Genomic DNA, 112,647 nt, shown 5'->3' on the forward strand with positions numbered 1-112,647 from the left:
CCGGCGCATCCCATCCGCCATGAGCTCAAGCCCGGAAAATCCTCCAGCCGGGCGGTCCAAAATCCGGGAGCACCTCAAAGCCCGGAAAATCCTCCAGCCGGGCGGTCCAAAATCCGGGAGCACCTCAGATGCAAGTTCGCCGGCAACATCACAATTAAAGGCGACAGGCAGACCGTCTCACTGGGTAAGAGGTCCACATTCGCTCGTGTCAGCATCCTGTCCCAGGAAGGGAAGGATGTGCGCATCGGAAGTGACTGCATGTTCTCGCGGGGGATTGAGGTGAGAACTACCGATGCCCACTCTCTGATTGACATTAGCTCCGGCAAACGGATCAACGAGGCTGGTCACGTGACGATAGGGTCCCATGTGTGGGTGGGTTTGTCGTGTGTGATCAGCAAGGGCGTCTCTATTGCAGATGACTGCGTCATCGGCGCGATGTCCTTCGTAAACAGATCATGTCACGAGTCGGGAGTCGTACTTGCTGGTAGCCCCGCAAAAATCGTGAGGCGTGGTGTTACGTGGAGCAGGAAACGCAAATCCATCTATACGCTTGATGAGATGCTGAGCTGGCACGCTAAAGACTAATCGCTGCGTTGTCGTGGCTGTCTACGCCCTACTGCACATTCCTAGGCCTAGCTGCCCGCGCCGACTTCAATACCCGCGACACATGACCATCGCCATTGCAGATGATGCAAGGCATGCCGGCAGCACCGCAGCCGGAGGCCTTGGGGCCGTTCCACGGCTTATTCGGGTGGGCCTCGCATACCCAGCGTGTTTTGTCGCAGGTCTCGCACTCCATCGGCCCAGCATAGCCGAAGACTGACCATTCGAACATCAGATAAGATACTCGCTCGCCGGTCGTTACTCACATTGGCGGCGTGGGCCGCCACCATATGGCTGATAGGTGTTATCCTCCGGACGGTAGGAACGGTAGCGCGCGAAGCAAGATTGGGCATGCTCCCAGCTTCCGTAGCTCGTCCCACCGGGTTCTGCCGCGGCCTGTTCAATCGCAGGCTCGGCGATTTCAGCAGTGTCTTCAGGAAAACTGTCTTCTTCGACCGGCGGCGGCGATATGTCATCAACCGAAGCTACGTTGGTGGATGCGGAAGGCTGCGAGAAGGGCGACTGACACTGCTTCCGGCCACCGCTATAGGGGGTATAGCTGTTGTCGCGCGGGCGGTAGGAGCGATATCTTGAGGAACACCATTCCAGGTGCGCGTCGCTTAGAAGCGGCTCATCAGTAGCTTGGACGGCGGTTTCTTCGGCAGGAGCGATTGATCCGGTGACGGTTTCATCTAAGCGCTGAGGTTCTAGCCCAGCTACCGCCTCCTCTTCCGAGGTAGCCACAGAATCGTCCTGAGCTGAACCCTGACGAGGCATAGCTCTCGCAGTAGCTATCTGTTCAGGTGCCGGCGCCCTGCTTGGAAGCCGCTCGAAATCATTCTTTGCTACCTCAACCCGCACAGGATGATTTGTCCAAAGGTCGGTTGTATTGGTCAGTTGCTTCTTGTCGTCGCCTGCAGTGAAGAACACGGTGGCTGCTACAAGCCCACCAACGAATGTCATGACGGAAAAGCTAAGTCCGCCCAAGATCGCGAGGACTACCTTCATTGTACGCTCCCGGTTCGATGAAAAGCAGAATGCTCATCTGTAGCCAGGGTTCCCCGCAAACGAGGCGGTAGACTTTTGTCTGAAGCTAGCTTTTCTGAACCACAGTCCGGTCGGCACGGGCCGTCTCGGCAGGCGCTATGACGGGTCTAGGGCGACGAAGCCTAAGGCCGCACGAACGAAGAGCTCCAGGTTCGCGGAGTGATCGATCTCCTGACAGAACTGAGCGTGGAGTGCCGCATGATGGCCTACTGCGGCCGCCAGAGCAGTCGTGACGAGCGTGGAACCACCCACAAGAATAGCGAGAACCAGGACGATCTTTCTCGGCCATGACACCGTCTGCGAAGGTTCTGCTGCTTTAATCTGGCTCACCCTGCTCCCTGAGGTAGCTGTGAGGTATCGAGGTGTATCAACCACTTGGGACAGAGTGTGAGTTCCACGGGTCTTGCCCCCCGCCCAGTTATACTGCATCGCCTGATCCTCATGATCTCAGCCGCTAAAACTGCGACCGGTAAATTAGCACTCTGTCATGCCTCCGCAAGCCTTGCGTGAAGCTGACCATCTGAACGCAGAATTTAGAACGGTGAGAGTGGTGCCCTCGCACAGGAATTGAACCTGGCTCTCCTGCATACGAAGCAGGTGCTCTACCGCTGAGCTACAAGGGCATAATGCATGGCGAATGCAGACACGTGTCTGACCAGCGGCTCCGTTGTACCAGCCGCCCCTTGAGGCCGGGTTAATCCCGTACCGCTAATTTAACCCATCAGGAGAAAGTCATGAATCGCGAAGCGTTCTTCGCGGCGCTACGGCGTCGTGGGAGCGGCGTGTTCGGCACGTCGCTGAAGCAGGGGCAGGTGGATGGCACAACCGCCATTCTGGACGAGGCGGAGAGGCGAGGGACGAGAACCAACGATCTCGCCTATGCGCTGGCGACCGTCTACCACGAGACCGCGCGCACGATGCAGCCGGTGATGGAGACGCTGGCGAAGAACGTCGACACGGCCATTGCACGCCTGGAGAAGGCGTGGGCGGCCGGGAAGTTGAAGTGGGTCAAGACGCCGTACTGGCGCAAGGACCGCAACGGCAAGAGCTGGCTTGGCCGCGGGCTCGTGCAACTGACCCACGAGGACAACTATCGGAAGATGTCAGAGGTAACGGGCGTCGATCTCGTTGCCGATCCTGATCGTGCGATGGAGATGCCGATCGCGGTGAAGATCCTGTTCGACGGGATGGAGCGCGGCAGCTTCACCTCGAAAGGCTTCAACGACTTCATCGACGAGCTGGACGAAAGCGATGCTCTAGATCGTGCCGAGTACAAGGCGGCGCGCAAGATCATCAACGGGACGGACAAGGCCGATGTGATCGCCGGATATGCTTTGGCGTTCGAGGGCGCTCTCCGGCAGGCCGGATACCAGGAGAAGGTCACCGAACGCGCTCCTGCGCCTCCTGTGGCTGCTGAGACGCCGAAGGGCCGCACGGACACCGTCACCGTCCGCGTCGTGCAGGAGCGACTGAAGGAGCTCGGCTATACCGAAGTGGGCACGCCCGATGGCGTGTTCGGCAAGATGACGAAGACGGCTATCCTCGCCTTCAAGAACGAGAACGATCTGAAGCCGATCGATGACGTGATCGACCAGGCGTTCCTTGAGGCGCTGGACACGGCATCCCCACGCGATCTGCCGCGGGAGACGGTGCCGCCTGAAGTGGTTCGCAAGAACGCTCCAGAGGTTCGCACGAATTGGCTGATCAAGATCGGTGCTCTGGCGGCCGGCATTCCTGCTGCGATCGGCGGCTTGTTGGATGGCGTGCTCGACAACCTTGGCTTTGCCCGGGAAACCATCAAGCCGTTCAAGGAGATGTTCACCGACATTCCCTCTGAGGTGTGGCTGATCGGCGTGGCTGTGATTGCCGGCGGTGCCTACCTCGTTGCCCGCAACGGGGAGCAGAAGGGGATTGCGGCATACCAGAGCGGGGAGCGGCGCTGATGTTCTCCTCTCCTCGCACTATCGGCGCTCTCGCCATCCTCCTCATTCTCGCACTCTTCGTCGGCTGGATCTGGGACAAGGCCGGCGACGATGCCCTCAACAAGATCGAAAGGCAAAACGATGAAGCCGCTCAACGCGCTGATGAAGGCGCTCCTGATTATGACGCCTGCCGCGATGCTGGTCGGGTGTGGAGTTTCAGGACCGGCAAGTGTCTCAGGCCTGCGGTCGGTGGTTGGGACTGATCTTTTGGGCGCTCGTGGCGCGACAGATGCTGATCAGCGGAAGATTGACCGCACTGTGGTCCGCCTCTGCGAAGGCGCCGTCTACACGCGCAATGACTGCGCCCGCCATGATGAAGCTTTCCAACAGCCTTAGCCTCCTACCTCAGTGCATGAAAGCGAAGATATGCCTGGTTCAAACGACGATATCCTGCGGGTGCTGGGGCGCGTGGAGGAGGGGATCCACCGCCTCCGAGCCGACTTTCAAGAGGAGAAGCAATCAGCGAGAGACAGCCGCTCGGAGATCCACAAGCGTCTGGACCGCCACGCCGAGGACATTGCGATCACCGGGCAGATCATTGCCCAGCAGCGCGACGTGACGTCAAATCTGAAGAAGACGATCGAAGATGACGTAATGCCAACCGTCGAGGAGGTGAAGCACGTCAAGACGCTGGGCAAATTCACGGCCACCGTCCTCTTCGGGCTTGGCCTCACCGCCGGCGGCTTCGCTATCTGGATGAGCGATACGTTTGTACCGGTCTTCCGCAAGTGGCTGCGGATCGACTGAGGTTGTTGCACCCGATCCATCGGGCGCAAGCGCCGCAACCAAGCGAGCCACCAGCTCGCAAGGATGCTCAGTTCCTCATAGCATCCTCGATTGACCAGCCGAAAAGCCAAGCCTCAACCTTCTGCTGCCATTCATCGAAAGTCCGCTCTCCGCGTGCCGGCCGGTACTTCAGCGAAGGGTTCTCGCAGGCGGAGAGATCTAAAACACGTGCGATGATTCCGCGTTGTTGCCAGTCAAGAATAGTTTCCATGTTCCGAAGGCTCCTCATGAGCGCAGGCGGGGCAGTCATCTCCCCGATTCCCACAAGAGATATCTAAGTTGCGAGGCTGGAGCGGAACTGGCGGGCCCAGACATCAGACGCACAAACTCTGATTGGCGCGAATGGATCGAAGGGAGTGCCTGCATTGGTGGCAGTGGAACATCCTCTCGTCTACAGTGCCTGATTGGGTTCCTTAACCCTCTCGAAAAGCTCTACGGAATTGGTCTGCGAGCGGCTTAGCGAAATAAGAAAGCAAGGGAATTGCTTCAGTTTGAACGAACGCCTCCGCCGGCATACCCGGTATAAGTGGTCGCCCTTCAAGTCTTCTCCACTCCTCCGGCTCGACTCTAACTCGAGCAAGATAGTAGTTGGCGCCTGTCCGTGTATCAGTCGCGAGCTCTGCCGAAATTTCAGCAATGCCGCCTTTTAACTCGGGGGTCGCACCTCCGCTGAAGGAGGATAGGCGCAGCAACACCTTCTGGCCAAGGCTGACTTGATCGATGTCATGTGGTGCGATTCGTACTTCGGCGAGTAACTGATCAGCGGACGGGACGATATGCATGACGGTTTCGCCTGGAGCAACGACCGAGCCTGAGGCGTGTACCGTTAACTGATGGACGGTTCCATCCTGTGGAGCCCTAAGGTCGATACGCTGTAGCTCATCTTGCGCGGCAAGCAGCCGTTCAGCGTTTTCCTGCAGCTCGGTTTGAACCCGGTCCAGCTCCTCGGAGACATCACTTCTAAGAGCGTCATCTATCTGAATTATTTGCAGTTCCGTCTCCGTCACTCTCCCCTTCGTTTGTGCAGTTGAGGCTGTGAGCCGTCCAAGTTCGCCAGAAAGACGAGCTCCCTCACGCTCCAGGGCATAGATCCTGGTCATGGTGACAACTGCCCGATCTAGTAGTCGGCGTTGCGCACTGAGTTCCTCATTGACGATATCGATCTCTCGCTGCTTCGCTGTTCGTTGAGCGATCAGCCCGTTCATTTCTTCCTTCAACTGATAGATTTGCTCCTGCAGTTGACGCTTCCGCCCCTCACGCGATCGACGTCGATCCTCAAAAAGCCGACGCTCCTCAGCAAGGATACGGCTGAGATCCTGTTGATCTAATTGCTGGATCAGCTCATCTGAGAATATCAGCTCAGCCTGTCCCGACTGCTCGGCCTCAAGACGCGATATCCGCGCACGCAGCTCCGCCACACGATTGGACAAGATCAAGTAGGTTGCCCGAACCTGCGTACCGTCCAGTTGCAGCAACATGTCACCGGCGCTCACGTGGTCGCCGTTTGATACTGCGACATTGCTTACGATGCCGCCTCGTAGATGCTGGACAGGCTTGATGTGGCTCTCAACGACCAGTCGCCCCGACGCAATCACGGCTCCCGATATATGAACGGATGCCGATAGAGCTGCTGCCGAACCAATGCCCAAGGCAGATAAAGTCACAAGCCAACGGGTAAGGCGGCGAACGGCCGCACCGGATCCTGGAGCGGTTTTTCTGGCTATAGCCGATCCTCCAACTTCATCAGCCGCAGACCCGCGCTCCCCACGTCTTGCCGGAGAACGCGCCCGAGGATCTCGTCCTTCTGGCCAATAGCCTGTATCCGCCCCCCGGCGAGCAGTGCCACTTGATCGACTGCGGCGAGCGCACTTGGTCGGTGGGCGATGACCACGGCAATTCCTTTGCGAGCGCGAACAGCCGAGATGGCTTGCGAAAGCGCGGCGTCGCCGTCTGCATCGAGGTTCGAGTTAGGCTCGTCCAATACTACTAGGAACGGATTCCCGTAGAGCGCTCTGGCAAGGCCGATCCGCTGACGTTGGCCTGCCGAGAGAACGGCACCACGGTTACCAACCTGCCGCCCGAAGCCTCCAGGAAATCCGATGACCATCTCGAAGATACCCGCTGATCGTGCTGCCGCGATGACCTTCTCCGAGGCGTCACCTTCCTCGAAGCGAGAGATGTTCTCAGCGATCGTACCTTCGAACAACTCTACGTCTTGAGGAAGGTAACCAACATTGCGCGCCAGTTCGTACCGATCCCATTGGTCCAGTGCTGCTCCGTCTAAACGGATGCATCCTGTTGCCGGTTGCCATAGACCAACCAGTGCTCGCGCCAGCGTCGACTTGCCCGATGCACTGGGGCCAATGACGCCGATCGCGCTACCGGCCTCGATTTCCAATGCTACGTTGCGGAGAACGGCTCCCGAAGAGCCGGGAGGTACTAGGGTGAGATTTTCTACAGTCAGCCTCTTACTCGGCTTGGGCAGCCGCACTAGCTCCCCTTCCTGGGGGAGGACTTCCATGAGCTTGGCCAGCCGAGAGTAGCTGCTGCGAGCCATTACAAAACCGCGCCAATGTGCCACGGCAAGCTCAACCGGAGCCAACCCTCTGCTCACCAGGATGGAACTTGCAATCATTATGCCGGCGGATGCTTCTTGGCGGATCACCAGCAGTGCTCCCACCGCCAAAACCCCCGACTGAAGCAGCATTCGCAGACCCTTCGAAAGGACTGAAAGACTTCCCGTCACATCCGAGGCAGCCGTGTGACTCTGAAGATATGCCTGACTCGTGCTTTTCCACTTTGTCAAAAGGTGTTTCCCAAGTCCCATCGCCTCAACAGCCTCCCAGTTCCGCCTCACGGATTCTGCAAAGTTGAGGCGTGCGGCGCCATGGCGGGCGGCCGTCTGAGTGTGCTTACGTGAAAAAACTTCGGCCGCGAGTGTCACTGCGAGGAGCAAAGCGGCGCCGCAGAGAGCTGTGAACCCGATCGTGGGATGAAAAACAAAACAAAGGCCGATGTAGAAAGGAATCCAAGGCAGATCAAATAGGGCTGTTGGACCCAACCCTCCGAGGAAACTCCTGATTTGCTCTAGGTCGCGGACCGGCTGAAGTCCATCTCCGGGGATACTGGTGCGCGCGGAAAGCAGCGAGAGCGCCCGAAAGACATGTGGCCCCACATTGTCATCAACCCCCAAACCAATTCGTGCCAGGATCATGGTGCGGATGATTTCAAGGACGCCCTGAAAAAAGTACAGGCTTACGGCTATCACCATCAGCCCAACGAGAGTGGGGACGCTGCCGGAAGGAAGTACTCTGTCGTAGACCTGCAGCATGAAGAACGGACCCGTTAAGGCCAGTACATTGATGATCACGCTTGCAAGTCCCAGCGCCGCCAGAGTCCCTCCAAGCGCGTAGATAAGCTCCCGCAACGGGTTGATAACCGCTCCCGACGTAGTCGATCCAGTTTTCATACGAACCGGAAGTCGTCCGCATGCAGGCTTGCCAGCGAGAGATCCTTCACCGTCAAGGCGTTTGATGCGTTGTAACTGATCAGGACATCCGCACCTTGCTGTAAGGCTGCCTCAAGCATGGCAGTGTAATCCGCAAAGATGTCACTGGCGAATTGTATGACGTCGTCGGTGCTCACGGAAAAGTCGTGGATGACATCCAGCCCGAAACCACGTTCAAAGTAGAACACATCGCTTCCCAGGCCGCCGACAAGCAGGTCATTTCCTATCTGACCATACAGCCTGTCGTTCCCGTCTCCACCGATCAGACGGTCATTGCCTCCTCCCGCAACGAGAACGTCGTGCCCTGCCGCACCCGATAGAGTGTTGGCCCCAGCATCTCCGTAGAGGCGGTCATTGAAGCGACTTCCGGCCAAATTCTCTACCGAGTAGTAGGCGTCGCCGGCGGCATCATAGGTATTAACCCCGGGCGAAGCCAAACTTGCTCTGATCCCTACGGCAGCCGTGGCATAGCTCGCCGTATCAGACCCACTTCCGCCGTAGAGCCTGTCAGCGCCGGCGCCTCCCACCAACACGTCATTACCGGCGTCGCCACTTACGACGTCATTTCCACCTGCACCATTAAGATGATTGTTCCCGGTATCGCCGTAGAGGCGGTCACTATGCGACGATCCTATCAGGTTCTCGATAGAGGAGTAGCTGTCGCCTGCGGCGTCTCCTGTATTGGATGAGGGTGTGGCGAGTGAGCTAATAACGGCCTTTCCGGCTGTCGCGTAGGACGCCGTGTCGGTGCCATTTGCGCCATAAAGACGGTCCGAGCCGGCGCCTCCCAGTAGGAGGTCATGACCATCCCCGCCAGAAAGGGTATTTGCACCGCTGTTGCCGTAGAGCCGATCATTATACCTGCTGCCGGTGAGGTTCTCGATCGAGGAATAGCTGTCGCCCTTTGCGTCATTTGTGTTCATGCTGGGGGAGGTCAGATTGGCGTAGACAGCAACCGCGGCTGTGGCATAGCTGGCCGTGTCGGAGCCACTCCCACCATAAAGCTTGTCCGCTCCAATCCCTCCATACAGAAGATCACTTCCGGCATCTCCGCTGAGGATGTCGTCTCCCTTGCCACCGCTGAGGACGTTGGCCGCTGCGTCGCCGTACAATCGATCACCATAACTCGAGCCGGCCAAATTTTCGATTGAGGAGTAGCTGTCGCCTGATGCTTCCCCACGATTGGAGGTGGGGGAGGCGAGATTAGCGATAACACTCGCTTTAGCACCTGCATAGGAAGCAGTGTCGGAGCCTGTGCCACCGTAGAGCCGATCTGCACCCAGTCCTCCTACCAACGTGTCGTTACCCGCATCACCGCTGAGCGTATCGTTTCCGGAATAACCCCAAAGGACATTCTTGGCTTGGTTGCCGATGATCGAATCAGCAGCACTGCCACCCCTGACGTTCTCGATCAGCGAAGCAGCATTCCCGTTATGCAGCAGGGCATTGTAGATATTGCCCCGAGCATAACCGTCGTTGGGGCCGCCTCCGAGATACGCCGTTTGATCGGCACTGAATAACGACGCTTTACCAGGCCGCAAATCGATTCGAAGGCTGGTCGAATAAGCGCTGAGGTCAAACGTGTCTACCCCGCCTCCGTCCCAGACGGTTGCGAACACCTCATCTCCGGCGGCCGCAATGCCGACCTTACCATCCACCAGTGTCGCGCCTGAGCCCGGCTTCCACTGATAGACTGTGTTTCCGCTGTTGGTGGTATAGTCCGCGCCGTACATGTGCTGTAGCCCAGCGATGTCGGCCATCATGTATGATTGAGGAGCACTCGTAGGGCCATAGTAGTACCCAAGCCCCCCGCCGGTGTACCCTCGATAGGTTAGACTCGAGTATTCTAAGCTATCATAGCTAGAAGGAAGTGCTGCGAAGCCACCCTCCGCTTCATGACCGTGCTTCAACCCGAGCGCATGGCCGATTTCGTGCAGCATGGTATGCCACTCATAGTTACCAGCCACTGGGCTGCGGTAGTCGTGCTGGCGCCCGAACCAGACATCGCCCGCCTGGGCGTATTGGCCTGGCAGATACGCCCAGGCCGTAGAAGGCTCGCTTGATTCACCAAAGCGTACCGTTGCAGTCGTGGCCGTGCCCGCAGAGATCGAGAGGTTGGTGAAGCCTTCGACCGAGAATCCGTCATTAGCGGAGGTGCCGTAGGAGATCTCTAAGGCAAAAAGAGCGGTAGCGGTTTGCGCCGAGGAGATTGCTCCAAAACTAAGTGGTTCTCCTGAGTAACTGTAGCTTCCGGCGCTTGTCGGAAAGGCGTAGGTGACCGGGCTTGCCCAGGCATAGCCACTCAGCACGCCGTCGATCAGCACGCTCCCGGTGGGAGAGAGTCTTTTAGCCAAAGTGAAGCTGCCCGTCATGATGGTTACCCTGGCCGTTGGTCGCTGTGGTGTACGTGTATAAGGGAGTCCTTAATGAAGGTGTCAACTTGTATCAACAGCAAGTTCTTGCGATGAAGCTCTTGCATACACAGCGGCTTCCATCGTTTCAGTGGCAGGCGATCTCCCGCCATTGGACGGTAGCCCAGCCGATAGTGGCGACGGCACCGGCAGCGGCGGCGGCAACACTGGGGGCGATGATGGCGATGACGGCGACGATGGAGATGATGGTGACGGAGATGGCGACGACGGCGATGGCGAAGGTAGCGACGGTGATGACGACTGATCCGACCGGCCGACCTGATCTCAGTCAGAGCCGAGAAAGTTAAAGTCCTACTAAATTCAGCAATCCGCTGTTGAGAATTTGAAGGCACAAGGGGTCTTGATCCCGGAGTGGCCTATGGAACCTGCATCAGACCGTCGACGATACCCGCGAAAGATCCAGATATGGAGCGGACGATTGTTGGTTAATGGTGACGCAGTTGACTGCGCGGTTTCCAACACCACGAAGTATGGTTTGAAGTTGATCACCGAAACGGGCATCGATTTGCCCGATGAAGCCGTGGTTGAGTATCCAGATGGAACGACGCGCCGATGCTCCGTCAGATGGCGAAGTCAGAATGAGGTGGGCGTCAGCCTGGAGGACTAAGGTGTATCTGCCAAGTCGCGGACACTGAATGTTAAGCAGTCGGTGATGCAATGGGCTGATGACGAAGCGCCCGCGCAAGACATCGAAGCCGCTGCTCGTCGACGAGGATCTGCCGCTGAAGAGCGGCAAGGTTCGCCGGCGTGATCCGAAACAGCCCGAGCTTCCCTTCGACCCCATGCCGGAGCGGGTTGAGCCCTGCCTGGCAAAGCTGGTCGCAAAGCCTCCGCGCGGCGAGGAATGGTCCTACGAACTGAAGTGGGACGGGTACCGGCTGGCCGTTCATATCGAGCCGGGGAGGGTGCGGATCATCACCCGGGGCGGGCACGACTGGACGCATCGCTTCCCCGGCATCGAGGCCGCAGCGCGCGAATTCATGCCGAACACGATGATCCTCGATGGAGAGGCCGTTGTTCTCAACGAGCAGGGCATTCCAGACTTCGGTCGACTGCAGAACTCGTTGGGCACAAGCGGACGCGGCCCTGGCAAGTTGGCCGCGGGAAATGCGATCCTTTTCGCTTTTGATCTGCTCTACCTGGACGGCCATGACCTGACGAAGATGGAATACTCGGCACGCCGGCATCTGCTTGAGGATGTTCTGGCCGGTCGTGACGGCGGCGTCAGGCTCTCGGAAGAGTTCGACGAGGATCCTGACGAGCTGCTCCGGCATGCCTGCGCGCATGACCTCGAAGGCATTATTGCGAAGCACCGCGAGCGGCCGTACAGATCGGGACGGACCGGCGACTGGCTGAAGATCAAGTGCGTGCAAAGCGACACCTTCGCCATCGTAGGCTACGAGCCTTCGACTGCATTGCCCGGTGCAATCGCGAGCCTCCTGCTCGCGGCCCGCTATCGGGACGGCTGGCAGTATGTCGGCAGTGTTGGGACCGGGTTCAAGCATGACGAGGCGCGGCGGCTGAAGAAGCAGCTCGACAAGCTCAAGACCCGGATTCCGGTGGTCAGCGTACCGGGGAAGAACCTGGTGATGACGGGTCCATCGCTATCGGCGGAGATCGAATATCGCGCATGGACCCACACGGGAACGCTGCGCCATGCATCGTTTAAAGGGTTGCGCGAAGAAGAGGACTGGTCGGAGGTTTACCGGCTGCCGGACTAGTGTGTGCTCGGGGGTACGTCCACGGCGCGGCAGGTGATCGACCAGTCCGATCCCTGATAATGCCCCTGCACCATTCGATCCAACTCCAGAAAGATGAGGGCTTCCAGCAGCTCTGGAATAGGTGCGTGTTTCGCCATCAGATTGAGCGTCTCCTCGACCGTCATTGTTCGCTCGACCGAGCCTGCTGGCGACGTGAAGCTGACGTGAATGAAGCGTGCGGGCATGGCTGCAAACTAGGTGGAGCGTGGCGATCGACAAGTAGGCCTCATCCCAGTCCCATTGCCTGGACGTCGTAGGCAAGCCCGCAACGATCGTAGTAGGGATTGCCGATCTTTTCGCAGCCTTCCGCCGCGGCGATCCTCAGTCGAAGCGAGGGGAGGCACACGTCGCCTACCTTTGCCTGCATGGCATCGGCATCGTACCTGCGGCGCATGCCGCACTGGTGGCATACGAGCATGATCTTCCTCCCGGCGAAGTCGCTGAGGTGAGGGTCACGTGGTTCATCATCGGGTAGTGGCTTTCGGCGCATGGCGGTTGTCTCTCGTGTTGAGACCGCCGCATCGGTCGAAGGTGTTGCCCGCCGGCACTTGGGTGGAGAGCTATTGGAGCAGGCGAGGGATGCAGTCAAGCATCATCCTCGCGGCTACTCCTGCTGCCTACTAGCGACGCTCTGGCACCCAGATACGGCGCCCGTCGCGCATTACCCAGCGCCCATCACGGTCGCCGTCATTAGCGGAGCGGGTGTCGCGATCCCGGTCGGGGCGGCTTCTGCCGTCATCACTATTCCGACGTCCATCCCACCTTGAATCTCTCCCGCGCCGGTCATCATCACCGCGTACATCGCGCCGGTCATTGTCACGGCGGGCATCGCGGTCCGGTCGGCGGTCACCTCGGTCGTTCCTGTCAATGCGATCATAGCGCGGTCCAGGCTCGCGGGCGACGTAGGAACCACCCTCGCTTACGCAGCCTGCCATCATGAGGCAGGCAAGAGTGAGAGCAGATGCGCTGCTTAGCTTATTGATCATGTTTGCCTTCTCCTTGACTCGCAAGGACATGGGACTCCGCTGTGGGATGGCAAGGTCAGAGCCGACGGTAACGGACGCGAGGAAGATCAGAGGCTTGAGGCTAAGGGGGTATTAATTGGCCGTGTCAGGCGGAACCTTCATCTGGTTCTCTGAGATCCTAATCACTGGCCTTCGTAAGTGGCTGCGGATCGACTAACGCTTGCCCCATCCCTTCTTGCGACAGAGGGCTTCAGCCGCTGCGACAGCCGCGCCTCGACCGGGGAAGGGCCCAACGATGTCCATCTTCCCACGGAAGTTGATGATCGCGCACCTGGTCAACACATCATAGATGATGTGCATGCCCTTCTCATAGGGCTCCTCGGGGGCATTCTCCGTTGCATGCTGCATGTGATCGTCCCCGCGAATCGTACGCGGTATCCTACGGGCAATCGCCAACAGGGGAACCCCTGGCCCGAACAGGCGCCGATGAGAAATAACCCCTAAAAAGTAGTCGTGAGTCGCTTTCTAGCAGTTTCGTTAACTTTGATGAAGCCAGAGCCTGCCACTTTCAGGACACCAACAGCGTGAGGAACTGGAAGTATGCACCACTTCAAGACGGCGATCCCTGCGGACGGAAAGAAGCCTAGACGTGCAGCCCGCAGGCGAACCTGCGCAGAGGTGCTTGTCACTTACATGGGGACAGAGACTAGGGGACTGATCCGAGACCTATCGACGACGGGCGCGGCAGTCGAGCTAAGAGGATATTTCCAGGGGATGGTCGGCAGCTCTGTGACGCTACGTTGTGATGGGCTGTGCACGGTAGAAGCGAAGGTCCGCTGGTACCGAAACTGCCGCATTGGGGTCGAATTTGACTGCAGCTCGAACACTGCTGCGAAGGTGCACGCCTATTTCAAGTATTTCCACAAAGACGCACTTGTCGCGATGTAGGGTGGCGGACCGAGAGAATTTTGCAGCGGCGGGGCTCCGCAGCGAGCCTGCCGGCGTTGTGCGGGTTGACGTAAGTGCCACAGGGCCCGGATGGTGGCGTCTTGGTGATCAAACGCTCGTTTGCTACACAAGCTCTCATGATCGTACGACCAGAAAATCCTCGGGATGTCGAAGAGATCCGTGCGCTTGTCACCGCCGCGTTCGACGGTGCCCCACATAGCGACGGGACAGAGGGAGCCATTGTTGATGCCCTGAGGGAGGGAGGCGCGCTGTCGGTTTCCCTTGTGGCAGAACGAGAGGGTGAGATTGTCGGCTATGTCGCCTTCTCCCCCGTCCAAATCGATGGGAGGGATGTTGAATGGTACGGCCTAGGCCCCATTGCCGTACGACCTGACCGACAGCGGCAAGGGGTCGGAGTTCGTTTGATAGAAGCCGGTCTAGCACAGATAAAATCCATCGGTGCCGCTGGATGTGTCGTTCTCGGCGATCCTGGCTATTATTCCCGATTTGGGTTCCAAGCCGATCCTGCTCTGACCTTTCCCGGTGTTCCTCCAGAGTATTTCCAGTGTCTGGATTTTGGGACACATACTTGGCAAGGGGCCGTCGTCGTTTATCATCAGGCCTTCTACGGAGCGTAGTCGGCTTCTCGGAGCAGCAATTTCCTGTTCCGTGAGGCATGAGAAAGTTCGTCAGGGAACGGGTCTTATCACTCACACCGGTTCCAGAAGCGCCTGCGCACGCCTACACCGATGTCAACGAGCGCTGTGTAATCGTCGCAGACCCGCGCTCTATCTCCTTGCCCGTGCCAAGCACGATGTGCAGATCCCGGATCATGCTGGCGGCGGTTCACAGCGCCTCTTGAGCCTCTTCTGGCGTATTCGCATGAATGCCGATCTCGCCGCCCGCACCAATTCCGGGATGAAATCTGTGGTGTTGCTCACAGCCGCGTCCTTATCGCCAGCCCGAAGCCGTGGCCATTTGATATGCCAGTAAACCCCCCACTGTGATTATGCCGACCGCCAGAACCACGTTCAATAAAATCTGCATCAGTCAAACTCCGGTATCTCACCTGTTGGAACAGGCTCCACGGACGGTCGTCACTCCGCAAGGGGGAGCCCATAAGAGCAGAGTTTTTCTGCCGTTCCAACCACTCCACCTCTCCCACTCGCGTCATCTCCTCCACCAGCGCCTCCGGTAACTCTTGCTGTTGATTAAGCACGGGTAGCAGCAGGTCGAGGGTCAAGGGCTTGAGGCGAAGCTCATACAGGGCGATCGGCTGGAGCACCTCATCGTCGTCCTCACCCAGCTCACGGCCCTTGATCAACTCCATTCGATGAGCCGCCGCCTCTGTCACGGTTTCTTCCATGCTGCGGCAGTAGCCAAGAAGAATGTCGGAGCCAGGGACGATCTGGAAGGCGAACAGGTTGTTCATCATGGCACTCCGTTGGATTGGAGCGCCACCATAGCAAAGTTTGGCAGGAGGATAAGGGGAGGGAACGAAGGCGCGTTCCTGGGGTGCGAAGGCTCGCTGAAACAACTGGGCATGAAAAAAGCCCGTCAGGGGAACGGGCTTCTTTCAGATGCACGGACTGGAGTTCCTGCTCAAATAACCCGCAACAGCGGGAGAGGTTCCGGGAATAGGTAAATTGCCGCCGCGAACCCACGGCGGCGAGCTAAAGCTCCACCTTCAGTTCCCCGGCAAAAGATCTATCTCAGTCCCGCTGTCCAACATTATATGCAGGTCACGGATCATGGCCGCAGCATCAAGCAGCGCTACCTTTGCCTGGTCCCGTGTAGCGACCCCACGAAACAGCCGACCTTGAACCGCTTGCAGATCGACAACCGCGTCTGCCGCCGTCCTGCTGCTCGGGATGCCTGCTGCTTCGCGCATGTCGCGGATGGTCACGCCGGCGCGTTCTAGCAGCCGGCGCGTCTCATAAGCTCGAAGCCTCTCAATCTCGTTGGCAGCACGCACGAGCTCAGAGATGAAGTCTGTGGTGGTGGGCACTAGTCGAAATCTGCGATCCTTCCGGCACTGTAGATGTCGGGACTGGTTTCACCCAAGAGCAAGCGAGGAACCTGAAGAAGCATCTTGATAAGCTGAGACCAGCGTTCCGCCGGTTCGATTGCCGGGGAAGAGCCTCGTCCTAACAGCACCGGCGCTGCTGGCGGAGGTGGATTACCGCGCATGGACCCACACAGGAATGCTGCGCCATCCGTCGTTCAAAGGGCTGCGTGAGGCAGAGGATTGGGCGGAGATTCGCCGAATAGGATAGATGGGACGCCCCGCTGAGGAACGCCCCATCGCTGCCATCAGTCAGCGTTCAATTCTTCTGCCATCTGCAGATGATGCTCCAGTGCCGGAACGGTCTTGGCAGCCCAGGCCTTCAGCTCGGCATTATCTCCCTCAGACCCGTAGCGCTGGAATAGGTCAACGGCGTCTTCATGAACCTCTTCCTGTGCATCCTGGTAGGCTTCAGTGAACTCCTCGCCCTGCAAAGCCTGGAGATCTGCCAGCTGCTCCTGGTGAGCTTCCATCATCGAAGTCGGGATGGTCGCTTGGACCTGGCCGCCTTCCACCAGCTGTTTCAGTTCGTCAGATGTCTTCTGATGATCCGCAATCATCTGTTGCGCGAACGCCTTGGTTTCTTCGTCGGCACGTTCGACCGCCAGCTTGCTGGACTCAATCTCGAACATGTCGCTGGAGGCTGCCTCCATTACGAAATCCTCGGTCTTGGGAGGCGTGCCAGTGACTGAATTCAGACCGGTGGACTCAGCTGCGGACTGAGCAAATGCAGTTGTTGCCATCAAGGCGGCCGCGGCGGTCAATGCAAACGTCTTCATCGAAGTTCTCCTTATTGACATGTGCCGAACGGCGAGAGTGAGAACTTGTTCCCGGGGGATAACGCCAAAGAATGAACCCCCTCCGAGGCACAGGGGACACGTCGGGGAACAGCGACGTTTCGGCGGTTCCGACTACTCCACCTCTCCCACTCGCGTCATCTCCTCTACCAGCGCCTCCGGTAGTTCTTGCTGTTGATTAAGCACAGGTAGCAGCAGGTCGAGGGTCAACGGCTTGAGGCGAAGCTCATACAGTGAGATCGGCTGGAGCGCCTCATCGTCGTCCTCACCCAGCTCTCGGCCCTTGATCAGCTCCATTCGATGAGCCGCCGCCTCGGTCACGGCTTCTTCCATGCTGCGGCAGTAGCCAAGTAGGTCGTCGGAGCCAGGGACGATCTGGAAAGCGAACAGGTTGTTCATCATGACACTCCGTTGGATCGGAGCACCACCATAGCAGGTTTGGCAGGAGGATAAGGGGAGGGAACGAAGGCGCGTCCCGGGGTGCGAGAAGGTTCGGTGAAATCAACGACATGAGAAAAAATATTAACCGAGGGGAACGGGAACGCCAAGAGAACAAGTGAGCGTCTTTTAGATGCGGTTCGTTTCAGGTATTGCTCATTGTCGCCCTCTTACTACATCCCGCAGCTGAAGTTGATGCAGCCATGGATGCCCGCGGAGGAGGACCTAATGACAGCGAACGTGACGGAGCTAGTCGATCACCCGCTGAACGGGCGGTACCGGTTACTGGTAGATGCCATCACGGATTACGCGATCTACATGCTGGATACCGGCGGCTATGTTAGTAGCTGGAACACCGGAGCCAACCGCTTCAAGGGCTACACTGAAGAAGAGATTTTAGGCGAGCACTTCTCACGATTTTACACCCCGGAGGATCGTGAGGCGGGGATACCCGAGAAGGCGCTTTCAACAGCAGCAGCCACTGGCCGGTTTGAAGCCGAAGGTTGGCGCGTCCGCAAGGACGGAAGGCGCTTCTGGGCGCATGTCATCATTGATGCGATACGGGATCCACACGGGCAGCTGCTCGGCTTCGCCAAGATCACGCGCGACCTTTCCGAGCGGAAGCATGCTGAGGAAACCCTGAGAAAGAGCGAGGAGCAGTTCCGTCTCCTGGTTCAAGGCGTGACCGACTACGCAATTTACATGCTTGATCCGACGGGCAAGGTATCAAGTTGGAACGCTGGCGCTGAGCATATCAAAGGATATGCCCCTGACGAGATCATCGGACAGCACTTCTCTCGTTTCTATACGGAAGAGGATCGGGCGATCGATCTTCCCCGGACAGCGCTGGAAACGGCGGCGAAGGAGGGGCGGTTCGAGAAGGAAGGGTGGCGCGTTCGCAAAGACGGAACCCGGTTTTGGGCCAACGTCATCATCGACGCCATCTACGCCGAGGACGGCTCCGTCCTCGGATTTGCAAAGGTGACGCGGGATATCACTGAGAAGCGGGAGGCACAGGAAGCGCTGCAACTAGCACAGCAGGAACTGTTTCAGGCTCAAAAGATGGAGGCCGTTGGTCAGCTCACTGGCGGCGTAGCGCATGACTTCAATAATCTTTTGATGGCGATCCTTGGGAGCCTGGAAATTGCTCGCAAGAGAGCGCTTGCCGGCCAGAACGTCATTGATCTGATCGACAACGCGATCAAAGGAGCTCAACGCGGGGCTTCGCTGACGCAAAGGCTGCTGGCCTTCTCCCGCAAGCAAGAGCTGAAGCTGGAGGCTGTTGACGTCCCTGACCTAGTAAGAGGCATGGCTGAACTGCTGCAACGCTCCCTGGGGCCGACCGTCGAGATATCTCTCAACTTCCCACTAAAGCTGCCACTAGTGCAGTCTGACCCTAATCAGCTTGCAAGCGCTCTGCTCAATCTCGCGGTCAATGCTCGCGATGCCATGACTGACGGCGGCATGATAACGATCGCAGCCCGTCGACGTTCGCTGCGCAAACGGGAGATATCGGAACTAAAGGAAGGCGACTATGTCTGTCTCTCCGTTACCGACGAGGGAGAAGGAATGGATGCTGAGACCCTTGAGAAAGCCATGACACCGTTCTTCACGACAAAGGGCATCGGCAAGGGCACGGGACTTGGCCTCCCAATGGTTCAGGGCTTGATGGCTCAGTCAGGCGGGAAGCTAAGACTTCGATCAACCAAGGGCGAGGGAACAACCGCCGAACTGTGGCTTCCGCTCGCTGACGTCGTAGAGGAACCGGTGTCGGAGGCGCCCCAGGTGGAACAACCACGCTATGACCGTACATTGACGGTCCTGGCAGTCGATGACGATCCGCTGGTCATCACCAACACGGTATTGATGTTGCAAGACCTTGGCCATGAAGTTGTTCAGGCACACTCTGGCGAGGAAGCACTTCAAAGGCTCAATGAAGATCTGACTTTTGATCTTGTCCTGACGGATTTTTCTATGCCCCGTATGACAGGAGCTCAACTTGCGGAGCAGATTCGGGAGCGGATGCCAGATCTGCCTATAGTACTCGCCACCGGCTACGCAGAGTTAGCAGATGGCTCACCTGGTGCAGAGCTGCCGCGGCTCGCGAAGCCTTTCAGCCAGTCAGAGCTGGAAAAGGCCCTCTTGGCAGCCGTCCCCTACTGACGACCGACAGGGAGCTGGAGGCTCACCAGCTCCTCATCCGTTCGCCGCCCGCACAAGTTCATCCATTGATAAAGTCTGTGGTGCGGCTCATCGCTCCGGTGCCCCATTAGCCCAATCGCCCGCCATGATGGTGGCGTTCTTCTCCCCGCACAAGGTGCACCGGAAGCGGGGCGAAAGCTCCTTCAGGCTCATGTCCTTGCTGACCTGATTGAGATCTTCCCTGGGCATGTCCTTGAGCACACCGCAGCTCCGGCACTCGATCGCAAATTGGCAGTGGTAAGGGATCTGGTAGAGCGCGTAACCCGCGAGGAGCGGAGTAGGGAGGAAGCGACGTTCGGGCATGACGGTTCTCTCTTATTGGGACCGCCGCATCGGCCGAAATTTTGCCCGCCGCCACTCGGGTGGGGGAGAGATGGAGCACGCCGGATCGGGCGTCAATTGGGTGCAAATCAGGAACGCGTTGCCACACCTCGTTTTGGTGTGGCGGAACGGTTCAAGCCCATACTGCCACACCTGTGAAAAGGTAGAGCATATCAGCTACTTACTTAGGTGGTTTGGAAGGGTTGGAGGCCTCGCCCGGAATTGAACCGGGGTACAAGGATTTGCAGTCCTCTGCGTCACCACTCCGCCACGAGGCCATCCGATTGCATAATGCGTGTGGTGACGGGGCGTTTAGAACGAATTGAAAAGGCGCGCAAGGGGAAACGGACGCCTCTTCGACGTTTTCCCTCACAGCAAGTCGACCCCTTGCCAGAGCGTGGTTTTCCGTACAGGGGCCTTTTTGACGAGGAAGCGCCCGCGCGACTTGAAAGCGTCACGGCACCTCATTAAAGACGCTTCAGACAGGTCGAACCGGGACAGCCACGATGATGGATTTCGAAGCAGCACGGACCAAGATGGTCGAACACCAGATCCGTACAACGGATGTGACGTCCCATTCCGTGCTGCAGGCGTTTCTGTCCGTGCCGCGTGAAGAGTTCGTGCCGGCGAAGCTGAAGTCTCTCGCTTATATCGATGATGATCTGGAGATCGGTCCCGGCCGTTATCTGATGGAAGCCTCGCCGCTCGCCAAGCTTCTACAATTGGCGCAGATCACCAAGGACGACCTCGTGCTCGAAATCGGTAGCGGCAGCGGCTATGTTTCCGCGCTCCTGTCGCTTCTCGCTGGCTCAGTCGTGTCGGTGGAATCGGATGAGTCGCTTTCGGGTCAGGCCATCAACAGGCTTTCCGCACTTGGCTACGACAACGTCGCCGTGGTGCAGGGCGAGATGGAGAAAGGGTGTCCTGCCGAGGCACCGTTTGATCTCATCTTTATCAACGGCGCGATCAGCGATGTGCCGCCGGAGCTGCTCGAGCAACTTCGCGATGGCGGCCGGTTGATTGCAATCGTCGGCTACGGCAATGCCGCGCAAGCAAAGCGGCTGGTGAAGGAGCGCGGGTTCATTTCCGAGAGCGACCACTTCAATGCCAGCGTCAAGCCGCTGCCCGGCTTCCGTCGCGAAGAGAGCTTCGTGTTCTGAGCTGCCAGGGATCTGAAGCGTCGCGCGACAACGTCCTGTGTTGCCCGGCAGACTCACTCCCAAACAAATCTGTGGGTTCGCCAACTCGTTGAGGATACTGCAATTGTTTCCCCTCGTGGCGCTGATCTAAACTGTCCCCGATTCGAATGCGATGCACGAACGCTTCGTGTAGCTAGTTGCGGGGAAGAGAATGGCTCAGCCAAATGTAGCGCGTGAACCCTCGATGGAGGAAATCCTGGCGTCAATTCGTCGGATCATCGAGAGCAATGAGCCGCATGCGGAAAACCCGCTGCAGCACCCGCTTCCGCCGGTCTACGCCGAGGATGAAATCGATGACGATGACATTGGAATCGTCGCTGAACTCGCGGCAAACGATCCCGGACAGCCGTACCCAGAGCCTTCCCGCCAGTCTGAAACACACCAGTTCTTCGGTGAACCGCAGCCGGAACGCAGTCTCTCGCTCGCTGATGTGGCGGCCCGCGTTCGCGCCGCAGCTGATCGCCCGCCGGAGCTCCGCTTCGAACCGCGGGTGGAACCCCGCATGGAGGCGCGGTCGGAGCCCGTTGCTGCGCCCGCATCCATGGCGTCCGCGCCGGCCGTGCGTCCGGTTGCCCGTCAGCCGGAGCCCGAACACGGCTACCGGGAGCCGCAGCATTCAGCTCCTGCGCCGGCCCCGCAGCAGGCACGGGTGAGCGAAGTGCCGAAGGCCCCGGAACCCGCGCAGGTAGAGGCGCCGATGATGGTTGAGCCCGCTGAGCCGAAGGCCCTGCCGGCCAAGATCGAGGCGACCGCCATGCTGATGTCGGAAGAGGCCGGTGCCCAGGTGGCACGTTCCTTCGGCGAACTGGCCGCTGCTTTCGACGGCGTACAGAATCGTTCTCTGGAAGATCTGGCTCAGGAAATGCTGCGGCCGATGCTACAGGACTGGCTGGACGACAACCTGCCGACGCTGGTCGAGCGCCTGGTGCGCGAGGAGATCGAGCGCGTGGCCCGCGGCCCGCGCCGCTGAGGCGACCAATCTCTGCGCTTAAAGCCGCTCCGGCGACGGGGCGGCTTTTTTATTGACTCGCTCCTACCGCTCCTATTTACACCCAAGCCATACAAGAACTCAAAAACTGGTCGGAAAATGCTCGACAAAACCTATGATTCCGCCGCCGTTGAACCGAAAATTGCAGCCGCGTGGGACGAAGCGGACGCCTTTCGCGCTGGTGCCAATGCAGAGCCCGGCGCCGAGACTTTCACGATTGTTATCCCACCACCAAACGTGACCGGCTCGCTGCACATGGGCCATGCGCTCAACAACACGCTGCAGGACATCATGGTGCGCTTCGAGCGCATGCGCGGCAAGGACGTGCTGTGGCAGCCCGGCATGGACCATGCCGGCATCGCGACGCAGATGGTGGTCGAGCGCCAGCTTGCGGAGCGACAGCTGCCGGGACGCCGTGAGTTGGGCCGCGAAGCTTTCATCGACAAGGTCTGGGAATGGAAGGAAGAGTCCGGCGGGCTGATCTTCAACCAATTGAAGCGGCTCGGTGCGTCCTGTGACTGGTCGCGCGAACGCTTCACCATGGACGACGGCCTGTCGCAGGCGGTTCTTGAAGTCTTCGTAACGCTTTACAAGCAGGGGCTCATCTATCGTGGTAAGCGCCTGGTCAACTGGGACCCAAAGTTCGAGACGGCCATTTCTGACATCGAGGTGGAGAACCGCGAGACCGACGGCCACATGTGGCACTTTAAATATCCCTTGGCCGGCGGGGAGACCTATACCTATGTCGAGAAGGACGCCGAGGGTAACGTCGTCCTTCAGGAAGAGCGGAATTACATCGCAATTGCGACGACGCGTCCGGAAACCATGCTGGGTGATGGCGCGGTTGCCGTACATCCCTCCGACGAACGGTATGCGCCGATCGTCGGCAAGCTCTGCGAGATCCCGGTCGGCCCGAAGGAGCATCGCCGCCTGATCCCGATCATCACCGACGAATATCCCGATCCGACCTTCGGCTCCGGTGCGGTCAAGATCACCGGCGCGCATGACTTCAACGACTATCAGGTCGCAAAGCGCAACAGCATCCCGCTCTACCGGCTGATGGACACCCAGGCGCGCCTGCGCGAAGACGGCGAACGCTATGCGCTCTGCGCCGCGCAGGCGCTGCAGATCGCCCGGTCCGGCGAACTGCCGACCGAGTCTGAGGTCGACGACATCAACCTGGTGCCGGACGAATATCGTGGGCTCGACCGTTACGACGCACGCAAGCGGATCGTGGATGCCATCAATGCGGAGGGTCTGGCTGTCACGGTCAAGGACGCCGAGGGCAACGACATCCCTTACGTTGAAAATAAGAAGATCATGCAGCCCTTCGGCGACCGCTCCAACGTGGTCATCGAGCCCATGCTGACCGACCAGTGGTTTGTCGACGCCGAGACGCTGGCCAAGCCCGCCTTGGCTGCCGTTCGCGAAGGCCGCACCAACTTCGTGCCGAAGAACTGGGAAAAGACCTATTTCGAGTGGATGGAGAACATCCAGCCGTGGTGCATCTCGCGCCAACTCTGGTGGGGCCACCAGATCCCCGCCTGGTATGGGCCGGACGGCCAGGTCTTCGTCGAAAAGACGGAAGAGGACGCTCTGCATGCGGCCATCCAGCACTACATCGCCCATGAAGGCCCGATGAAGGCCTATGTAGAGGACCTGCTCGAAAACTTCCGCCCAGGCGAAATCCTGACCCGCGACGAGGACGTTCTCGACACCTGGTTCTCCTCGGCTCTGTGGCCGTTTTCGACGCTGGGTTGGCCCGAGCAGACGAAGGAACTAGAGAAGTATTACCCCACCAGCGTGCTGGTGACCGGCTTCGACATCATCTTCTTCTGGGTTGCCCGGATGATGATGATGGGTCTGCACTTCATGAAGGACGAGGTCGGCAACCCGGTCGCACCCTTCCACACCGTCTATGTGCATGCGTTGGTCCGCGACAAGAACGGCCAGAAGATGTCGAAGTCGAAGGGCAACGTCATCGACCCGCTGGAACTGATCGACGAATACGGCGCCGATGCGCTCCGCTTTACGCTGGCCATCATGGCGGCGCAGGGGAGGGACGTGAAGCTCGATCCCGCCCGCATTGCCGGCTACCGCAACTTCGGCACCAAGCTCTGGAACGCGACGCGCTTTGCCGAGATGAACGGTGTCGAACGCGATGCGCATTTCATCCCCGAAACGACGACCCTTGCCATCAACCGCTGGATCCTCACCGAGCTTGCGCGCACCATCCGCGAGGTTACCGAAGCCATCGAAGGCCAGCGCTTCAACGACGCTGCCGGAGCGCTGTATCGCTTTGTCTGGAACCAGTTCTGCGACTGGTATCTGGAACTGCTGAAGCCGGTCTTTGCCGGCGAGGACGAGAGGGCAAAGGCGGAAGCGCAGGCATGCGCCGCCTATGTTCTGGAGGAGACCTACAAGCTTCTCCACCCGTTCATGCCGTTCATGACGGAAGAGCTTTGGTCGCACACCGCGTCCCGGGGGACTCTGCTCTGCCACGCCGACTGGCCGCGTCCCGAGTTTTCGGACGACGCAGCAGCCGCCGACATCAACTGGCTGATCGATCTTGTCTCAGGACTTCGTTCCGCTCGTGCGGAAATGAATGTACCGCCTTCTGCGATCGCACCGCTGGTGGTGGTCGGGGCGAACGACATCACGACGAGCCGGCTGAAACGCCACGATGCCGCGATCCGCAGACTGGCACGCGTCGAAAGCATCACCACAACGGACACGGCGCCCAAAGGGGCCGCCCAGGTGGTGGTTGGCGAAGCGATCGCCTGCCTGCCGCTTGGCAACCTAATCGATCTCGTGGCGGAAAAGGCGCGCATTGAAAAGGCAATCGGCAAGGCCGAAGCCGATAGGGACCGTGTCGCGAAGAAGCTCGCCAATGACAAATTCGTGCAGAACGCCGATCCTGAAGTGGTGGCGGCCGAGCGCGAGCGTTACGCCGAACTGGAAGTGCAACTGACGGCACTGCGGACGGCGGCACAAAGAATCGCCGAAGCAGGCTGAAACCCCGTTCACCCGCAAGATGCCCGTCGCGAGCTGCGCGGCCGCTTTTTGGTGGATTCTTTAGGCTTAAAGGGGTGCCGGTTCCGCCCTCTCCAATCGTGCGCCGCAATGTTGCCGCAATGTCACATGGGTCGTTGAGATTGGAAAAGTTTTCCACTTTATGAGCGGCGTGACTTGGGAGCCGGGATTTTATTCTAATCTTAGGCCTTAAGATTGGTGCTGCAGAGGGCGCTACGTAAACTTGTGCCGATCTGATCGAGGTTATACGCGTGACCTCTAAAGTTGTCATTTACCTTGAACCTTCTACACTTCCATCAGTGCATACCGGGAGGTGGGAACGAATGAAGAAGACGGTTATTTCCAAAGGCATTTTGGCGCTTGCGGCAGCAGCAGGTCTCGGGTCGACAGCGATGGCGGGTGGACTAGAGCGGGGCGGCTACAACATCGACTTGCTGTTCGACCCGGGCCGGTTCGCTGCTGAATCCACTGCGACCTACGTTATGCCGCAGCGGAAGCTGAAGAATGTCGTCGATACTAACCCTCTTAATGGAAACCTCAACACCACGCCAGGATATGACGATTCTGCCGACGACAGCGAGAACTACTGGTCCCCACGCATTGGGGCGAAAGCAGGGTTTGGCGACGCGGACTGCATGTTCGATTATTCGCAGCCATATGGCGCACATACAAAGCCAGGTGATGATTGGGCTGGCGCCAACGAGAACATCGAGACCAAGGTCAACAGCGATAACTATGCGCTCACCTGCTCTTATAGTATGGACGCAGGCCCAGGACAGTTCCGGGTGATCGGCGGTGTAAACTATCTCGAGATGGACGGGTTCAAAGAACGACTGGTTATTTCTCCGGAGCAGATAACGGCACTCACAGGGGGCTTTTTCAGCGGCAGCGGTGTTGGTCGTCTCGATTTGGAAGGTGACGGTTGGGGATGGCGAGCCGGCGTCGCTTACGAGATTCCTGAGTATGCTTTGCGTGCTAGCCTCATGTACTATAGCCAGGTAAAGCTCGGCGACATTACTGGAACCGTTGATTTGACGGGTATTCCAGCGGTCCTTGGCGGTGCTATTCCTGGGGCCGGCACGGTGATCCCGGTTGAGGGCTCCACTGCAATGCCCGACGCACTAGAACTCAAACTGCAATCCGGCATCGCTCCAGATTGGCTTGCCTTCGGCTCAGTGAAGTGGACAGACTGGAGCCAGTTGCAGCGTATCGTGTTCTACAACAACGGCACAGAGGTTACCTCCCTCGACCTCGGTTACCGCGACGGCTGGACAGTGACCGGCGGTGTAGGCCACAAGTTCAACGAACAGTGGAGCGGAGCAGTCAGCGTCACCTGGGATCGCGGCACCTCACAAGATTTCGGGGTTCAATCCGATACCTGGTTGTTGACCACTGGCTTGGCTTACACGCCCCGCGAAAACGTCGAGTTCCGCTTAGCCGGTGTCATTGGCATTCTCACAAGCGGCGAGTCCACGAGCTCGACGATCGACGGCGTTCCTGTCAGCGACGAGGCTGACTACGAGTACGACAGCGACCTCGTTACGGCGCTCTCCGCGTCGATGCGCGTCCGTTTTTGATCAGCCGTGGTCTATGAAAAAAAAGCCCGGTTTTGCCGGGCTTTTTTGTGGGCGGCGCGGGGCCTCTCTCCTCGGCCACTACAACCTTGTGACGATTTAGCAACATCTCAACATTAGACTCTCCGGCACCGGGAAAGCGGCCCGGAATGTCCATTTCCCGCCACAAACGGGGAGCAGCGATAGGGGCGAAAGAGGCGGGCTGCGGGGGCAGGTCGCCTGAGTTGGAGTATCATGGGCGGGAATGTGTTGCGAAAGCTAGGGGTTGCGCTTGCCAAGGGGATGCGTCGATCGGAAATGGAGCTCTTCTCCGCTCCAAGGCGGTGGGTCCCAGTCTTGCCGAAATGGTTGATTAAGGTCTCTTCAAGTTATCGCTTTATTCATCCGGCTGGACCGCAGCTGGGTGATCTGCATCGGCCATGCGTTGGCATAGCGACAGGAAGAGCCTGAGTGATGTTGATGTCTGGTAAAGGATCCATGAGAGTATTGCTTCTGGGGGCGTGCGTCGCCTCCGTCATGGCCGGTTCTGCTGCAGCCTTCGACATGAACGCAGGCGTGACGAGGGAGTCCGGCCCGTTCGATCTCTTCAAGTTCGGCTTCAAGGCCTACAGGAACGGCCAGAAGGAAGATGCGGTCGAAGCCTATCGTTATGCCGCGGAAAAAGGTCACACGGGCTCCCGCTGGGCGCTCGCCAACATGTATGCGTATGGCGATGGCGTCGCGAAAGACGATTTTGAAGCCTTCAAGATCTACAACGAGATCGCGGCCGCAGGAATCGAGCCAGGTTCGGAAGACACCGGCTTCTTCATCAATGCCCTTCTGTCGCTCGCGGGCTATTATCGAGACGGCATTTCCGGCAGCCCGGTGAAACCTGATCTTTCGCAGGCGCGTCAGCTTTATTTTCAGGCGGCTTCAGCGTTCGGCGTGGCCGAGGCTCAATTCCAGCTCGGCAAGATGATCCTGGCGGGCGAGGGGGGAGCGCGCAATGTTCATCAGGCCAAGAAGTGGCTGAACCAGGCCCGCAAGAGCGGCCATGCCGGCGCGATGGCCGTGTTCGGCGATGTCCTGTTCCAAGAAGGGCAGACGGTCCGCGGTCTGGCCTTTCTCACTGCGGCGCTCGATCATTGTGGACCAAAGGACTGCGGGTGGATGCAACTGCTCCAGGAGCAGGCTTTCTCCGTCGCCAATGAAGAAGAACGCCGTGTGGCGGTGGCCCTTTCGCAGGACCTGACGCACGCCGTAGAATGACGGTCGGGTGAGGCGATCAGGCCGCAGCCTGGAAGTCGAAGATCGCGGTCATCGGCACATGGTCCGAGGGCTTTTCCCATCCGCGCACATGCTTCTCGATCGACGTTGAGCGGAGCTTGTCGGCCGCTTCCGGCGACAACAGCATGTGATCGATGCGGATGCCGTTGTTCTTCTGCCAGGCGCCGGCCTGATAGTCCCAGAACGTATAAAGCTTGATCGCATCGTTCGTTGCGCGGACAGCCTCTGTGAGACCGAGGGTTTCGAGCCGGCGGAAGGCAGCGCGCGTTTCGGGCAGGAAGAGCGCATCGGTCGCCCAGGCGGCCGGGTCGACGCAGTCGTGCGGCTCGGGGATGACGTTGTAGTCGCCAGCGAGAATCAGCGGCTCCTCCAGAGCAAGGCAATTTTCCGCATGGAGACGCAGCCGTTCCATCCATCGAAGCTTGTAAGGGTATTTCACCGGATCGTCCGCCGGATTTCCATTCGGCAGGTAGATCGAGGCGACACGGACGGCGCCACCCTCGACTGAAAAGATGCCTTCGATATAGCGGGCCTGATCGTCCCCATCACCCTCGGGCAGGCCACGGATCACTTCGTCCGGGCGGATTTTCGACAGGAGCGCCACCCCATTGAAGCCCTTCTGGCCATGGGTCTCCACATGATAACCGAGCGCTTCGATCTCCAGGCGCGGAAAATTTTCGTCGACCGACTTTATCTCCTGCAGGCAGACGATGTCAGGAGAGGAATCACTCAGCCACTGGCGCAGATTGTCGATCCGCGCCTTCACACCGTTGATATTCCAGGTGGCGATCTTCATCGGCATGACCTTCCCTCGTTCGGTCATTCTCTTTTAGCGAACGACGCGCCTTTGGGAAGCGTGATCTGACGGGGAGTGTCAGATGGAGAAGCTGGTGCCACAGCCGCAGCTTGCCACCGCATTCGGGTTCTTGATCTGGAACGACTGCCCGAGGAGGTTGTCGACGAAGTCGATTTCCGACCCCTCCATGTAAACGAGGGAAAGGCTGTCGATCAGAACCTTCGCGTCGCCATTGGCGATGACCACGTCGTCCGCGGCTGGCGATTCCGCGAGATCAAATTTGTAGGAGAAGCCGGAGCATCCGCCGCCCTCGACTGAAACCCGCAGCGCCTGCTTTCCTGCGTCGCTCGCAACGATTTCGGAAATGCGCTTTGCCGCAGCGTCCGAAAGGGTGACATTGGGAATCGTCATGTCGTCTCCTGCCGAGGTCAAGGCTCGGGAAAGGTTGTTGGTCTCGGCTGTGGTGCCGCATTGCACTATAGGTATGAAGCCTTAAATGGCTCGTCAATGGCGGGGCAAGCAGGAGGCCGGGCAGGTATGACGATCAATGAAAAGGCGCTTGGCTTCGGCGGCGGCGAAAAGGCACCGTTCGCGGCCAATCCCTGGGCATCCCGAGGTAGGCTCTTTCCCGAAGGCGGAAGCCTGACGCGCTCCGAGTTCCAGCGCGACCGCGACCGCATCGTTCACGCGACGGCCTTCCGCAGGCTAAAGCATAAGACCCAGGTCTTCATCAGCCCCGACAAGGACCATTTCCGTACGCGGCTGACCCACACGATCGAGGTTGCCCAGATTGCGAGGGCGCTGGCGCGGGCCCTGAAGCTCGACGAGGATCTCGCCGAAGGTGTGGCCCTGGTGCATGACTTTGGGCACACGCCTTTCGGTCACACAGGCGAAGATGCGCTGGACGAGGTGCTGAAGCCCTATGGCGGATTTGACCACAACGCGCAGTCGCTGCGGATCGTGACCAAGCTGGAACGCCGCTATGCTGATTTCGACGGACTGAACCTTACCTGGGAGACCCTGGAAGGGCTGGTCAAGCACAACGGCCCGCTGCTGACGCCGGAGGGCGAGGGGACGCGGGGCCCCGTGCCGCAACCTGTCCGCGACTATTGCCAGCTTAATGACCTGGAATTGGACAGCTACGCGAGCCTTGAGGCGCAGGTGGCGGCCGTTGCCGATGACATCGCCTACAACACACATGACATCGACGATGGCCTTCGGGCCGGCTACCTTACCTTCGAGATGTTGGAGGAAGTGCCGTTTCTCGCCGACCTGATGGGGGAAGTGCGCGAGCGTTATCCGCATCTGGAGCCAAGCCGTTTTACCCACGAGATGATGCGGCGGCAGATCACCCGGATGGTCGAGGATGTCATCGGCTGCGCGCAACGCAACCTGGAAGAGGTCCGGCCCCAATCCTGCGCAGACGTGCGCGCCTGTGGTCGCGTCATGGCCACCTTCTCGGCGGACATGGCGGAAACCGACCGGCAGATCAAGACGCTGCTGTTCAGGCACATTTATCGTCATCCGGAAATTATGCGCATCCGCGAAGGTGCAGCGCAGATCGTCACAGACCTCTTCACGGCCTACCTCGAGGAACCAACCCTGATGCGCAGCCACTATTGGGTGGAGCATATTGCTGGTCTTTCGCAACCGGCACGCGCTCGGCATGTCGGAGATTATCTTGCTGGGATGACTGATTCCTATGCCCTGCGCGCCCACGGCGAGTTGTTTGACCGGACTCCGGATTTGCGTTAGGCAGCGCGCAATTTGCAACGGCGTTACGAAAGCCTGTTTTGCGCGGGATTGATCATATGAACCTGTTTGCCGACTTCGGGACACGAATTGAGAACGCGCTCGAAACTATCGACCTGATCCGCGAAAAGCGCGCAGAGGTCGATTTCAGCCGCATTACCGTGGAGCCGCCGCGTGACCCAAGTCATGGCGACGTCGCGACGAATGCAGCCATGGTTCTGGCCAAGCCGTTGGGCACCAATCCCCGCGCGCTGGCGGAACTGATCGTCGGGCGCCTAAAGGAGGAGCCTGACGTCGTGGACGTCTCGGTCGCGGGACCCGGCTTCATCAACATCCGTATCGGCAAGGCTTATTGGCAGCGTCTGCTCGCTTCGATCATCGACGCGGGCGAGGACTTCGGTCGCTCGACCTTCGGGGCTGGGCGCAAGACCAACGTCGAATACGTCTCTGCCAATCCTACCGGTCCGATGCATGTCGGCCACTGCCGCGGCGCCGTCGTAGGCGATGCATTGGCAAACCTCCTTGCCTTTGCCGGCTATGAGGTGACCAAGGAGTATTACATCAACGATGCGGGCAGCCAGATTGATGTACTGGCGCGCTCCGTCTTCCTGCGCTACCGGGAAGCCTTGGGCGAGGACGTCGGCGAGATTCCCTCCGGCCTCTATCCGGGCGATTATCTCGTACCGGTCGGCAAGGCGCTGGCGGACGAGTTCGGCACGCGGCTGCACAATATGCCTGAAGAGGAGTGGATGCCGCTCGTCAAGGATCGTGCCATCGACGCGATGATGACGATGATCCGCGAGGATCTGGAGGCGCTTAACGTCCGCCACGACGTCTTCTACTCGGAACGTCAATTACATGCCGACGGTGCTCAGCGAATCCGCGCTGCCATCAACGACCTGACCTTCAAGGGACACGTCTACCGCGGTGCCCTTCCGCCGCCGAAGGGGCAGGTCCCCGAGGACTGGGAAGATCGTGAGCAGACGCTGTTCAGGTCCACGGAAGTGGGGGACGATATCGACCGACCGCTGATCAAGTCCGACGGCAGCTACACGTACTTTGCGGCCGACGTTGCTTACTTCAAGGACAAGTTCGACCGCGGCTATGACGAGATGATCTATGTGCTTGGCGCCGACCACGGCGGCTACGTCAAGCGCCTTGAGGCGCTGGCGCGCGCGATCTCCGGCGGCAGTGTGAAGCTGACGGTGCTGCTTTGCCAACTGGTCAAGCTCTACCGCAACGGCGAGCCGGTAAAGATGTCGAAGCGCTCCGGAGACTTCGTCACCCTTCGCGAAGTTGTCGATGAGGTGGGACGTGATTCGGTGCGGTTCATGATGCTCTACCGCAAGAGTTCAGAACCGCTGGACTTCGACTTTGCCAAGGTCACGGAGCAGTCGAAGGACAATCCGGTCTTCTACGTCCAGTACGCGCACGCCCGCTGCATGTCGGTTTTCCGCCAGGCTCGGGAAGCCTTTCCTGATGTTGATGTTGATTCTCTTGATCTTTCGGGAATGGCTCCGAGCATCGTTGACGACAACGAGATCCAGTTGATCGCAAAGCTCTCCGAATATCCCCGCGTTATTGAGGCCGCGGCACAGTCGCAGGAGCCCCATAGACTTGCATTTTACCTCTACGATCTGGCAAGCTTCTTCCATGCCCACTGGAATAAGGGCAAGGATCAGCCTGAATTACGGTTTGTTAACGTTAAGAACCGAGAATTGAGTATTGCCAGGCTTGGGCTGGTGCGTGCTGTAGCCTCTGTTCTGAAGTCGGGATTGGCCATTACTGGCACTGCCGCACCGGACGAGATGCGGTAGCGCCGCCACCATTTGCCCACAAAGCACTGGCAATGCCCGAGTAAGTGTAGGTGGGTGGACGAGGGAATGGCAGACGATAACCTTGCGCGTAACCGGAATGACGCTCCGGACTTCTTCGCCGATGGCGATCCCTTGGCAGAGCTCGCCCGTATTGTCGGGTACGATGAGCGTCTGGTGCCGAAGGCGCCTGTTGCCGAACGTCGTGAACCCGCCTTCAATCTGGAAGACGAGCTTCTCCGCGAGTTCGAGCGCTATGAGGCGCCGCGTCCACATCAGCCGGAGCTCGTGGCCGAAGGCGTCGCGCCCGAGATTGATGCCTTTCAGGGAGCCGCGACTGCCGATCTGGACATTGAGCTGTCTGATGACGCCTTCGACGTCAGTCGGAGAAGTGAGCTGTCGGATGACGTTGCAGGCTCTGGGCGTGCAAGCCCGATAGCCGTCGAAGCTGCTCTCCACCGGGACCACGAATCACTGCTTGCGCAGGGGCAGGAGGAAGCCGAGCATTCCTCGGCGGCGGAGCAGGAAATACAGGCGCCTGAAGGCCAGGCGCAATGGGAACGTGAGCCCGTGTCCGCCGTCACGGGTGCAGGCAACCCGGTCGATGCGGAGCTTGTCTCTGCCTATGCTCCTGACGGAGAGGACGGGGCACCGGTGGTTGACTGGGTGCAGGGCGATGAACCGCCGCCGCCACTCGATCTTTCGGATGAACTGGAACTTGCGCTCGGGGCGGGCGAGGCGCCTGCCTTTGGAGCCGACGTGCGCCGGGAGCGGAAGCCGATCTACACGCCCACCTTTCGGATGCCGCTTGCGAATTTTCATCCGACCGTTGAGCCCCAAGGCGCCGTTGCAGCGCCTCAGGAGCCGCGGATGCTGGACCGATCCGACTTCGCATCCCTGGTTGCTGATGCGCCTCCCGCTGTGTCGTCGTCAGATCAAGCCGATCAGGTGGATCCGGCTGCAATAGACCCGCTGCCGGACGAACAGGCTGTAGCCGACCTCGAGGTCCCGGTCTCGCTGGATTTTACCAGCCGCTCACATCCAGACGATTTTGGTGGTGACGCCTTGGTTCCTGAGGCTTCGACGGAGCCGGTTGCTGCTGAGCCTTCGATGCGCAATGTACGGCCCGACTCGTTCTTCGCGGTTGAGTCGAAAGATCCAGTCGTATCGGAGCCGCGCTTCGAGCTTCCCGTCGCTCTGGAGGGCGATCCGTTCGAACTGAATGCTTCAGGCCCGTCGCCCGACGCCACCGTCGCTGCTGCCACGCCGGCTGAACCTATCTCGGATGACGAGTTCGAGCTCGCGCTGGACGATCTCGAGCTCGATCTGACGGACATTCTGCTCGAAGAACACCGTGCTTCCGGCACGGAGCAGCCTCCGGTTGCGGCACCGCCTGCTGTTGCATCACTCGCTCAGCCCGAGCCGACGCGGGTGACCGCGTCCTGGTCGCCGATAGCGCGTGTCGTTCCGACCATGGCCGTTACGCCGGCGCCTGGCGCAGTGCCCGCGCAGGTGCAGTTGCCAGCCGAAGCGGCGGCGGCGCCGTCATGGTCAACCTCTGAGCAGCCTGGTTCCCGTGTCGTTGACGCCGAACAGAGCGGCAGCCTTGCCTTCGATCCCGCTCTGATCGCTGACACGGAGGATCAGCCGGAACCTGTCGTGGGCCTCGATGTCCCGGATCTCTCCCTCGAGGAGCAGGAGGCGGCGCCGGAGTATCGGAGCGACGACGACTACGATATCGACGCCGAGCTTGCTTCGCTGCTGCAGCCGGCTGCATTAGGGCTCGCGGACCAGGCCGATGACGCCGAACAGGTGGCCTCCGCCCAACCTCAGCAGCAGCCCATCTCCCCAGGCTATCTTGATCTCGATGATTTCGAGCGTGCGCTTGAGGAGGATTTCCGCCGGAGTTTGACGACGCCGCTGCCGCAGCAGTCTCGCCTCGATCCCAATATGGCTTACAACGCGCAGACGAGCGGTGACGGCTCGCGCAGGTCCTTTGCTGCCCTTGCTCTGCCTCTGGCAATTGCCGGCGTCGTCGTTGCAGGGGGCTCCATTGCCTACGCGCTGTTCGGCGGCGAAAACAGTTCGATTGCCTCCAGCGGAGAGCCGATCATCATTGCAGCCGACACCGATCCCGTGAAGGTGCTGCCGAAGGATCCCGGCGGCAAGACCGTTCCCAATCAGGACAAGGCCGTCTACGACCGCGTCGCAGGACAGGTTCCCGAGGCTCCCAAGCAGGAGGCATTGATCTCGACGAACGAAGAGCCCGTCGACGTCGTGCAGAAAACCCTGATGACCGACCAGCTTCCTCTCGAAGGTGAAGAGGTGGCTGATGCTGGAGACGTCGTGTCGAGCGGCGTCGCCCAAGAGGACCGACTCATGCCGAACGGCGACGAGGCGACGATGCCGGCGGAGACTGCGCAGCAGCCCGTTGCCATCATGCCGCGTCGCGTGAAGACGATGGTTGTTCGCCCCGACGGGACGCTCGTCGAGCAGGAAGTCGCTACGGCGCCTGCCCCGATGTTGCCCGAAGCCATGCCTGGCGATGCTCAGAAGGCGCCGGCTGCATCGGTCAAGAGCGTCGAGGTCGCCTCGATCCCTGACACGCCTGCGGCTCCTTCGACGGCTGCTCCGGTAGGGCAGGGCGGGATCGTGCCCGTTTCGGCTGATGCCTCTGCTACGACACCTGAGCCGGTGGCCGGTGTCGATGCGACAGTGCCAGAGGCAACCGCACAGGCTGCGATCGCTGCACCGGTTCCCATCGCACGTCCGGCCCAGCAGGCGGCCAACGTGGTGGCGGCCGTAAGCGATCAGGGCAGGGTCCAGGCGGCGCCTGCCGCTCCTGTGGATGCGCCTGCAGCTGGCGCAGTGGCGCCGGTTGCCCCGACCGAAGTCGCCTCGGTGTCACCCGGCGGCTATGTCATCCAGATAGCATCCTTGCCGACTGCGGCCGATGCCGAAAAGTCTTACAAGAACCTCTCCGCGAAGTTCGGGTCCGTCATCGGCGGTCGCGGGGTGGACATTCGGGAGGCGGTAATTGCGGGCAAGGGCACCTTCTATCGGGTGCGCATCCCGGCGGGCAGCAAGGCCGACGCAGTCGCGCTCTGCGAGAGCTACCGTGCCGCGGGCGGAAGCTGCCTGGTGGCGAAATAACCGAACCAGGGACGAAAACTGAAGCGGGGCCGGAAGGCCCCGTTTTCGTTTCCGACGAGAACGCATCGCCTTTACAGCGTGTCGCGCCTATCATGCCGGCATGTCCGAATCAAAAGCCATGATCCTTGGGGCAAGCGGCGCGGTTCTCACGGCCGACGAAATCGCCCTTTATCGAGATGAGCGCCCATGGGGCTTCATCCTGTTCGCCCGAAACATCCAAGAGCCGGCGCAGATCACCGATCTCGTCGCCTCCATGCGCGAGGCCGTGGATCGCCCCGAGGCTCCGGTGCTGATCGACCAGGAAGGGGGGCGCGTTCAGCGCATCCGGCCGCCGATCGCGGAGAAATATCCTTCCCCTGCCGAACTTGGCGCTCTGTTTCGCGCGGATCGGGAGCAGGGCCTGAGGGCTGCCTGGCTGATGTCGAGGCTGCACGCCTTCGATCTCCTGAAGCTCGGCATTAATGTAGACTGCCTGCCGGTGCTCGACGTGCCTGTGAAAGGCGCCAATAATGTGATTGGCGACCGTGCCTATGGCTTCGATCCTGAAACCGTGGCGGCCATGGGCCAGGCTGCCTCCGACGGGCTGAAGGCAGGCGGCGTGCTGCCGGTCATGAAGCACATACCGGGACATGGGCGCGGTATGGCAGACTCCCATCATGACCTGCCGGTCGTCACCGCCAGCCGCGAGGAACTGGAGGCGCATGACTTCGTGCCGTTCCGGGCGCTGAGAGACGAACTCATGGCTATGAGTGCCCACATCGTCTTCACCGCGATAGATCCCGATCAGCCGGCGACGACGTCGCGCCGGGTGATCGAGGAGGTCATCCGTGGGCACATCGGCTTTGATGGCCTGCTGATGTCGGACGACGCGTCCATGAACGCCTTGAAAGGCACTATTGGGGAGCGCGCGCGGCGAATAGCTGGGGGCGGTTGCGATATGATCTTGCATTGCAACGGCGTGATGGAAGAAATGAAGGCAGTGGCCCGGGGAGCGCTGCCGCTGCAGGGCGAAGCGCTCCGTCGCGCGATCCGGGTCGAGGCGGCGTTCGGCGTAGTGGACGGCGTGAAAGAAGACGATCTTCGCCAGGAGTTCCGGTCACTTCTCGCCAGCTCCTGATCTGACGCATGAGGTGGGAATGGCAGGACACATTGCAAAAGGCGCCATTCCGATGGACCAGCTCTGGCAGGACACGCCGGAGCGGGCAATGGATGAACCGGCCCTTGTAATCGACGTCGGCGGCTTCGAAGGACCGCTTGACCTTCTCCTCCATCTGGCGCGTTCCCAGAAGGTGGATCTTGCGAAGATATCGGTGCTGGCGCTTGCCGAGCAATATCTGCAGTTCGTGGAGAGCGCGCGCCGGGTGCGCATCGAACTGGCTGCCGATTACCTCGTTATGGCGGCCTGGCTCGCCTTTCTCAAATCAAAGCTCCTGATCCCCCAGCAGGTCAAGGGGGATGACGGCCCGACCGGCGAGGAGATGGCGGCGACACTCGCCTTTCGGCTGAAGCGGCTCGAGGCGATGCGGGAGGCGGCGAGCGGTCTGATCCATCGTAACCGGCTCGGCCGCGACGTCTTTGTTCGCGGGGCACCGGAGCATATCCCCCATCGTGTGCAATCGGCCTTCGATGCGAGCCTCTACGATCTTCTTTCCGCTTACGCTAACCTGCGCCAGCGCCAAGCCGTGACGCAGGTCACGATCGAGAAGCGGAAGGTCTGGTCGCTCTCCGACGCCCGCGAGTTGTTGACCCGAATGCTTGGCGAGATCACCGATTGGACCGCCCTGCAGCACTACCTGCTGGAATACCTGCCGCCGGCGGATAGGGTGACGGCAACGGCCAGCGCTTTTGCGGCTTCGCTCGAACTTGTTCGCGAAGGCAAGTTGGAGATACGCCAGGACGGTGCGTTTCAACCGATCTACATGCGCGGCGGCGCCAAGCCAGGGTCGGCTCGGGAGGCAGTCGTTGACACCTTCTGAGGAACGGCCGTCTGACGCGGAGGCCTCGGCGCTGCCGGAAAGCTTCGAATTGGCTGAGGCGGAGCGGATTGCTGAAGCCTTGGTGTTCGCCTCTGCCGAGCCCGTCTCAGAAGCCTTTCTCGCCGAGCGGCTGCCACGCGGGGTGGATATCGGGACCCTGATGGAGAATCTCTCACAGTTGTATGCTGGGCGCGGGGTCAATCTCATCCGCACCGGAGACCGCTGGGCGTTTCGGACGGCAGCCGATCTTTCCTTCGTCATCCGCAAGGATGATAACGAGCCTCGGAAGCTGTCGCGCGCAGCGCTCGAAGTGCTCGCCATCATTGCGTATCACCAGCCGGTCACGCGAGCAGAGATCGAAGAGATCCGCGGCGTCCAGACCTCCAAGGGGACCTTGGATGTACTGATGGAGGCGGGCTGGGTGCGCTTTCGCGGTCGGCGCAGGACGCCCGGCCGCCCAGTCACCATGGGAACGACGCCGGAATTTCTCGATCATTTTGGGCTGGAGGAACTACGCGATCTCCCCGGCTTGGAGGAACTGAAGGGTGCAGGACTTCTCTCCGGACGCATCCCGCCGAACTTCCATGTACCGCTTCCCGGAACGTCGGACGATCTGCAGGAGGACGAGGATCCGATTACCCAAATGGACCTGGAGGAGCTTGGCCTCTTGACACCGGGCGGTGAAGAAGAGGAATGACGTCATCTTTTCGAGGGCCGTGCAGGGGCCCGGCTTCGGGCACGTCATGACGTTATCAACCACACCACCGATCGAGAGAACGCGGCGCACCACGGGTGTGTCCTTCGCATCTCAGTTGGCGTTCGAAGAAATCCACCACAGCTACCACGGCAAGGAGACGATCCACGGCATATCCCTGACCGCTCAGCCGGGCGAGGTGCTCTGCCTGCTGGGTCCTTCCGGCTCGGGCAAGACGACCCTCCTGCGGATCGCGGCGGGTATCGAAGTCCAAAGTCGCGGTCGAGTGTTGATCGATGGGCGCGAGGCTGCAGGGCCCAACGCCTTTCTCCCACCGGAAAGGCGCGGCATCGGCCTGATGTTCCAGGATTTCGCGCTTTTTCCGCATATGTCGGTGCTCGACAATGTCCGCTTCGGTTTGACGGCACTCCCGAAGAAGGATGCCGTCGCCGCGGCACTGGCTGCACTCGAGCGGGTGGGGCTGGTTCACTATGCCGAAACATATCCACATGTGCTTTCGGGAGGGGAGCAGCAGCGAGTGGCGCTGGCGCGGGCGCTGGCGCCGCGCCCGGGCGTGCTGCTCATGGATGAGCCCTTCTCTGGTCTCGACTCCAGGCTGAAGGACGCAGTGCGGGCCGACACGCTGTCCATCCTGCGCGAAAGCCGCGCCACCGCCATCGTCGTTACTCATGATGCAGAAGAGGCGATGCGCATGGCAGACCGCATCGCGCTGCTTCGCGACGGCCGGCTCGTCCAGGTCGGCAGGGCAGATGAGCTATATCGCCAGCCGCGCGATCTGTTCGCCGCCGGCTTCTTTTCCGAGATCAACGAGTTTGAAGGTGTGGTCCGGCAGGGCGCGGTCGAAACGCCCGTCGGCATGACACCGGCGCCCGGGCTGGCCGACGGCACGACCGTCTCCATTGCCGTGCGCCTTTCGGATGTGCGCGTTATGCCACATGGCGGCGCAATGCAGGCGAGGATACGCTCGCGGCGCTTCCTCGGCGTGGTGGAAATGCTGGATCTTGCAGTACCGGAACGCGAGGAGCCGGTTCGGGCTCGGGTGAGGGCGGATCTGCTGCCCCCTGGCCTCACGGAAGTCACCGTGACCGTGCAGCCGCAGGACATTTTGGTGTTTGAAAAAGGTGTTCAAACATCATACATCGGACGCATCCGAAGATAGGAGTTGGAGTTATGGGTTCCTTCAGTGTTTGGCATTGGCTGATTGTTCTGGTCATCGTGCTCGTGCTTTTTGGCCGCGGCAAGATTCCGGAATTGATGGGCGACGTCGCCAAGGGCATCAAGAGCTTCAAGAAGGGCATCAGCGAGGACGATACTCCTGAAACGACCAAGACCGTCGACCACAAGCCCGAAGACACCAAGGAAACGACCCGGACCTAACTGTTCCGACCGGGTTGCAGGAGCCTTCTTGAATGCTTGACATCGGCTGGACCGAGCTCTTCGTGCTTGGGATCGTTCTTATCGTAGTGGTCGGGCCGAAGGATCTGCCACCAATGTTGCGCGCCTTCGGGCGAATGACCGGCAACCTGCGCAAGATGGCAGGCGAATTTCGATCTCAGTTCGATGAGGCGTTGCGTGAGTCGGAGATGGACGAGGTCCGCAAGACGATCTCCGACGTGCAGAAGCTCAACCCGACGAATGCGCTGCGCGATGCGGTAAACCCGCTGCGCCAAATGGGCAATGAGATCCGGAGCGATCTGGAGAAATCCACCCGCATCGAAAAGCAGGATGTTGAAGCACAGAAGGCCGTGGAGGGTGTTATCCCCGCCGAGCAGCCGGCGCCCGTCGCGGTCCCGGAGCCAACGATGGCGCTCCCCGCAACACCGCCTGTGGTCAGCCAACCGGCACCTGTCGCAGGTGCTGCTGCTTCTAAACCCGCCCGCAAGAAGCCGGCGCCGAAGGCTGCTGTCGCCGGCGAGGCGCAGGCTGCCGTCGAGGGTGCAAAGCCAAAGCGGCCCCGCGCTTCCGCCAGCAAGGCGCCGGTCGCCGAAGCTCGGAAGCCCGCTTCGCGTAAGCAGGCCGAAAAGACCGTCGACACTCCAAAGGATGAAGCATGAGCGGTGATCTGGACGACAAGCCGCAGCCGCTTATCGAGCACTTGATCGAGCTTCGCCGGCGCCTGATCTGGGCGCTTGGTGCTTTCTTCCTTGCCTTTATCGTCTGCTTCTTCTTTGCCAAGGATCTTTTCAACTTTCTCGTGGTTCCGTACCGATGGGCGGTGCTGTGGGCAGACATGGATGTCTCGAAGTCGGAACTCATCTACACTGCCCCGCAGGAGTTCTTCTTTACGCAGGTGAAGGTGGCCATGTTCGGCGCGCTTGTAATCGCTTTTCCGGTGATCGCGTCGCAGATCTACAAATTCGTTGCACCCGGCCTTTACAAGAACGAGCGCGCTGCGTTCCTTCCATTCCTGATCGCCTCGCCGATCCTGTTCCTGCTGGGCGCAGCGCTTGTCTATTTCTTCTTCACGCCGATGGTGATGTGGTTCTTCCTCGCCATGCAGCAGGCTCCCGAAGAGGGGGAGATGGCAATCTCGCTCCTGCCGCGCGTGTCGGAGTATCTCAGCCTCATCATGACGCTGGTTCTTTCCTTCGGCCTCGTCTTCCAGCTTCCGGTGGTGACCACGCTTCTCGCGCGCGTAGGCTTGCTCACAAGCGAATGGCTGCGAGAAAAGCGGAAGTTCGCGATCGTGATCGCCTTCGTTGTTGCGGCAGTCCTGACGCCACCCGACCCGCTGTCCCAGATCGGCCTTGCGCTGCCGACTATCCTTCTCTACGAGATTTCCATCTACGCCGCCCGACTCGTCGAGCGTAAACGCGCTGAGGAGGCAGTTACCGAAACCCTCGCGTCGGACCTTTCCGGAACAGACGAGGCCTAGGCCTTCCTGCCTGGGTTGCGAAGGTGGCGTTCCGCTCGAAAGGCTAGGAACGATGCTCGATATCAAGTGGATTCGCGACAATCCGGACATTCTCGACGAAGCGCTGAAGACGCGCGGCGGCCAGCCCATGGCCGCCACTCTGATCGCGCTTGACGACACTCGTCGCACGGTTATCCAGAAGCTCCAGGACATGCAGTCGCGCCGAAACGCCGCCTCCAAGGAGATCGGCGCTGCGATGGCGCAGAAGAATACGGAGCTTGCGGAGAAACTGAAGGCCGAAGTCTCCGAGATCAAGGATTTGATGCCTGTCGCGGAGCAGGAGGAGCGCGAGGCGGTTGCGGCGCTTGATGATATGCTCTCGCGCGTGCCCAATATCCCGTTCGATGACGTTCCGGTGGGGCGCGACGAGAGCGACAACGTGATCAAACACGTGGTCGGACAGAAGCCGGGCTGGAACCACCCTGCCAAGGAGCATTTCGAGATCGGCGAAGCGCTTGGCCACATGGATTTCGAGCGTGCGGCCAAGCTCTCGGGTGCACGCTTCACGGTGCTTACGGGCCCACTGGCGCGGCTGGAGCGTGCGCTTGGCCAGTACATGCTCGACACGCACACGATGGAGCATGGCTACACCGAGGTCTCTTCGCCACTGATGGTGCGCGACGAGGCGATGTACGGCACGGGGCAACTACCCAAGTTTGCTGAAGACCTGTTCAAAACGACAGACGGTCGCTGGCTTATCCCCACAGCCGAAGTAACGCTGACGAACCTCGTTTCTGCCGAAACGCTGGAGCAGGAAAAGCTGCCGCTGCGCTTCACCGCTTTGACACCCTCGTTCCGGTCGGAGGCCGGCTCGGCCGGTCGCGATACCCGCGGGATGTTGCGCCAGCATCAGTTCTGGAAATGCGAACTGGTTTCGATCACCGATGCCGAAAGCTCGGTTGCCGAGCATGAGCGGATGACGGAATGTGCTGAGACGATTCTGAAGCGGCTCGGCCTTCATTTCCGCACCGTGACGCTTTGCACCGGCGACATGGGCTTCGGCGCTCGCAAGACCTACGACATTGAAGTCTGGCTTCCCGGCCAGAACACTTACCGGGAAATCTCCTCCTGCTCGGTCTGCGGCGACTTCCAGGGACGGCGCATGAATGCGCGGTATCGGACCAAGGACGAAAAGGGGCTGAGATTCGTCCACACGCTGAACGGGTCGGGAACGGCCGTCGGCCGCTGCCTGATCGCGGTGATGGAAAACTATCTGAACGAGGACGGCTCGATCACAGTCCCGGAGGTTCTCCTGCCGTACATGGGTGGCCTCACCAAGATCGAACGGTCCGCCTGATGCGGATCCTGCTTACCAATGACGATGGGATTCATGCCGAAGGGCTTGCAGCGCTCGAGCGGATCGCGCGCCAGCTTTCCGACGACGTCTGGATTGTCGCGCCCGAGACGGATCAAAGCGGCCTGGCGCACTCACTGACGCTCTCGGAGCCGTTGCGGCTGCGCAAGGTCGCCGACAAACACTTCGCCCTTCGCGGCACGCCGACCGACTGCGTCATCATGGGCGTTCGGGAAGTCATGCCGGAGAGGCCGGATCTCATTCTCTCCGGCGTCAACGCCGGCGCCAACATGGCAGACGACGTCACCTATTCGGGGACGATCGCCGGCGCCATCGAGGGAACGCTGCAGGGGATACGTTCCTTCGCGCTGAGCCAAGCCTACAACTACGATGGCGAGGGCGGCAAGCTCGTGCCGTGGGAAGTGGCGGAAACCTACGCACCTGATCTCATCCGCAAGCTCAGCAAGGTGGAATTTCCAGACGGCACCTTCCTCAACCTGAATTTCCCGAAGTGCGAGCCGAAGGATGTTCAGGGCGTTCAGGTGACGTCGCAGGGCAAACTCGACTTTGGCCTCACGATTGATGCGCGCCGCGACGGTCGCGGTATCCCGTACTATTGGCTCCGCTTCGGCGAGCGCCTCGGCCATTTCCGCGACGGGACCGACATCCATGCGCTCAAGCACAACAAGATCTCGGTGACGCCGCTGAAGCTGGATCTGACGGACTATTCGGTGCAGGATCGGGTGGCGAATGCACTTGGATTCGGAGTAGCGGATTGAAGGCCGGCATGGTCGAGAAGGAAGGGTTTGCTGCCCTTGTGCTGCGCCTGCGAGCGGAGGGGATTTCCGATCTAGACCTCCTGACGGCCGTCGAGCAGACGCCGCGCTCGCTTTTCGCACCCGCTTCCGCCGCCGAAAGCGCCTATTCCAGCCGCACCATCCCCATCGACTGCGGCGCCTTCATGGAGGGCGCCGACCTTGCAGTCCGGCTTCTCAGCCGGCTTCAGGTCAAGCCGGGTCATAGGGTCCTGGAGATCGGGACCGGAAGCGGTTTCACCAGTGCTGTCCTCGGTCGCCTTGCCGAACGTGTGCTCACCATCGACCGCTACCGCACGTTGGTGGCGGGGGCCCAAGCACGGCTGGACAAGCTCAGCATGCGCAACGTGGTGGTGCGCCAGGCGGACGGCATCAACGGCATGCCAGGCGAGGGGACGTTCGACCGTATCCTCGTCACCGGCGCCTTCACCGCCATGCCGCGCTTTTACGCGGAGCAACTGGTCTCCGGCGGCACGATGATCGCACCTTTGATGCTCGAAGACGGGACGTGTCTGATGGTGCGTCTCAGCAAGACCGGAAGCCGCTTTGAGCGCGAGGATCTTTTCCCCGTTCCATACCTGCCGCTCGTCCCTCACATTGCGGCAGCTCTTTGACGCAGGTCACGCAGCATCGCGGCATGGTTACCAATTTAGCAAAAAATCAAGTTCGACCCTGACGCCTTAACGGCCCAGTAAGACTAACGCGGTTTAATCATCTCACACGATGGTTGCGTCACGGTAGGTCGAGTCATGCGTCAATTGAGTACATCTGTTTCCCGCAAATCAATGCTGCGCATCGCTGCTGCGGCCTTTCTCGCAAGTACTGCTACCGGCTGCAGTTCGGACGCTACCCGCTTCTCCGGGTTGTTTTCGGACACTGATTCGCTGACGACTGCTTCGATCCCGCAGCGTCAGGGCGGGGGAGCCTATGGCCCTGCTCCGACGCCACGCGGTGAGGTCGCAAGCGGCAGTATGCAATCCGCGGGAGGTTACGGCGGTCAGCCGATGCCTGCTGCCTATCCCGCCAACGATGGCGGCTACGGCTCCGTCGCCTCGACTGCGCGCTCTGCGGCAGCGCCGGCCGCGGTTCAGCGGGTTGAACTCGCTCCTCCGGGTGCATCTGCGCCGGCCAGCGGAGAAGACGCCGGCAACCGTCAGCAGGCGATGGCGCAGCCGTTTCCGAGCTCTCAAGACCGTGCGCCCGCAGCTTCATCGGACAATCTCACCACCGGAACCATCAGAACGTCCAGCGGCTGGTCCACGGTTAATGCTCCGAGCGTGACGTTGAAGCCCGGTGAAAATGCCGCGACGCTCTCGAAGCGTTACGGCGTGCCGGAGAAGGAAATCCTCAAGGCGAACGGTGGCACGCTGATTGTTGGACAGTCGGTTGTGATCCCGACGTTCGGCACGGCGAGCAATTCGGCCAAGGCCGCTGCGGGGCAGATCGACCTGCAGGACAAGGCGCCCGCACCGGTTCAGCCGCAGGAGCAGAAGGTTGCGGTGCTGCCGGGTTCTGCACGCGACAAGGGCCTGGCCGAACCTGCAAAGATCACGCCGCCGGCCGGCGGCGGCACGTATACGGTCAAGCCCGGAGACACGCTGACGAAGATCGCACGCGCCAATGGGATCACGGTCGATCAACTGAAGGCCGCAAACGGCCTGTCATCGGAAAACATTCGAATCGGTCAAGTGCTGAACCTTTCGCCATCCGCAGCGCCTCTGGCTGCCGATCCGGTTCAAACAGCTTCGGTCCCGCCGAAGAATGAGCAGCCGCAGTCCCAGGTAACTGCCGCGCAAACGCCATCGGCGCCTGCCGTAAAGGCACAAGCAGCGCCCGAAGCTTCCGCTCCGGTAAAGCCGATCGAAACTGCCTCGATCTCCGAGGCCTCGCTCAAGTCGGATGATGGTGCGCCCGCGCCGCAGTCGACCGGCATTGGTAAATATCGCTGGCCCGTGAACGGTGCTGTTATCGCTGGGTTCGGCCAGAATGTCGAAGGTAGCCGCAACGACGGTATCAACATATCCGTTCCGGAAGGGACGCCGATCAAGGCCGCCGAGAACGGCGTTGTCATCTATGCGGGCAACGGCCTGAAGCAGCTCGGCAACACCGTGCTTGTTCGCCACGACGACGGCAAGGTTACCGTCTACGGCCATGCCAATGGTCTCAATGTTTCGCGGGGCCAGAAGGTCACCCGCGGTCAGACCATCGCGACGTCCGGCATGAGCGGCGATGCAAAACGCCCGCAGGTCCACTTTGAGGTGCGCAAGGACGCCACCCCGGTCAACCCGATCACTTTCCTGGAGTAAGTACTGCGTACCAGGAAGTTAGGAAAGCCCGGCTCGTCCGGGCTTTTCGTCATCTGTGCTCCAGTTGCACGCGTAGGCGGCCCGCGAGATCTTGAATATATTGCCAGGCGACGCGGCCCGAGCGACCGCCGCGTGTTGTCGCCCATTCCAGCGCTTCATGATGCAGGGCATCGGCTCCGATCGGCAAGGCGAAATGGCTGACATAGCCATCAATCATCGCGAGGTAATCCTCCTGGCTGCACTTGTGGAAACCGAGCCAGAGACCGAAGCGGTCGGAAAGCGAGACCTTCTCCTCCACGGCCTCCGACGGATTGATCGCTGTCGACTGTTCGTTCTCCATCATGTGCCGCGGCAGGAGATGCCTCCGGTTGGACGTGGCGTAGAAGAGCACATTCTCAGGCCGCCCCTCGATGCCGCCGTCGAGCGCGGCCTTCAGCGACTTATAGGCCGTGTCGTCATGATCGAAGGAAAGGTCGTCACAGAAGACGATGACCCGGAAGGCGGACGCTTTTAGAATGTCGAGCAGCGCGGGGAGGGAGGCTATGTCCTCGCGATGCACCTCCACGAGTTTCAGGCTCGAGCCGGTGGAGGAGCGGACGTCTTCGTGCACCGCCTTGACCAGGGAGGACTTGCCCATGCCGCGGGCGCCCCAGAGGAGCACGTTGTTCGCCGGGAAGCCTTCGGCGAAACGCAGTGTGTTCTCGTGCAGGATGTCGCGGACATGATCGACGCCCCGGATCAGCGAGAGCGCAACGCGGTTCGGCTTTGGGACTGGCTGGAGATGCAGACTTGCAGGAAGCCAAACGAAGCAGTCGGAAGACTTCCAGTCCGTGACAACAGGCGGCGGGCCTGCAATCCGCTCCAAGGCGTCGGCCAGGCGCCTCAGCTCGACCAGCAACCGATCGTCCAGCTCTTGCACCATGCCGTTGTCTCCATTTGATCCGCAGTCTCGCGCTGCGCAAGCGCACCGAAAAACCGCGTAGCATGCGGCTCTGTCATGCAAAAGTCTCGGCGATGCCGTTTCGGTACGATGCGAAGCCTCCTTTTTGTTGCAATCGCAAGCGTCGCAACTATAGTCCGGCCACTTGCAAAAAGGGGCTCGGAAGCTCCTGACACTCGAGGAGTTTTTCTATGTTCATCACTGAAGCATTTGCCCAGGCCGAAGGCGCCGCACCCTCTGCATTCGGCAGCGGCCTCGAAATGCTTTTCCTGTTCGCGCCGCTGATGGTGGTCTGGTACTTCTTTCTTATCCGACCGCAGCGCAATCAGATGAAGAAGCGCCAGGAGATGCTGTCCAACATCCGCCGTGGCGACAACGTCGTTCTCGGTGGTGGCATCAGCGGCAAGGTGACGAAAGTGATCGACGACACGGAAGTGGAAGTCGAGATCGCCGAAGGCGTCAAGGTTCGGGCCCTGCGCGCCTATGTAGCGGAAGTTCGGGTCAAGGGCGAGCCAGTCAAGACCGACGCTCCTGCCGTCAAATCCTGAGAAGGCACGGCGGGATCGCCGGTGTACTCAGTTCTGCAACCGACAAATGAGGCACTGAGGATATGCCGAAGGGAATCGAGATACGGGATGCCCATTTCCCTGGGCGGGCTCCAATTGATGCCTATGGCAATGGGGGCTTCCGCTTCGCCGAAATGTCCCACCGTGGCTCCCTGCTTTGCCTTCCTTCGGGGATCCATGGCTGGGCCCTCGCCGAGGGCGACGCTGTGACGGTTGAAGCACTGGCCATGGTTCTGGAGGAGGCCGAGGCGATCGAGGTTCTGTTGGTCGGGACAGGACCGGAGATCCGCCCCCTGCCGCAGGCCGTCAAGGCAGCGCTGAAGGCGCGGGGAATTGCATCGGATCCGATGAGCACCGGAGCTGCCGTGAGAACCTACAACGTCATGTTGTCTGAATCACGCGCGGTGGCTGCCGCGCTGATTGCGGTTTGAAGCCTGTGGCCGACGTTCACGATGGAGTGCTGGCGACCCTTCGTGAGACAGACCGCGACCGCTACCTCGCTTGCCTGCTTTCTCCCGCGGAGGAGCGGCCGGCTCTGGCGGCACTCTATGCCTTCAACGCCGAGCTTGCCCGGGTTCGCGACATGGTGCGCGAGCCACTTCCGGGCGAGATCCGCCTGCAATGGTGGCGCGACCTTCTGGAGGGTGAGGCGCGGGGCGACACCGGAGGTAATCCCGTCGCGGCCGCCCTTCTGTCGACCGTGGAACGCTATCGCCTCCCGCGCCAAACGCTGCTGGCGATGATCGATGCGCGTATCGGGGACCTTTATGATGATCCGATCGCCAATCGCAATGCGCTCGAAGGATATGCCGGAGAAACGGCATCTGCCTTGATTCAGCTTTCCAGCCTCGTGCTGTCGGCGCAGGATGCCGCTGCCTCGGCTGAGGCGGCAGGACACGCAGGCGTGGCCCAGGCGATTGCAGGCCTCATCCTGCTCATGCCGCTGCATCGGCGTCGAGGGCAGCTTTACCTTCCATTGGATATCCTTTCCGCAACAGGGCTTGATCGTGGCGCTTTCCTTGCGGGCGACGACACCTCCCGCATTTCAGCAGCGATCGAAGCGTTTGCAGGGCTAGGGATCGAGCATCTGGCGAAGGCCCGATCCGCGGGCTCGGTTTCCAAGGCGTTGTTTCCTGCTTTCCTTCCCGTTTCCCTGGCGGAGCAGGTTTTGCGGCGAGCGCTACGGGAAGGAGCAGCGGTTCTCCATAAAGACCTCCAGCAACCGCAGTGGCGCCGGCAGATCCGGTTGGTACGGGCGCAGCTTCTTCAGCGCTTCTGAGCCGCGCCCATCTCCGCGCAAGCCTGCGCACTTACGGTTGTGACCGTCCTATATCGAACGCGGAGAACACGCCGTGAGCCCCGTCATCACCTGGTCCATCTTGTTCGGCCTGATCTTCCTTCTGGCCCTCTACGCAACCCGCATGGCGAGATCGCGGGACCACGACGATGGGGGAATGGAAGATCTTGGCTTTGCAATCCTGCACTTCGGCAAAGCCTTCCCCAATGAAGCCATCCGTGAGCTGCATCCGACCGCTGACGGCAAGGCTGTATTCCTGCGTCTCCATGACGACAAGACGGGGATTATGCGTAGCCATAGCAGGCACTACAGCTGCCATCTGATCGAGCCGGGCCGTGTACGGGTGAATGCCCTCCCGGATTCGAAGGGATTTTCCGCGGAGTTCCTCGACGTCCCCGACAGCAACGGCGACTTCATCTTCAAGACCGAAGCCGACGCCGCCGAGGTCTCGCTCTGGCTTCTGGGAAACTACCTGGCGGCGGCCGACAAGGACGTAGCCGGCCGATCCGCCTGATCGGCGCTTTCACCCAACCCCAGCCAGGTTGCGCAGTCCCGCAAAGCTCTGGCGGCCATGAGCTGCTTCTTCATGATCGCCTTGTCTTTCCCGCGGAAGCGCTTGACGCCTTCGGGTTTGGTGATGGAGCCCGGCTCCAGATCAGGAAACAAGCCGAAATTGATGTTCATCGGCTGGAAAGAGCGCTTGCCAGGTTCGTCATCGGACACCAGGTGCCCGCCGGTGATATGGCCGAGCAGTGAGCCGAGGGCTGTCGTCGGGGGTGGTGGCAGCAAGGCCTGACGCTTGCGCTCGGCCACCGCAAATCGGCCTGCCAGCAGGCCGATGGCAGCACTTTCGACGTAGCCTTCGCAGCCCGTCACCTGGCCTGCAAAGCGCAGACCCGGTCGGCTCTTCAGCGTCAAGGTCCTGTCGAGCAGTGTTGGGGAATTGATGTAGGTATTGCGGTGCAATCCGCCGAGGCGCGCGAACTCCGCATTCTCAAGCCCCGGAATCATCCGGAATACCTCCGCCTGAGCTCCGTACTTCAGCTTGGTCTGGAAGCCCACCATGTTGTAGAGCGTGCCGAGCGCGTTGTCCTGGCGAAGCTGTACGACTGCGTAGGGCTTGACGGTGGGGTTATGGGCATTGGTAAGCCCCATGGGCTTCATCGGTCCGTGTCGTAGGGTTTCCCGGCCCCGCTCCGCCATCACCTCGATCGGGAGGCAACCGTCAAAATAGGGCGTGCCTTCCCATTCCTTGAAGCCCGTCGTGTCGGCAGCGGCGAGCGCGTCGATGAACGCGTTGTACTGCGCCTCGTCCATAGGGCAGTTGATGTAGTCCTTGCCGGTGCCGCCGGGCCCGACCTTGTCGTAGCGCGACTGATACCAGCAAATATCCATGTTGATGGACTCGCGATAGACGATGGGCGCGATCGCGTCGAAGAAGGCAAGGGAGTCTTCACCGGTTTCCGCCTGTATCGCCGCGGCAAGCGCAGGCGAGGTGAGGGGGCCGGTGGCGATGATCGCCAGGTCCCATTCCGTTGGCGGTAGGCCCTCCAGTTCCTCACGAACCACGCTGATCAGCGGATGAGCTTCGATCGCCTGTGTCACTGCATCGGAAAAGCCATCTCGATCGACAGCCAATGCACCACCTGCCGGCACCTGATTGCGGTCCGCGCAGGCCATGATCAGGGAGTTTGCGAGCCGCATTTCGGCATGGATGACGCCAACCGCATTGGAGGTTGCGTCGTCGGAGCGGAAGGAGTTGGAGCACACAAGCTCTGCGAGCCCGTCTGTCTTGTGAGCATCCGTGCCGCGCACGCCGCGCATCTCGTGAAGGATCACGGGCACGCCTGCATTCGCGACTTGCCAGGCAGCTTCCGAGCCTGCGAGTCCGCCGCCGATGATGTGAATGGGGTTATGTCTGTCGGTCATGCGGCGCTCTTAACACGCCGGCCCGCAAACCGGAATGAAAAAGGCACCCGAGAGGGTGCCCTATGAGCATGTCGCTTGTTCCGACGCCGGCCGCCTAAAGCGGATTAGCGGAAGGAGCGCGACGCAACGTGACGAATGTCGTAGCGCGTCAGGCCGATGTCATTGAGAGCCTGTGTCGACAGGCTGCCAAGCTCGTTGACCGTGCGGCGATAGCTGAGCCAGTTCTTGGCAAGGCGAAGCGGGTTCATCGTAGTGTCCTCAAACGTTCGGGCCGGTCCTCGAAACCGGCAACGCTGGAGTTATACGCGTGGATAATAACAATGTGCAGTGCAAAAAACATGCGACTGCCATGCGTTTGTGCAGATGGTTGATGAAGAAGCAGGCGTTGCCGCAAAACCCGGCAACTCGTTCGCTGAGATGCGGATATAAAAAAACGCCCGCGAAGCGAGCGTTTCTTCAAGAGTGATCTGTCGGCGATCAGAAGCCGACGGCGGTCCGTGCAACGCGACGGATGTCGCTGCGGCCGATGCCGAGGTCGTGGAGTTCACGATCACTCATGCGATGCAGTTCGGTTACCGTTTCGCGGTACTTGCGCCAGTTGTTGAGCTTGCGTGCGATGTTCATGGTCATACCCCTTCGGTTCGCGTCCTTGGTGCCCCGTAGCGCCGCATCGAATTCAATGGGTTTAATTTATGCTGCGCTGCGAAATGGTAACAGAGCCAATGTCGTATGCCACCTATGCATTCCGCGCATCGCGACGCGGCCATGGGCGTCAACGATTGATTAAGGATTGCGCGCTTGGCCGGGCTGAGAGCAAACAACAACGCCTGCCGGGGAGGGGACCGGCAGGCGTCATTTGGTGAGACCGACGCAAGGGGAGGAGGTCGTCGGCTCTTCTCGGTCCTGATGTGGGAGGAGCCCAGGACCGATCTCGAATCGCATCACGAACAAGACGCCAACCAGTTTGTTCCTCGCGATGTTTAAGTTTATTCTTATGCAAGAATGGTAAATGAACGCTTAATTGAGGCTGCGGCGCGTTGCTGTCCCTGCGCGCTTGCTCCCGCGCGGGCGTCGCCGAGCCTTCATTTTCCCTTTGCGCCAGAAAAAACGGGTGATATAGAGACGCGCGCTCCGAAGCCCCTTGCGGGGATTGCGCGGCTGGAGCGCGGGTATGGTGAAATTGGTAGACACGCCAGATTTAGGTTCTGGTGCCGCAAGGCGTGGGAGTTCAAGTCTCTCTACCCGCACCAGAGCCGCCGGAGCAGGATCGGGAGCCTTCACCGGCTAGAGATCAGCGTTCCAGAAGTCGCGGCCGGTCACTTAAGGTTCCGGCGTCGTGCTCATCGAAAACCAACGGCTGTCTGAGCACCGCCGCCACGATATGAAGGTTTGAAAATGCAGGTTACCGAAACGCTCGCTGAAGGGCTGAAGCGCGAAATCAAGGTTGTCATCCCGGCCAAGGACATGGAAGCTCAGATGAATGAGCGCCTGGCCGACGCCAAGGACAAGGTCCGCATCAACGGTTTCCGCCCCGGCAAGGTGCCGATGTCACATCTGAAGAAGATGTACGGCAAGTCGATTATGGCTGAGGTCGTCAACGAGATCGTACGCGACCGTCCGACCAAGATCCTGTCCGAACGCGGCGAGAAGTCTGCGACGCAGCCGTCTATCACGATGACGGAAGACGAGGCCGAGGCGGAAAAGATCCTCGCGGCGCAGGCGGATTTCGAGTTCACGCTCGCCTATGAAGTGATCCCGCCGATCGAGCTGAAGTCCACCGAGGGACTGAAGGTCGTTCGCGAAGTGGTCGAGGTCTCCGAAGACGAGGTCAACGAGCAGATCCTCAAGATCGCCGAAAACGCGCGCACGTACGAGACCAAGAAGGGCAAGGCTGCCGACGGCGACCGCGTCACGATGAACTACCTCGGCAAGGTCGACGGAGAAGCTTTCGACGGCGGCACCGCGGAAGACGCAGAACTGGTGCTCGGCTCCGGCCGCTTCATCCCCGGCTTCGAAGACCAGTTGGTCGGCGTCAAGGCGGGCGACGAGAAGACCATCACCGTCACCTTCCCCGCTGACTATCCGGCCGCTAATCTCGCTGGCAAGGAAGCGACCTTCGACGTAACCGTCAAGGAAGTTGCCGCTCCGGCCGAGCTTGAGATGAACGACGAACTCGCCACTAAGATGGGCATCGAGTCGCTCGACAAGCTGAAGGAGATCGTCCGCGGTCAGATCGAGGGACAGTACGGCAATGTCACCCGTCAGAAGGTGAAGCGCCAGATCCTCGATCAGCTCGACGAGATGTACAAGTTCGACACGCCGCAGGGCCTGGTTGACGCCGAGTTCGAAAACATCTGGCGCCAGATCAACACGGATCTCGCTCAGTCGGGCAAGACCTTTGCCGACGAAGACACGACCGAGGAAGAAGCGCGCGAGGAGTATCGCAAGCTCGCTGAGCGTCGCGTTCGCCTTGGACTCGTTCTGTCCGAGATCGGCGAGAAGGGTGGCGTCGAGGTAACCGAGGAAGAAATGCAGCGTGCGCTCTTCGCCCAGCTGCAGCAGTTCCCGGGCCAGCAGAAGGAAATCCTGGATTACTTCCGCAACACGCCGGGCGCGTCTGCGTCGCTGCGTGCCCCGATCTTCGAAGAGAAGGTTGTCGACAAGCTGTTGTCCGAAATCGACGTGACCGACAAGAAGGTCTCCAAGGAAGAGCTTCTGGCCGAGGATGAGGAAGGCGCTGAAGCCTCCGACAAGCCGGCCAAGAAGAAGGCCGCTCCGAAGAAGAAGGCTGCCGCCAAGGACGAGGCTGCTGAGGCCGGCTCTGAGGACGCACCGGCTCCGAAGAAGAAGGCTGCTCCAAAGAAGAAGGCTGCTGAAGACAGCGCCGAATAATCTTCAAGTCACATGCATAAGGAAGCCGGGTCGGCAACGATCCGGCTTTTTTGTTGTCTCACCACGAAGTGCCCGTCATGATCCGCATCGAAAACATCAGCAAGTCCAACAGTCACCGCATCCTCTATATCGAAGCTTCGGCCGCTCTCAACCGCGGTGAGAAGATCGGCCTTGTGGGGCCAAATGGAGCGGGCAAGACGACGCTGTTTCGCATGATCACCGGTCAGGATGCTCCTGACGAGGGCCAGGTGGGCGTCGAGAAGCATGTCACCATTGGCTATTTCAACCAGGACGTCGGTGAAATGTCCGGTGTCAGCGCGGTGACCGAAGTCATGAATGGCGCCGGGCCGGTCAGCACGGTGGCTGCCGAACTGCGGGGGCTGGAGGCTGCCATGGTCGATCCGGACCGCATGGACGAGATGGATCAGATCATTGAGAGATATGGTGAGGTCCAAGCCCGCTACGAGGAGCTGGACGGCTACGGGCTGGAAAGCCGCGCCCGGGAAGTTCTTGCCGGTCTCTCCTTCAGCGAAGAGATGATGGACGGCGACGTCGGCAAGCTGTCCGGCGGCTGGAAGATGCGCGTGGCACTCGCTCGCATTCTTCTGATGCGCCCGGACGTGATGCTGCTCGACGAGCCGTCCAACCACCTCGACCTGGAGAGCCTGATCTGGCTGGAGCAGTTCCTGAAGACCTACGACGGCGCGCTGCTGATGACCTCGCACGACCGCGAGTTCATGAACCGCATCGTCAACAAGATCATCGAGATCGATGCCGGCTCGCTGAACACCTATGCCGGGGACTACGGCTTCTACGAACAGCAGCGGGCACAGAACGAAAAACAGCAGCAGGCACAATTCGAGCGCCAACAGGCGATGCTCGCCAAGGAGATCAAGTTCATCGAGCGTTTCAAGGCGCGCGCCAGCCACGCGGCGCAGGTGCAGAGCCGCGTCAAGAAGCTCGACAAGATCGAGAGGGTGGAGCCGCCGCGCCGGCGCCAGTCGGTCACGTTCGAGTTTCAGCCGGCGCCGCGTTCCGGCGAGGACGTAGCGAGCCTCAAGGGCGTGCACAAGGCCTACGGTAGCCGGACGATCTATGAGGGTCTCGACTTCTCCATTCGACGCAAGGAACGCTGGTGCATCATGGGCGTGAACGGTGCGGGGAAGTCGACGCTTCTGAAGCTGATCGCGGGATCGGCGGAGCCGGATCAAGGCACTGTTGCGATCGGCGCCAGCGTCAAGATGGGCTATTTCGCGCAGCACGCCATGGATTTGTTGGATGGCGACCAGACCGTCTTCGAATGGCTGGAGTCGGAGTTTCCAAGGGCCGGGCAGGGGGCCCTGCGCACGCTCGCCGGCTGCTTCGGCTTTTCCGGCGACGACGTGGAAAAGAAGTGCCGTGTCCTGTCGGGTGGTGAAAAGGCGCGTCTGGTCATGGCTGCTATGCTCTTCGACCCGCCGAACTTCCTTGTCCTCGACGAACCGACAAACCACCTCGACCTCGACACCAAGGAAATGCTGATCAAGGCGCTGTCCGAGTACGAAGGCACCATGCTCTTCGTTAGCCACGACCGACACTTCCTGTCCGAGCTCTCCAACCGTGTTCTGGAGATTTCGTCAGATGGCGTCCATCGCTATGACGGCGGCTACCGCGAATATGTCGAGCGGACAGGCTACGAAGCGCCAGGTTTGGCAGCCTGACCCTCAGGGCTCCTGGCCGGCTTGAAGTTCCTGCATATCCGCGTCGTCCAGTTCGGTCGCCCGCAGATGAGCCGGCCGGTCGTGCAGATGCGCCACATAGGCCTCGAACGCCGGGCGCTTCTCGATTGAGCCGAACTGCATGCCCCACATCAGGTGCGAACCGACATAAACGTCGGCCGCGGTAAAGCTGCTGCCTGCGATGAAGCTCTGATCGCTAAGCGCACCTTCAAGAGTCGCCAGTACTTCGTCGTAGCTGCCGTACCCAATCATCGCGCGCCGATCTTCGGGGACGTGGAAGCCGAGCGCGCGGTTGCTCACGGCAGCCTCGAGCGGGCCGGCTGCGAAGAAGAGCCAGCGATAATAAGCGGCCCGTTCCCTTTGCGGCGGCGCAAGCCCCGCCTGCGGGAAGGCATCCGCCAGATAGGCGCAGATGGCTGCGCCTTCCGTGACGATGCTATCGCCGTGTACCAAGGTTGGAACCTTGCCCATTGGATTGAGGCGAAGGTAATCGCCGCTCTTCATCGTTCCGCCGAAGCTCAGCACCTCCCGGCGATACCGGACCCCAACCTCTTCAAGCATCCAGCGAGCAATCCGCCCGCGCGACATGGGATTGGTATAGAGAATGACTTCGTCCGACATGCTGTCTTCCTCCGTTCACTCTATGTTCTAGGGTGGAAGTCGCCAGAAAACAACGCGGCCGTCTAGAAAAAAGAAGACGGCGGGAACTTGTCCCGCCGTCACACCTCTTGGGATCTGCAGATATGATTACGCAGCCATGGTCTTCTTGAGGTTCTCGTCGATCTTGTCGAGGAAGGCCGTCGTGGAGAGCCACGGCTGATCGGGGCCGATAAGGAGGGCAAGGTCCTTTGTCATGAAACCTGACTCCACCGTCTCGATGCAGACACGCTCGAGGGTGGAGGCGAACTCTGCGAGATCGGCATTGTCGTCCAGCTTGGCGCGGTGGGCGAGACCGCGGGTCCAGGCGAAGATCGAGGCGATGGAGTTCGTCGAGGTTTCCTGGCCTTTCTGGTGCTGCCGGTAGTGGCGCGTCACCGTGCCATGCGCAGCTTCGGCCTCGACGGTCTTGCCGTCCGGCGTCATCAGAACCGAGGTCATCAGGCCGAGCGAGCCGAAGCCCTGGGCGACGATGTCGGACTGGACGTCGCCGTCGTAGTTCTTGCAGGCCCAGACATAGCCGCCGGACCATTTGAGAGCGGCAGCCACCATGTCGTCGATCAGGCGATGCTCGTACCAGATCTTCTTCGCTTCGTACTGTTCCTTGAACTCGGCGTCGTAGACCTCCTGGAAGATGTCCTTGAAGCGCCCGTCGTAAACCTTGAGGATCGTATTCTTCGTGGAGAGATAGCAAGGTACGCCGCGCTGCAGGGCGTAGTTGAGCGATGCGCGGGCGAAGTCCCGGATCGAATCATCGAGGTTGTACATCGCCATCGCGACGCCGGAGGAGGGTGCGTCGAAGACGTCGTGCTCGATCGTCTGGCCGTCGTCGCCAACGAACTTGATCGTCAGCTTGCCCTTCCCGGGAAACTTGAAGTCGGTTGCGCGGTATTGGTCGCCGAAGGCGTGGCGGCCGACGATGATCGGCTGCGTCCAGCCGGGAACGAGGCGCGGGACGTTCTTCATGATGATCGGCTCACGGAAGATGACGCCGCCGAGGATGTTGCGGATCGTGCCATTCGGGCTCTTCCACATCTTCTTCAGGCCGAATTCCTCGACCCGACCTTCATCCGGAGTGATCGTCGCGCACTTGATGCCGACGCCGTGCTTCTTGATCGCGTGAGCCGCATCAACCGTGACCTGGTCGCTCGTTGCATCGCGATTCTGGACCGAGAGGTCGTAGTATTCGATCTCCAGATCGAGGTAGGGCAGGATCAGCTTTTCCTTGATGAACTGCCAGATGATGCGGGTCATCTCGTCGCCATCGAGATCGACGACCGGATTGGCTACCTTGATCTTTTGCATGGATTCCTCTTCGAGCGCTGGCCGGAACGGCCGTTCCGACATTTTGGAGACATGAATGGGCTGGCCTATAGCACCGACCGCTTGCGACGCAAAGCCATACACTGGTTGTGGTCGTCGTTTGTGTGCTGCCATGCGCGGCGCTATGAATGTTGCCAACCCGGCCGTCTCGGATAATCTGCACGACATTCGAGTCTACGGACATGCCATGCGCATCATTACCCTCGCTGCAACCATCAGCCTTGCCGCCAGTACAGCCTTTGCGGCCGACGCCACCGATCCAGTGAAGGAGGTGATGGATGTCACCCTTCGCAATTGGAGCAGCGTCGAGAGCCAGTGGAGCTATATTTTCGATCCTCAGCCGCTGCAACAACTGTTCAGCCGCACGTTTCAAGCAGCATATGCCGAAGCGTCCAAGCGTCCGGCTTACGAGACCGACGACGGCGGGCCCGGAGACCCGTTCGGCTATGATGTCGTGACGGCATCCCAGGATGGTTGCCCACTCGAAGACGTCCAGATAAAGGCCGATCCGGCGGAGCGTGGCTTCACCAGGGTGAGAGTCACGTTCAAGCTCTGGCGCTGCCTCGATCAGCCGGAACTGCAGGAAAGCGTCAACGAGGTCCATTTCGATGTGGTGACGGAAGACGGTAGGTTCGTGATCAACGACATCCATCGCGTTGGCGCGAACGACCAGGATTCTGTTCTGGTGGAAATGAAGCATCTGGCGGCGGGAACGGATTGAATTCCCTCCGGCCGACCGCGATCTGACAATTCATGGCCGTGCCCTTGCCTTTTGGCAGTATCGGCTGTATGGGCACGGCCATTCCACACGTAAGGCATGGGATTGTCCGGGAGAAATCCGGATTGTTCCGCCGGTGGCATTCTCGACGAGGGTGCTGTTCGCCTTGCGGAGGTTCAACCGGAAAAGGAGAAAAAGGCATGGCATTGCCTGATTTCAGCATGCGCCAGCTTCTGGAAGCTGGTGTTCACTTCGGCCACCAGACACACCGCTGGAACCCGAAGATGAAGCCGTACATCTTCGGCGATCGTTCCAACATCCACATCATCGACCTTGCACAGACCGTGCCGATGCTGTCGCGCGCCCTGCAGGTGATCTCGGACACCGTTGCCCGTGGCGGCCGCGTTCTGTTCGTCGGCACCAAGCGTCAGGCGTCTGAACTGATCGCTGACAGCGCGAAGCGCTCCGCCCAGTACTACGTCAATTCTCGCTGGCTCGGCGGCATGATGACGAACTGGAAGACCATCTCCAACTCGATCCAGCGCCTGCGCAAGCTCGACGAGATCCTGGCTTCGGAGGCTTCGGGCTTCACCAAGAAGGAGCGTCTGAACCTTGAGCGCGAGCGCGAGAAGCTCGAAAAGGCTCTCGGCGGTATCCGCGACATGGGCGGCACGCCGGACCTGATGTTCATCATCGACACGAACAAGGAAAAGATCGCCATCGATGAAGCCAAGCGCCTGGGCATCCCGGTCGTGGCCATCATCGACTCCAATTGCGATCCGGACCTGATCGACTACCCGATCCCGGGCAACGACGACGCCTCGCGCGCCATCGCTCTCTACTGCGACCTGATCGCACGCGCTGCCATCGACGGCATTGCGCGCCAACAGGGAGCATCCGGCCGCGATCTCGGCGCATCGGCTGAAACGCCGGTCGAGCCTGCTCTCGAAGGCGATTCCGAGCCAGAGGCCCAGGCCCAGGCCTGATCCATCCGAAAGGCGGCGCCAGCGCCGCCTTTCATCCTCCGGGTCGAGGCCAGCCTCCCCGAGAAGGGTCTTCATTACCCTGTCATATTCCCGGGTACATTCGTCCCCAACGCTGCCTTCGTCGATGTTTTCCCGGCTGAGGCGATCTTGAAAACAAGAGGCACACAATGACCGAAATCACAGCCGCAATGGTGAAGGAACTGCGCGAAAAGTCCGGCGCAGGCATGATGGATTGCAAGAAGGCGCTTGCTGAGAACAACGGCGACATGGAAGCCGCGATTGACTGGCTGCGCGCCAAGGGCATTGCCAAGGCTGACAAGAAGTCCGGCCGTACGGCAGCCGAAGGTCTGATTGGCATTGCCAGCTCCGGCACCAAGGCCGTTGTCGTGGAAGTCAACTCCGAGACCGACTTCGTTGCTCGCAACGATGCCTTCCAGGACCTGGTTCGTGGTGTAGCGCAGGTTGCTCTTTCCACCGACGGTACGGTCGACGCCGTCAGCGCGGCAATCTTCCCGGCTTCGGGCAAGCCTGTCAGCGATACGATCAAGGATGCTATCGCTACGATCGGCGAGAACATGAGCCTGCGTCGCTCGGCGCTGCTGTCGGTCGAAGACGGCGTCGTGGCTACCTACATCCACAATGCGGCTGCTGACAACCTCGGCAAGCTCGGCGTTCTCGTTGCATTGAAGTCCACCGGTAACAAGGAAGCTCTTGCGACCCTTGGCCGTCAGGTGGCGATGCATGTTGCAGCGACTGCGCCGCTTGCAATCCGAGCGGAAGAAGTCGATGCAGCCGTTGCCGAGCGCGAGCGCAACGTGTTCATCGAGCAGTCACGCGAATCGCGCAAGCCGGAGAACATCATCGAGAAGATGGTCGAAGGTCGCATGCGCAAGTTCTTCGAGGAAGTTGCGCTTCTGTCGCAGGCATTCGTGATCAATCCCGACCTGACGGTCGGCGCGGCGATCAAGGAAGCCGAAAAACAGGTCGGCGCGCCCATCGAAGTGACCGGCATGGCCCGGCTCCTGCTCGGCGAGGGCATCGAGAAGGAAGAATCAGACTTCGCTGCAGAAGTTGCAGCTGCCGCCAAGGGCTGATTGTCGCCGCACTATTCCCGGCAAAAGCGCAAGGGCACCGCGTGACAACGCGGTGCCCTTCGTGTATCCGCAACCCGATTGACAGTCAGGAGTAACCATGTCCCCCCAACCCATCTACAAGCGAGTCCTTCTCAAAGCCTCCGGTGAAGCTTTGATGGGGAGCCAGGGATTCGGGATCGATGTGGCAGTTGCAGACCGTATTGCTTCCGATATCGCCGAGGCGAGGGCCATGGGCGTCGAGGTCGGTGTCGTTGTCGGCGGCGGCAACATCTTTCGCGGCGTGGCAGTGGCCTCCAAGGGCGGCGATCGCGTGACCGGTGATCACATGGGCATGCTGGCGACGGTGATCAACGCGCTGGCGCTGGCAACTTCGCTGCGCAAGCTCGACATTGACACGGTGGTGCTTTCCGCGATCGCCATGCCTGAGATCTGCGAGAGCTTCACCCAGCTTCGCACACTCCATCATCTCGAACAGGGAAGGGTGGTAATTTTCGCCGGCGGCACCGGCAACCCGTTCTTCACCACCGACTCGGCCGCAGCGCTGCGTGCTGCCGAGATCGGTGCGGAAGCGATCTTCAAGGGAACGCAGGTGGATGGTATCTATTCGGCCGATCCGAAAAAGGACCCGACCGCGACCCGCTTCGAGCAACTGACTCATGGCGAAGTGCTGGAGAAGGGTCTCGCGGTGATGGATGTGGCGGCCGTCGCACTGGCACGGGAAAATTCGATCCCTATCATCGTCTTTTCGATCCACGAGAAGAACGGATTTGCCGCGATCTTGACCGGTGGCGGTCGCAAGACCATCGTTTCTGACAACTGAACAGGCTCCAACGCCTGATTATGCAAGACGGAGTAGACGGATGAGCGGATCAACGGATCTCAACGACATCAAGCGTCGCATGGACGGCGCAGTCAATGCCTTCAAGAGCGACATCGCCTCGCTGCGCACAGGTCGCGCGTCCGCCAATATTCTCGATCCGGTGACTGTTGAAGCCTACGGTTCGCGCGTGCCGCTGAACCAGGTGGCCAACATCACGGTGCCAGAACCGCGCATGCTCGGCGTTTCCATCTGGGACAAATCGATGGTGAGCGCCGTGGAGCGGGCGATTCGCGAGTCAAACCTCGGCCTCAACCCGATCGTTGATGGGCAGAACCTGCGTATCCCGCTGCCCGAGTTGAACGAGGAACGCCGCAAGTCCCTCGTCAAGGTGGCTCACGATTATGCGGAGAAGGCGAAGGTCGCTATCCGCCACGTCCGCCGCGACGGCATGGACAGCCTGAAAAAGGCCGAAAAGGATGGGGACATCGGTCAGGACGAAGGACGTTCTCTTTCGGACAAGGTCCAGAAGATGACCGACGATACCATCTCGGACGTCGACCGCTTGCTGGCGGACAAAGAAAAAGAAATCATGCAGGTTTAGGGTACAAGTTTCCGCTGGTGCGCCCCGCCTGAAATGGAAAAACGATGATCAGCCTCGATCTTCCCGTCATCCCTGAACATGTCGCCATCATCATGGACGGCAATGGACGCTGGGCCAACCAGCGGGGACTTCCGCGTACCTTCGGCCATAACAAGGGTGTGGAGGCGGTTCGCGAGACGGTGAAGGCTGCTGGCGAGGCTGGGATAAAATATCTCACCTTGTTCGCCTTCTCTTCGGAAAACTGGAGCCGCCCCGCAAGCGAGGTGGAGGATTTGCTCGGCCTCCTGCGTCGGTTCATCCGCCGCGACCTTGCGGATCTGCACCGGGAGAACATCCGCATCCGAATCATCGGTGAGCGCCAGAACCTGCGCGGTGACATTCTCCCGTTGCTGCTCGAGGCTGAGGAAACCACGCGCAACAATACCGCGATGACCCTGGTCATCGCCTTCAATTATGGCTCCCGTAACGAGATCGCCCGCGCCGTCGCCCGGATTGCAGAGGATGTCGAGGCAGGGCGGCTCAAACCTGCAGAAGTTGATGCCGACCTGATCAGCCGCCACCTGGATACCGCCGACTTTCCCGATCCGGATCTCATCATTCGCACGAGTGGTGAAGAACGGCTGTCAAATTTCCTGCTGTGGCAGGCTGCCTATTCGGAGCTCGTCTTCCTGCCTTGCTATTGGCCGGATTTTGGACGTCAGCAGTTGTACGAGGCGCTCCGCGTTTTTGCCTCGCGCGAACGCCGATTCGGCGCGCTGTCGCAGATGACGACTGCGGTGGTCGGCTGATGAGTGCGGAGCTCAAGCAGAGAGTCTTGTCTGGGATCGTGTTGGCAGCCGTCGTTCTGATGGCGACATGGCTTGGCGGCATGCCGTTCCAGATGCTGGCGGCTGCAATTGCGCTGCTGATCTACTTCGAATGGTCGACGATTACCGGGCTGAACGAAAGAAACTTCACCGGGAACCTCTTCGCCTGGGTTGCGGTGATCCTGTTGGCGGCAAATGTCGCCTTCGGCGATCCCGACATGAACATGCCTATCGTGGGTGGCTTCGCCGTCACGATCCTCTTGGTGGTGATGATCGGCGGAGGCAGTTGGTGGCTTCCCGGTGGTTTCGCTTACGCGGGCTTGAGCGGGGTCTCGTTCGCCGCGATCAGGGAAGGGGGCATGCCGGGGTTTGCCGCCATCCTCTTCGTTTTCGCTGTGGTATGGGCCACCGATATCCTGGCTTACTTCGTAGGCCGGGCATTGAAGGGGCCGAAACTCGCTCCTCGGATATCCCCCGGTAAGACCTGGTCGGGAGCCATTGGAGGGGCCATCTCGGCTGTTCTCGCTGGCTCGGCTCTCACCCTGACGTTCTTCGGGCAACTGACGCTGTGGATCGTCCTCTTGTCACTGGTCCTTTCTGTGGCCAGTCAGATGGGTGACCTATTCGAATCCTTCATCAAGAGGCGCTTTGGAGCAAAGGACTCCAGTCAATTGATTCCTGGACATGGTGGCGTCATGGACCGGGTCGACGGGCTGGTCGTTGCGTGTTTTGTCCTGTTCCTGCTAACGCTTGCCTCAGGCTCCCTAAGGGGCCATCTTGATCTTACCGTGGCCGAGTTCCTGTTTGGCCTTTAACGGCTGCCCTTGCCGGGTGGAATGAACGACTGGACGGAACCTTATGGCGATCATCGGACTACTGACGGGCTACATCATACCCTTCATTATCGTCTTGTCGGTGCTGGTCTTCATCCACGAGATGGGCCACTACCTCGTCGGGCGCTGGTGCGGAATAAGGGTAACGGCCTTCTCGGTGGGGTTTGGTCCTGAGCTAGTGGGCCATACCGACAGCCACGGTACACGTTGGAAGTTGTCGGCGATTCCGCTTGGAGGCTATGTAAAATTCTTTGGTGACGAGGATGCGGCAAGTACGCCCGCATCCGCCGACCTGGCAGGCTTGAGCGAGGCGGAACGTGCTCAAACGCTCGCGGGAGCGCGCCTCTGGAAACGCGCCGCTACCGTCGCCGCGGGACCTATCGCCAATTTTATCCTTGCGATCGCGATATTTGCCGTTCTCTTTTCTACCTACGGCAAGATGATCTCGGATCCGGTCGTGGCAGAGGTTCGGCCCGAAAGCGCCGCTGCCGAAGCGGGCGTGCAGCCGGGAGATCTCCTTGTCGCGTTGGACGGCGAGAAGATCCGGACCTTTGACGAGGTGCGCCGCTACGTCGCCGTCCGACCCCAGACGCAGATTGTCGTTACGGTCGAGCGTGACGGTCGGGAGATCGATCTCTCGATGGTGCCGGAACGGACGGAAATCACCGATCAGTTCGGCAACAAGATTGAACTGGGGCAGATCGGCATCGTGACCAATGCCGAAAGGGGAAATTTCCGTCTGGAAAGCTACTCGCCTCTTGGGGCAATTGCCGAGGGTTTTCGCGAGACCGGCCACATCATCACTGGGACGTTCAACTATCTTGGCAACATCTTTACCGGCCGAATGAGCGCAGACCAGATCGGGGGACCCATCCGCATCGCCGAAACCACGGGGCAGATGGCCACGCTTGGTTTTGCTGCGCTCCTGAACTTCGCGGCAGTGATTTCCGTCTCGCTCGGCCTCATGAACCTGTTTCCGATCCCTGTCCTTGATGGCGGACACCTGCTTATGTACGCCCTGGAGGCGGTGAGAGGGCGACCTCTCAGCCCGCGTGTGCAGGAAGTCGTCTTCCGGTTCGGGCTGGCGATGATCCTCACCCTGATGGTCTTCGCCACCTGGAACGACACCTTTGGCCGGTGGATGGGCTGAATTTGATTAAAACTGTTTGTTTACCGTAATTTGAACTTGGCGTGGCCCTGCTGCCACGCCTCCATCTGAAGTAAACAGAATTTAACGCCATGCCTTGCTTGTAGGGTAAAAGCAGGTAAAACGACACACGTGTGGCCGGACTCGGGCACCACCCGCCGAGGGACAACGGGAAAAGGTAAGAATTGAAATGAAGGCTGGTTCAAGGTTTCTGAACGCAGTGTCAGCGTTTGCGCTGTCTGCTAGTGTTGTTGCTTCAGGCGCCGGCGTCTCGGTTCTCGCTTCGGCATCCGTCGCGGAAGCCGCTGTTGTCCGTAATGTTCAGGTTCGCGGCGCAGAGCGTGCCGGCGAAGAAGCTGTGCGGGCAAACCTCACAATCCGTCCCGGCGTGAGCTTTACCAACGTTGATATCGACGAGTCCGTGAAGCGGCTCTATTCCACAGGTTACTTCTCCGACGTCCGCATCGCGGTTTCCGGCAGTACCCTTGTTGTCACGGTTAGCGAGAACCAACTCGTCAACCAGGTCGTCTTCAACGGCAATCGCAAGATCAAGGATGACAAGCTTGCAGAGGTCGTTCAGACCCGCCCGCTTGGGCCGTATAGTCAGGAACTGGTCAATGCCGATATCGAGCGCTTGCGAGAGGCGTATTCCGCCATCGGCCGCAGCGACATCGAGGTGACGACTCAGGTCGTTCCGGTCGGACAGGGTCGCGTGAACCTCGCTTTTGTCATCAACGAAGGTGACCGCACCAAGATCTCCAACATCAATTTCGTCGGCAACCAGGCCTATGGCGATGGCCGCCTTCAGTCTGTGATCCTGACGAAGGAATCCGGCCCGCTGTCCTTCCTGACCCGCAAGGACGTCTACAACCCCGACAAGCTGCGGGCCGACGAAGACGCTCTGCGCCAGTTCTACTACAATCACGGCTACCCCGATTTCCGCATCATCTCGTCCGAGGCGGTACTCGACGAGTCGACGAACCAGTACAACATCACGTTCACAGTGGAAGAAGGCCCGCGCTACCGTTTCGGCGATGTTGTGGTTGAGTCGACCGTGGAAGGTGTGGACTCCCAAGACCTTCAAGGGTTGGTGCGGACCCGCACCGGCGATACCTACGACGCGGCTGAGGTTCAGAAGTCGATGGAGGCCATCTCGCAGCGCGTGGCGTCTGCGGGTTATCCGTTCGCACGCGTTACCCCGCGTGGCGATCGCAATTTCGGCACCCAGACCATCGGTGTCTCCTATCTTGTCGATCAGGGCGAGCGTGCCTATGTGGAGCGGATCGAAGTTCGCGGAAACACCCGCACACGCGATTACGTCATCCGCCGCGAGTTCGACTTCAGCGAAGGCGACGCCTTCAATCAGACGATGATTACCCGGGCGAAGCGTCGCCTCGAGGCTCTTGGCTATTTCACGACCGTCAACATCTCGACCTCGCCAGGTTCGGCGCCGGATCGCGTGGTTGTTGTCGTGGATGTGGAAGACCAGCCGACTGGCGCCTTCGGCATCGGCGCCGGTTATTCTCCAGGTGGCGACGGACTGATCTTGGAAGCCTCGATCGAAGAGAAGAACTTCCTTGGTCGCGGTCAGTTCATCCGTGTCGCAGTCGGTGGCGGGCTTGATGATGCGCGCAGCTATTCGCTGTCCTTCACCGAACCCTACTTCCTCGGCTATCGTCTTGCGGCAGGGTTTGACCTGTTCAAGAGCAAGACATCTTCGGAAGATTATTACGATTATTCCGAGCAAGGTATCACCCTGCGCGTGACGGCGCCGATCACCGAGGATCTGGCGACGACGTTCCGCTACACGTACAAGAAACTGGAGTACGATGGAGACGGCGACTGGGATCAGGGGGATAATCTCTCTGAGCCTTATGAGGCGCTGATCCGTGAGGGCGAGTTCGTCCAGTCTTCCGTTTCGCAGACGCTCACCTACAACACGCTCGACAGCAACACGCTGGCACGCGAAGGCATCTATGCCTCCGTCACCCACGAGTTTGCCGGGCTTGGCGGTGACTCCGAGTTCTACAAGATCTACGGTCGCGCCCGCTACTTCCATCTGCTTTCGGATGAAGCCGATATCATTGGTTCCGTGGCTGTGGGTGCCGGCCACGTCGTCGGAACCGGCGACGATCTGAACGTCTTCGATCAATTCACGATCGGCGGCCGACAGATTCGCGGCTTTGAGAACAACGGCATTGGTCCGCGTATGGACAATGGCGATTCGATCGGTGGCACGACCTACTTCACCGCGTCTGCCGAAGTGACGTTCCCAATGCCCGCCTTCCCTGAGGATTTCGGTCTTCGCGGAGCATTCTTTGCCGATGCCGGAACGCTCTACGGCAACGACGTGAACCTGCGCGGCGAAGGGGTGCAGGGCACCGACATGTCGTTGCGCGCATCGGTGGGTGCAGGTATCCAGTGGGCCTCGCCGTTCGGCTCGCTCCGAGTGGACTATGCGGTTCCGGTGGTCAAGGAAGACTTCGACGAGGAGCAGCAGTTCCGGTTCAGCATGGCGAACCAGTTCTGATCCTTACCGGCCAGAACTGCGGTCAAAATCTGTTCTGGAGTTGTTTGACCTGATGGAGTTCAACCAATTCTTTCCGCCCCATGATGGGATCAGCCTGCGCGAGTTGGCATCTCATCTCGGGGCTGATCTCCTTGATGATTCGGCAGGTGACCGTCGGATCCGATCGGTCGCGCCCGTCGCGCGTGCGGTGGAAGGGCAAATCTGCTATCTCCGCTCGCGCAAGTCCCGCGGGGACCTTTCAACCTGTCGGGCGTCGGCGATTATCTGCGAAGGCGCCATAAGGCCCCTGGTTCCAGACCATATACCGGTGCTGCTATCTCCTAAGCCGGAAACGGCTTTTGCCATTGCCGGTGCCCTTCTGCATCCGAACGCTATGCGCCCCGCGCCGGTCGTCTCTGATCTGGCAGGTGTTCATCCAGCCTCGCATGTTGATCCCACGGCGAGGCTAGAGCAGGACGTTGAGGTGGAGCCGATGGCGGTTGTGGGAGCAAGGGCCGAGATCGGTTCCGGCACTCGGATCGGCGCTGGTGCCGTCATCGGGGCAGATGTGAAGATCGGTCGCGGGTGCACCATTGCACCCGGTGCGACCGTGCTGGCGGCGTTCCTCGGCAATGGCGTCATCATCCACAACGGTGCCCGCGTTGGCCAGGACGGCTTCGGCTATGCACCTGGACCACGCGGCATGCTCAAGGTCGTTCAGGTCGGTCGGGTTATCATCCAGGACAACGTGGAGATTGGTGCCAATACCACGATTGATCGCGGCACCATGGACGATACGGTGATCGGCGAGGGAACCAAGATCGACAACCTCGTTCAGGTCGGCCACAACGTTCGCATCGGACGTCACTGTGGCATCGTCAGCGGGGTCGGCATTGCCGGTTCCACCACCATCGGCGACGGTGTGATGATCGGCGGTGCTTCAGGCGTCAATGGCCACATCACCATCGGAGACGGTGCTCAGATCGCTGCGATGAGCGGTGTTATCGCTGACGTGCCGGCAGGTGCGCGCTTTGGCGGCATTCCCGCAAGGCCCTTGAAGGACTTTCTGCGCGATGTGGCGGAAGCACTTTCGCGCTCGGATGAGCGGTCCAGGCGTAAAGGAGACAAGAATGAATGAAGAAACGGGCAAGACGCTCGGTGCCGCCGATATCCTCGAGATCATGAAACTGCTGCCGCACCGGTATCCGTTCCTTCTGGTGGACCGGATTATCGAGATCGACGGTGATGATTCGGCTATCGGAATAAAAAACGTCACGGCCAATGAACCGCATTTCACCGGCCATTTCCCCGACCAGCCCATCATGCCTGGCGTTCTGCTTGTGGAGGGCATGGCGCAGACTGCAGGCGCCATATGCGCGCGCAAGGAAGGCGAGGGCGGCAATCTGGTTTATTTCATGACCATTGACAACGCCCGCTTCCGCAAGCCTGTCGTTCCCGGTGATCGTGTCGAATTTCACGTCAGGAAGCAGAAACAGCGTGGGAACATCTGGAAGTTCCATTGCGAAGCGATGGTCGATGGGGCACTTGTCGCCGAGGCCGACATCGGCGCCATGATTCGCCGCAAGGAAGGCGCATGACTCGGATTGCCGCGAGTGCTCGCATTCATCCCATGGCCGTCGTCGATGATGGCGCCGTGATCGGCGAAAACGTCTCGATCGGCCCCTTCTGCACGGTCGGTTCGCACGTTGTTTTGAAGGATGATGTACACCTCATCTCCCATGCCGTCGTCAGCGGGAAGACCGAAATCGGTCGCGGCTCGCGTATTTTTCCGATGGCAGTCATCGGAGGTGTGTCGCAGAGCCTGCACGAAGCAGGTGAAGATTCCACCCTCACCATTGGCGAGAACTGCACCATGCGAGAGGGAGTGACCATCAACTGCGGTACGGTTGGCGGCGGCGGTAAGACCGTTGTTGGTGACAACTGTCTCCTGCTGGCAAATTCTCACGTCGCGCACGACTGCATTCTGGGCAACGGGATCATCATGTCGAACAACGTGATGCTTGCCGGCCATGTGAAGGTGGGCGATCACGCCATTCTTGGGGGTGGTTCGGCCGTCCATCAGTTCAACCGCATTGGGCGCAACGCCTTCGTCGGCGGTCTCTCCGCCGTAAACTATGATGTCATCCCTTATGGGATGCTGAATGGCAACCCAGGCATTCTGAATGGCCTGAATGTCGTCGGCATGACCCGCGCCGGCATTGAACGTGCTACCATCCACCGCGTCCGCCGCGCCTTCAAGCAGATCTTCGAAGGCGAGGGCAATGTCCGGAATAATGCTGCGGCAATTCGGGAGGAGTATGCTGACTGCAAGGAAGTGGTGGAGATCCTAGATTTCATCGCCGCCGACAGCGATCGTGCATTGTCCTCTCCCTTCCGCGGCAAAGCCTGACGCCGTGCCCGGCCCTGCGGGACCTGAAGCAAGGGGGCGACTTGCGATTGTCGCTGGATGGGGACAATTGCCGCTCTACCTCGCCCAGGCGGCCCGTGTCGCAGGCGACGAGCCGGTGATCGTTGCTTTGTCCAACGAGGCGGACCAGAGCTTTGAGAGCTTCGAGACACTGCGAACGGGTGTTGGGGATCTCGCCGGGATCGAACGCTTCCTGAGGGAAAAACGGGTTGGCCGGGTTGTCATGTCAGGAGCCGTTCGGCGCCGGCCGGAATGGCGCGACATCCGTCCGACACTGAAGACGTTCGTGCGGGTGCCGGCAGTCGTGCGGACGCTTTTGTCTGGCGGTGATGACACGGTTCTGCAGATGGTGATCCGCTTGTTCGAGGGCATGGGGTGCCGTGTGGTCGGGGCCCATGATATCGCTCCCGACCTTCTGGCTCGCACCGGTGCCCTCACGGCTCTCTCGCCATCGGCGGACGATCTTCGCGACATCGAGGAGGGTATCAAGGCTGCGCTCGCTTTGGGTGAACTCGACATCGGGCAGGGCGCCGTCAGCGTCGGCGGGCGGGTCGTTGCCTTGGAGGGGGTCGAGGGAACGGATCGCATGCTGGAACGCGTGGCGACCTTGCGTCGTGAGGGACGGATCTCGCGCCGCCGCCGCGGCGTTCTGGTCAAGCTCTGCAAGCCCCAGCAGGATATGCGGGCGGATTTGCCCGCCATCGGCATATCGACTGTTACCAACGCCGCACGCGCCGGTTTGGCAGGGATCGCCGTTGAGGCCGGGCGGGCGCTGGTGCTCGACGAACAAGCCGTAGTCGCGGCTGCCGACAACGCCGGGCTCTTTATTGGCGGGATTGATCTCAAGCTTCCTCGACGAGGGCTTTGATGACAGGAAAAGCACTGAAGGTTGCCATTGTTGCCGGAGAGGTTTCCGGCGACCTCTTGGGGGGAGATCTCGCCGCCGCGTTGAAGGCCGCTCATCCAGGCCCGGTTGAGCTTCTCGGCGTGGGTGGGGACGAACTGCAGGCTCAAGGATTGCGGTCGCTCTTCGACTTCTCCGAACTCTCCATCATGGGCGTCACCCAAGTCCTCCAGCGCCTGCCGCAGTTGCTGCGTCGCATCCGGCAGACGGCAGAGATGATCGTCGCAGCGCGACCGGATGTCCTCGTCATCGTCGATAGTCCCGATTTTACCCACCGGGTTGCAAAGCGGGTGAGGGCGGCGCTGCCCGATCTGCCGATCATCGACTATGTCTGCCCCAGCGTTTGGGCGTGGAAGGAGTACCGAGCGCGGGCGATGGTGCCTTATATCGACCACGTCCTGGGGATCTTGCCCTTCGAGCCGCCGACGATGGACCGCCTCGGCGGCCCGCCGACGACGTTCATCGGCCACCGCCTGACAAGCGATCCTGCGGTGCTGAAGGTGCGTGCATTGCGCAAGGAACAGTCGGTCAAGCAGCCGGGAGAGCACCGCACGATCATGCTGCTTCCCGGATCCAGATCGGCAGAGATCCGGCAATTGCTGCCAATCTTCGGGCAGGCAGCGGCAGCCTTCGTTGAACGCAATGGCCCGACACGGTTTGTATTGCCGACAGTGCCGCGCCAGGAGACCTTGGTCCGCCAGATCGTGAAGTCCCTGCCGGTGCAGCCGCATGTCAGCGTTTCTGCCGAAGAGAAATGGGCGGCGTTTGCCGAAGCCGATGCGGCGCTTGCGGCCTCAGGCACGGTGATCCTCGAATTGGCATTGGCGGGTGTGCCGGTCGTATCGGCCTATAAGGCTGATTGGCTGATCACGATGATGTCCAAGCGCATCAAGATCTGGAGCGCTGCCCTGCCGAACCTGATTGCCGACTATCCGGTCATTCCGGAATACATCAACGAGATGGTGCGGCCCGGTAGCCTGTGCCGCTGGGCGGAGCGCCTGTCGATGGATACGGCGCAGCGGCGAGCAATGGTGGAGGGCTACGACGTCACATGGGGGCGTCTACAGACGCAAGTCCCTCCCGGCGAAGCGGCCGCCGGAATTGTTCTTGAAGTCATGGAACGAAAAAAGCCCGGTTGATACCGGGCTTTTCGTGTGGGTCTTAGTGATTATCGCTTCGACACGGGCGTATAGTCGCGCTGCGGCGCGCCGGTGTAGAGCTGGCGCGGGCGGCCGATGCGCTGCTGCGGGTCTTCGATCATCTCTGCCCACTGTGCGATCCAGCCGACTGTCCGGGCGAGCGCAAAGAGAACGGTGAACATCGTGGTCGGGAAGCCCATCGCCTTCAATGTGATGCCCGAGTAGAAGTCGATGTTCGGATAGAGCTTCTTCTCGATGAAGTATTCGTCCGTGAGCGCGATCCGTTCGAGTTCCATGGCAACCTGCAGCAGCGGGTCGTCCTTGTGGCCGAGCTCTCCGAGGACCTCGTGCGTTGTCTTCTGCATGATCTTGGCGCGCGGGTCGTAGTTCTTGTAGACGCGGTGGCCAAAGCCCATCAGGCGGAACGGGTCATTCTTGTCCTTGGCGCGGGCGATATACTCGGGGATACGGTCAACGGTGCCGATCTCGGAGAGCATGTTGAGCGCCGCCTCATTGGCGCCACCGTGGGCCGGACCCCAGAGGCAGGCGATGCCAGCCGCGATGCATGCAAACGGATTGGCGCCAGAAGAGCCGGCAAGGCGAACGGTCGAGGTGGACGCGTTCTGCTCGTGGTCCGCATGCAGGATGAAGATGCGGTCCATTGCCCGAGCGAGAACCGGGTTGACCTTGTAGTCCTCACAGGGGACGGCGAAGCACATGTGAAGGAAGTTCGCTGCGTAATCGAGATCGTTCTTTGGATAAACGAAGGGCTGGCCAATATGGTACTTGTACGCCATTGCAGCGATCGTCGGCATCTTCGCGATCATGCGCAGCGAAGCGACCATGCGCTGGTGCGGATCCGTGATGTCGGTCGAGTCGTGATAGAAGGCGGACAGGGCGCCGACGCAGCCGCACATGACGGCCATCGGGTGGGCGTCACGGCGAAAACCGGTGAAGAAGCGCGTCATCTGTTCGTGCACCATGGTGTGGTGCGTGACGCGGTAGTCGAAGTCCTTCTTCTGCGCCGCAGTCGGCAGTTCACCGTAAAGGAGCAGATAGCAGGTTTCCAGGAAGTCGCCGTGTTCGGCGAGCTGCTCGATGGGATACCCGCGGTGGAGGAGAATGCCGTTGTCACCGTCGATAAAGGTAATCTTGGATTCGCAGGAGGCCGTCGAAGTGAAACCCGGATCGTAGGTGAAGGCGCCGGTCTGCTTGTAGAGGCTGCCGATGTCGATGACGTCCGGTCCGATCGTCCCAGATTTTACACTGAGATCGACGTTCTTATCACCTAGTACCAGATTTGCGCTTCTGTCGGTCATGTGATCCTCCAACCTGTTGGCGGCGTAGCGTATCAAAACGCCACAGAATTAAGCGTAGCAACGTAGCTATATGATCCGGTGGCTGCTGCCAAGCACTGCTGATGTCTAATTGTGCAATGCAGAAAGCAAGTTTTCCCAAGCCCTGAAACGGGGTTAAAGAAGAGTCACGAGCACCAGGCAGCCCCTCCGGCGGCCCGGCTTTGGGCACAGGCGCGGGTTGCATTTTGGCCTTTCCGGTTGCATGCTCTCGACGTGGGGCGGGAGCTTGCCGCAGATGCCGCAGGAGCATGTCGTTCTTCTCGGATCGGAGTTGCAGGCGGCCTCTTCTTGCCGGAGGGACCGGCTCGCGCCAATCTTGGATCAGGAAGCACGACGGTGTTCCCCCACGCTCTCCCTTCGCCGACGGCTGTTGTTGCGACCTCACGCGAGTAGGGGAACGAGACAGACGTTCTCCGGTGCCCGCTTTCGGGCGCTGCTGGAGGAGGAGGTCAGCCACGGACATGCCTTCTTGTTTGTGCCCGTTCTCATCGGTGCGGGTGCCGCCTCCTGGTTTGCCGTTCCTTCCGATCCGCCAGCAGCGCTGATCTTCGGTCTGTGGCTCGTCCTCTGCTTGATTGGCATCATCAGCTACCGGAGAGTGGGACGCGTTCCTACCATGGCGCTCGCCTCTATCCTGTTTCTCTTGGGAGGCGTCCTGGCGCAGGTGGAGACATGGCGGGCGGCGACAGTGATCCTCGATGGACCGGTGACGACCAACCTGACGGGGAAGGTCCAACGGCGCGAGGCAGCGGGGGAAGGCCGGTGGCGGTATTTTCTGGAGGTCACAGGGACGGCAAATCCTGCGTTGAAACGTCCGCCCGAGCGGGTTGTGCTACTGGTCCGGTCGAAACACGAACCCTTCGCGGCCGGAGAGAAGATTGCCGGTCGCGCCAGGCTTTCGCCGCCTTCTGGACCCGCGCTGCCCCGCCTGAACGACTTTGCCTTCAGCACCTACTTCGATCGTATCGGAGCGGTTGGCTTCTTCTATGGCGCGCCCGCGCGGATCCAGACCAGCCTGGAGGAGCGGCTGTCGCCCCGCGAAAGCTGGGCGAGCCATTTGGAGGCCCGCATATTTGCGTTGCGTGGGCAGATTGCGGAGCGAATTCGCGCAGTCGTCCCGGGAGATGCCGGGGCGTTCGCGGCCGCGATTGTCACCGATGAGAGACGTGCTATTTCCAAGGAAACAACCGAGGCCCTCCGTGTATCGGGCCTCGCGCATATTGTGGCAATCTCCGGTCTCAACATGGCGCTCGCCGCCGGGATATTCTTTGTCGGATTGCGAACCTGTCTTGGTCTGCTGACCGGCTTTGCTCAGGCGTGGCCGATCAAGAAGATCGCGGCCTTCGGCGCGCTTCTAATGGCGACGGCCTACTACCTGATCTCGGGCTTCGCAGTTTCGGCCGAAAGGGCATATCTCATGATGTCCGTTATGCTGGTTGCGGTCCTTTTCGACCGGGCGGCGATCAGTCTGCGCAACGTTGCAATCTCGGCCATCATCATCATCGCCGTCTCGCCCTCCGAAGTCATGGGACCGAGCTTCCAGATGTCCTTTGCCGCGACCATCGCATTGGTCGCCGGCTACTCAGCCTGGAGCCAGTGGGTTTCCCGCGAGGAGCCGGAGCCTGCTGTTCTGATCAGGGGACGGCTGGCTCCAATGAAGGCGGGCTGGAACTTCATCGCCGGCATCTTCGTGACGTCGCTGATCGGAGGCGTTTCAACCGCGATATACTCGATGGATCACTTCCATCGCCTGGCAGGGTATGGGCTTGCTGCCAATCTCGCGGTGATGCCGATCATCTCCTTCCTGGTGATGCCTGTAGGGCTGATCGGGATGCTTCTGATGCCGTTTGGGCTGGAGGCTCCGTTCCTCAAGCTCATGGGAGGAGGCCTTGACGCGGTCATCGCCGTCGCGAAGCACGTCGCCACGTGGGGTGGCGAGGTCGGTGTCGGCCGACAGCATCCCTGGTTTTTGATCATCTCCTCTGCAGGCTTTCTGCTGCTCTGCCTGCTGAGGACACGTCTGCGGCTCATCGGTCTGCCGCTTTTGGCGTTCGCTTTCGTTCTGAGTTTTCAGGAGCAGCGCAAGCCGCCGCCTGACGTGCTTGTGTCGGAGGACGCAACGCTGGTGGTCCTTCTCGGGTCGGCGCCTTCAAGCAATCGCGCCAAGCCGGCGTCATTCATTTTCGATCAGTGGCAGCGCGCTCATCTGCTTGATGTTCCGCTCCCTCCGCAGATTTCCTCGGCCGGAGAGGTGCCTTTGCCGCCGGCGGATCTGAGGCAGGAGATCGATGGGCCGCAGATGGCGGTTATGCGGGAGGCGATGATGCGGGACCTGCATCTAGCAGGAACGCGCGCCGGACGGTTCCATTGCCGCAAAAAACTATGGTGCACGGCGGTGACCGAGCAGAGGGTCAACGTGGTGACAATCGAGGATTGGCGTATGACCGGTCTCGGCTGTGACCTTGCCCACCTTGTCGTTGCACCCAGGGCTCGTTTCCACGAATGCCGCTCGGGCGCACTGCTGCTTTCGGGCGATGGGCTGCGAAAGACAGGCGCGCTTGAAATCCGGCTCCGCGAATCTGCCGGCGCTTCAGGATGGAAAGCAGAGGCAGCAACCTGGGGCGTGAGGCGCCCGTGGACAGAGCACCGCCTCTACGACTGGCGCAGCGATGCGTTCAATCCCGCGATTCCGGCACCGGTAACGCATTTGATCAATGGTAGCGCCGAATAAGCCCAACCAGCTTGCCCTGAACCTTCACCCGTTCGGCCGGCAGGATGCGTGTTTCATAAGCGGGGTTCGCGGCTTCGAGCGCGATCGAGGCGCCACGGCGGCGGAATCGCTTCAACGTCGCCTCCTCGTCGTCCACCAGCGCCACGACGATATCACCCGGGCCAGCGGTCTGCCCGTTGCGGATGATAACCGTGTCGCCATCGAGGATACCGGCCTCGATCATCGAGTCGCCCTTTACTTCCAGCGCATAATGCTCGCCGCTGCCGAGCATTTCCGCCGGTACCGCAATGTCATGGGTGTTGTTCTGGATGGCCGAGATTGGCACGCCGGCTGCGATACGGCCCATGACGGGAACCGTGGTGCTGCTACTCTCGTCATTGGCCGCAGCCCTGGCTGGGGCGGCTGGCGGAGCTTTTGTCTTGCCAAGACTGCCCTCGATGACACTCGGAGAGAAGCCCCGCCGCGGCTGCAGACTGCTGTTATAGGCCTCCGGCAGCTTGATAACTTCAAGTGCACGTGCCCGGTTCGGCAGGCGACGGATGAAACCGCGCTCTTCCAGCGCCGTGATCAGCCGGTGAATTCCGGATTTGGACGCGAGGTCGAGGGCGTCCTTCATCTCGTCGAAGGACGGCGGCACACCCGATTCCTTCATCCGCTCATGAATGAAGAGAAGCAGTTCCTGCTGTTTGCGCGTGAGCATCGGGTTCCTCTGAGGTGAAACAAATACGGAACAGACTGTATCTGTTCCACATGTGTTCCGCAAGGGGAAAGTTCCCGACGACCGGCTGTATCCGCGCAATTGGCGTGACAGGCTTCCGCCTTGCTGCTAATGACGTGCCGTTCTTGCGCCAGCACGACCGCCGGGTCGTGGCGAACGCCATTGGGCAAGATGTTTTGTTTGTCTTCGAGGAGTGAAGCGATGGGCATGAGCCCCAATTCCGAAGTCCAGGTCGGCGAGGGTGACGGTCGCGTGCTTTTCTCCCAGAAGGCGCGCTTCTCGCTGATCGCAGGGCCCTGCCAGATGGAGAGCCGCGACCACGCCTTCATGATCGCCGGCGCGCTGAAGGAGCTCTGCGGAAAGCTCGGCATCGGCCTCGTCTACAAGTCTTCCTTCGACAAGGCGAACCGCACTTCGATTTCCGGCAAACGCGGCATCGGGCTTGAGAAGGCGATGGAGATTTTCGCGGACCTCAAGACAGAGTTCGGCTTCCCGGTCCTGACCGATATCCATACGGAAGAGCAGTGTGCGCTCGTGGCGCCGACGGTCGACATCCTGCAGATCCCGGCCTTCCTGAGCCGCCAGACGGACCTGTTGGTTGCAGCCGCAAAGACCGGACGCGTCATCAACGTCAAGAAGGGCCAGTTCCTCGCGCCCTGGGACATGAAGAACGTGCTGGCGAAGTTCACCGAGAGCGGCAACCCCAACGTACTTCTTTGCGAGCGCGGCGCCTCCTTCGGCTACAACACGCTCGTCTCCGATATGCGCTCGCTGCCGATCATGGCCGCGATGGGCTCGCCCGTCGTCTTCGATGCGACTCACTCGGTGCAGCAGCCGGGCGGGCAGGGTGGTTCGTCGGGCGGACAGCGCGAGTTTGTCGAGACGCTCGCCCGCGCAGCCGTCGCCGTCGGCGTCGCCGGCCTCTTCATCGAGACGCATGAGGATCCGGACAACGCGCCGTCGGATGGCCCCAACATGGTGCATCTGAAGGACATGCCGCGGCTTCTGGAAAAGCTGCTGGCCTATGATTCCGTGACCAAGAGCGCTTGAGCAGCCGCGATTGTAATTTGCCTGTCATCGATTAAGAGACATGGTCGATGACCGAAGGGCAATAGGTTCACCTCAGGGAGAGATCATGACCGCCATCACCGACATCGTCGCACGCGAAATCCTCGACAGCCGCGGAAACCCGACCGTTGAGGTCGATGTGTATCTGGAAGACGGCAGCATGGGCCGCGCGGCAGTTCCTTCCGGCGCCTCCACGGGAGCGCATGAAGCGGTCGAACTTCGCGATGGCGGCAAGCGCTACGGCGGCAAGGGCGTCGAGAAGGCGGTCGAGGCGGTCAACACCGAGATCTTCGATGCCATCGGCGGCTTCGATGCCGAGAGCCAGATCCACATCGACAAGACGATGATCGCGCTCGACGGCACGCCGAACAAGTCGCGCCTCGGCGCCAATGCGATCCTCGGGGTTTCGCTCGCCGTCGCCAAGGCCGCAGCCGAATCGGCCGGCCTGCCGCTCTATCGCTATGTCGGCGGTGCGGCAGCACATGTGCTGCCGGTGCCGATGATGAACATTATCAATGGCGGCGCCCATGCCGACAATCCGATCGACTTCCAGGAATTCATGATCATGCCGGTCGGCGCCGACAGCCTCCGCGAAGCCGTCCGCATGGGCTCGGAAATCTTCCATGTTCTGAAGAAGGAATTGGCGGCGCAGGGTCACAACACCAATGTCGGCGACGAGGGCGGCTTCGCGCCGGGCCTCAAGAGCGCGCCGGAAGCGCTGGACTTCATCATGAGGTCGGTCGAGAAGGCCGGCTATACCCCGGGCGACGACGTCTGCCTGGCGCTTGATTGCGCCTCCACCGAATTCTTCAAGAACGGCAAATACGAGATGGAAGGCGAGGGCCGAACACTTGAGTCTGGCGCCATGGCTGAATATCTCGCCGAGCTCGTGGGCAAGTATCCCATCATCTCGATCGAAGACGGCATGGCAGAGGACGATTGGGACGGCTGGAAGACGCTGACGGAACTCGTCGGCGACAAGTGCCAGCTCGTGGGCGATGATCTCTTCGTCACCAACTCGGCCCGCCTGCGCGACGGCATCAAGATGGGCGTTGCCAACTCCATCCTCGTGAAGGTCAACCAGATCGGTTCGCTGACCGAAACTTTGGATGCGGTCGAGACGGCTCACAAGGCCCGCTACACCGCTGTCATGTCGCACCGCTCCGGCGAGACAGAAGATTCCACGATCGCCGATCTCGCGGTTGCCACCAACTGCGGTCAGATCAAGACCGGTTCACTGTCGCGTTCCGACCGTCTTGCCAAGTACAATCAGCTGATCCGCATTGAAGAAATGCTGGGCCCGCAGGCTGCCTATGCCGGCCGTTCGATGATCAAGTCGTAAGCCAAGCCTTCCAGAAGCGAACTTCGAAAGCCCGGTTCTGCCGGGCTTTTTCATGTCCGGCCTTTGGTCAACCATTGCTTAAGCAAGTTCTGCGAATTTGAAGCGTCGTAATGCGTTACAGAGGTGTCGCGGGGCATGTGGACCAAGCATCACAAGGAAAGAAAACTCGGTCGCTTCGTTCTTCCGCTCATCACTGTCGCCTTCCTCTCCTATTTCGGCTACCATTCGCTTCATGGCGAGCTCGGTCTCGTGGCGACGGAAAAGTTCGAGCGTCAGCGGCTCGAGCGGCAGGCGGAGCTCGAGGCGCTGACTGAGAGGCGCGTGGCGCTCGAGCGCCAGGTTCAGCTGCTGAGCGACGGATCGCTCGAGAAGGACATGCTGGACGAGATCGCCCGCTACCAGCTCAACGTCTCCCGCGAAGACGAAATTGTCATATTCAACAACTACTTCTAGATTAACTCGATTGTAGTTAATCTGACTTTCACTAACAATATCATAGGTTTGGACGGAATGCGTGCCATGCATTTATGGCATTGCTGGGGTGCTGTTTCTTCCCTATGGTGACGCTCAGAAATGACACAATGCAGCACAAAGGGAGGGATGAATGGCGCCGAGCAAGACCGCGTCTGTATCCGGCCGCAAATCCGCGGCAAAGCCTGCAAAGAAGGACTTCAACGGCGGCACCATCGCCGAATTCGACAAGCAGCAGGAGCTCCAGGCTTACCGCGACATGCTGCTTATCCGCCGTTTCGAGGAAAAGGCCGGCCAGCTTTACGGCATGGGCTTCATCGGCGGCTTCTGTCATCTCTACATCGGCCAGGAAGCGGTCGTTGTCGGCATGCAGATGTCGCTGAAGGAAGGTGACCAGGTCATCACCGGCTATCGCGATCACGGCCACATGCTGGCAACCGGCATGAGCGCCCGTGGCGTCATGGCGGAGTTGACGGGGCGCAGGGGCGGCTATTCCAAGGGGAAGGGCGGCTCCATGCACATGTTCTCCAAGGAAAAGCAGTTCTACGGCGGCCACGGCATCGTCGGCGCACAGGTGTCGCTCGGAACCGGCCTGGCCTTCGCCAACAAGTACCGCGGCAATGACAGCATCTCGACCGCTTATTTCGGCGATGGCGCTGCCAACCAGGGGCAGGTCTATGAAAGCTTCAACATGGCGCAGCTCTGGAAGCTGCCGATCGTCTACGTGATCGAGAACAACCGCTACGCCATGGGCACCTCCGTCTCGCGCGCCTCCGCCCAGACCGATTTCTCCCAGCGCGGCGCCTCCTTTGGTATCCCGGGCTTCCAGGTCGACGGCATGGATGTTCGCGCCGTCAAGGCCGCGGGCGACGAGGCGGCAGAGCATTGCCGCTCCGGCAAGGGACCGATCATTTTGGAAATGCTGACCTACCGCTATCGCGGTCACTCCATGTCCGACCCGGCGAAGTACCGCTCTAAGGATGAAGTGCAGAAGATGCGTTCGGAGCACGACCCGATCGAGCAGGTGAAGAATCGTCTTCTCGAGAAGCATTGGGCCACGGAAGAAGAGCTGAAGGCGATCGACAAGGACGTCCGCGACGTCGTCTCCGACTCGGCAGACTTCGCCCAGTCCGATCCCGAGCCGGATACCTCCGAGCTCTACACCGATATTCTGCTCTGATCCGGGGAGGGACACTAGAATGCCAATTGATATCCTCATGCCCGCCCTTTCCCCGACCATGGAGGAGGGCACCCTCAGCAAGTGGCTGAAGAAGGAAGGTGACCAGGTCACCTCCGGCGACGTCATTGCCGAAATCGAGACCGACAAGGCGACGATGGAAGTGGAAGCCGTCGACGAAGGCGTGATCGGCAAGCTGCTGATCGACGCCGGCACCGAAAACGTCAAGGTCAACACGCCGATTGCCGTCCTTCTGCAGGAAGGCGAAAGCGCCGATTCCATCTCGGCGGAAAAGCCCGCTCAGCCTGAGGCGGCGAAGGCCGATGCCGACACGCCAGCGGCGACCTCGGACGCTGCAGGCGGAAAGGCTCGTGAAGCCAAGGATGAGCCCGCTTCCTCCGCCGACAACAAGGTCCCGGCCCAGCCGAAGATCGATGTCGCTGCTGATCCGGACATTCCGGAAGGGACAGAAATGGTCTCCACCACCGTCCGCGAAGCCTTGCGCGATGCCATGGCCGAAGAAATGCGCCGCGACGAGACCGTCTTCGTCATGGGCGAGGAAGTTGCCGAATACCAGGGTGCCTACAAGGTCACCCAAGGCCTTCTTCAGGAGTTCGGCGCTCGCCGCGTGGTGGATACTCCGATCACCGAACACGGCTTTGCCGGCGTCGGCGTCGGTGCCGCCATGGCCGGCTTGCGCCCGATCGTCGAGTTCATGACCTTCAACTTCGCCATGCAGGCGATCGACCAGATCATCAACTCGGCCGCCAAGACGCTCTATATGTCCGGCGGTCAGATGGGTGCGCCGATGGTGTTCCGCGGCCCGAACGGTGCTGCTGCCCGCGTGGCCGCCCAGCACAGTCAGGACTACGCCGCGTGGTATTCCAGCATCCCGGGCCTCAAGGTCGTCATGCCCTACACGGCAGCCGACGCGAAGGGCCTATTGAAGGCCGCGATCCGCGATCCTAATCCGGTCATCTTCCTGGAAAACGAGATCCTTTACGGGCAGTCGTTCGACGTGCCGAAGCTGGATGATTTCGTCCTGCCGATCGGTAAGGCCCGCATCCACAAGCAGGGCAAGGACGCCACCATCGTCTCCTTCGGCATTGGCATGACCTATGCCACGAAGGCCGTCGCGGAGCTGGAGAAGGAAGGCATCGATGTCGAGCTGATCGATCTGCGTACGATCCGCCCGATGGACCTGCCGACCGTCATCGAATCGGTCAAGAAGACCGGCCGCCTCGTCACCGTCGAGGAAGGCTATCCGCAGAACTCGGTCGGCACCGAAATCGCCACCCGCGTGATGCAGCAGGCCTTCGACTATCTCGACGCGCCGATCCTGACGATCGCTGGCAAGGACGTGCCGATGCCTTATGCGGCCAACCTCGAAAAGCTGGCCCTGCCGAATGTCGGCGAGGTCGTCCAGGCGGTGAAGACCGTCTGCTACAAGTAAGGGAGGGCGCAGATGCCGATCAACATCACCATGCCTGCCCTCTCGCCGACGATGGAAGAGGGCAACCTGGCGAAGTGGCTGGTCAAGGAGGGCGACACGGTCGCCCCCGGTGACGTGATTGCCGAGATCGAGACCGACAAGGCAACCATGGAAGTGGAAGCCGTCGATGAAGGCACGGTGGCGAAGATCGTCGTCCCGGCCGGCACCGAAGCTGTCAAGGTCAATGCGCTGATCGCTATCCTCGCCGGTGAAGGCGAGGATGTGAAGGAGGCCGCAGCCTCTGGCGGCGCATCTGCAGATGCGCCCAAGCCTGCTGCCGCTCCGGCGGAAGCCAAGGCGGAAGCACCGAAGGCCGAGCCTGCCAAGCCGCAGGCTGAGCAGCCGGTTGTCGATACCCCGCCCGCACCCTCGACGCCTGCACCGAAGGCCGCCTCCGGCGAGCGCATTTTTGCCTCGCCACTGGCCCGCCGTCTCGCCAAGGACGCCGGGCTTGATCTTTCGGCCGTCTCCGGCTCCGGCCCGCATGGTCGCGTCGTTAAGGCCGACATCGAAAAGGCCGTCTCCTCCGGTACCGGCAAGGCAGCACCGGCCGCAGCCGCCGCAGCACCTCAGGCTGCCGCGCCTGCGATGGCAAAGGGTGCGGGCGACGACGCCGTCCTGCGCCTCTTCGAAGAGGGCTCCTACGAACTCCTGCCGCATGACGGCATGCGCAAGACGATTGCCTCGCGCCTGCTGGAATCGCACCAGACGGTGCCGGCCTACTTCGTCTCGATGGATTGCGAGATCGACGCGCTGTTGAAGCTGCGCGCCGAGATCAACAAGTCGGCGCCGATGAGAAAGACTGACAAGGGTGACGTCCCGGCCTTCAAGCTGTCGGTCAATGATTTCGTCATCAAGGCCATGGCGTTGGCGCTGCGCGACGTTCCGGCGGCAAACGCCTCCTGGACCTCGACGGCACGGCTCATGCATAAGCATTCGGATGTCGGCGTCGCCGTCTCCATTCCGGATGGCCTGATCACGCCGATCATCAAGAAGGCGGAGCAGAAGACCCTGTCGATCATCTCCAACGAGATGAAGGATTTGGCCCGGCGTGCCCGCGACAAGAAGCTGAAGCCCGACGAGTACCAGGGCGGCACCACGGCCGTCTCCAATCTCGGCATGTTCGGCGTCGCCAACTTCACCTCCATCATCAACCCGCCACATGCCTCGATTGTCTCGATCGGTGCCGGTGTCGAGAAGCCGGTGGTGAAGAACGGCGAGATTGCGATCGCCACGGTGATGACGGCGACGTTCGCCTTCGACCACCGCGTCATCGACGGAGCCCTCGGCGCCGAACTCGCCGCCGCCTTCAAGCGCCACGTCGAGAACCCGATGGGAATGCTGGTGTAAGTGACCGGACCTTCCCCTTTTCGGGGAAGGGTGTCCGCTCCGGCACTGGAGGCCGGGTCGTGACTTTTCATGCCGTGATCTCCATATCTTGGGTGAGGTGAAGACAGAGGTCCTCAAGGAGCTTCAGATGGCTGATGAACCTGTTGATATGATCATGCCGATGCTGCGGGAAATGCGTGGCGAGATGCGTGAGATGCGTGGTGAAATGCAGGGTATGAAGCAGCAGCTCGACAAGCTGGAGAGCGGCCAGAAGACCATCCGCCAGGCGCTGACGGCCGACACCATGATGTCGAAGTTCGTGACCGGCGATTTCGAGGAGCGGATCTTCGAGCTGGAGCGCAAGGTGGACGCGCTCACAAAGGGCAAGTAGGAGCCGGGCTTGCAGAAGCGCAAGCAGAGGCGGCAGGAAGTGACTGGCGTATGAGCATGAGAACCGTCCTGTGTTACGGCGATTCGCTGACCTGGGGGTATGATCCGGAAGGTCCGGGTCGTCACCTGTTCGAGGATCGCTGGCCGAGCGTCCTGGCTTCGTCCCTTGGCCCTGAAGTGAACGTCATCCCCGAGGGCCTGAATGGTCGCACCACCGGCTACGACGATCTGCTGGCAGATTGCGACCGCAACGGCGTGAAGACCTTCCCAACGGTCCTGCACACGCACATGCCGCTCGACCTCGTCATCATCATGCTCGGCACCAACGACATGAAGCCGGCGATCGCCGGCACCGCAATCGCGGCGCGGCAGGGAATGCAGCGTCTGGTCGGGCTGATCCGGCATCACGAGTGGTCGTTCGATTATGATGCGCCCGACGTGCTCGTCGTTTCGCCACCTCCGCTTCGCGAGACGGCCGATCCGGTCTTCGCAGCGATGTTTGCCGGCGGCGTCGAGCAGTCGCAGATGCTGGCCTCACTCTACCGCGATCTGGCCGACGACATGGGCTGCGGCTTCTACGATGCTGCGTCGGTTGCCACAACGACCCCAATCGACGGCGTACATCTGGACGCTGAAAACACGCGCGCGCTCGGCAAGGGGTTCGAGCCCATCGTGCGCATGATGCTTGGTATCTGACGCAGTCTTGTTGATGGAGTTGACCACGATCAAAGACTAGACGGGCACGTTCTTTATGGCTGGTCCTCATCGTTTGACGAAGAGGAGACAGACCATGTCGAACACGCCGCACGAAATTCACGACGAATTTCCAGACTATGCGGGCAAGTTGCACACGCTGAAGGTCAGCGACGAGCATTTTGCCGATCTGCTCGAGGATTATCGCGACGTCAACCGCGCCATCCATCGAGCAGAGACGGAGGTGGAGCCGGTCGGCGATGCGCACATGGTAGACATGCGCAAGCGCCGGATGGTTCTGAAGGACGAGATTTACGGGATGCTGACACGGGCGTGATGCCTCTGGTGCTTCAATCCCGCTGGGCAAGGGCCAGCTGCGGTTGGCTCGCCCAGGTAGAACAGGAGATGAAGGCCAGTGTCCAACGCTTATGACGTCATCATCATCGGCTCCGGCCCCGGCGGCTATATTGCCGCGATCCGCGCCGCCCAGCTCGGCATGAAGGTTGCCGTTGTGGAGCGCGAGCATCTCGCTGGCATCTGCTCCAACTGGGGCTGCATTCCGACGAAAGCGCTTTTGCGTTCTGCCGACGTGATGCACAGCGCTAGTCATGCCGCAGACTACGGTCTCACTCTCGAAGGCACGATCAAGCCGGACATCAAGGCGATCGTCGCGCGCTCGCGCGGCATTGCGGCCCGCATGAACAATGGCGTCGGCTTCCTGTTCAAGAAGAACAAGGTCGACATCATCTGGGGCGAGGCAAAGATCACCAAGCCCGGCGAAATCGTCGTCGGCAAGATCTCCAAGCCGATCGTCCAGCCCCAGGGTCCCGTGCCGAAGAACACGCTGGGCGAGGGGACCTACACCGCCAAGCATATCATTGTCGCGACCGGCGCTCGTCCGCGCGCGCTGCCGGGAATCGAGCCGGACGGTAAGCTGATCTGGACATATTTCGAGGCCATGAAGCCGGAAGAAATGCCAAAGTCGCTGCTCGTCATGGGCTCGGGCGCCATCGGCATCGAGTTCGCGTCCTTCTACCGTACCATGGGCGTCGACGTGACTGTCGTCGAGATCATGAAGCAGGTCATGCCGGTCGAGGACGAGGAGATCTCCGCCTTCGCCAAAAAGCAGTTCGACAAGCAGGGCATGAAGATCCTGCTCGAAGCCAAGGTCACCAAGGTGGAGAAGGGTGCAAACTCTGTCACCGCTCATGTCGAGACGAAGGACGGCAAGACGCAGGCGATCACCGCGGACCGGATGATCTCCGCCGTCGGCGTCCAGGCCAACATCGAGAACATCGGGCTTGAAGCTATCGGCGTGAAGACCGATCGCGGCTTCATCGTCATCGACGGCTACGGCAAGACAAACGTCCCTGGCATCTATGCCATCGGCGATGTCGCTGGCCCGCCGCTGCTCGCCCACAAGGCCGAGCACGAGGCCGTCATTTGCGTCGAGAAGATTGCCGGCCTGCCGAACGTCCACCCGATGGACAAGGCAAAGATCCCCGGCTGCACATACTGCAACCCGCAGGTCGCCTCCGTTGGATTGACGGAAGCCAAGGCCAAGGAGCAGGGCAGGGACATCCGCGTCGGCCGCTTCTCCTTTGCCGCCAATGGCAAGGCCGTGGCGCTCGGTGAAGATCAGGGCATGGTCAAGACCATTTTCGACAAGAAGACCGGCGAGTTGCTCGGCGCTCACATGGTCGGTGCGGAAGTGACCGAACTGATCCAGGGCTTCGTCGTCGCGATGAACCTGGAAACGACGGAAGAGGACCTGATCCACACGATCTTCCCGCATCCGACCATTTCGGAGACGATGAAGGAAAGCGTGCTGGACGCCTACGGCCGGGTCCTCAACGCCTGACATCTTGGCGCTGGTGCCGGACTTGTTCCCAGTTCCGGCACCGCCCACATGTAGATCGAAATCGGAGGATGGCATGGAAGGCGTGGGTTGGTTTGCCGCAATCATCATCGGCGGGCTGGCGGGTTGGCTGGCCGGCAAGTTCATGAACATGCGCTACGGCCTGTTCATGAACATCTTCATCGGCATCGTCGGCGCGATCGTCGCAAGTGCTGCCTTCGAGAGCGCCGACATCCATGTCGCAGGCGGGTGGCTGGGTTTCCTGGTGACAGGTTTCATCGGCTCCTGCGTTCTGTTATTCCTCGCGAAAATCGTCCGTCGTTGACGGAAAGCCGCGTCTGCGGCGAAGGCAGGTAGTTGATGGTCACCATTCTCGACAGAACGGCAACGGAAGAAGTCAAGCGCGTTCGCCATCCGGAAAAGGCCCACAAGCCCGACACCGAGGTGCTGCGCAAGCCGGAATGGATCCGCGTCAAGGCGCCTGTCTCCAAGGGCTACATGGAAACGCGCGAGCTTGTCCGCTCGCACAAGCTCGTCACCGTCTGCGAGGAAGCCGGCTGCCCCAACATCGGCGAGTGCTGGGACAAGAAGCACGCAACCTTCATGATCATGGGCGAGATCTGCACCCGCGCCTGCGCCTTCTGTAACGTTACGACCGGCCGACCCAATGCACTTGATCCGCTGGAGCCGGAAAACGTAGCCAAGGCGGTCCGGCAGATGGGCCTGTCGCACGTCGTCATCACCTCCGTCGACCGCGACGACCTCGACGATGGCGGCGCCGAGCATTTCGAGAAGGTGATCTGGGCGATCCGCCAAGCCTCGCCGACCACGACGATCGAGATCCTGACGCCGGACTTCCTGAAGAAGCCGGGCGCTCTCGAGCGCGTCGTGGCTGCCAAGCCGGACGTCTTCAACCACAACCTTGAAACGGTCCCCGGCAACTATCTCACGGTGCGCCCCGGCGCCCGCTATTTCCACTCCATCCGCCTCCTGCAGCGGGTGAAGGAACTGGACCCGACCATGTTCACCAAGTCGGGCATCATGGTCGGCCTTGGCGAGGAACGCAACGAGGTCTTGCAACTGATGGACGACCTGCGCACCGCCGACGTCGACTTCCTGACGATCGGCCAGTACCTGCAGCCGACCCGCAAGCACCACGCGGTGATGAAGTTCGTCACGCCGGAAGAGTTCAAGTCCTACGAAACGGTTGCCTATACCAAGGGCTTCCTGATGGTTTCCTCAAGCCCGCTGACCCGTTCGTCCCACCACGCCGGCGACGACTTCGAGCGTCTGCGCGCAGCGCGGGAGCGGAAGGTGCTTCAGGCCGCGGAATAGTCGGACCAGCTCCGCCTTGCATTCCTGTTGGGCCGCGGCAATTCTTGTCGCGGCTTCTCGATAGGGTGTCCTTGCCATGCAAATCGAAAACGTTGAGGCGGCAGCGGGCGTCCTGCGTGATGCAAGGCGCGTGCTCGTGATTGGCTGCTCGGGCGGCGGCAAGACGACGCTCTCGCTGGCGCTCGCTGACCGGCTGAGGCTTCCTTATGTCTCCATGGATCGGGAGTTCTTCTGGTTGCCCGGGTGGGTCACCCGCGGGCGGACTGAGCAGCGTCAGCTGATCGCCAGCGTGGTGAAACAGGAAAGCTGGATCATGGATGGCACGAACGCCTCTAGCTTCGATCTGCGCCTGCCCAGAACGGATGTCGTGCTCTGGGTTCGCATTCCGCGGCTACAATGCATCTGGGGCGTCGCGGCCCGCTGGTTGATGTGGCTTGGCAGGACAAGGCCGGAAATGACGCCTGGCTGCCCCGAGCGGCTGGACCTGGATTTCCTGCGCTACATCTGGAATTTCGAGCGGGATCACGCGCCGGTGATCGCAGCGCTTGCTGCCTACGAGCCGGCTATGCCTCTCCTCGAGCTTAAATCGCGGCGACAGGTGCGCGAACTTCTTGATTCTCTTGGGCGGCAGGCTTAACTCCGCTCTATGCCAAAGTTCGAGACTCACCGCCCCGTCAAGCATTCTCCTGAGCAGATGTACGCCCTGGTTGCCGATGTGGAGAAGTATCCGCAATTCCTGCCGCTCTGCGAGGCGCTGACCATTCGCTCCAGCAAGGAGCGCGACGGCAAGACGCTGCTGATCGCCGACATGACAGTCGGTTACAAGGCAATCCGCGAGACGTTCACCACGCAGGTGCTGCTCAATCCCGCCGAGCTTGCCATTGACGTTAAGTACATCGAAGGCCCGTTCAAGTATCTCGATAATCGCTGGCGCTTCCGTGAGACGCCGGATGGATCCATCGTCGACTTCTTCATCGAATACGAGTTCAAGAGCCGGATCCTCGGTGCGGTGATGGGTTCCATGTTCGACCGCGCCTTCCGCACCTTTGCCGAAGCCTTCGAAGCGCGCGCCGACAAGATCTACGCGCCGGCCTGAACCGCTTCCGCCAGCATCGCCAGCGCCGTTGCAATCGTCGCGAGCCTTACCTCGCTTCGGCCGATGGCGCCGTAGCGCAGCTCCCGGTGGATGATCTCTCCCGCCCTGGATTTGACCGCCAGGTGCACGAGTCCTACCGGCTTTTCAGGGGAGCCTCCCGTCGGCCCGGCGATGCCGGTAACGGCCACGGCCACCTGCGCATTCGACCGGTAGAGTGCGCCGTGCACCATCTGCAGCGCAGTCTCCTTCGAAACGGCGCCAAACTCCGCCAATGTCGCCGGAGAAACGCCCAGAAGGTCCACCTTCGCCTCGTTCGTATAGGTCACCAAGCCGCGGTCGACGACGGCCGATGAGCCGGACACCTCCGTCAGCACGCCTGCGATCAGCCCGCCCGTACAGGATTCGGCGGTGGAGAGCATCAGCCGTCGCCCCTTGTAGAGGGCGATGATCTTTGTCGCCTGCTCTTCGATCTCCGCCGGAAACAGGGTCATTCCGCGGTGCCTTGATAGACGACTGTGGCGGTGGCGATGGCGGCAATGCCCTCCCGCCGGCCGACGAAGCCGATCGTCTCGTTGGTCGTCGCCTTGACCGAACAGCGGTCGAGGCTGATGCCGAGGATCTCGGCCATCCGCTCTCGCATCTCCTGCCGGTGCGGGCCGACCTTCGGCGCTTCGGCGATCAGTGACACGTCGGCATTCATGATGGTTCCGCCGTGCGAGCGCACGGTCTCTGCCGCGCGCGCGAGGAAGATTCTGGAGGGCGCGCCCTTCCACTGCGGATCGGAGGGCGGGAAGTGGTCACCGATGTCTCCGGCACCGCAGGTCGCGAGCAAAGCGTCGGTCAGCGCGTGCAAGGCGACATCGGCGTCCGAATGCCCCTTCAGCTTCTGGTCGTGCGGGATGAAGACGCCGCACAGCGTGACGCCCTCGCCCGGCTCCAGCTGGTGCACGTCATATCCGTTGCCGGTCCTGACATCCGGAAGTGCCGCTGCCGAGAGCTTCTGGTTCGCCATGATGATATCTCGCTTAACTGTCAGTTTTACATTGTCCGGTGACCCTTCCACCAGCGCCACCGGCATGCCGGCCCACTCCGCGATCGAACAGTCGTCCGTAAAGTCGTCGCGGCCAGACGCAGCCGCTTTCTCGTGTGCCTCTAAAATAGCTGCCAGGAGAAAGCTCTGCGGCGTTTGCGCCGCGTAGAGATCTTGGCGGGAAACCGTCTCCTGCACCTGATCCTGGCTGCCACGCTTGAGCGTATCAGTAACGGGCAGGGCAGGCAGGACCGCTTGTTCGCCAGCGGCCAGCCGGGATGCGACTCGGTCGAGAAGCGGCCCGTCGACGAAAGGCCGCGCGCCGTCATGGATCATGACTTGGGTAGCATCCGTCTGAGCGAGGGCTTTCAGGCCGGAAAGCACTGACTGCTGCCGGGTCGCTCCGCCAATAGCGACAGAGATGCGTTCCGCCCCAGCCATGCCCTTGATGGCATCGGCAAATAAGTCACGATCGTCCGGATGGATGACGACCACCATCGGGCCACTCTTTCGCCAGTTCAGGAAGGCCGCAAGCGTGTGCACAATGACTGGCTTTTCCCCGATCAGGCGATACTGCTTCGGCCCGTCCTCCGTTCCTGCGCGCTCGCCGCGGCCGGCAGCGACGATGACGATCCCGATGTTCATGAATGAGCCACGACCCAAAGCTGTTGCTGACATGAAGAGTTGACAGTGGAGCACTATAGACTCACAAGGCGTTTTGCCAGCCGCGCCCTTATCGTCTTGTTTTTTTGCGATTGCTCTTGTGGTCCGCGAAAACGCTGGCTAAAAATAGTGCATTAATTTTACGTGCCCGAAAGATCGTCATTTGCCTGTTCCGCATCTCGCCGACCCATTCAGCATCGGTCCGGTCACCATCAGAAACAGAATGGTCCTGGCGCCGATGTCCGGAGTGACCGATCTGCCGTTCCGCGAACTCGCCTGGAAATGGGGTGCAGGTCTTGTCGTAACCGAAATGATCGCAAGCCGCGAGCTCGCGATGAGCCGCGGCGAATCCTGGGCGCGGCTCAAGCGGGCGGGGCTGGGGCCGCACATGGTTCAGCTCGCCGGTCGTGAGCCACACTGGATGGCTGAGGCAGCGCGGATCGCCGCCGACAACGGTGCGGATATCATCGACATCAACATGGGCTGCCCAGCCAAGAAGGTCACCGGCGGCTATTCTGGCTCCGCGCTGATGCGCGACCCCGACCTTGCGCTTTCCTTGATCGAGGCGACGGTAACGGCGGTGGACGTCCCGGTAACGCTGAAGATGCGCCTCGGCTGGGACGAGAATTCGATCAACGCGCCGGAGATCGCGCGGCGGGCGCAAGATGCTGGCATCCAGCTCGTAACGATCCACGGCCGCACCCGCATGCAGTTCTATGAGGGCAGGGCGGACTGGAGCGCGATCCGCCAGGTCCGCGAGACGATCTCGGTTCCCCTGATCGCCAACGGCGACGTGCAGTCCGAAGTGGACGCATGCGAAATCCTGGAGCGCTCCGGTGCCGACGCGGTGATGCTCGGCCGCGGCGCGCAGGGCAGGCCATGGCATGTCGGCGCGATCGCGGGACATCCCGCGCCGTCGCGGGACATGCAGCTTGATATCGCCATCGAGCATTACGAAGCGATGCTTGGCTTCTATGGCCGGGAGGCCGGGCTGCGGCACGCCCGCAAGCACCTGGGCTGGTATCTTGATCGTCTCGCTCCGGATGTTTCGGGCGAGGACAAGGCGGCCATCTTTCGATCGGTCGATCCGCAGGACGTCATACGCCGGATGATGCAGGCACTCGGCGCGGCGCGCGATGCTCCCGAAAGGAAGGCGGCATGAGCAACACTCAGTCGGCAGCCGGGGATGCACTCGCGCTTGCAGTCCTGAACTCTGTTCAGAACCCGGTGATCCTTGTCGATCCGCTCGGTCACGTTGCCTTTGCCAATTGGGAGGCTGAATCCTTCTTCGGCGCTAGTGCCGCGCAGCTTGCCCGCCACGAGATCGCCACGCTGATCCCCTTCGGCAGCCCGCTTCTCGCGCTGATCGATCAAGTCCGGGAGCGCAAGGCACCAGTGAACGAATACCGCGTCGACCTGTCCTCACCGCGTCTTGGGCAGGACAAGCTCGTCGACCTCTATGTCGCACCTGTCACGAGCGAGCCAGGCTCCGTGGTCGTCGTCTTCCAGGAGCGCTCCATGGCCGACAAGATCGACCGGCAGCTGACGCACCGCGCCGCCGCCCGCTCGGTGACGGGGCTCGCCTCCATGCTGGCGCACGAGATCAAGAACCCGCTTTCGGGCATTCGCGGTGCAGCACAGCTTCTGGAAACCTCGGTCCCGGATGAGGATCGCGCCCTGACGCGCCTGATCTGCGACGAGACGGACCGGATCGTCTCCCTCGTCGATCGCATGGAGGTCTTTTCCGACGAGCGCCCCGTCGACCGTCAGCCGATCAACATCCATTCGGTCCTCGATCATGTGAAGGCGATCGCCAAGGCGGGCTTTGGCCGCAACATCAGGATCTCGGAGAACTACGACCCGTCGCTGCCGCCCGTCCATGCGAATCGCGACCAGTTGGTGCAGGTCTTCCTCAACCTGGTGAAGAACGCCGCCGAAGCGATTGCCGACCAGCCCGATGGCGAAATCATGCTGACGACCGCCTATCGCCCCGGCATACGCTTGTCGGTCGCGGGCTCGCGCGAAAAGATCTCGCTGCCGCTGGAATTCTGCGTCATCGACAACGGACCCGGCGTGCCGGCCGATCTGCTGCCCAATCTCTTCGACCCCTTCATCACCACCAAGACCAACGGGTCCGGGCTCGGACTGGCACTGGTCGCCAAGATCATCGGTGCCCATGGCGGCATTGTCGAATGTGACAGCCAGAACCGCCGCACGATCTTCCGTGTCCTTATGCCGATGCACAAGGAGGCGCCCGCGGTCGAACCCGGTGCTGTCCATACCATCACAGGAAAAGCCAAATGACTGCCACGATCCTTGTCGCCGACGACGACGCGGCCATCCGCACTGTGCTGAACCAGGCGCTCACCCGCGCCGGCTACGACGTCCGCATCACCTCCAATGCCGCTACCCTGTGGCGCTGGGTGTCGGCGGGCGAGGGGGATCTCGTGGTCACTGACGTGGTGATGCCGGACGAGAACGCCTTCGATCTTCTGCCCCGCATCAAGAAGGCGCGTCCCGACCTGCCGGTCCTGGTCATGAGCGCCCAAAACACCTTTATGACCGCCATCAAGGCATCGGAGAAAGGCGCCTACGACTATCTCCCGAAGCCATTCGATCTGACCGAGCTGATCGCAATCATCGGGCGCGCGCTCGCCGAACCGAAGAAGAAGTCCGCCCGCCTCGACGACGATACGCAGGACGGCATGCCGCTCGTCGGTCGCTCCGCCGCCATGCAGGAAATCTACCGCGTACTTGCCCGCCTGATGCAGACGGACCTGACGCTGATGATCACCGGCGAGTCCGGCACCGGCAAGGAACTCGTCGCCCGGGCGCTGCACGATTACGGCAAGCGCCGCAACGGTCCCTTCGTCGCCATCAATATGGCTGCCATCCCGCGGGACCTGATCGAGTCGGAGCTTTTCGGACACGAGAAGGGTGCCTTCACCGGTGCGCAGTCCCGCTCCACCGGTCGTTTCGAACAGGCGGAGGGTGGCACGCTTTTCCTCGACGAGATCGGCGACATGCCTATGGACGCCCAGACGCGGCTTCTGCGCGTCTTGCAGCAGGGTGAATACACCACCGTTGGCGGACGTACCCCCATCCGCACCGATGTCCGCATCGTCGCTGCGACCAACAAGGACCTGAAGCAGCTCATCAATCAGGGCCTCTTCCGCGAGGATCTCTATTACCGCCTCAACGTCGTGCCGCTGCGCCTGCCGCCGCTGCGCGACCGTGCCGAAGACATTCCGGATCTCGTCCGCCACTTCACGCAGATGGGCGAGAAAGAAGGTCTCGACGTCAAGCGTTTCGACACGGAAGCGCTGGACGCAATGAAGGCCTATGCCTGGCCGGGCAACGTCCGCGAGCTGGAAAACCTCATGCGCCGCCTGATGGCGCTGTACCCGCAGGAAGTCATCACCCGAGAGATCGTCGAGGCGGAGCTCCGCACCGACACGCCCGACAGCCCGATCGACAAGATGACGCCGCGCAACGGGTCGCTCACGATCGCCCAGGCGGTGGAGGAGAACATGCGCAGCTATTTCTCCGGTTTCGGGGAGGGTCTTCCGCCGTCCGGGCTCTACGATCGCGTGCTGCGCGAGATGGAGTATCCGCTGATACTCGCTGCTCTCACGGCGACTCGCGGCAACCAGATCAAGGCAGCCGATCTTCTGGGCCTCAACCGCAACACCTTGCGCAAGAAGATCCGCGAACTTGGCGTCTCCGTCTACCGCAGTTCCAGAACCGCCTGAAGACACCCTCGCTCCATAATTCTCTTGGCAGCAGCACGTCAGTAGCACCGGCATTCCGTGCAGTGCGCGAGGAACATCTTCTGCTTCCTGCAGTTCTTTCTCCAAAGGAGTAAGGAAGGTGCCAAGCAAGCCTCGCCGTTACGGCGCGAAAGACACCGCTACGGAATACGAGGAACAGGAGAGACCGGGATCGCGCAGCAGCCGTTCTCTATCGCTCTGGGCGCTCCTTGGGCTCGGCGTCTTCCTTGCTGCAATCTTCATCTGGGGGGCGCTGAGGCCGCCCGGCGGAACGGATCCTGCTCCCAACGGTGCTCCGGCTACAGGGATCGTGCGCCAACCTGCTCCTTCCAACAACAATCCCTGAACCAGGCCCGTGCGATCACCGTCGCGGCAAACAGGCTTCGCCCGGCGTCCTACTGTGCAACCGCCGAGACGCTCGATTGAGCCGACGGAACCAACCGTGGTGATCGGCTTTGATGAGGATGAAAGGAGAAACCAATGTCCGATGAGAGCGCAAGAACGATCAACGGTCGATTTGCCACCCGCGAAGCCGCCGATCGCGCGATCGAGCACCTCACACAGGAGCACGGGATCAACCGAGGGGACGTCTTCGTTCAAGCGATTGGCTCGAGAAATACCTCCGGCGCAACGCCCTCCGGCGGCGATGCGCCCTCCCGTGATAGCGAAACCATACGCGCCGATGCACCCACAGAGGGGGAGCTCGAGGTTTCGGCGGATGTGAGGGAGCAGGATCTTCCTGCCGCACGGCGGGCCTTCGAAGAAGCCGGCGCAGTACACGTCACGGTTTCCTGACGTCCTCGGCGGCTCGTCTGGACGTCCGGGAGTTCATGCTGCCCGCGGCGATTGGGTCGTGGCTATACCTGTAAGTGGCAGATGGCCTCGAGATCCTCAGCTACACCTCGCAAGGGCTCTGGTATGGTCGCCCTCGTGGGGATCGGCGCCTTGACAGCAGACGCGGGAACGTTGCATTTTCGCCACAAAGCGTTGCTTAACCGCAACGCAGCTGCAGCGGCGAATCCTGCTGAATTCAGCTTTGGACCGACCGGCGCAGGATCCCAGGCGCGTGAGGAGTGATGCAATGATCGAGGGCGTACTTTCGCCCGCCGCCGAGGACGAGTCCGAGGGATTCGTGCAGGATCGGCGCGCCTCATTCGCTCTGCCGGGATTGCTGCTCGCCGGTGGCGCTCTCCTCTGCGCCATCCTGACTTTGTTCGTGCTCGTCGGTCTGACACCCGTCGCTCCGACGACGGAAGTCGTCATAGCCTCGGCAATCCTCAACGGCGTCTTCGTTGTTGGCCTGATGTATCTGATCGGGCGCGAGGTCGCGCGTCTGTCTCGCGCCCGCAGGCGCGGTCGGGCGGCGGCGCGCCTTCACATCCGCATCGTTGTCCTCTTCTCAATGGTGGCGATCACGCCCGCGGTTCTGGTGGCTATCTTTGCCAGCATCACATTGAGCGCGGGGCTCGATCGATGGTTTTCCATCCGCACCCAGTCCATCGTCAGGTCCTCCACTGACGTTGCTCAAGCCTACATGATGGAAAACGCCAGTTATCTCCAAGGCCAGACCGTCTCCATGGCCAATGATCTCGAACGCAATCGGGCCATGTTCTATCTGGATCGGACCGGTTTCGTCGAGATGATGACGCGTCAGGCGAGGGGCCGCGGCATGCTTGGCGCCTTTTTGGTGCAGGAAGATGGTTCGGCTATCGCGCAGGCCGACATTGCAACGGAACGCCCGCTGCCGGCGATCCCTCAGGACGCCCTGCAGAAGGCGGCGGCTGGTCAACCCACTCTGATCCCACCAGGGGTGACGAACCTCGTGGGGGCAATCATCAAGCTGGACGGGATTCCGGGCTCCTTTCTTTATACGATACGCGCCGTCGATCCGAAGGTCATGAGCGCCATGAGGCTCATGGAAGACAACACGGCTGAATACCAGGCAATGCAGGCCGGTCGGATGTCGCTTCAGGTGGCTTTTGCCATCCTCTATCTCGGCTTCGCCCTGATCGTGCTGCTTGCTGCCATCTGGACTGCGATCGCGGTCGCAGATCGTATCGTCCGGCCGATACGGTTGCTGATCAGTGCCGCCGATAGCGTTGCTCAGGGCGACCTGAACGTCGTCGTTCCGGTTCGGACGGCGGACGGTGACGTCGGCAACCTGTCGCGCACCTTCAACAAGATGATCTCCGAAATCCGCAGCCAGCGGGACGAGATCCTCGAGGCGAAGGACGAGGTGGACGACCGCAGACGCTTCATCGAGGCGGTCCTCTCGGGTGTCACGGCCGCCGTCATCGGGGTCGAGGACGATCGCCACATCACCATCGTCAACCCGTCGGCCGAGGCCTTTCTGGGGCTGCAGGCTGAACGGCTGATGGGACGTAAGCTTTCCGACGTGGTCCCGGAGATCGACCAGGTCCTGTCGGAGGCGGCTTCCCGTGCGCGCAATGACTTCCGCAAGCAGGTAAACCTCATGCGCGGCGGCAAGGAACGTGCGCTGAGCGTTCAGGTGACCCGGGAGGAGCAGAGTTCTTCTCGCGATTCCTACGTCATAACGCTCGACGACATTACGGATCTGGTTATCGCGCAACGGTCCACGGCCTGGGCGGATGTGGCGCGGCGAATCGCTCACGAGATAAAGAACCCGCTGACTCCGATCCAGCTCTCGGCTGAACGCCTTAAGCGCCGTTACGGCAAGCAGATCGCCGACGATGATCGCGCGGTCTTCGACCAGTGTACGGACACCATCGTCCGCCAGGTTGGCGATATCGGCCGCATGGTGGACGAGTTTTCTTCCTTCGCTCGCATGCCAAAGCCCGCCAAGGAGGAGGCAGATCTTCGCGACATCCTGCGGGATGCGGTCTTTCTGCGCGAAATGGGCACCACGCATGTCGAGTTCATCCGGGAGCTTGGCGAAACGCCGCTTACGGGCATGTTCGATGCCCGTATGCTCGGCCAGGCTTTTGGCAATCTCGTCAAGAACGCGGTGGAGGCGATAGAGTCGGTGCCGGGTGACCAGGAGCGAGACGGACGAAAGGTTTGGGTCCGGGCCCAACTTGATTCAAGCCGTGACACCTTCGTCGTCGACATCATTGACAATGGCAGCGGTCTACCCGCCGAGAACCGCCATCGGATACTCGAGCCCTATATGACCATGAGGGAAAAGGGTACCGGACTGGGATTGGCGATCGTCAAGAAGATCATTGAAGAGCATGGGGGGCAGCTTGAACTGCATGATGCGCCTTCCGAATTCGATCAAGGCCGCGGCGCCATGATCAGGGTGCTGCTACCGCACGTGGTGTCGGTCGGCGGTGCCGAAACTGGAACCGACAAGGAATTCGCATATGGCGTCTGATATTCTGGTCGTTGACGACGAAGCTGACATCCGGGAGATCGTCTCCGGCATCCTCTCCGATGAAGGACATGAGACCCGAACCGCCCACGACAGCGACAGTGCGCTGGCCGCGATCTCCGACCGCGTCCCGCGCCTCGTCTTCCTGGATATCTGGATGCAGGGCTCGAAGCTGGACGGCCTGGCGCTGCTGGACGAGATCAAGAGCCGCCATCCCGACCTGCCCGTGGTGATGATTTCGGGCCACGGAAACGTCGAGACGGCTGTGTCCGCGATCAAACGTGGAGCTTTCGACTTCATCGAAAAACCGTTCAAGGCGGACCGTCTGATACTGATCGCGGAGCGGGCGCTGGAAAATTCCAATCTCAAGCGCGAAGTGAGTGAACTGAAGAAGCGCACAGGGGATGCGGTCGAACTCGTCGGCACCTCCGTGGCGGTTTCTCAACTGCGCCAAACGATCGACAAGGTGGCGCCCACCAACAGCCGCATCATGATTCTCGGCCCCTCGGGCTCCGGCAAGGAGTTGGTGGCGCGCATGGTCCACAAGAAGTCCGCCCGTGCCAATGGTCCCTTTGTCGCACTGAACGCGGCGACCATCACGCCTGAGCGGATGGAGATTGCCCTTTTTGGCACGGAAGGCGGGCCGGGCCAGCCGCGCAAGATTGGCGCTCTCGAAGAAGCTCACCGTGGTATTCTCTATCTCGATGAGGTCGGCGAGATGCCGCGGGAGACTCAGAACAAGATCCTGCGCGTCCTGGTCGACCAGCAGTTCGAGCGCGTCGGCGGATCCAAGCGTGTTAAGGTCGATGTTCGCATCATCTCTTCGACGGCCTACAACCTGGAGAGCCTGATTGCCGAAGGCATCTTCCGCGAGGATCTCTACCATCGTCTCGCGGTCGTGCCGATCAAGGTGCCGGCACTTGCAGAACGGCGCGAGGACATTCCATTCCTCGTCGACATGTTCATGCGACAGATCTCTGAACAGGCGGGCATCCGACCCCGCAGGATCGGTGAGGATGCCATGGCGGTGCTGCAGGCGCATGACTGGCCTGGCAACATTCGCCAGCTGCGCAACAACATCGAGCGGCTGATGATCCTAGCCCGTACGGACGGGCCTGATACGGCGATCTCCGCGGACATGCTGCCCACCGACCTTGGGGACATGCTTCCGAAGGTTTCGTCCAACGGCAATCATCACATCATGACGCTGCCCTTGCGCGAAGCCCGGGAAATGTTTGAGCGAGACTATCTGATGGCGCAGATCAACCGCTTTGGAGGGAATATCTCGCGCACGGCGGAATTCGTCGGTATGGAACGCTCGGCGCTTCACCGTAAACTGAAGTCGCTCGGCGTATAACGTCGATCACCTTCCCCTTCCGGCCGTCAAGCCGATGAAAGAGCAGCCATGAAAGTCATCATATGCGGTGCAGGGCAGGTCGGCTACGGTATCGCCGAGCGCCTTTCGCAAGAGGATAACGACGTCTCGGTGATCGACACGTCTGCGTCGTTGGTCAACGCCATCACCGAGACTCTCGATGTCCGCGGATATGTCGGACACGGGGCACATCCGGATGTGCTGGCCAAGGCTGGGGCAGAGCAGGCGGATATGATCATCGCGGTCACCCTCTATGACGAGGTGAACATCGTCGCCTGCGAGGTTGCCCATGCCGCCTTCAACGTGCCGACAAAGATTGCCCGCATCCGTGCGCAGAGCTATCTGCAGCCGGAGTATTCCGACCTGTTCAGCCGCCAGAACATCTCCATCGATGTGACGATTTCCCCGGAGATCGAGGTGGGCAAGATGGTGCTGCGACGCATTTCCTTCCCCGGGGCGACCGATATCGTTCGTTTCGCCGAGGACTCCATTGCCATGGTTGCGATCGAGTGCATGGAAGATTGCCCTGTTCTCAACACGCCGCTGCAGCAGTTGAGCGATCTCTTCCCCGACCTGATGGCGACCGTTGTAGGAATTTTCCGCGGTGGCCGCCTGTCGATCGCCCATTCCAGCGATCAACTGCATGCAGGCGACCTTGCCTATGTCATCTGCCAGCGCGAGCACGTTCGCCGCACGCTCGGCCTCTTTGGCCATGAGGAGCAGGAAGCACGGCGGATCATCATTGCCGGCGGCGGCAACATTGGCCATTACGTCGCGCGCACGATCGAACAACTGCAGCCGAAAACCCGCCTGAAGATTATCGAGACCGATCGCGAGAAGGCGGCGGCGGTATCGGAGCAATTGCGTCATACGGTCGTCCTGCACGGTTCGGCGCTCGACCAGAACATTCTGCAGCAGGCAGATGTTCAGGATGCAGACCTGATGGTGACGCTGACCAACAGCGACCAGATCAACATCCTCGGCGCCGTCATGGCGAAATCGCTCGGCTGCAAATCCAACCTCGTGCTGGTCAACAGCTCGTCCCTCAACAACGTCACGAAGACGGTTGGCATCGACGCGCAGATCAATCCGCGCGCCGTGACGATCTCTCGCGTTCTCCAGCACGTGCGCAAGGGGCGCATTCGCTCCGTCTACGCCGTCCAGCAGGGTTCTGCGGAAGTGATTGAGGCCGAGGCGCTGGAAACCTCGCCGCTCGTCGGCAAGCCTTTCCGCGAGCTCGATCTGCCCGACGGCATCCGCATCGGCGCGATCTACCGCGACGGTAAGGTGATCCGGCCGAGCGGTGACACCAAGATCAAGGCAAAGGACCGCGTCGTGCTGTTTTCGACCGCCGAAGCGGTCAAGAATGTTGAGCAGATGTTCCGCGTTTCCATTCAGTACTTCTAGCGCAAGGAGATCCACTCCGGCTTCGGAGGAGGATCTCGTCGCCCGGCGGGCGCCGCCGGGAGGGCGCCTTTTTGCACATTGCGGAATACACGCCGATTTGATAACGAGGATTTTGGGGGAGGGAAGCAACGAGGGCGCTTCCCGGTCATCTCTGACAGCGTGATCATGATCCGGCGCCTCACGCCGGCAATATAGAAAGAAGCGGCGCTATGGCGGAACGTTCTCAGAACCTGCAAGACTTATTTCTCAACACGGTTCGCAAGCAAAAGATTTCTTTGACTATTTTCCTGATCAACGGCGTGAAGCTGACGGGGGTCGTAACCTCCTTCGACAATTTCTGTGTGCTTCTGCGCCGTGACGGCCATTCCCAACTCGTGTATAAGCACGCGATCTCGACCATCATGCCGGGCCAGCCGATGCAGATGTTCGAGAGCGAGGAAACTGCCGCTTAAGGACAATTCGAGATTACAAATCGCGACACTTCGAATGAATCGATGATCCCGGAAACCGAGCGTCGGCGGGACGACATGCGCGCCCTGGTGATCGTACCGGTGCTCAAGCAGAACCGGGCAGGGCGTTCGGCCGTCACAGATGCCGCCGCACCGGTTGCTCACCGCTCCGACGAGGCTCGGCTCGAGGAGGCGACGGGCCTTGCCCGCGCCATTGACCTCACCATCGCGCAGGGGCTGATCGTCACTGTCGCGCAGCCGAAGCCGGCGACCCTGATGGGCAGTGGCAAGATCGAGGAGATCAAGGCTCTGCTCGATGAGCATGATGCCGGCTTGGTCATCATAGACCATCCGCTCACGCCTGTGCAGCAGCGCAACCTTGAGAAGGAATGGAACGCCAAGGTCATTGACCGGACGGGCCTCATCCTGGAAATCTTCGGCCGACGTGCGTCCACAAAGGAAGGTACGCTGCAGGTCGATCTGGCGCATCTGAACTACCAGAAGGGCCGCCTGGTCCGCTCCTGGACCCACCTTGAACGTCAGCGCGGTGGCGCAGGCTTTATGGGGGGGCCCGGTGAAACCCAGATCGAGGCCGACCGCCGGCTCTTGCAGGAGCGCATCGTCAAGCTGGAGCGCGAGCTCGAGCAGGTGGTCCGCACCCGCCAATTGCACCGCGCCAAGCGCCGCAAGGTGCCGCATCCGATCGTGGCGCTCGTCGGCTATACCAACGCCGGCAAGTCGACGCTCTTCAACCGCATCACCGGCGCGGGTGTCCTGGCGGAAAACATGCTGTTTGCGACGCTCGACCCGACGCTGCGCCGCATGAAGCTGCCGCACGGCCGCACGGTGATCCTCTCTGATACCGTCGGCTTCATCTCTGACCTGCCGACGCACCTCGTCGCCGCCTTCCGCGCCACGCTCGAAGAGGTGCTCGAAGCCGACCTGATCCTGCACGTGCGCGACATGTCGGACCCCGACAACGGCGCCCAGTCGGCCGACGTCTTGCGCATCCTCTCCGATCTCGGGATCGACGAGAAGGAGCGCGAGGAGCGCATCATCGAGGTATGGAACAAGATCGACCGCCTGGCGCCCGAGCAGCATGATGCGCTGGCCGAGCGGGCAGCATCCAGCCGCAACGTCATGGCGCTTTCAGCCGTCACGGGCGAGGGCGTTGAGCAGTTGATGGACGAGATCGCCAAGCGCCTTTCGGGCGTGTTGACCGAGGCCACCATCACCATACCCGCGGATAAGCTGGCGCTGGTGTCATGGATCTATGAGAACGCCATCGTCGATCAGCGGGAAGACCTCGAGGATGGATCCGTCGAGCTCGACGTGAGGCTTTCCGAAAGCCAGGCGGCAGAGCTGGAGCGCAAGCTCGGCAACGGCACCAGGCCGGAAAAGGAAAACTGGGAGCGGTAGCGGGGTCGGAGGAGGCGGGGATGCAGCACGACAGTGACAAGATCGACGCATTCTTCTCCGAGCCAGGGCCATGGCAGGCGGAACTCGGGGAACTTCGCCGCATCCTGCTGGATTGCGGCTTGGCGGAAGAGTTCAAGTGGAGCTCTCCCTGCTACACCGTCCAAGGCGGCAATGTCGCGCTGCTCTGGGGCTTCAAGGACAGCGCTACGCTCGGCTTCTTCAAGGGTGTTCTCCTGAAGGATCCAGAGGGGCTTCTCGTGGCTCCCGGTGAAAATTCCCGCTCCTCCCGCGTCATGCGCTTTACCGCCCTCGAGCAGATCATCGGAGCCGAGACGGCCATCCGCGACTGCATCCGTGAGGCGGTCGAGCTGGAGAGGGCGGGTGCCAAGGTTGACCTGCCCAAGGACGATCTCGCTTACCCGGAGGAACTGATCACGGCACTTGACGAAGATCCCGACCTTCAAGGCGCTTTCGAGGCGCTGACGCCCGGCCGCCGACGGGGCTACGTCCTTCACTTCTCCCAACCGAAGCAGCCGGCGACGCGCCGGTCGCGCATCGCCAGGAGCCGCGACCGGATCCTGGCCGGCAAGGGAATGCACGACCGATAGGGGAGGCAGAACCGTTCCCGTCCAAGGATGCCTTATCCAGAAAGTGCCACTGCATCTGCGCCGGCTGGGATACGCAAGGGCGACGATGGATCGGTCGCCGCCTGCCACACCGCCGCAACCACATCGGCCGGGTGAGTGACCTTCGCGTCCGCCTGCTGTTCCCGTGCGTCGAAGATGCCTCTGACGAAATCCGCGTACGGAGTCGGAAATCCGCCCTGGCCCTGCAACCGGCTGCGCGCGGTGTCGCCGAAGCTGGTCTCCGGCGCACGTCCCGGAAGGACCAGCCGCACCCTCACGCCGAGTGGCTCAAGCTCGAGCGCGGCCGACTCGGTGAAAGCGTTCACGGCCGCCTTGCTGGCAGTATAGGCCGATAGGAGCGGCAGCGGCTTCAGCGTCACGGCGGAGGTGACGTTGACGATGACGCCGTCTCGGCGCTCGCGAAACTGAGGCAGCACAGCCTGCATCATCGCCAACGTGCCGAAGGTGTTCGTTTCAAAGATGTCGCGGACGGTCTCCATCGACGTCCCTTCCACGGCGTTCATCCAGCCGATGCCCGCATTGTTCACCAGAACGTCGATTGGACCGGCACCTTCGACCGCTACGCGGATGCTTTCGGGATCGCACACGTCGAGCGCCAGAACCCGAAGGCGATCGGAGGAGGGGAGGACGCCGTCTCGGGGTGCGCGCATCGTTGCGACCACGCGCCAGTCCTGTTCGAGGAAGAACTTCGCGACCTCGAGGCCAAAGCCGGACGAGCAGCCGGTAATAAGTGCCGTTTTCATATCTGTCTCCATGTTCTTGCGTCATGGATTATGGATCTTCAGCGGGAGATTCTCTATAATGAGAAGTCTCGTAAACGTTATCAGGAGTATCGTTTTGGCAGATCCTCTCGCCCAGGTGGTGCAAGTCCTTGCTCCCGCCGCTCCGTTGTCGAAAGTCGTCAGCGGCTCGGGCTCCTGGCGCGTCGATCGCCTCGAATGCGGCGAGCCCTTCTACTGTGTGGTGCTGGAGGGGAGCGCGCGCTTGTCGGTCCAAGGTCGCAGGCCCATCATCTTGCAGAAGGGAGACTTCGTCTTGATCCCTGCTGCCTTCGCCTTCAGCATGGCAAGCGTGGCCGAGCCCGAGGAGAACGACGAGGCGCAGTGGACCATCACCATGCTCGAAGGAGAAACGCGCCATGGCAATCCGCAAGGTCCTGCGGATGTCCGCATGCTGATCGGCCATTTTATCTTCGGCTCGCCCGACAGCGAGCTGTTCGTCTCGCTCTTGCCACAGCTATTGCACATCCGTGGAGAGAAGCGGCTGTCGATGCTGGTCCAGCTGATCACCGAGGAAGCGCGGACGGGCCGGCCGGCGCGCGAGATGATCCTCGAACGGCTACTCGAGGTGCTGCTCATGGAAGCACTGCGGTCGTCCGCCGCGGAAGCTGCACCGCACGGGCTTGTGCGGGCACTTGCGGATCCGCGGCTGGGGCTCGCGATCCATCGTCTGCACCAGGACCCGGCCAAGCCCTGGACCGTCGAGCAGATGGCTGAGGAGGCCGCTCTCTCTCGCTCCGCCTTTTTCAACCGGTTCCGGCAGAAGGTCGGCGTGGCGCCGATGGAATACCTGACCTCTTGGCGCATGGCGCTTGCAAAGAACCTGCTGCAGTCAGGGCAGGCAGGGTTACAGGAGATTGCCGAACGCATCGGTTACGGCTCCGCCAGCGCCTTCAGTACCGCCTTCACGCGGCTGGTCGGGATGCCGCCATCGCGGTATGCCGAGCATGCGGCTTCCCGCCGTAATCCCTCCGCCGCCGCTTGAGCGGCTACCGCTCCATTGCCTTCGCCGCCTGCCAGAGCTCCTCCATCTGCTCCAGTGTCGCCGCCTCAAGCGTCTCGCCTGATTTCTGAAGTTCCGTCTCGATGTGCCTGAACCGACTCCGAAACTTTGTGTTCGTGCCGCGCAGCGCATCCTCCGGATCGGCGTCGATATGGCGGCCGATGTTGACGAGGGCAAAGATGAGGTCGCCGAGTTCATCCTTTACCTTGTCCTTCTGTCCGCCGCGCAAGGCCTCGCGCAATTCGCCGATCTCCTCCTCGATCTTGTCGAGGATCGGTGCGGCCTCCGACCAGTCGAAACCGACCTTGGCGGCCCTCTGCTGCAGCTTCAGCGCCTCCGTCAGCGCCGGCTGGCTGCGCTGCACGCTGCCGAGGAAGCCTGCCTTGAAGTCTTCGGTATTGCCGCGCCGCGCCCGTCGCTCTGCACGCTCTCGCTTTTCTTCCGCCTTGATCTCGTCCCACTGCGTCTTGACGGCTTTGGGGCTGTCGGCATCGGAGATGGCGAAGACATGGGGGTGGCGGCGGATCATCTTGCGGGTCACGGCGTGGACGACGTCTCCGAAGGAGAATTCGCCCGCCTCCTCAGCCATCTGTGCGTGATACACAACCTGTAGCAGGAGGTCTCCCAACTCCTCGCAAAGATCATCCATGTCGTTGCGCTCGATCGCATCGGCGACCTCATAGGCCTCCTCGATCGTGTAGGGCTTGATCGTCTCAAAGGTCTGCACGATGTCCCAGGGGCAGCCGGCTTTCGGGTCGCGCAATGCCGCCATGATCTCGATCAGCCGCGAAATGTCTCTGGACGCTTCCATGTCTTGTTCCTGTCGTGCACCTTAGCGAAGCGGAATTGAGTTGTCGGCTTTACCCACCTGATAGCTTAGGGAAAGCCTGTCATAGGCCGCGCGGATGCGGGCAGATTGCTCCAGCAGAGCGGTTCGCAGCGGTTCCCCCTCGGCTTCGATCAGATCGGCTATGGCGTGGGAGTGCCAGAAGGCATTCTGCCGGTGGTACCCGCCCGGCTCAAGGCCAAAGACCTCCTTGAGGATTTTCAGATCGTGCGGGATGGCGAATGCGTCGCGCGAATCCTCGTGGCTGAAGAAGTAGTAGAAGTTGTCGAAGCCCGCCCAGGTGATCGCCGACATGCACATGGTGCACGGTTCGTGTGTGGACAGGAAAATCAGCTCCCTCGCGTCAGGCTTTTCCCCAAGCTCGTAGAAGCGCTTCAGCGTGTGCACCTCGCCGTGCCATAGCGGGTTTTCAAGCTCGTTGTTAGTCTCCGCAACCACCAGCGACAGGTCCGCCTTCCTCAGGATTGCCGCTCCGAAGACCTTATTGCCCGCAGCCACACCACGTTCCGTCAGCGGAAGAATAGTCGTCTCGATGACCTCGAGGAGGCGAAGCGGTTGAGCTGGTGAGGTCACGGGCCGATTCCTTTGTTGTTTTATGCACCCTATTCGCAGGCGCTTTGGCAATGAAGTGCCAAGTTGCAAGATGCTGCCTCTCGCTCGGGCTGGCGTGAGAAGAGCGTTCCACACCCCCCAGGTATGTCGGCCTTTGCGGCGACCTGCCCGGGAATGGTCCAGCATTTGCATGGCATTCGTGGCCCAGGATGGCTACAGTCCCTTTTGCTCCTAGGGCGATGAACTTGGAAACAGAAATGCCCATCCACCGACCGAGCGGGATTTCCGTTTCTTCAACGAACGCGGCCATTCTGCGATAAGAAAGGTATGATTATGGAGTCTTCCGTGAGCCAAACTCGGCGACTGTCCGCATTTCCCGCTTTCTTCAAAGTCAGCGATCGTATGGTCGCGGTGTTTGGAAACGGCGCAGAAGCTTACGCCAAGGTGCGCCTGCTGCGGAATACGGATGCACGCATTGTCGCCTTCAGCGACAGGCCGGAGGCGGACTATAGAGACTTCCTCGCGACGGAGAGCATCGAGACTGTCTCGACTCCCTTCACAGCCCACCAGGTTGAGGGTGCGGTGCTCGTCTTCGCAGCCACCGGCGATTCGGCGCAGGACCAGGCGATCGTCGCGGCCGCACGCGCCGCACGCATTCCGGCCAATGCCGTCGATCAACCGGACTACTGCGACTTTCTGACCCCTGCACTGGTCAACCGCGCGCCCGTTGCCGTTGCGATCGGCACGGAAGGCGCTGGTCCGGTCCTGGCGCAGATGATCCGCGCTCGGGTAGACCAGATGCTGGCGCCTTCGCTCGGCCGTCTGGCGTCGCTTGCCGACGACTACCGCCACGCCGTGGATCGGCTCGTGCCCAAGGGTGTCTCGCGCCGCGTCTTCTGGCGCCGCTTCTTCATGGGCCCCGTCGCTGACAGCGTCGAGGCGGGCGACTTGTCTGCCGCCCGTCGCGCAGCCAAGAGATTGTTTTCCAGCTCCGGCAGGGCCGAAGGCCATGTCTGGCTGGTCGGCGCCGGACCCGGCGCGGAAGACCTTCTGACGCTGCGCGCGCAGCGCGTGCTGATGGAAGCCGACGTCATCGTCTACGATGCGCTGGTGCCGCAGGCGATCGTGGACATGGGGCGTCGTGACGCTGAGCGCCTGTCGGTCGGCAAGCGCAAGAACTGTCACTCCAAGTCTCAGAGTGAGATCAACTGCTTGCTGGTGCGGCTGGGGCAGGAAGGCAAGCGCGTGGTCCGCCTGAAATCGGGCGACCCGCTGGTCTACGGCCGGGCAGGCGAGGAAATGGCGGCGCTGCGCGAAGCTGGCATCTCCTATGAGATCGTGCCTGGCATCACCTCGGCCTTTGCCGCCGCCGCCGATTTCGATCTGCCGCTGACGCTGCGTGGTGTCGCCTCCTCGCTCATCTTTACGACCGGCCACGACCTCACCGGCGACGTACTGCCAGACTGGGCAAGGCTTGCCATCTCCGGCGCGACGGTCGCCGTTTACATGGGTCGTACGGTCGCGGCCTCCGTGGCCGGCAGGCTGATGGAAGCCGGGCTTTCGCCGGACACTACGGTGGCCGTGGTGGAAAATGCGAGCCGCTCCGACCGCCGACTCTTTCATGGCATCCTCCGCGAACTGCCTGATCTGGAGGGGCGCGAGGACCTCGCAGGTCCCGTGATGGTGATCATCGGCGAGGCTGTCGCCGGCGCAAATTTCGAACGATCCGAGCCGCTTTCCGCAAGGATGGCCGTGGTTCGGCAAGGAATGGGAACCGAATGATGAGTGACAAGGTGTTGACCGCCAACCGGCTGAGCGACGGCATTGCCGTGTGGCTGGACGCCAACGGCCAGTGGGTGGAGAGCCTGCAGGACGCTCTCGCTGCCCGCCACGCCGAGGCCGTTGCCTCCTTGGAAGCGATCGGCAAACGAGACTTCGCCGCCAACCGGGTTGTTGACGTCAACGTCATCGATGTCGCTGAGGTGGACGGAAAGCTGTGGCCAACGCGCCTGCGCGAGCGCATTCGCGCTGCCGGCCCGACCATGGAATATGCCGCCGGCTACCACCCCGCCGACGCCGCCTTTATCGCAGTCTGAGGAAGTCTCATGTACCGCTATGACGAATTCGACCATGCCTTCGTGTCGAGCCGCGTGGAGCAGTTCCGCGATCAGGTCGGCCGCCGCTTGTCGGGCGAACTTGCGGAAGATGCCTTCAAGCCACTAAGGCTAATGAACGGGGTCTATCTGCAACTGCATGCCTATATGCTGCGCGTCGCCATCCCCTATGGGACGCTGAACGCACGGCAGATGCGCATGCTGGCCCATATCGCGCGCAAATACGACCGCGGCTATGGGCATTTCACCACGCGCCAGAACATCCAGTACAACTGGCCGAAGCTCTCCGACACGCCGGACATCCTGGCGGAGCTTGCAACAGTCGAGATGCACGCGCTGCAGACTTCGGGCAACTGCATCCGCAACGTCACCGCCGACCACTTCGCTGGTGCGGCTGCCGACGAGGTGGCCGACCCGCGGCCCTATGCGGAAATCCTGCGCCAGTGGTCCTCCGTTCATCCGGAATTCTCCTTCCTGCCGCGCAAGTTCAAGATTGCCGTGACCGGCGCCGAGCGCGACCGGGCCGCGATCCAGGTTCACGACATCGGGCTGCACCTGAAGAAGAGCGCCGAGGGCAAGCTTGGCTTTGCCGTCTATGTCGGCGGCGGGCAGGGGCGCACGCCGCTGGTGGCCAAGAAGATCCGCGACTTCCTGCCGGAAGAAGATCTTTTGACCTACACCACCGCGATCATGCGCGTGTACAACCTCCACGGCCGCCGCGACAACAAGTTCAAGGCTCGCATCAAGATTCTGGTTCACGAGACGGGGATCGAGGAGCTGACCCGCCAGGTGGAGGAAGAGTTCTCGCACCTCAAGGGCACCGAGCTGACGCTGCCTCAGGCCGATATCGATGCGATCACCCGGTATTTCGCGTTGCCGGCCCTGCCGGAGCGGCCGGAAGGCTGGGCGCAGCTCGCCGGCTGGAAGAAGCAGGACGCCGAGTTTGCCCGGTGGGTGGACCAGAACGTCCAGCCGCACAAGCACCCGGACTACGGCATGGTGACGATTTCGCTCAAACCCATCGGCGGCATTCCGGGGGATGCCAGCCACGAGCAGATGGATGCGATTGCCGATATCGCCGAGGAATACGCCTTCGACGAGATCCGCATCAGCCATGAGCAGAACGTCATCCTGCCGCATGTGGCGCTGGCGGACCTCGAGCCGGTCTACCGCGCCCTTGTTGCCCAGGGACTGGCGACGGCCAATGCCGGGCTGATCACCGACATCATCGCCTGTCCCGGCCTCGACTATTGCGCGCTGGCCAATGCGCGGTCGATTCCGGTGGCGCAGGAGATTTCGACCCGCTTCGGATCACCGGAGCGGCAGGCCGAGATCGGCGAGCTGAAGATCAAGATCTCCGGCTGCATCAACGCCTGCGGCCATCACCACGTGGGCCACATCGGGCTGCTCGGCGTCGAGAAGAAGGGCGCGGAGCTCTACCAGATCACGCTCGGCGGTTCGGGCGACGAGAACACCTCGATCGGCGAGATCATCGGCCGCGGCTTCGAGCCGGCCAAGGTGACCGATGCGGTGGAGACCATCGTCGACACCTATCTCGGGCTTCGTCTTTCCAAGGACGAGACCTTCCTCGAAGCCTATCGCCGCGTCGGGCCGCAGCCGTTCAAGGATGCGCTCTACGGTTCGACGGCGGAAGCGGCTTGAGGGGGCGGATGATGACAAGGATCTGGAAGGAAACCGGCTTCGTCGAAATCGACCCCTGGGTGGTCGAGACCGAAGAGAACCCCGCGACGGGCGAACAGAAACCGCTGCTGGCCCTCGACCAGCTGATCGAGAAGGCGGAGGCGAGCAACGACGTCGGCCTCGGCGCGCTGATCAGGCCCGCCGACGACGTGCGGCGGCTCCAGCCTTATCTCGACCGGCTGGCGATCGTCGCGGTCGAATTTCCCGCCTTCAACGACGGCCGGGCATTTTCGCATGCCTCGCTGCTGCGGGAACGGCTGGGTTATCAAAATGAGCTGCGGGCCGTGGGCGACGTGCTGATCGACCAGATCCCGCTGATGCTGCGGGTCGGGATCGACAGCTTTGCCGTGACCAACGAGACGGCGCTGCGACGGCTGGCGGAAGGCCGGCTGCCGGCCATTCCCGTCCACTATCAGCCCGCCGCGCGACCGGCAGCGGATGCCCCCGGCTACAGCTGGCGCCGCCGCTCCGCCGGTGCCTGACCGGTTGAAAGCGGACTCTCCCGCACATATTTTCCGGGCACCACGCGGCATATGCACGCGCATACCTTCAAATGCCGGGGCGGATGGTATATCTCGCTCCGGCAGGATTTCAGACCCAAGCGAAACGGACGCCGCATGAACGCTCCAGCCAAGACGGAAGACTTCGTTGCCCCCGGGGCGCAGACCAAGCCGGCCGTGCCGGACAATGTCTATGCCGAGACGGTGCTGGCGGTGGAGCACTTTACCGAGCACCTGTTCCGCTTCCGCATGACGCGCCCGGCCGGCTTCCGCTTCCGCTCCGGCGAATTCGCCATGATCGGCCTGATGGTCGGCGACAAGCCCATCTACCGCGCCTATTCGATCGCCAGTCCCGCCTGGGACGAGGAACTGGAATTCTTCTCCATCAAGGTGCCGGACGGGCCGCTCACCTCGCACCTGCAGAAGATCAAGCCCGGCGACACGGTGCTGATGCGCAAGAAGCCGACCGGCACGCTGGTGCTCGATGCGCTCACGCCGGCCAAGCGCCTCTACATGTTCTCCACCGGTACCGGCATCGCGCCGTTCGCGAGCCTGATCCGCGATCCGGAGACCTACGAGAAGTTCGACGAGGTGATCCTCACCCATACCTGCCGCGAGGTGGCGGAGCTGAAATACGGCTTCGACCTGATGGAGGAGATCCGCAACCACGAGTTCCTGGCCGAGCTCGTGGGGGACAAGCTCAAGCACTACCCGACGGTGACCCGCGACCCGTCTTTCCCGCAGCAGGGCCGCATCACCGACCTGATCGAGAGCGGCAAGCTGTTCACCGATCTCGGCGTGCCGCCGCTCGATCCGGCGACCGACCGCGGCATGATCTGCGGCTCCACGGCGATGCTGAAGGACACCAAACTGCTGCTCGAAAAGGCCGGCCTCACCGAGGGCGCCAACAATAAGCCCGCCGAATTCGTCATCGAACGGGCGTTTGTGGGGTGAGGCGCGTCCGGGCGCAACGCGCCCGGCAAAACGCTCCAGTGGAGCGTTTTGAGCACCGAACGCCCTGAGCCCAAAGCGAAGGGCCGGGGGCGCCGCGTCATCCTCGGCCTCCTGCCGCACCGAACGCCCGGAGCGCAAGCGCAGGGCCGGGGGGGGCGGCGCGTCACACACGACCCCCTGCGACGCCTGCTGGAATCGCAGCGCCTCATCCTCTCCCCCCTGCCAACCCGTCTTTCCCCGACGTCCGCTCCTTGTCGAACTGCGCCAGCAGCTTCTCCCGCGTCCGCCACGCCGCATCCCATTTCTCGCTCCGCCACCGATGGGAGTGGGTTCGGGCAATTGCGATTCCCAGGTCGTCCGCCGCCCGTCGCGGGCCTTCGAGCGTCTCGAACCAATGCGGGTCCGTGCCGAGAAAATGCCAGGCGGCATTGGCCTCATGATAGACGGTGTCGAAGATCCGGCGCTGCTCGGCCGTCAGGTTCCTCATGCAGCAGCGCTCGCCGGTGGAGCGGAAGCACCAGAGGCAGCGGTTCTTGCGGCGGCACGCGCGGCGCCGGCAGACCAGGTGCGGCAAGGCCAGCGCCTCGGCGGTGCGGGCGGCGAGTTGGGCATCGTAGGCAGGTGGCTTTGCATCGGACATGGTAACCCCTTGGCGATCCTCGGTTTTCGCTTCGCTCTCCCGAGGAGGACGAAGCAGGTGTTGGACGGGGCGCTGAAAGCTGCCTCGTAATTTAGTTTATGTGGCACCTCTCAGCGCCCCGCTCGGCGGTTTCTGCCCGCGACTCCGGTCTCTCTGCAAAGGTCGAATGGGGAGGTGTTTGACCGCCGGTTTCCCGGGTTCCGAGGCTTATCGCCCCGGCATCTCGTCGGACTTGACGGTCCGGCGACACCATCCTCATCGACCCCCCTGTGTGCCGCATAGGCACGCCCGGCGCGCTCTTTCGGGCATCAGAAGCAGGTGGCCGGTCCGGAACCATCTGCTTCCCCCGTGTCGCCGGAGGGAGACCATTTTCCGCGAACCCCGATGATGAAGGTTCACGTCGTCCCTTCACCACCAGCGCCGGCCCCGCCTCGCCAGGACGCCTCCTGGTGTATCCGCGGCGGGACAGGGGAAGTATGGGCACAGGTTTGGGGGAGGTGAATGTGGAGGGGGTTAAGTGGTTAATATTTGGTGGGTGGGGGTGCGGTTTTTGGGGGCGTAGGCGGCTGTTGGTCCGGCTGAGGTATTTTTGAGAGCGTTCGTGAGGTACCGATAGTCGACCTAGACGTTATGTGCAGCTAGCGAGTGGGCTAGACGAATCGAAGTCCAAGCGCTACGCAATGCCATCGGAAGTTGAACTCATGAACCAGTATGTCTCACCTCTTCTAATAGATCCGATCGTAACGGGAGATGCGCTAGAGCATCTATCGCTTGTCGCTGACGGCACATCGATCTCGCAGTAACGTCACCTCCTTACAACATTGGCAAACGATATGAGAAGGCTGACCGCTTCTCTGAGGTCGAGTATCGAAGGTTCATGGAGGCGATAGTTGAGGTCTTGAAGCAGAAGCTCCAGCGGACGGGGAGCGTTTGTTGGCAAGTAGGCAACCAAGTGCGGGACAATGAAATTTTCCCGCTGGATTATCTGGCTTACCAGGTATTCTTCAAGCAAGGCTTCAAGCTTAGAAACCGGATAATTTGGCGTTTCAATTTCGGGTTAAACAATACGGCTCGCTTCTCGGGTCGTTACGAGACTGTTTTGTGGTTCACGCGCGGCGACAACTACAAATTTAATTTAGATCCCGTCAGGATTCCCCAGTTGTATCCGGGTAAGCGACATGCTGCTCGGAAAGCGAGCAAGGCGGGCACTCCAAGCGGAAATCCTCTCGGGAAGAACCCGTCGGATTTTTGGGAGTTTCGGCCGGTTGAGGCCTTCGAGATAAATACTGTATGGGAAATCCCTAATGTGAAAGCTGCGCATCCGGAGAAGACAATGCATCCATGCCAGTTCCCGGTCGAACTAGTGGAGCGTTGTGTGCTCGCACTGACGGATACGGGCGATCTAGTGGTTGATCCATTTGTGGGGGTCGGGGCGTCGGTTATCGCTGCCGAAAAGCATGGGCGCAGAGCACTGGGTATCGAGCGCGATCTCAATTACGCCATGCTTGCGCGAGAGCGCCTTCGGCAGTTTAGGCAAGGGGAGTTGACGCTACGTCCGCTGGGAAAGCCTGTAACTAAGCCTAACGTAAATCAAAAGGTGGCGCACTGCCTGTGGAGTGGGGGCATGGCAA

Annotated in this window: 114 protein-coding genes and 3 tRNA genes (1 of these 117 only partly in view); 84 read left to right on the plus strand and 33 right to left on the minus strand. The window is 60.9% G+C overall.

The features are described 5' to 3' along the window. Positions 1-585: acyltransferase (locus LXM96_RS17755; protein WP_239999904.1), on the plus strand; the 585-nt coding region annotated here is incomplete at its 5' end. A gap of 276 nt (positions 586-861) precedes the next feature. Here LXM96_RS17755 and LXM96_RS17760 read toward each other — a convergent pair. From LXM96_RS17760 to LXM96_RS17770, 3 genes are all read right to left on the minus strand, one after another. Next, a complete protein-coding gene (locus LXM96_RS17760) occupies positions 862-1,611 on the minus strand; it encodes a BA14K family protein (RefSeq protein ID WP_239999905.1) in 750 nt (249 codons plus the stop codon). 135 nt (positions 1,612-1,746) lie between these two features. Beyond that, complete coding sequence (locus tag LXM96_RS17765) at positions 1,747-1,980, minus strand: hypothetical protein (protein WP_239999906.1); 234 nt, start codon at positions 1,978-1,980, stop codon at positions 1,747-1,749. A gap of 218 nt (positions 1,981-2,198) precedes the next feature. Further along, positions 2,199-2,273 (minus strand) — tRNA-Thr (locus LXM96_RS17770). A gap of 111 nt (positions 2,274-2,384) precedes the next feature. Between LXM96_RS17770 and LXM96_RS17775 the strand changes: the two genes are divergently transcribed. Genes LXM96_RS17775 through LXM96_RS17790 form a run of 4 tightly spaced genes read left to right on the plus strand, consistent with a single transcriptional unit; the run spans position 2,385 to position 4,379 of the window. Then, positions 2,385-3,593, plus strand: a complete 1,209-nt coding sequence (locus tag LXM96_RS17775) for a peptidoglycan-binding protein (RefSeq protein WP_239999907.1) — start codon at positions 2,385-2,387, stop codon at positions 3,591-3,593. Next, positions 3,593-3,835 carry a hypothetical protein gene (locus tag LXM96_RS17780; RefSeq protein ID WP_239999908.1) on the plus strand — a complete coding sequence of 81 codons (243 nt, stop codon included), beginning with the start codon at positions 3,593-3,595 and terminating at the stop codon, positions 3,833-3,835. The genes LXM96_RS17775 and LXM96_RS17780 overlap by 1 nt, the downstream gene beginning before the upstream one ends. Then, positions 3,735-3,968: a hypothetical protein gene (locus tag LXM96_RS17785; RefSeq protein WP_240000007.1), complete on the plus strand. Its 234-nt coding sequence runs from the start codon at positions 3,735-3,737 to the stop codon at positions 3,966-3,968. The genes LXM96_RS17780 and LXM96_RS17785 overlap by 101 nt, the downstream gene beginning before the upstream one ends. A gap of 30 nt (positions 3,969-3,998) precedes the next feature. Further along, positions 3,999-4,379: a DUF1515 domain-containing protein gene (locus tag LXM96_RS17790; RefSeq protein WP_239999909.1), complete on the plus strand. Its 381-nt coding sequence runs from the start codon at positions 3,999-4,001 to the stop codon at positions 4,377-4,379. Positions 4,380-4,446: 67 nt separating this feature from the next. Here the strand turns inward: LXM96_RS17790 and LXM96_RS17795 are convergent, their stop codons facing one another. The 4 genes from LXM96_RS17795 to LXM96_RS17810 form a co-directional block, all read right to left on the minus strand. Beyond that, the gene (locus LXM96_RS17795) at positions 4,447-4,629 is read right to left on the minus strand and encodes a CrpP-related protein (protein WP_239999910.1); all 183 of its coding nucleotides are present in this window, start codon (positions 4,627-4,629) and stop codon (positions 4,447-4,449) included. Between the two features lie 202 nt (positions 4,630-4,831). Continuing rightward, a complete protein-coding gene (locus LXM96_RS17800) occupies positions 4,832-6,142 on the minus strand; it encodes an HlyD family type I secretion periplasmic adaptor subunit (protein ID WP_317208273.1) in 1,311 nt (436 codons plus the stop codon). Further along, positions 6,139-7,887 carry a type I secretion system permease/ATPase gene (locus LXM96_RS17805; RefSeq protein WP_239999912.1) on the minus strand — a complete coding sequence of 583 codons (1,749 nt, stop codon included), beginning with the start codon at positions 7,885-7,887 and terminating at the stop codon, positions 6,139-6,141. Before LXM96_RS17805 ends, LXM96_RS17800 begins: the two co-directional genes overlap by 4 nt. Next, positions 7,884-10,298, minus strand: a complete 2,415-nt coding sequence (locus tag LXM96_RS17810) for a M10 family metallopeptidase (RefSeq protein ID WP_239999913.1) — start codon at positions 10,296-10,298, stop codon at positions 7,884-7,886. The genes LXM96_RS17805 and LXM96_RS17810 overlap by 4 nt, the downstream gene beginning before the upstream one ends. 92 nt (positions 10,299-10,390) lie before the next feature. Between LXM96_RS17810 and LXM96_RS17815 the strand changes: the two genes are divergently transcribed. Together LXM96_RS17815 and ligD are read left to right on the plus strand one after the other, a co-directional pair. Then, positions 10,391-10,645, plus strand: coding sequence for a hypothetical protein (locus tag LXM96_RS17815; protein WP_239999914.1), 255 nt, complete (start codon positions 10,391-10,393; stop codon positions 10,643-10,645). Positions 10,646-11,023: 378 nt separating this feature from the next. Next, on the plus strand, positions 11,024-12,079 hold the full coding sequence (ligD, locus tag LXM96_RS17820) for a non-homologous end-joining DNA ligase (protein ID WP_239999915.1): 1,056 nt from the start codon (positions 11,024-11,026) through the stop codon (positions 12,077-12,079). Here the strand turns inward: ligD and LXM96_RS17825 are convergent. The 4 genes from LXM96_RS17825 to LXM96_RS17840 all read right to left on the minus strand — a co-directional run bounded on the left by LXM96_RS17825 (position 12,076) and on the right by LXM96_RS17840 (position 13,491). After that, positions 12,076-12,303: a hypothetical protein gene (locus tag LXM96_RS17825; RefSeq protein ID WP_239999916.1), complete on the minus strand. Its 228-nt coding sequence runs from the start codon at positions 12,301-12,303 to the stop codon at positions 12,076-12,078. The two genes, ligD and LXM96_RS17825, sit on opposite strands and share 4 nt — an antisense overlap. Before the next feature lie 41 nt (positions 12,304-12,344). Then, positions 12,345-12,536, minus strand: a complete 192-nt coding sequence (locus LXM96_RS17830; RefSeq protein ID WP_239999917.1) for a hypothetical protein — start codon at positions 12,534-12,536, stop codon at positions 12,345-12,347. Positions 12,537-12,779: 243 nt separating this feature from the next. Continuing rightward, positions 12,780-12,995 (minus strand): hypothetical protein, encoded by a 216-nt coding sequence (locus tag LXM96_RS17835; protein ID WP_239999918.1) that lies wholly within the window; start codon positions 12,993-12,995, stop codon positions 12,780-12,782. A 301-nt stretch (positions 12,996-13,296) separates the two neighbouring features. After that, positions 13,297-13,491 (minus strand): hypothetical protein, encoded by a 195-nt coding sequence (locus LXM96_RS17840; protein WP_239999919.1) that lies wholly within the window; start codon positions 13,489-13,491, stop codon positions 13,297-13,299. A 192-nt stretch (positions 13,492-13,683) separates the two neighbouring features. Here LXM96_RS17840 and LXM96_RS21890 point away from each other — a divergent pair, with 192 nt between their 5' ends. After that, positions 13,684-14,031: a PilZ domain-containing protein gene (locus LXM96_RS21890; RefSeq protein WP_394801991.1), complete on the plus strand. Its 348-nt coding sequence runs from the start codon at positions 13,684-13,686 to the stop codon at positions 14,029-14,031. Between the two features lie 137 nt (positions 14,032-14,168). Continuing rightward, positions 14,169-14,669, plus strand: coding sequence for a GNAT family N-acetyltransferase (locus LXM96_RS17845; protein WP_239999920.1), 501 nt, complete (start codon positions 14,169-14,171; stop codon positions 14,667-14,669). Positions 14,670-14,968: 299 nt separating this feature from the next. Here LXM96_RS17845 and LXM96_RS17850 read toward each other — a convergent pair whose 3' ends face one another. Together LXM96_RS17850 and LXM96_RS17855 are read right to left on the minus strand one after the other, a co-directional pair. Further along, the gene (locus LXM96_RS17850; RefSeq protein WP_239999921.1) at positions 14,969-15,466 is read right to left on the minus strand and encodes a hypothetical protein; all 498 of its coding nucleotides are present in this window, start codon (positions 15,464-15,466) and stop codon (positions 14,969-14,971) included. Positions 15,467-15,718: 252 nt separating this feature from the next. Continuing rightward, entirely contained in the window at positions 15,719-16,039 is a 321-nt protein-coding gene (locus LXM96_RS17855) for a hypothetical protein (RefSeq protein WP_239999922.1), read from the minus strand. Positions 16,040-16,157: 118 nt separating this feature from the next. Here LXM96_RS17855 and LXM96_RS21895 point away from each other — a divergent pair, with 118 nt between their 5' ends. Beyond that, positions 16,158-16,307 (plus strand): ATP dependent DNA ligase, encoded by a 150-nt coding sequence (locus LXM96_RS21895; RefSeq protein ID WP_394801992.1) that lies wholly within the window; start codon positions 16,158-16,160, stop codon positions 16,305-16,307. A gap of 37 nt (positions 16,308-16,344) precedes the next feature. Here LXM96_RS21895 and LXM96_RS17860 read toward each other — a convergent pair whose 3' ends face one another. Continuing rightward, a complete protein-coding gene (locus LXM96_RS17860) occupies positions 16,345-16,875 on the minus strand; it encodes a DUF4142 domain-containing protein (protein WP_239999923.1) in 531 nt (176 codons plus the stop codon). A gap of 132 nt (positions 16,876-17,007) precedes the next feature. Then, on the minus strand, positions 17,008-17,292 hold the full coding sequence (locus LXM96_RS17865; protein ID WP_239999924.1) for a hypothetical protein: 285 nt from the start codon (positions 17,290-17,292) through the stop codon (positions 17,008-17,010). A 267-nt stretch (positions 17,293-17,559) separates the two neighbouring features. On the opposite strand from LXM96_RS17865, the gene LXM96_RS17870 reads away from it, so the two are divergent. Continuing rightward, complete coding sequence (locus tag LXM96_RS17870; protein WP_239999925.1) at positions 17,560-19,494, plus strand: hybrid sensor histidine kinase/response regulator; 1,935 nt, start codon at positions 17,560-17,562, stop codon at positions 19,492-19,494. Between the two features lie 87 nt (positions 19,495-19,581). Here the strand turns inward: LXM96_RS17870 and LXM96_RS17875 are convergent, their stop codons facing one another. Together LXM96_RS17875 and LXM96_RS17880 are read right to left on the minus strand one after the other, a co-directional pair. Then, entirely contained in the window at positions 19,582-19,836 is a 255-nt protein-coding gene (locus LXM96_RS17875; protein WP_239999926.1) for a hypothetical protein, read from the minus strand. Positions 19,837-20,058: 222 nt separating this feature from the next. Next, positions 20,059-20,132 (minus strand) — tRNA-Cys (locus LXM96_RS17880). 231 nt (positions 20,133-20,363) lie between these two features. Here LXM96_RS17880 and LXM96_RS17885 point away from each other — a divergent pair. From LXM96_RS17885 to exoR, 5 genes are all read left to right on the plus strand, one after another. After that, on the plus strand, positions 20,364-21,014 hold the full coding sequence (locus LXM96_RS17885) for a protein-L-isoaspartate O-methyltransferase family protein (protein WP_240000008.1): 651 nt from the start codon (positions 20,364-20,366) through the stop codon (positions 21,012-21,014). A 190-nt stretch (positions 21,015-21,204) separates the two neighbouring features. Beyond that, positions 21,205-22,023, plus strand: coding sequence for a DUF2497 domain-containing protein (locus LXM96_RS17890; RefSeq protein ID WP_239999927.1), 819 nt, complete (start codon positions 21,205-21,207; stop codon positions 22,021-22,023). Between the two features lie 117 nt (positions 22,024-22,140). Then, the gene (locus LXM96_RS17895) at positions 22,141-25,056 is read left to right on the plus strand and encodes a valine--tRNA ligase (protein WP_239999928.1); all 2,916 of its coding nucleotides are present in this window, start codon (positions 22,141-22,143) and stop codon (positions 25,054-25,056) included. Between the two features lie 341 nt (positions 25,057-25,397). Next, positions 25,398-26,651 (plus strand): OmpP1/FadL family transporter, encoded by a 1,254-nt coding sequence (locus LXM96_RS17900; protein WP_239999929.1) that lies wholly within the window; start codon positions 25,398-25,400, stop codon positions 26,649-26,651. 450 nt (positions 26,652-27,101) lie between these two features. Continuing rightward, positions 27,102-27,896, plus strand: a complete 795-nt coding sequence (exoR, locus tag LXM96_RS17905; protein ID WP_240000009.1) for an exopolysaccharide production regulator ExoR — start codon at positions 27,102-27,104, stop codon at positions 27,894-27,896. 16 nt (positions 27,897-27,912) lie between these two features. On the opposite strand, the gene xth is transcribed toward exoR, so the two are convergent. Both xth and erpA read right to left on the minus strand, forming a co-directional pair. Continuing rightward, on the minus strand, positions 27,913-28,710 hold the full coding sequence (xth, locus tag LXM96_RS17910) for an exodeoxyribonuclease III (RefSeq protein WP_240000010.1): 798 nt from the start codon (positions 28,708-28,710) through the stop codon (positions 27,913-27,915). Between the two features lie 78 nt (positions 28,711-28,788). After that, entirely contained in the window at positions 28,789-29,121 is a 333-nt protein-coding gene (gene erpA / locus LXM96_RS17915) for an iron-sulfur cluster insertion protein ErpA (protein WP_239999930.1), read from the minus strand. 126 nt (positions 29,122-29,247) lie between these two features. Here erpA and LXM96_RS17920 point away from each other — a divergent pair, with 126 nt between their 5' ends. The 14 genes from LXM96_RS17920 (at position 29,248) to LXM96_RS17985 (ending at position 45,449) form a co-directional block, all read left to right on the plus strand. After that, the gene (locus LXM96_RS17920; RefSeq protein ID WP_239999931.1) at positions 29,248-30,465 is read left to right on the plus strand and encodes a deoxyguanosinetriphosphate triphosphohydrolase; all 1,218 of its coding nucleotides are present in this window, start codon (positions 29,248-29,250) and stop codon (positions 30,463-30,465) included. Positions 30,466-30,521: 56 nt separating this feature from the next. Then, positions 30,522-32,279: an arginine--tRNA ligase gene (gene argS / locus LXM96_RS17925; protein WP_239999932.1), complete on the plus strand. Its 1,758-nt coding sequence runs from the start codon at positions 30,522-30,524 to the stop codon at positions 32,277-32,279. A 66-nt stretch (positions 32,280-32,345) separates the two neighbouring features. Then, entirely contained in the window at positions 32,346-35,429 is a 3,084-nt protein-coding gene (locus tag LXM96_RS17930; protein ID WP_239999933.1) for an SPOR domain-containing protein, read from the plus strand. Between the two features lie 100 nt (positions 35,430-35,529). Then, positions 35,530-36,546: a beta-N-acetylhexosaminidase gene (nagZ, locus tag LXM96_RS17935; protein ID WP_239999934.1), complete on the plus strand. Its 1,017-nt coding sequence runs from the start codon at positions 35,530-35,532 to the stop codon at positions 36,544-36,546. Positions 36,547-36,565: 19 nt separating this feature from the next. Next, positions 36,566-37,405, plus strand: coding sequence for a segregation and condensation protein A (locus LXM96_RS17940; RefSeq protein WP_239999935.1), 840 nt, complete (start codon positions 36,566-36,568; stop codon positions 37,403-37,405). Beyond that, complete coding sequence (scpB, locus tag LXM96_RS17945; protein ID WP_239999936.1) at positions 37,392-38,102, plus strand: SMC-Scp complex subunit ScpB; 711 nt, start codon at positions 37,392-37,394, stop codon at positions 38,100-38,102. Before LXM96_RS17940 ends, scpB begins: the two co-directional genes overlap by 14 nt. A gap of 46 nt (positions 38,103-38,148) precedes the next feature. Continuing rightward, complete coding sequence (locus LXM96_RS17950) at positions 38,149-39,279, plus strand: ABC transporter ATP-binding protein (RefSeq protein WP_239999937.1); 1,131 nt, start codon at positions 38,149-38,151, stop codon at positions 39,277-39,279. 11 nt (positions 39,280-39,290) lie between these two features. Next, complete coding sequence (locus tag LXM96_RS17955; RefSeq protein WP_239999938.1) at positions 39,291-39,497, plus strand: twin-arginine translocase TatA/TatE family subunit; 207 nt, start codon at positions 39,291-39,293, stop codon at positions 39,495-39,497. Between the two features lie 32 nt (positions 39,498-39,529). Continuing rightward, positions 39,530-40,174: a Sec-independent protein translocase protein TatB gene (tatB, locus tag LXM96_RS17960; RefSeq protein ID WP_239999939.1), complete on the plus strand. Its 645-nt coding sequence runs from the start codon at positions 39,530-39,532 to the stop codon at positions 40,172-40,174. Further along, entirely contained in the window at positions 40,171-40,995 is an 825-nt protein-coding gene (gene tatC, locus LXM96_RS17965) for a twin-arginine translocase subunit TatC (RefSeq protein WP_239999940.1), read from the plus strand. The genes tatB and tatC overlap by 4 nt, the downstream gene beginning before the upstream one ends. A 52-nt stretch (positions 40,996-41,047) precedes the next feature. After that, entirely contained in the window at positions 41,048-42,331 is a 1,284-nt protein-coding gene (serS, locus tag LXM96_RS17970) for a serine--tRNA ligase (RefSeq protein ID WP_239999941.1), read from the plus strand. Next, the gene (gene surE / locus LXM96_RS17975; protein ID WP_239999942.1) at positions 42,331-43,107 is read left to right on the plus strand and encodes a 5'/3'-nucleotidase SurE; all 777 of its coding nucleotides are present in this window, start codon (positions 42,331-42,333) and stop codon (positions 43,105-43,107) included. The genes serS and surE overlap by 1 nt, the downstream gene beginning before the upstream one ends. A gap of 8 nt (positions 43,108-43,115) precedes the next feature. Further along, a complete protein-coding gene (locus LXM96_RS17980; RefSeq protein WP_394801997.1) occupies positions 43,116-43,757 on the plus strand; it encodes a protein-L-isoaspartate(D-aspartate) O-methyltransferase in 642 nt (213 codons plus the stop codon). 135 nt (positions 43,758-43,892) lie between these two features. After that, positions 43,893-45,449 carry a peptidoglycan DD-metalloendopeptidase family protein gene (locus LXM96_RS17985; RefSeq protein ID WP_239999944.1) on the plus strand — a complete coding sequence of 519 codons (1,557 nt, stop codon included), beginning with the start codon at positions 43,893-43,895 and terminating at the stop codon, positions 45,447-45,449. 49 nt (positions 45,450-45,498) lie between these two features. Here the strand turns inward: LXM96_RS17985 and LXM96_RS17990 are convergent, their stop codons facing one another. Continuing rightward, complete coding sequence (locus LXM96_RS17990) at positions 45,499-46,371, minus strand: ATP-binding protein (protein WP_239999945.1); 873 nt, start codon at positions 46,369-46,371, stop codon at positions 45,499-45,501. A gap of 209 nt (positions 46,372-46,580) precedes the next feature. Between LXM96_RS17990 and yajC the strand changes: the two genes are divergently transcribed. The 4 genes from yajC (at position 46,581) to LXM96_RS18010 (ending at position 48,766) form a co-directional block, all read left to right on the plus strand. Continuing rightward, on the plus strand, positions 46,581-46,937 hold the full coding sequence (gene yajC / locus LXM96_RS17995; RefSeq protein WP_239999946.1) for a preprotein translocase subunit YajC: 357 nt from the start codon (positions 46,581-46,583) through the stop codon (positions 46,935-46,937). A 62-nt stretch (positions 46,938-46,999) separates the two neighbouring features. Next, the gene (locus LXM96_RS18000; protein ID WP_239999947.1) at positions 47,000-47,386 is read left to right on the plus strand and encodes an Mth938-like domain-containing protein; all 387 of its coding nucleotides are present in this window, start codon (positions 47,000-47,002) and stop codon (positions 47,384-47,386) included. Between the two features lie 5 nt (positions 47,387-47,391). Beyond that, positions 47,392-48,234, plus strand: a complete 843-nt coding sequence (locus LXM96_RS18005) for a phytoene/squalene synthase family protein (protein WP_239999948.1) — start codon at positions 47,392-47,394, stop codon at positions 48,232-48,234. 142 nt (positions 48,235-48,376) lie between these two features. Then, positions 48,377-48,766, plus strand: coding sequence for a hypothetical protein (locus LXM96_RS18010; RefSeq protein ID WP_240000011.1), 390 nt, complete (start codon positions 48,377-48,379; stop codon positions 48,764-48,766). Here LXM96_RS18010 and trmFO read toward each other — a convergent pair. The 3 genes from trmFO to LXM96_RS18025 all read right to left on the minus strand — a co-directional run bounded on the left by trmFO (position 48,721) and on the right by LXM96_RS18025 (position 50,805). Continuing rightward, complete coding sequence (gene trmFO, locus LXM96_RS18015) at positions 48,721-50,181, minus strand: methylenetetrahydrofolate--tRNA-(uracil(54)-C(5))-methyltransferase (FADH(2)-oxidizing) TrmFO (protein WP_239999949.1); 1,461 nt, start codon at positions 50,179-50,181, stop codon at positions 48,721-48,723. The two genes, LXM96_RS18010 and trmFO, sit on opposite strands and share 46 nt — an antisense overlap. Positions 50,182-50,285: 104 nt before the next feature. Then, positions 50,286-50,429 carry a DUF1127 domain-containing protein gene (locus LXM96_RS18020; protein WP_239999950.1) on the minus strand — a complete coding sequence of 48 codons (144 nt, stop codon included), beginning with the start codon at positions 50,427-50,429 and terminating at the stop codon, positions 50,286-50,288. A 229-nt stretch (positions 50,430-50,658) separates the two neighbouring features. Continuing rightward, positions 50,659-50,805: a DUF1127 domain-containing protein gene (locus LXM96_RS18025; protein ID WP_239999951.1), complete on the minus strand. Its 147-nt coding sequence runs from the start codon at positions 50,803-50,805 to the stop codon at positions 50,659-50,661. A 541-nt stretch (positions 50,806-51,346) separates the two neighbouring features. On the opposite strand from LXM96_RS18025, the gene LXM96_RS18030 reads away from it, so the two are divergent. From LXM96_RS18030 to LXM96_RS18040, 3 genes are all read left to right on the plus strand, one after another. Next, positions 51,347-51,431, plus strand: a tRNA-Leu gene (locus LXM96_RS18030). Positions 51,432-51,576: 145 nt separating this feature from the next. After that, on the plus strand, positions 51,577-53,073 hold the full coding sequence (gene tig, locus LXM96_RS18035) for a trigger factor (RefSeq protein WP_239999952.1): 1,497 nt from the start codon (positions 51,577-51,579) through the stop codon (positions 53,071-53,073). A 77-nt stretch (positions 53,074-53,150) separates the two neighbouring features. After that, complete coding sequence (locus LXM96_RS18040) at positions 53,151-54,773, plus strand: ABC-F family ATP-binding cassette domain-containing protein (RefSeq protein ID WP_239999953.1); 1,623 nt, start codon at positions 53,151-53,153, stop codon at positions 54,771-54,773. A 3-nt stretch (positions 54,774-54,776) separates the two neighbouring features. Here LXM96_RS18040 and LXM96_RS18045 read toward each other — a convergent pair whose 3' ends face one another. Further along, the gene (locus LXM96_RS18045) at positions 54,777-55,412 is read right to left on the minus strand and encodes a glutathione S-transferase family protein (protein WP_239999954.1); all 636 of its coding nucleotides are present in this window, start codon (positions 55,410-55,412) and stop codon (positions 54,777-54,779) included. 126 nt (positions 55,413-55,538) lie between these two features. Beyond that, positions 55,539-56,753, minus strand: coding sequence for an NADP-dependent isocitrate dehydrogenase (locus LXM96_RS18050; RefSeq protein WP_239999955.1), 1,215 nt, complete (start codon positions 56,751-56,753; stop codon positions 55,539-55,541). Between the two features lie 142 nt (positions 56,754-56,895). Here LXM96_RS18050 and LXM96_RS18055 point away from each other — a divergent pair, with 142 nt between their 5' ends. The 14 genes from LXM96_RS18055 (at position 56,896) to lpxB (ending at position 70,756) form a co-directional block, all read left to right on the plus strand. Then, positions 56,896-57,492, plus strand: coding sequence for a hypothetical protein (locus LXM96_RS18055; RefSeq protein WP_239999956.1), 597 nt, complete (start codon positions 56,896-56,898; stop codon positions 57,490-57,492). 197 nt (positions 57,493-57,689) lie between these two features. Further along, positions 57,690-58,475, plus strand: a complete 786-nt coding sequence (rpsB, locus tag LXM96_RS18060) for a 30S ribosomal protein S2 (protein ID WP_239999957.1) — start codon at positions 57,690-57,692, stop codon at positions 58,473-58,475. A gap of 167 nt (positions 58,476-58,642) precedes the next feature. After that, positions 58,643-59,569, plus strand: a complete 927-nt coding sequence (gene tsf, locus LXM96_RS18065) for a translation elongation factor Ts (RefSeq protein ID WP_239999958.1) — start codon at positions 58,643-58,645, stop codon at positions 59,567-59,569. Positions 59,570-59,666: 97 nt separating this feature from the next. After that, entirely contained in the window at positions 59,667-60,389 is a 723-nt protein-coding gene (gene pyrH / locus LXM96_RS18070; RefSeq protein WP_239999959.1) for a UMP kinase, read from the plus strand. Between the two features lie 40 nt (positions 60,390-60,429). Further along, a complete protein-coding gene (gene frr, locus LXM96_RS18075) occupies positions 60,430-60,990 on the plus strand; it encodes a ribosome recycling factor (protein WP_239999960.1) in 561 nt (186 codons plus the stop codon). Between the two features lie 44 nt (positions 60,991-61,034). Further along, entirely contained in the window at positions 61,035-61,778 is a 744-nt protein-coding gene (locus LXM96_RS18080; protein WP_239999961.1) for an isoprenyl transferase, read from the plus strand. After that, the gene (locus LXM96_RS18085; protein WP_317208271.1) at positions 61,778-62,611 is read left to right on the plus strand and encodes a phosphatidate cytidylyltransferase; all 834 of its coding nucleotides are present in this window, start codon (positions 61,778-61,780) and stop codon (positions 62,609-62,611) included. The genes LXM96_RS18080 and LXM96_RS18085 overlap by 1 nt, the downstream gene beginning before the upstream one ends. 43 nt (positions 62,612-62,654) lie before the next feature. Beyond that, positions 62,655-63,779: an RIP metalloprotease RseP gene (gene rseP / locus LXM96_RS18090; RefSeq protein ID WP_239999963.1), complete on the plus strand. Its 1,125-nt coding sequence runs from the start codon at positions 62,655-62,657 to the stop codon at positions 63,777-63,779. Positions 63,780-63,966: 187 nt separating this feature from the next. After that, positions 63,967-66,306, plus strand: coding sequence for an outer membrane protein assembly factor BamA (gene bamA, locus LXM96_RS18095; protein ID WP_239999964.1), 2,340 nt, complete (start codon positions 63,967-63,969; stop codon positions 66,304-66,306). 52 nt (positions 66,307-66,358) lie between these two features. Next, on the plus strand, positions 66,359-67,423 hold the full coding sequence (gene lpxD / locus LXM96_RS18100; RefSeq protein WP_239999965.1) for a UDP-3-O-(3-hydroxymyristoyl)glucosamine N-acyltransferase: 1,065 nt from the start codon (positions 66,359-66,361) through the stop codon (positions 67,421-67,423). Beyond that, positions 67,416-67,883, plus strand: coding sequence for a 3-hydroxyacyl-ACP dehydratase FabZ (gene fabZ / locus LXM96_RS18105; protein ID WP_239999966.1), 468 nt, complete (start codon positions 67,416-67,418; stop codon positions 67,881-67,883). Before lpxD ends, fabZ begins: the two co-directional genes overlap by 8 nt. Beyond that, a complete protein-coding gene (gene lpxA, locus LXM96_RS18110; RefSeq protein ID WP_239999967.1) occupies positions 67,880-68,695 on the plus strand; it encodes an acyl-ACP--UDP-N-acetylglucosamine O-acyltransferase in 816 nt (271 codons plus the stop codon). Before fabZ ends, lpxA begins: the two co-directional genes overlap by 4 nt. A gap of 4 nt (positions 68,696-68,699) precedes the next feature. Then, the gene (locus LXM96_RS18115) at positions 68,700-69,581 is read left to right on the plus strand and encodes an LpxI family protein (protein WP_239999968.1); all 882 of its coding nucleotides are present in this window, start codon (positions 68,700-68,702) and stop codon (positions 69,579-69,581) included. After that, positions 69,581-70,756, plus strand: coding sequence for a lipid-A-disaccharide synthase (gene lpxB / locus LXM96_RS18120; protein WP_239999969.1), 1,176 nt, complete (start codon positions 69,581-69,583; stop codon positions 70,754-70,756). The genes LXM96_RS18115 and lpxB overlap by 1 nt, the downstream gene beginning before the upstream one ends. A gap of 29 nt (positions 70,757-70,785) precedes the next feature. On the opposite strand, the gene gltA is transcribed toward lpxB, so the two are convergent. Beyond that, on the minus strand, positions 70,786-72,075 hold the full coding sequence (gene gltA / locus LXM96_RS18125) for a citrate synthase (protein WP_239999970.1): 1,290 nt from the start codon (positions 72,073-72,075) through the stop codon (positions 70,786-70,788). Positions 72,076-72,349: 274 nt separating this feature from the next. Here gltA and LXM96_RS18130 point away from each other — a divergent pair, with 274 nt between their 5' ends. Further along, positions 72,350-74,845, plus strand: coding sequence for a ComEC/Rec2 family competence protein (locus LXM96_RS18130; RefSeq protein ID WP_449619160.1), 2,496 nt, complete (start codon positions 72,350-72,352; stop codon positions 74,843-74,845). On the opposite strand, the gene lexA is transcribed toward LXM96_RS18130, so the two are convergent. Next, on the minus strand, positions 74,826-75,545 hold the full coding sequence (lexA, locus tag LXM96_RS18135; protein ID WP_239999971.1) for a transcriptional repressor LexA: 720 nt from the start codon (positions 75,543-75,545) through the stop codon (positions 74,826-74,828). The genes LXM96_RS18130 and lexA overlap by 20 nt on opposite strands. A gap of 225 nt (positions 75,546-75,770) precedes the next feature. Between lexA and kdsA the strand changes: the two genes are divergently transcribed. From kdsA to LXM96_RS18205, 14 genes are all read left to right on the plus strand, one after another. Beyond that, positions 75,771-76,613: a 3-deoxy-8-phosphooctulonate synthase gene (gene kdsA / locus LXM96_RS18140; protein WP_394801993.1), complete on the plus strand. Its 843-nt coding sequence runs from the start codon at positions 75,771-75,773 to the stop codon at positions 76,611-76,613. Between the two features lie 85 nt (positions 76,614-76,698). Then, complete coding sequence (gene eno, locus LXM96_RS18145) at positions 76,699-77,973, plus strand: phosphopyruvate hydratase (RefSeq protein ID WP_239999973.1); 1,275 nt, start codon at positions 76,699-76,701, stop codon at positions 77,971-77,973. Between the two features lie 135 nt (positions 77,974-78,108). Then, positions 78,109-78,426, plus strand: coding sequence for an FtsB family cell division protein (locus tag LXM96_RS18150; protein WP_239999974.1), 318 nt, complete (start codon positions 78,109-78,111; stop codon positions 78,424-78,426). 151 nt (positions 78,427-78,577) lie between these two features. Next, positions 78,578-79,624, plus strand: coding sequence for a pyruvate dehydrogenase (acetyl-transferring) E1 component subunit alpha (gene pdhA, locus LXM96_RS18155; protein WP_239999975.1), 1,047 nt, complete (start codon positions 78,578-78,580; stop codon positions 79,622-79,624). A gap of 19 nt (positions 79,625-79,643) precedes the next feature. Then, entirely contained in the window at positions 79,644-81,074 is a 1,431-nt protein-coding gene (locus LXM96_RS18160) for a pyruvate dehydrogenase complex E1 component subunit beta (protein ID WP_239999976.1), read from the plus strand. Between the two features lie 12 nt (positions 81,075-81,086). After that, complete coding sequence (locus LXM96_RS18165; RefSeq protein ID WP_239999977.1) at positions 81,087-82,463, plus strand: pyruvate dehydrogenase complex dihydrolipoamide acetyltransferase; 1,377 nt, start codon at positions 81,087-81,089, stop codon at positions 82,461-82,463. A 127-nt stretch (positions 82,464-82,590) separates the two neighbouring features. Beyond that, positions 82,591-82,833 carry a hypothetical protein gene (locus LXM96_RS18170; protein WP_239999978.1) on the plus strand — a complete coding sequence of 81 codons (243 nt, stop codon included), beginning with the start codon at positions 82,591-82,593 and terminating at the stop codon, positions 82,831-82,833. Between the two features lie 56 nt (positions 82,834-82,889). Continuing rightward, a complete protein-coding gene (locus LXM96_RS18175; RefSeq protein ID WP_240000013.1) occupies positions 82,890-83,528 on the plus strand; it encodes an SGNH/GDSL hydrolase family protein in 639 nt (212 codons plus the stop codon). 94 nt (positions 83,529-83,622) lie between these two features. Then, positions 83,623-83,862, plus strand: coding sequence for a YdcH family protein (locus LXM96_RS18180; RefSeq protein WP_239999979.1), 240 nt, complete (start codon positions 83,623-83,625; stop codon positions 83,860-83,862). A 78-nt stretch (positions 83,863-83,940) separates the two neighbouring features. Then, positions 83,941-85,386, plus strand: coding sequence for a dihydrolipoyl dehydrogenase (gene lpdA / locus LXM96_RS18185; RefSeq protein ID WP_239999980.1), 1,446 nt, complete (start codon positions 83,941-83,943; stop codon positions 85,384-85,386). A 73-nt stretch (positions 85,387-85,459) separates the two neighbouring features. Further along, the gene (locus LXM96_RS18190; protein ID WP_239999981.1) at positions 85,460-85,708 is read left to right on the plus strand and encodes a GlsB/YeaQ/YmgE family stress response membrane protein; all 249 of its coding nucleotides are present in this window, start codon (positions 85,460-85,462) and stop codon (positions 85,706-85,708) included. Between the two features lie 35 nt (positions 85,709-85,743). Further along, on the plus strand, positions 85,744-86,718 hold the full coding sequence (lipA, locus tag LXM96_RS18195; protein WP_239999982.1) for a lipoyl synthase: 975 nt from the start codon (positions 85,744-85,746) through the stop codon (positions 86,716-86,718). A 76-nt stretch (positions 86,719-86,794) separates the two neighbouring features. After that, positions 86,795-87,355 (plus strand): P-loop NTPase family protein, encoded by a 561-nt coding sequence (locus LXM96_RS18200; RefSeq protein WP_239999983.1) that lies wholly within the window; start codon positions 86,795-86,797, stop codon positions 87,353-87,355. A gap of 9 nt (positions 87,356-87,364) precedes the next feature. Further along, positions 87,365-87,814 (plus strand): type II toxin-antitoxin system RatA family toxin, encoded by a 450-nt coding sequence (locus LXM96_RS18205; RefSeq protein ID WP_239999984.1) that lies wholly within the window; start codon positions 87,365-87,367, stop codon positions 87,812-87,814. On the opposite strand, the gene LXM96_RS18210 is transcribed toward LXM96_RS18205, so the two are convergent. Beyond that, positions 87,799-88,305 carry a CinA family protein gene (locus LXM96_RS18210; protein ID WP_239999985.1) on the minus strand — a complete coding sequence of 169 codons (507 nt, stop codon included), beginning with the start codon at positions 88,303-88,305 and terminating at the stop codon, positions 87,799-87,801. The two genes, LXM96_RS18205 and LXM96_RS18210, sit on opposite strands and share 16 nt — an antisense overlap. Then, positions 88,302-89,489 carry a bifunctional 2-C-methyl-D-erythritol 4-phosphate cytidylyltransferase/2-C-methyl-D-erythritol 2,4-cyclodiphosphate synthase gene (locus LXM96_RS18215; RefSeq protein ID WP_239999986.1) on the minus strand — a complete coding sequence of 396 codons (1,188 nt, stop codon included), beginning with the start codon at positions 89,487-89,489 and terminating at the stop codon, positions 88,302-88,304. Before LXM96_RS18215 ends, LXM96_RS18210 begins: the two co-directional genes overlap by 4 nt. A 241-nt stretch (positions 89,490-89,730) precedes the next feature. On the opposite strand from LXM96_RS18215, the gene dusB reads away from it, so the two are divergent. The 11 genes from dusB (at position 89,731) to LXM96_RS18270 (ending at position 101,887) form a co-directional block, all read left to right on the plus strand. Further along, positions 89,731-90,669 (plus strand): tRNA dihydrouridine synthase DusB, encoded by a 939-nt coding sequence (gene dusB, locus LXM96_RS18220; RefSeq protein ID WP_239999987.1) that lies wholly within the window; start codon positions 89,731-89,733, stop codon positions 90,667-90,669. Continuing rightward, complete coding sequence (locus tag LXM96_RS18225) at positions 90,666-91,811, plus strand: two-component system sensor histidine kinase NtrB (protein ID WP_239999988.1); 1,146 nt, start codon at positions 90,666-90,668, stop codon at positions 91,809-91,811. Before dusB ends, LXM96_RS18225 begins: the two co-directional genes overlap by 4 nt. Next, entirely contained in the window at positions 91,808-93,259 is a 1,452-nt protein-coding gene (gene ntrC, locus LXM96_RS18230) for a nitrogen regulation protein NR(I) (protein WP_239999989.1), read from the plus strand. Before LXM96_RS18225 ends, ntrC begins: the two co-directional genes overlap by 4 nt. A 118-nt stretch (positions 93,260-93,377) precedes the next feature. Next, the gene (locus LXM96_RS18235) at positions 93,378-93,623 is read left to right on the plus strand and encodes a hypothetical protein (RefSeq protein ID WP_239999990.1); all 246 of its coding nucleotides are present in this window, start codon (positions 93,378-93,380) and stop codon (positions 93,621-93,623) included. Between the two features lie 134 nt (positions 93,624-93,757). After that, the gene (locus LXM96_RS18240; RefSeq protein ID WP_239999991.1) at positions 93,758-94,072 is read left to right on the plus strand and encodes a hypothetical protein; all 315 of its coding nucleotides are present in this window, start codon (positions 93,758-93,760) and stop codon (positions 94,070-94,072) included. Between the two features lie 286 nt (positions 94,073-94,358). After that, the gene (locus LXM96_RS18245) at positions 94,359-96,632 is read left to right on the plus strand and encodes a sensor histidine kinase NtrY-like (protein WP_239999992.1); all 2,274 of its coding nucleotides are present in this window, start codon (positions 94,359-94,361) and stop codon (positions 96,630-96,632) included. After that, positions 96,622-97,986, plus strand: a complete 1,365-nt coding sequence (gene ntrX, locus LXM96_RS18250) for a nitrogen assimilation response regulator NtrX (RefSeq protein ID WP_239999993.1) — start codon at positions 96,622-96,624, stop codon at positions 97,984-97,986. Before LXM96_RS18245 ends, ntrX begins: the two co-directional genes overlap by 11 nt. A 48-nt stretch (positions 97,987-98,034) precedes the next feature. Next, entirely contained in the window at positions 98,035-99,411 is a 1,377-nt protein-coding gene (gene trkA, locus LXM96_RS18255) for a Trk system potassium transporter TrkA (protein WP_239999994.1), read from the plus strand. A 209-nt stretch (positions 99,412-99,620) separates the two neighbouring features. Then, positions 99,621-99,863 carry an RNA chaperone Hfq gene (gene hfq, locus LXM96_RS18260; protein WP_029620765.1) on the plus strand — a complete coding sequence of 81 codons (243 nt, stop codon included), beginning with the start codon at positions 99,621-99,623 and terminating at the stop codon, positions 99,861-99,863. A 42-nt stretch (positions 99,864-99,905) separates the two neighbouring features. Beyond that, entirely contained in the window at positions 99,906-101,279 is a 1,374-nt protein-coding gene (gene hflX, locus LXM96_RS18265; protein WP_239999995.1) for a GTPase HflX, read from the plus strand. Between the two features lie 20 nt (positions 101,280-101,299). Further along, a complete protein-coding gene (locus LXM96_RS18270; RefSeq protein ID WP_239999996.1) occupies positions 101,300-101,887 on the plus strand; it encodes a YdeI/OmpD-associated family protein in 588 nt (195 codons plus the stop codon). A gap of 32 nt (positions 101,888-101,919) precedes the next feature. On the opposite strand, the gene LXM96_RS18275 is transcribed toward LXM96_RS18270, so the two are convergent. Beyond that, on the minus strand, positions 101,920-102,669 hold the full coding sequence (locus LXM96_RS18275) for an SDR family oxidoreductase (RefSeq protein ID WP_239999997.1): 750 nt from the start codon (positions 102,667-102,669) through the stop codon (positions 101,920-101,922). A gap of 94 nt (positions 102,670-102,763) precedes the next feature. Between LXM96_RS18275 and LXM96_RS18280 the strand changes: the two genes are divergently transcribed. Continuing rightward, the gene (locus LXM96_RS18280; protein WP_239999998.1) at positions 102,764-103,690 is read left to right on the plus strand and encodes an AraC family transcriptional regulator; all 927 of its coding nucleotides are present in this window, start codon (positions 102,764-102,766) and stop codon (positions 103,688-103,690) included. A 4-nt stretch (positions 103,691-103,694) separates the two neighbouring features. Here LXM96_RS18280 and mazG read toward each other — a convergent pair whose 3' ends face one another. Both mazG and LXM96_RS18290 read right to left on the minus strand, forming a co-directional pair. Further along, entirely contained in the window at positions 103,695-104,519 is an 825-nt protein-coding gene (gene mazG / locus LXM96_RS18285; protein WP_239999999.1) for a nucleoside triphosphate pyrophosphohydrolase, read from the minus strand. A 21-nt stretch (positions 104,520-104,540) separates the two neighbouring features. After that, positions 104,541-105,128: a deaminase gene (locus LXM96_RS18290; protein ID WP_240000000.1), complete on the minus strand. Its 588-nt coding sequence runs from the start codon at positions 105,126-105,128 to the stop codon at positions 104,541-104,543. A 324-nt stretch (positions 105,129-105,452) separates the two neighbouring features. Here LXM96_RS18290 and cysG point away from each other — a divergent pair, with 324 nt between their 5' ends. The 5 genes from cysG (at position 105,453) to LXM96_RS18315 (ending at position 110,376) form a co-directional block, all read left to right on the plus strand. After that, positions 105,453-106,889: a siroheme synthase CysG gene (cysG, locus tag LXM96_RS18295; RefSeq protein WP_394801994.1), complete on the plus strand. Its 1,437-nt coding sequence runs from the start codon at positions 105,453-105,455 to the stop codon at positions 106,887-106,889. Continuing rightward, positions 106,889-107,203, plus strand: coding sequence for a DUF2849 domain-containing protein (locus LXM96_RS18300; protein WP_240000015.1), 315 nt, complete (start codon positions 106,889-106,891; stop codon positions 107,201-107,203). The genes cysG and LXM96_RS18300 overlap by 1 nt, the downstream gene beginning before the upstream one ends. A gap of 9 nt (positions 107,204-107,212) precedes the next feature. After that, entirely contained in the window at positions 107,213-108,883 is a 1,671-nt protein-coding gene (locus tag LXM96_RS18305; RefSeq protein ID WP_240000001.1) for a nitrite/sulfite reductase, read from the plus strand. 11 nt (positions 108,884-108,894) lie between these two features. Further along, a complete protein-coding gene (locus tag LXM96_RS18310; protein WP_240000016.1) occupies positions 108,895-109,404 on the plus strand; it encodes a DUF934 domain-containing protein in 510 nt (169 codons plus the stop codon). Positions 109,405-109,539: 135 nt separating this feature from the next. After that, positions 109,540-110,376 carry a ferredoxin--NADP reductase gene (locus tag LXM96_RS18315; RefSeq protein ID WP_240000002.1) on the plus strand — a complete coding sequence of 279 codons (837 nt, stop codon included), beginning with the start codon at positions 109,540-109,542 and terminating at the stop codon, positions 110,374-110,376. A 205-nt stretch (positions 110,377-110,581) separates the two neighbouring features. Here the strand turns inward: LXM96_RS18315 and LXM96_RS18320 are convergent, their stop codons facing one another. Then, on the minus strand, positions 110,582-111,016 hold the full coding sequence (locus LXM96_RS18320) for a hypothetical protein (RefSeq protein ID WP_240000003.1): 435 nt from the start codon (positions 111,014-111,016) through the stop codon (positions 110,582-110,584). Positions 111,017-111,803: 787 nt separating this feature from the next. Between LXM96_RS18320 and LXM96_RS18325 the strand changes: the two genes are divergently transcribed. Further along, positions 111,804-112,647, plus strand: the 5' portion of a protein-coding gene (locus LXM96_RS18325; protein ID WP_394801998.1) for a DNA-methyltransferase. 107 nt of this gene lie beyond the right edge of the window; 844 of the gene's 951 nt are visible here — the first part of the coding sequence; it begins with the start codon at positions 111,804-111,806; its stop codon lies off the right edge, out of view.

Source organism: Rhizobium halophilum (assembly GCF_021648825.1).
Classification (GTDB): Bacteria; Pseudomonadota; Alphaproteobacteria; order Rhizobiales; family Rhizobiaceae; genus Neorhizobium; species Neorhizobium halophilum.

Bases quoted from the DNA above. Each gene is read 5' to 3' on its own strand.
- LXM96_RS17760 (WP_239999905.1), bottom strand. From the start codon at position 1,611: ATGAAGGTAGTCCTCGCGATCTTGGGCGGACTTAGCTTTTCCGTCATG.
- LXM96_RS17775 (WP_239999907.1), top strand. From the start codon at position 2,385: ATGAATCGCGAAGCGTTCTTCGCGGCGCTACGGCGTCGTGGGAGCGGC.
- LXM96_RS17780 (WP_239999908.1), top strand. From the start codon at position 3,593: ATGTTCTCCTCTCCTCGCACTATCGGCGCTCTCGCCATCCTCCTCATT.
- LXM96_RS17785 (WP_240000007.1), top strand. From the start codon at position 3,735: ATGAAGGCGCTCCTGATTATGACGCCTGCCGCGATGCTGGTCGGGTGT.
- LXM96_RS17790 (WP_239999909.1), top strand. From the start codon at position 3,999: ATGCCTGGTTCAAACGACGATATCCTGCGGGTGCTGGGGCGCGTGGAG.
- LXM96_RS17795 (WP_239999910.1), bottom strand. From the start codon at position 4,629: ATGGAAACTATTCTTGACTGGCAACAACGCGGAATCATCGCACGTGTT.
- LXM96_RS17805 (WP_239999912.1), bottom strand. From the start codon at position 7,887: ATGAAAACTGGATCGACTACGTCGGGAGCGGTTATCAACCCGTTGCGG.
- LXM96_RS17810 (WP_239999913.1), bottom strand. From the start codon at position 10,298: ATGACGGGCAGCTTCACTTTGGCTAAAAGACTCTCTCCCACCGGGAGC.
- LXM96_RS17815 (WP_239999914.1), top strand. From the start codon at position 10,391: ATGAAGCTCTTGCATACACAGCGGCTTCCATCGTTTCAGTGGCAGGCG.
- ligD (WP_239999915.1), top strand. From the start codon at position 11,024: ATGACGAAGCGCCCGCGCAAGACATCGAAGCCGCTGCTCGTCGACGAG.
- LXM96_RS17825 (WP_239999916.1), bottom strand. From the start codon at position 12,303: ATGCCCGCACGCTTCATTCACGTCAGCTTCACGTCGCCAGCAGGCTCG.
- LXM96_RS17830 (WP_239999917.1), bottom strand. From the start codon at position 12,536: ATGCTCGTATGCCACCAGTGCGGCATGCGCCGCAGGTACGATGCCGAT.
- LXM96_RS17835 (WP_239999918.1), bottom strand. From the start codon at position 12,995: ATGATCGCATTGACAGGAACGACCGAGGTGACCGCCGACCGGACCGCG.
- LXM96_RS17840 (WP_239999919.1), bottom strand. From the start codon at position 13,491: ATGCAGCATGCAACGGAGAATGCCCCCGAGGAGCCCTATGAGAAGGGC.
- LXM96_RS21890 (WP_394801991.1), top strand. From the start codon at position 13,684: ATGCACCACTTCAAGACGGCGATCCCTGCGGACGGAAAGAAGCCTAGA.
- LXM96_RS17845 (WP_239999920.1), top strand. From the start codon at position 14,169: ATGATCGTACGACCAGAAAATCCTCGGGATGTCGAAGAGATCCGTGCG.
- LXM96_RS17850 (WP_239999921.1), bottom strand. From the start codon at position 15,466: ATGATGAACAACCTGTTCGCCTTCCAGATCGTCCCTGGCTCCGACATT.
- LXM96_RS17860 (WP_239999923.1), bottom strand. From the start codon at position 16,875: ATGAAGACGTTTGCATTGACCGCCGCGGCCGCCTTGATGGCAACAACT.
- LXM96_RS17865 (WP_239999924.1), bottom strand. From the start codon at position 17,292: ATGAACAACCTGTTCGCTTTCCAGATCGTCCCTGGCTCCGACGACCTA.
- LXM96_RS17870 (WP_239999925.1), top strand. From the start codon at position 17,560: ATGACAGCGAACGTGACGGAGCTAGTCGATCACCCGCTGAACGGGCGG.
- LXM96_RS17875 (WP_239999926.1), bottom strand. From the start codon at position 19,836: ATGCCCGAACGTCGCTTCCTCCCTACTCCGCTCCTCGCGGGTTACGCG.
- LXM96_RS17885 (WP_240000008.1), top strand. From the start codon at position 20,364: ATGGATTTCGAAGCAGCACGGACCAAGATGGTCGAACACCAGATCCGT.
- LXM96_RS17890 (WP_239999927.1), top strand. From the start codon at position 21,205: ATGGCTCAGCCAAATGTAGCGCGTGAACCCTCGATGGAGGAAATCCTG.
- LXM96_RS17895 (WP_239999928.1), top strand. From the start codon at position 22,141: ATGCTCGACAAAACCTATGATTCCGCCGCCGTTGAACCGAAAATTGCA.
- LXM96_RS17900 (WP_239999929.1), top strand. From the start codon at position 25,398: ATGAAGAAGACGGTTATTTCCAAAGGCATTTTGGCGCTTGCGGCAGCA.
- exoR (WP_240000009.1), top strand. From the start codon at position 27,102: ATGTTGATGTCTGGTAAAGGATCCATGAGAGTATTGCTTCTGGGGGCG.
- xth (WP_240000010.1), bottom strand. From the start codon at position 28,710: ATGAAGATCGCCACCTGGAATATCAACGGTGTGAAGGCGCGGATCGAC.
- erpA (WP_239999930.1), bottom strand. From the start codon at position 29,121: ATGACGATTCCCAATGTCACCCTTTCGGACGCTGCGGCAAAGCGCATT.
- LXM96_RS17920 (WP_239999931.1), top strand. From the start codon at position 29,248: ATGACGATCAATGAAAAGGCGCTTGGCTTCGGCGGCGGCGAAAAGGCA.
- argS (WP_239999932.1), top strand. From the start codon at position 30,522: ATGAACCTGTTTGCCGACTTCGGGACACGAATTGAGAACGCGCTCGAA.
- LXM96_RS17930 (WP_239999933.1), top strand. From the start codon at position 32,346: ATGGCAGACGATAACCTTGCGCGTAACCGGAATGACGCTCCGGACTTC.
- nagZ (WP_239999934.1), top strand. From the start codon at position 35,530: ATGTCCGAATCAAAAGCCATGATCCTTGGGGCAAGCGGCGCGGTTCTC.
- LXM96_RS17940 (WP_239999935.1), top strand. From the start codon at position 36,566: ATGGCAGGACACATTGCAAAAGGCGCCATTCCGATGGACCAGCTCTGG.
- LXM96_RS17950 (WP_239999937.1), top strand. From the start codon at position 38,149: ATGACGTTATCAACCACACCACCGATCGAGAGAACGCGGCGCACCACG.
- LXM96_RS17955 (WP_239999938.1), top strand. From the start codon at position 39,291: ATGGGTTCCTTCAGTGTTTGGCATTGGCTGATTGTTCTGGTCATCGTG.
- tatB (WP_239999939.1), top strand. From the start codon at position 39,530: ATGCTTGACATCGGCTGGACCGAGCTCTTCGTGCTTGGGATCGTTCTT.
- tatC (WP_239999940.1), top strand. From the start codon at position 40,171: ATGAGCGGTGATCTGGACGACAAGCCGCAGCCGCTTATCGAGCACTTG.
- serS (WP_239999941.1), top strand. From the start codon at position 41,048: ATGCTCGATATCAAGTGGATTCGCGACAATCCGGACATTCTCGACGAA.
- surE (WP_239999942.1), top strand. From the start codon at position 42,331: ATGCGGATCCTGCTTACCAATGACGATGGGATTCATGCCGAAGGGCTT.
- LXM96_RS17980 (WP_394801997.1), top strand. From the start codon at position 43,116: ATGGTCGAGAAGGAAGGGTTTGCTGCCCTTGTGCTGCGCCTGCGAGCG.
- LXM96_RS17985 (WP_239999944.1), top strand. From the start codon at position 43,893: ATGCGTCAATTGAGTACATCTGTTTCCCGCAAATCAATGCTGCGCATC.
- LXM96_RS17990 (WP_239999945.1), bottom strand. From the start codon at position 46,371: ATGGTGCAAGAGCTGGACGATCGGTTGCTGGTCGAGCTGAGGCGCCTG.
- yajC (WP_239999946.1), top strand. From the start codon at position 46,581: ATGTTCATCACTGAAGCATTTGCCCAGGCCGAAGGCGCCGCACCCTCT.
- LXM96_RS18000 (WP_239999947.1), top strand. From the start codon at position 47,000: ATGCCGAAGGGAATCGAGATACGGGATGCCCATTTCCCTGGGCGGGCT.
- LXM96_RS18010 (WP_240000011.1), top strand. From the start codon at position 48,377: ATGGCGAGATCGCGGGACCACGACGATGGGGGAATGGAAGATCTTGGC.
- trmFO (WP_239999949.1), bottom strand. From the start codon at position 50,181: ATGACCGACAGACATAACCCCATTCACATCATCGGCGGCGGACTCGCA.
- LXM96_RS18020 (WP_239999950.1), bottom strand. From the start codon at position 50,429: ATGAACCCGCTTCGCCTTGCCAAGAACTGGCTCAGCTATCGCCGCACG.
- LXM96_RS18025 (WP_239999951.1), bottom strand. From the start codon at position 50,805: ATGAACATCGCACGCAAGCTCAACAACTGGCGCAAGTACCGCGAAACG.
- tig (WP_239999952.1), top strand. From the start codon at position 51,577: ATGCAGGTTACCGAAACGCTCGCTGAAGGGCTGAAGCGCGAAATCAAG.
- LXM96_RS18040 (WP_239999953.1), top strand. From the start codon at position 53,151: ATGATCCGCATCGAAAACATCAGCAAGTCCAACAGTCACCGCATCCTC.
- LXM96_RS18045 (WP_239999954.1), bottom strand. From the start codon at position 55,412: ATGTCGGACGAAGTCATTCTCTATACCAATCCCATGTCGCGCGGGCGG.
- LXM96_RS18050 (WP_239999955.1), bottom strand. From the start codon at position 56,753: ATGCAAAAGATCAAGGTAGCCAATCCGGTCGTCGATCTCGATGGCGAC.
- LXM96_RS18055 (WP_239999956.1), top strand. From the start codon at position 56,896: ATGAATGTTGCCAACCCGGCCGTCTCGGATAATCTGCACGACATTCGA.
- rpsB (WP_239999957.1), top strand. From the start codon at position 57,690: ATGGCATTGCCTGATTTCAGCATGCGCCAGCTTCTGGAAGCTGGTGTT.
- tsf (WP_239999958.1), top strand. From the start codon at position 58,643: ATGACCGAAATCACAGCCGCAATGGTGAAGGAACTGCGCGAAAAGTCC.
- pyrH (WP_239999959.1), top strand. From the start codon at position 59,667: ATGTCCCCCCAACCCATCTACAAGCGAGTCCTTCTCAAAGCCTCCGGT.
- frr (WP_239999960.1), top strand. From the start codon at position 60,430: ATGAGCGGATCAACGGATCTCAACGACATCAAGCGTCGCATGGACGGC.
- LXM96_RS18080 (WP_239999961.1), top strand. From the start codon at position 61,035: ATGATCAGCCTCGATCTTCCCGTCATCCCTGAACATGTCGCCATCATC.
- LXM96_RS18085 (WP_317208271.1), top strand. From the start codon at position 61,778: ATGAGTGCGGAGCTCAAGCAGAGAGTCTTGTCTGGGATCGTGTTGGCA.
- rseP (WP_239999963.1), top strand. From the start codon at position 62,655: ATGGCGATCATCGGACTACTGACGGGCTACATCATACCCTTCATTATC.
- bamA (WP_239999964.1), top strand. From the start codon at position 63,967: ATGAAGGCTGGTTCAAGGTTTCTGAACGCAGTGTCAGCGTTTGCGCTG.
- lpxD (WP_239999965.1), top strand. From the start codon at position 66,359: ATGGAGTTCAACCAATTCTTTCCGCCCCATGATGGGATCAGCCTGCGC.
- fabZ (WP_239999966.1), top strand. From the start codon at position 67,416: ATGAATGAAGAAACGGGCAAGACGCTCGGTGCCGCCGATATCCTCGAG.
- lpxA (WP_239999967.1), top strand. From the start codon at position 67,880: ATGACTCGGATTGCCGCGAGTGCTCGCATTCATCCCATGGCCGTCGTC.
- lpxB (WP_239999969.1), top strand. From the start codon at position 69,581: ATGACAGGAAAAGCACTGAAGGTTGCCATTGTTGCCGGAGAGGTTTCC.
- gltA (WP_239999970.1), bottom strand. From the start codon at position 72,075: ATGACCGACAGAAGCGCAAATCTGGTACTAGGTGATAAGAACGTCGAT.
- LXM96_RS18130 (WP_449619160.1), top strand. From the start codon at position 72,350: ATGCCGCAGGAGCATGTCGTTCTTCTCGGATCGGAGTTGCAGGCGGCC.
- lexA (WP_239999971.1), bottom strand. From the start codon at position 75,545: ATGCTCACGCGCAAACAGCAGGAACTGCTTCTCTTCATTCATGAGCGG.
- kdsA (WP_394801993.1), top strand. From the start codon at position 75,771: ATGAGCCCCAATTCCGAAGTCCAGGTCGGCGAGGGTGACGGTCGCGTG.
- eno (WP_239999973.1), top strand. From the start codon at position 76,699: ATGACCGCCATCACCGACATCGTCGCACGCGAAATCCTCGACAGCCGC.
- LXM96_RS18150 (WP_239999974.1), top strand. From the start codon at position 78,109: ATGTGGACCAAGCATCACAAGGAAAGAAAACTCGGTCGCTTCGTTCTT.
- pdhA (WP_239999975.1), top strand. From the start codon at position 78,578: ATGGCGCCGAGCAAGACCGCGTCTGTATCCGGCCGCAAATCCGCGGCA.
- LXM96_RS18160 (WP_239999976.1), top strand. From the start codon at position 79,644: ATGCCAATTGATATCCTCATGCCCGCCCTTTCCCCGACCATGGAGGAG.
- LXM96_RS18165 (WP_239999977.1), top strand. From the start codon at position 81,087: ATGCCGATCAACATCACCATGCCTGCCCTCTCGCCGACGATGGAAGAG.
- LXM96_RS18170 (WP_239999978.1), top strand. From the start codon at position 82,591: ATGGCTGATGAACCTGTTGATATGATCATGCCGATGCTGCGGGAAATG.
- LXM96_RS18175 (WP_240000013.1), top strand. From the start codon at position 82,890: ATGAGAACCGTCCTGTGTTACGGCGATTCGCTGACCTGGGGGTATGAT.
- LXM96_RS18180 (WP_239999979.1), top strand. From the start codon at position 83,623: ATGTCGAACACGCCGCACGAAATTCACGACGAATTTCCAGACTATGCG.
- LXM96_RS18190 (WP_239999981.1), top strand. From the start codon at position 85,460: ATGGAAGGCGTGGGTTGGTTTGCCGCAATCATCATCGGCGGGCTGGCG.
- lipA (WP_239999982.1), top strand. From the start codon at position 85,744: ATGGTCACCATTCTCGACAGAACGGCAACGGAAGAAGTCAAGCGCGTT.
- LXM96_RS18200 (WP_239999983.1), top strand. From the start codon at position 86,795: ATGCAAATCGAAAACGTTGAGGCGGCAGCGGGCGTCCTGCGTGATGCA.
- LXM96_RS18205 (WP_239999984.1), top strand. From the start codon at position 87,365: ATGCCAAAGTTCGAGACTCACCGCCCCGTCAAGCATTCTCCTGAGCAG.
- LXM96_RS18210 (WP_239999985.1), bottom strand. From the start codon at position 88,305: ATGACCCTGTTTCCGGCGGAGATCGAAGAGCAGGCGACAAAGATCATC.
- LXM96_RS18215 (WP_239999986.1), bottom strand. From the start codon at position 89,489: ATGAACATCGGGATCGTCATCGTCGCTGCCGGCCGCGGCGAGCGCGCA.
- dusB (WP_239999987.1), top strand. From the start codon at position 89,731: ATGGTCCTGGCGCCGATGTCCGGAGTGACCGATCTGCCGTTCCGCGAA.
- LXM96_RS18225 (WP_239999988.1), top strand. From the start codon at position 90,666: ATGAGCAACACTCAGTCGGCAGCCGGGGATGCACTCGCGCTTGCAGTC.
- ntrC (WP_239999989.1), top strand. From the start codon at position 91,808: ATGACTGCCACGATCCTTGTCGCCGACGACGACGCGGCCATCCGCACT.
- LXM96_RS18240 (WP_239999991.1), top strand. From the start codon at position 93,758: ATGTCCGATGAGAGCGCAAGAACGATCAACGGTCGATTTGCCACCCGC.
- LXM96_RS18245 (WP_239999992.1), top strand. From the start codon at position 94,359: ATGATCGAGGGCGTACTTTCGCCCGCCGCCGAGGACGAGTCCGAGGGA.
- ntrX (WP_239999993.1), top strand. From the start codon at position 96,622: ATGGCGTCTGATATTCTGGTCGTTGACGACGAAGCTGACATCCGGGAG.
- trkA (WP_239999994.1), top strand. From the start codon at position 98,035: ATGAAAGTCATCATATGCGGTGCAGGGCAGGTCGGCTACGGTATCGCC.
- hfq (WP_029620765.1), top strand. From the start codon at position 99,621: ATGGCGGAACGTTCTCAGAACCTGCAAGACTTATTTCTCAACACGGTT.
- hflX (WP_239999995.1), top strand. From the start codon at position 99,906: ATGATCCCGGAAACCGAGCGTCGGCGGGACGACATGCGCGCCCTGGTG.
- LXM96_RS18270 (WP_239999996.1), top strand. From the start codon at position 101,300: ATGCAGCACGACAGTGACAAGATCGACGCATTCTTCTCCGAGCCAGGG.
- LXM96_RS18275 (WP_239999997.1), bottom strand. From the start codon at position 102,669: ATGAAAACGGCACTTATTACCGGCTGCTCGTCCGGCTTTGGCCTCGAG.
- mazG (WP_239999999.1), bottom strand. From the start codon at position 104,519: ATGGAAGCGTCCAGAGACATTTCGCGGCTGATCGAGATCATGGCGGCA.
- LXM96_RS18300 (WP_240000015.1), top strand. From the start codon at position 106,889: ATGAGTGACAAGGTGTTGACCGCCAACCGGCTGAGCGACGGCATTGCC.
- LXM96_RS18305 (WP_240000001.1), top strand. From the start codon at position 107,213: ATGTACCGCTATGACGAATTCGACCATGCCTTCGTGTCGAGCCGCGTG.
- LXM96_RS18310 (WP_240000016.1), top strand. From the start codon at position 108,895: ATGACAAGGATCTGGAAGGAAACCGGCTTCGTCGAAATCGACCCCTGG.
- LXM96_RS18315 (WP_240000002.1), top strand. From the start codon at position 109,540: ATGAACGCTCCAGCCAAGACGGAAGACTTCGTTGCCCCCGGGGCGCAG.
- LXM96_RS18320 (WP_240000003.1), bottom strand. From the start codon at position 111,016: ATGTCCGATGCAAAGCCACCTGCCTACGATGCCCAACTCGCCGCCCGC.